General features: G+C 73.8%; 103 protein-coding genes and 2 pseudogenes (1 of these 105 running past the window's edge). 38 read left to right on the forward strand and 67 right to left on the reverse strand.

Going from position 1 to position 114,107, the window contains the following annotated elements; translation table 11 throughout:
* Positions 1-141: 141 nt before the first annotated feature.
* Complete coding sequence (locus ACFYZF_RS04930; protein WP_387016152.1) at positions 142-1,074, reverse strand: hypothetical protein; 933 nt, start codon at positions 1,072-1,074, stop codon at positions 142-144.
* A gap of 77 nt (positions 1,075-1,151) precedes the next feature.
* On the reverse strand, positions 1,152-2,375 hold the full coding sequence (locus ACFYZF_RS04935) for a trypsin-like peptidase domain-containing protein (protein WP_387016153.1): 1,224 nt from the start codon (positions 2,373-2,375) through the stop codon (positions 1,152-1,154).
* 203 nt (positions 2,376-2,578) lie between these two features.
* On the opposite strand from ACFYZF_RS04935, the gene ACFYZF_RS04940 reads away from it, so the two are divergent.
* The 4 genes from ACFYZF_RS04940 to ACFYZF_RS04955 all read left to right on the forward strand — a co-directional run bounded on the left by ACFYZF_RS04940 (position 2,579) and on the right by ACFYZF_RS04955 (position 8,297).
* Positions 2,579-3,901, forward strand: coding sequence for a ribonuclease D (locus ACFYZF_RS04940; protein ID WP_387016155.1), 1,323 nt, complete (start codon positions 2,579-2,581; stop codon positions 3,899-3,901).
* 240 nt (positions 3,902-4,141) lie between these two features.
* Positions 4,142-5,362 (forward strand): thiolase family protein, encoded by a 1,221-nt coding sequence (locus ACFYZF_RS04945; RefSeq protein ID WP_387016156.1) that lies wholly within the window; start codon positions 4,142-4,144, stop codon positions 5,360-5,362.
* A complete protein-coding gene (locus tag ACFYZF_RS04950) occupies positions 5,359-7,428 on the forward strand; it encodes a 3-hydroxyacyl-CoA dehydrogenase NAD-binding domain-containing protein (protein WP_387016157.1) in 2,070 nt (689 codons plus the stop codon). Before ACFYZF_RS04945 ends, ACFYZF_RS04950 begins: the two co-directional genes overlap by 4 nt.
* Positions 7,429-7,583: 155 nt before the next feature.
* Positions 7,584-8,297, forward strand: coding sequence for a hypothetical protein (locus ACFYZF_RS04955; RefSeq protein ID WP_387016159.1), 714 nt, complete (start codon positions 7,584-7,586; stop codon positions 8,295-8,297).
* Positions 8,298-8,413: 116 nt separating this feature from the next.
* On the opposite strand, the gene ACFYZF_RS04960 is transcribed toward ACFYZF_RS04955, so the two are convergent.
* The 4 genes from ACFYZF_RS04960 to ACFYZF_RS04975 all read right to left on the reverse strand — a co-directional run bounded on the left by ACFYZF_RS04960 (position 8,414) and on the right by ACFYZF_RS04975 (position 13,900).
* Positions 8,414-8,797, reverse strand: a complete 384-nt coding sequence (locus ACFYZF_RS04960; protein ID WP_387016161.1) for a VOC family protein — start codon at positions 8,795-8,797, stop codon at positions 8,414-8,416.
* Between the two features lie 247 nt (positions 8,798-9,044).
* Positions 9,045-11,585, reverse strand: coding sequence for a malectin domain-containing carbohydrate-binding protein (locus tag ACFYZF_RS04965; RefSeq protein WP_387016163.1), 2,541 nt, complete (start codon positions 11,583-11,585; stop codon positions 9,045-9,047).
* Between the two features lie 390 nt (positions 11,586-11,975).
* Entirely contained in the window at positions 11,976-13,160 is a 1,185-nt protein-coding gene (locus ACFYZF_RS04970) for a sensor histidine kinase (RefSeq protein WP_387017084.1), read from the reverse strand.
* Positions 13,161-13,231: 71 nt separating this feature from the next.
* Positions 13,232-13,900: a response regulator transcription factor gene (locus ACFYZF_RS04975; protein WP_387016164.1), complete on the reverse strand. Its 669-nt coding sequence runs from the start codon at positions 13,898-13,900 to the stop codon at positions 13,232-13,234.
* Between the two features lie 159 nt (positions 13,901-14,059).
* On the opposite strand from ACFYZF_RS04975, the gene ACFYZF_RS04980 reads away from it, so the two are divergent.
* Positions 14,060-15,256 (forward strand): C39 family peptidase, encoded by a 1,197-nt coding sequence (locus ACFYZF_RS04980; protein WP_387016166.1) that lies wholly within the window; start codon positions 14,060-14,062, stop codon positions 15,254-15,256.
* A gap of 9 nt (positions 15,257-15,265) precedes the next feature.
* Here ACFYZF_RS04980 and ACFYZF_RS04985 read toward each other — a convergent pair whose 3' ends face one another.
* Positions 15,266-16,567: a PQQ-binding-like beta-propeller repeat protein gene (locus ACFYZF_RS04985; RefSeq protein ID WP_387016168.1), complete on the reverse strand. Its 1,302-nt coding sequence runs from the start codon at positions 16,565-16,567 to the stop codon at positions 15,266-15,268.
* A gap of 201 nt (positions 16,568-16,768) precedes the next feature.
* Here ACFYZF_RS04985 and ACFYZF_RS04990 point away from each other — a divergent pair.
* Positions 16,769-18,616: pseudogene (locus ACFYZF_RS04990) on the forward strand (hypothetical protein); the annotation flags it as partial.
* A gap of 69 nt (positions 18,617-18,685) precedes the next feature.
* Here the strand turns inward: ACFYZF_RS04990 and ACFYZF_RS04995 are convergent.
* The 4 genes from ACFYZF_RS04995 to ACFYZF_RS05010 form a co-directional block, all read right to left on the reverse strand.
* Positions 18,686-19,093, reverse strand: a complete 408-nt coding sequence (locus ACFYZF_RS04995; RefSeq protein WP_387016170.1) for a spore-associated protein A — start codon at positions 19,091-19,093, stop codon at positions 18,686-18,688.
* Between the two features lie 72 nt (positions 19,094-19,165).
* On the reverse strand, positions 19,166-19,594 hold the full coding sequence (locus ACFYZF_RS05000) for a hypothetical protein (RefSeq protein ID WP_387016172.1): 429 nt from the start codon (positions 19,592-19,594) through the stop codon (positions 19,166-19,168).
* Between the two features lie 131 nt (positions 19,595-19,725).
* Positions 19,726-21,645: a hypothetical protein gene (locus ACFYZF_RS05005; RefSeq protein WP_387016174.1), complete on the reverse strand. Its 1,920-nt coding sequence runs from the start codon at positions 21,643-21,645 to the stop codon at positions 19,726-19,728.
* On the reverse strand, positions 21,603-23,570 hold the full coding sequence (locus tag ACFYZF_RS05010; RefSeq protein WP_387016175.1) for a hypothetical protein: 1,968 nt from the start codon (positions 23,568-23,570) through the stop codon (positions 21,603-21,605). Before ACFYZF_RS05010 ends, ACFYZF_RS05005 begins: the two co-directional genes overlap by 43 nt.
* Positions 23,571-23,742: 172 nt before the next feature.
* On the opposite strand from ACFYZF_RS05010, the gene ACFYZF_RS05015 reads away from it, so the two are divergent.
* Complete coding sequence (locus tag ACFYZF_RS05015) at positions 23,743-24,936, forward strand: hypothetical protein (protein WP_387016176.1); 1,194 nt, start codon at positions 23,743-23,745, stop codon at positions 24,934-24,936.
* Between the two features lie 251 nt (positions 24,937-25,187).
* Here the strand turns inward: ACFYZF_RS05015 and dxs are convergent, their stop codons facing one another.
* From dxs to ACFYZF_RS05035, 4 genes are all read right to left on the reverse strand, one after another.
* Positions 25,188-27,143, reverse strand: a complete 1,956-nt coding sequence (gene dxs, locus ACFYZF_RS05020; protein ID WP_387016178.1) for a 1-deoxy-D-xylulose-5-phosphate synthase — start codon at positions 27,141-27,143, stop codon at positions 25,188-25,190.
* A 71-nt stretch (positions 27,144-27,214) separates the two neighbouring features.
* Positions 27,215-28,378 (reverse strand): anhydro-N-acetylmuramic acid kinase, encoded by a 1,164-nt coding sequence (locus ACFYZF_RS05025; protein ID WP_387016180.1) that lies wholly within the window; start codon positions 28,376-28,378, stop codon positions 27,215-27,217.
* Between the two features lie 6 nt (positions 28,379-28,384).
* A complete protein-coding gene (locus tag ACFYZF_RS05030; RefSeq protein ID WP_387016182.1) occupies positions 28,385-29,731 on the reverse strand; it encodes a class I SAM-dependent RNA methyltransferase in 1,347 nt (448 codons plus the stop codon).
* Positions 29,728-31,800: an APC family permease gene (locus ACFYZF_RS05035; RefSeq protein WP_387016184.1), complete on the reverse strand. Its 2,073-nt coding sequence runs from the start codon at positions 31,798-31,800 to the stop codon at positions 29,728-29,730. The genes ACFYZF_RS05030 and ACFYZF_RS05035 overlap by 4 nt, the downstream gene beginning before the upstream one ends.
* A 170-nt stretch (positions 31,801-31,970) precedes the next feature.
* On the opposite strand from ACFYZF_RS05035, the gene ACFYZF_RS05040 reads away from it, so the two are divergent.
* Both ACFYZF_RS05040 and ACFYZF_RS05045 read left to right on the forward strand, forming a co-directional pair.
* Positions 31,971-32,636 (forward strand): potassium channel family protein, encoded by a 666-nt coding sequence (locus ACFYZF_RS05040; RefSeq protein WP_387016185.1) that lies wholly within the window; start codon positions 31,971-31,973, stop codon positions 32,634-32,636.
* Positions 32,637-32,638: 2 nt separating this feature from the next.
* Positions 32,639-33,328 carry a potassium channel family protein gene (locus tag ACFYZF_RS05045; protein WP_387016187.1) on the forward strand — a complete coding sequence of 230 codons (690 nt, stop codon included), beginning with the start codon at positions 32,639-32,641 and terminating at the stop codon, positions 33,326-33,328.
* A 19-nt stretch (positions 33,329-33,347) separates the two neighbouring features.
* Here ACFYZF_RS05045 and ACFYZF_RS05050 read toward each other — a convergent pair whose 3' ends face one another.
* The 4 genes from ACFYZF_RS05050 to dut form a co-directional block, all read right to left on the reverse strand.
* On the reverse strand, positions 33,348-34,034 hold the full coding sequence (locus tag ACFYZF_RS05050; RefSeq protein WP_387016189.1) for a DUF3159 domain-containing protein: 687 nt from the start codon (positions 34,032-34,034) through the stop codon (positions 33,348-33,350).
* A gap of 31 nt (positions 34,035-34,065) precedes the next feature.
* The gene (locus tag ACFYZF_RS05055) at positions 34,066-34,449 is read right to left on the reverse strand and encodes an OB-fold nucleic acid binding domain-containing protein (protein WP_387016190.1); all 384 of its coding nucleotides are present in this window, start codon (positions 34,447-34,449) and stop codon (positions 34,066-34,068) included.
* Positions 34,450-34,608: 159 nt separating this feature from the next.
* Positions 34,609-35,283 carry a DUF3710 domain-containing protein gene (locus ACFYZF_RS05060; protein WP_387016192.1) on the reverse strand — a complete coding sequence of 225 codons (675 nt, stop codon included), beginning with the start codon at positions 35,281-35,283 and terminating at the stop codon, positions 34,609-34,611.
* 25 nt (positions 35,284-35,308) lie between these two features.
* The gene (gene dut, locus ACFYZF_RS05065; protein ID WP_387016194.1) at positions 35,309-35,815 is read right to left on the reverse strand and encodes a dUTP diphosphatase; all 507 of its coding nucleotides are present in this window, start codon (positions 35,813-35,815) and stop codon (positions 35,309-35,311) included.
* An 84-nt stretch (positions 35,816-35,899) separates the two neighbouring features.
* Here dut and ACFYZF_RS05070 point away from each other — a divergent pair, with 84 nt between their 5' ends.
* A complete protein-coding gene (locus ACFYZF_RS05070; RefSeq protein ID WP_387016196.1) occupies positions 35,900-36,394 on the forward strand; it encodes a DUF3093 domain-containing protein in 495 nt (164 codons plus the stop codon).
* 34 nt (positions 36,395-36,428) lie between these two features.
* On the opposite strand, the gene ACFYZF_RS05075 is transcribed toward ACFYZF_RS05070, so the two are convergent.
* Both ACFYZF_RS05075 and ACFYZF_RS05080 read right to left on the reverse strand, forming a co-directional pair.
* Complete coding sequence (locus tag ACFYZF_RS05075) at positions 36,429-37,382, reverse strand: hypothetical protein (protein ID WP_387016198.1); 954 nt, start codon at positions 37,380-37,382, stop codon at positions 36,429-36,431.
* 190 nt (positions 37,383-37,572) lie between these two features.
* Positions 37,573-37,869 carry a DUF4193 domain-containing protein gene (locus ACFYZF_RS05080; RefSeq protein WP_007075406.1) on the reverse strand — a complete coding sequence of 99 codons (297 nt, stop codon included), beginning with the start codon at positions 37,867-37,869 and terminating at the stop codon, positions 37,573-37,575.
* Positions 37,870-38,304: 435 nt separating this feature from the next.
* Between ACFYZF_RS05080 and ACFYZF_RS05085 the strand changes: the two genes are divergently transcribed.
* Positions 38,305-38,820: a LytR C-terminal domain-containing protein gene (locus ACFYZF_RS05085; RefSeq protein ID WP_387017086.1), complete on the forward strand. Its 516-nt coding sequence runs from the start codon at positions 38,305-38,307 to the stop codon at positions 38,818-38,820.
* A gap of 8 nt (positions 38,821-38,828) precedes the next feature.
* Here the strand turns inward: ACFYZF_RS05085 and ACFYZF_RS05090 are convergent, their stop codons facing one another.
* Entirely contained in the window at positions 38,829-39,647 is an 819-nt protein-coding gene (locus ACFYZF_RS05090) for an inositol monophosphatase family protein (protein WP_387016200.1), read from the reverse strand.
* Between the two features lie 105 nt (positions 39,648-39,752).
* Between ACFYZF_RS05090 and ACFYZF_RS05095 the strand changes: the two genes are divergently transcribed.
* The 3 genes from ACFYZF_RS05095 (at position 39,753) to ACFYZF_RS05105 (ending at position 42,414) form a co-directional block, all read left to right on the forward strand.
* Positions 39,753-39,926, forward strand: a complete 174-nt coding sequence (locus ACFYZF_RS05095) for a hypothetical protein (protein WP_387016202.1) — start codon at positions 39,753-39,755, stop codon at positions 39,924-39,926.
* A gap of 422 nt (positions 39,927-40,348) precedes the next feature.
* A complete protein-coding gene (locus ACFYZF_RS05100) occupies positions 40,349-41,935 on the forward strand; it encodes an RNA polymerase sigma factor (RefSeq protein ID WP_387016203.1) in 1,587 nt (528 codons plus the stop codon).
* A gap of 245 nt (positions 41,936-42,180) precedes the next feature.
* Positions 42,181-42,414: a hypothetical protein gene (locus ACFYZF_RS05105; protein WP_350885194.1), complete on the forward strand. Its 234-nt coding sequence runs from the start codon at positions 42,181-42,183 to the stop codon at positions 42,412-42,414.
* A gap of 125 nt (positions 42,415-42,539) precedes the next feature.
* Here the strand turns inward: ACFYZF_RS05105 and ACFYZF_RS05110 are convergent, their stop codons facing one another.
* The 3 genes from ACFYZF_RS05110 to ACFYZF_RS05120 form a co-directional block, all read right to left on the reverse strand.
* Entirely contained in the window at positions 42,540-44,273 is a 1,734-nt protein-coding gene (locus tag ACFYZF_RS05110; protein WP_387016204.1) for a DEAD/DEAH box helicase, read from the reverse strand.
* A gap of 198 nt (positions 44,274-44,471) precedes the next feature.
* Complete coding sequence (locus ACFYZF_RS05115) at positions 44,472-45,131, reverse strand: trimeric intracellular cation channel family protein (protein WP_387016206.1); 660 nt, start codon at positions 45,129-45,131, stop codon at positions 44,472-44,474.
* Between the two features lie 40 nt (positions 45,132-45,171).
* Positions 45,172-45,390 (reverse strand): DUF3039 domain-containing protein, encoded by a 219-nt coding sequence (locus ACFYZF_RS05120; RefSeq protein WP_161688218.1) that lies wholly within the window; start codon positions 45,388-45,390, stop codon positions 45,172-45,174.
* Positions 45,391-45,478: 88 nt separating this feature from the next.
* Between ACFYZF_RS05120 and ACFYZF_RS05125 the strand changes: the two genes are divergently transcribed.
* Positions 45,479-46,411 carry a pseudouridine-5'-phosphate glycosidase gene (locus ACFYZF_RS05125; protein WP_387016208.1) on the forward strand — a complete coding sequence of 311 codons (933 nt, stop codon included), beginning with the start codon at positions 45,479-45,481 and terminating at the stop codon, positions 46,409-46,411.
* Positions 46,408-47,307, forward strand: coding sequence for a carbohydrate kinase family protein (locus ACFYZF_RS05130; protein WP_387016210.1), 900 nt, complete (start codon positions 46,408-46,410; stop codon positions 47,305-47,307). Before ACFYZF_RS05125 ends, ACFYZF_RS05130 begins: the two co-directional genes overlap by 4 nt.
* Before the next feature lie 31 nt (positions 47,308-47,338).
* Here the strand turns inward: ACFYZF_RS05130 and ACFYZF_RS05135 are convergent, their stop codons facing one another.
* The gene (locus tag ACFYZF_RS05135) at positions 47,339-47,695 is read right to left on the reverse strand and encodes a DUF3099 domain-containing protein (protein WP_387017088.1); all 357 of its coding nucleotides are present in this window, start codon (positions 47,693-47,695) and stop codon (positions 47,339-47,341) included.
* A 105-nt stretch (positions 47,696-47,800) separates the two neighbouring features.
* Here ACFYZF_RS05135 and ACFYZF_RS05140 point away from each other — a divergent pair, with 105 nt between their 5' ends.
* Both ACFYZF_RS05140 and ACFYZF_RS05145 read left to right on the forward strand, forming a co-directional pair.
* Positions 47,801-48,088, forward strand: a complete 288-nt coding sequence (locus ACFYZF_RS05140; protein ID WP_387016212.1) for a hypothetical protein — start codon at positions 47,801-47,803, stop codon at positions 48,086-48,088.
* A 12-nt stretch (positions 48,089-48,100) separates the two neighbouring features.
* A complete protein-coding gene (locus tag ACFYZF_RS05145) occupies positions 48,101-48,412 on the forward strand; it encodes a hypothetical protein (protein WP_387016213.1) in 312 nt (103 codons plus the stop codon).
* An 18-nt stretch (positions 48,413-48,430) separates the two neighbouring features.
* Here the strand turns inward: ACFYZF_RS05145 and ACFYZF_RS05150 are convergent, their stop codons facing one another.
* From ACFYZF_RS05150 to ACFYZF_RS05160, 3 genes are all read right to left on the reverse strand, one after another.
* Entirely contained in the window at positions 48,431-49,351 is a 921-nt protein-coding gene (locus ACFYZF_RS05150; protein ID WP_387016214.1) for a hypothetical protein, read from the reverse strand.
* Entirely contained in the window at positions 49,351-49,620 is a 270-nt protein-coding gene (locus ACFYZF_RS05155; RefSeq protein ID WP_387016216.1) for a hypothetical protein, read from the reverse strand. The genes ACFYZF_RS05150 and ACFYZF_RS05155 overlap by 1 nt, the downstream gene beginning before the upstream one ends.
* Positions 49,621-49,913: 293 nt before the next feature.
* Complete coding sequence (locus ACFYZF_RS05160) at positions 49,914-50,498, reverse strand: HhH-GPD-type base excision DNA repair protein (RefSeq protein ID WP_387016217.1); 585 nt, start codon at positions 50,496-50,498, stop codon at positions 49,914-49,916.
* 142 nt (positions 50,499-50,640) lie between these two features.
* Here ACFYZF_RS05160 and ACFYZF_RS05165 point away from each other — a divergent pair, with 142 nt between their 5' ends.
* Both ACFYZF_RS05165 and dtd read left to right on the forward strand, forming a co-directional pair.
* Positions 50,641-52,125, forward strand: coding sequence for a methyltransferase (locus ACFYZF_RS05165; protein WP_387016219.1), 1,485 nt, complete (start codon positions 50,641-50,643; stop codon positions 52,123-52,125).
* Positions 52,125-52,547: a D-aminoacyl-tRNA deacylase gene (dtd, locus tag ACFYZF_RS05170; RefSeq protein ID WP_387016221.1), complete on the forward strand. Its 423-nt coding sequence runs from the start codon at positions 52,125-52,127 to the stop codon at positions 52,545-52,547. The genes ACFYZF_RS05165 and dtd overlap by 1 nt, the downstream gene beginning before the upstream one ends.
* A 132-nt stretch (positions 52,548-52,679) precedes the next feature.
* On the opposite strand, the gene ACFYZF_RS05175 is transcribed toward dtd, so the two are convergent.
* Entirely contained in the window at positions 52,680-53,468 is a 789-nt protein-coding gene (locus ACFYZF_RS05175; RefSeq protein ID WP_387016222.1) for a sporulation protein, read from the reverse strand.
* Positions 53,469-53,720: 252 nt separating this feature from the next.
* On the opposite strand from ACFYZF_RS05175, the gene sigB reads away from it, so the two are divergent.
* Entirely contained in the window at positions 53,721-54,725 is a 1,005-nt protein-coding gene (gene sigB / locus ACFYZF_RS05180) for an RNA polymerase sigma factor SigB (protein ID WP_387017090.1), read from the forward strand.
* A 67-nt stretch (positions 54,726-54,792) separates the two neighbouring features.
* Here sigB and ACFYZF_RS05185 read toward each other — a convergent pair whose 3' ends face one another.
* The 3 genes from ACFYZF_RS05185 to ACFYZF_RS05195 form a co-directional block, all read right to left on the reverse strand.
* Positions 54,793-57,351, reverse strand: coding sequence for a GNAT family N-acetyltransferase (locus tag ACFYZF_RS05185; RefSeq protein WP_387016224.1), 2,559 nt, complete (start codon positions 57,349-57,351; stop codon positions 54,793-54,795).
* Between the two features lie 30 nt (positions 57,352-57,381).
* On the reverse strand, positions 57,382-58,563 hold the full coding sequence (locus ACFYZF_RS05190) for an acetoin utilization protein AcuC (protein ID WP_387016226.1): 1,182 nt from the start codon (positions 58,561-58,563) through the stop codon (positions 57,382-57,384).
* An 81-nt stretch (positions 58,564-58,644) separates the two neighbouring features.
* Positions 58,645-59,490 (reverse strand): sulfurtransferase, encoded by an 846-nt coding sequence (locus tag ACFYZF_RS05195; RefSeq protein WP_387016228.1) that lies wholly within the window; start codon positions 59,488-59,490, stop codon positions 58,645-58,647.
* A gap of 96 nt (positions 59,491-59,586) precedes the next feature.
* Here ACFYZF_RS05195 and ACFYZF_RS05200 point away from each other — a divergent pair, with 96 nt between their 5' ends.
* Positions 59,587-60,267 (forward strand): metal-dependent transcriptional regulator, encoded by a 681-nt coding sequence (locus tag ACFYZF_RS05200; protein WP_387016229.1) that lies wholly within the window; start codon positions 59,587-59,589, stop codon positions 60,265-60,267.
* 58 nt (positions 60,268-60,325) lie between these two features.
* Here ACFYZF_RS05200 and ACFYZF_RS05205 read toward each other — a convergent pair whose 3' ends face one another.
* The 7 genes and pseudogenes from ACFYZF_RS05205 to nrdR all read right to left on the reverse strand — a co-directional run bounded on the left by ACFYZF_RS05205 (position 60,326) and on the right by nrdR (position 67,780).
* Complete coding sequence (locus tag ACFYZF_RS05205) at positions 60,326-60,877, reverse strand: hypothetical protein (protein ID WP_387016231.1); 552 nt, start codon at positions 60,875-60,877, stop codon at positions 60,326-60,328.
* 126 nt (positions 60,878-61,003) lie between these two features.
* Positions 61,004-61,987, reverse strand: coding sequence for an asparaginase domain-containing protein (locus ACFYZF_RS05210; RefSeq protein ID WP_387016233.1), 984 nt, complete (start codon positions 61,985-61,987; stop codon positions 61,004-61,006).
* Positions 61,984-62,640: a class I SAM-dependent DNA methyltransferase gene (locus ACFYZF_RS05215; RefSeq protein ID WP_387016234.1), complete on the reverse strand. Its 657-nt coding sequence runs from the start codon at positions 62,638-62,640 to the stop codon at positions 61,984-61,986. The genes ACFYZF_RS05210 and ACFYZF_RS05215 overlap by 4 nt, the downstream gene beginning before the upstream one ends.
* 51 nt (positions 62,641-62,691) lie before the next feature.
* A complete protein-coding gene (locus tag ACFYZF_RS05220; RefSeq protein WP_387016235.1) occupies positions 62,692-63,186 on the reverse strand; it encodes a DinB family protein in 495 nt (164 codons plus the stop codon).
* Positions 63,187-63,256: 70 nt separating this feature from the next.
* Positions 63,257-64,198 (reverse strand): annotated as a pseudogene (locus ACFYZF_RS05225) (DUF2332 domain-containing protein); the annotation flags it as partial.
* A gap of 114 nt (positions 64,199-64,312) precedes the next feature.
* Positions 64,313-67,198: a vitamin B12-dependent ribonucleotide reductase gene (locus tag ACFYZF_RS05230; RefSeq protein WP_387016237.1), complete on the reverse strand. Its 2,886-nt coding sequence runs from the start codon at positions 67,196-67,198 to the stop codon at positions 64,313-64,315.
* A 66-nt stretch (positions 67,199-67,264) separates the two neighbouring features.
* A complete protein-coding gene (nrdR, locus tag ACFYZF_RS05235; protein ID WP_387016239.1) occupies positions 67,265-67,780 on the reverse strand; it encodes a transcriptional regulator NrdR in 516 nt (171 codons plus the stop codon).
* Positions 67,781-68,353: 573 nt separating this feature from the next.
* Here nrdR and lexA point away from each other — a divergent pair.
* On the forward strand, positions 68,354-69,139 hold the full coding sequence (lexA, locus tag ACFYZF_RS05240; RefSeq protein ID WP_387016241.1) for a transcriptional repressor LexA: 786 nt from the start codon (positions 68,354-68,356) through the stop codon (positions 69,137-69,139).
* 124 nt (positions 69,140-69,263) lie between these two features.
* Here the strand turns inward: lexA and ACFYZF_RS05245 are convergent, their stop codons facing one another.
* A complete protein-coding gene (locus ACFYZF_RS05245; protein WP_387016242.1) occupies positions 69,264-70,988 on the reverse strand; it encodes a hypothetical protein in 1,725 nt (574 codons plus the stop codon).
* A gap of 197 nt (positions 70,989-71,185) precedes the next feature.
* Complete coding sequence (gene hflX / locus ACFYZF_RS05250) at positions 71,186-72,637, reverse strand: GTPase HflX (RefSeq protein ID WP_387016243.1); 1,452 nt, start codon at positions 72,635-72,637, stop codon at positions 71,186-71,188.
* 206 nt (positions 72,638-72,843) lie between these two features.
* Here hflX and ACFYZF_RS05255 point away from each other — a divergent pair, with 206 nt between their 5' ends.
* Positions 72,844-74,310 (forward strand): NAD-dependent malic enzyme, encoded by a 1,467-nt coding sequence (locus tag ACFYZF_RS05255; protein ID WP_387016244.1) that lies wholly within the window; start codon positions 72,844-72,846, stop codon positions 74,308-74,310.
* Between the two features lie 25 nt (positions 74,311-74,335).
* Here the strand turns inward: ACFYZF_RS05255 and dapF are convergent, their stop codons facing one another.
* The 3 genes from dapF to ACFYZF_RS05270 are packed head-to-tail and all read right to left on the reverse strand — an operon-like array spanning position 74,336 to position 76,880.
* Positions 74,336-75,172 carry a diaminopimelate epimerase gene (gene dapF, locus ACFYZF_RS05260; RefSeq protein ID WP_387016245.1) on the reverse strand — a complete coding sequence of 279 codons (837 nt, stop codon included), beginning with the start codon at positions 75,170-75,172 and terminating at the stop codon, positions 74,336-74,338.
* Positions 75,173-75,180: 8 nt separating this feature from the next.
* Positions 75,181-76,122: a tRNA (adenosine(37)-N6)-dimethylallyltransferase MiaA gene (gene miaA / locus ACFYZF_RS05265; protein ID WP_387017092.1), complete on the reverse strand. Its 942-nt coding sequence runs from the start codon at positions 76,120-76,122 to the stop codon at positions 75,181-75,183.
* Positions 76,107-76,880, reverse strand: coding sequence for a class III extradiol dioxygenase subunit B-like domain-containing protein (locus ACFYZF_RS05270; protein WP_387016247.1), 774 nt, complete (start codon positions 76,878-76,880; stop codon positions 76,107-76,109). Before ACFYZF_RS05270 ends, miaA begins: the two co-directional genes overlap by 16 nt.
* A 149-nt stretch (positions 76,881-77,029) precedes the next feature.
* Here ACFYZF_RS05270 and ACFYZF_RS05275 point away from each other — a divergent pair, with 149 nt between their 5' ends.
* Positions 77,030-78,238, forward strand: coding sequence for a DUF349 domain-containing protein (locus tag ACFYZF_RS05275; protein WP_387016249.1), 1,209 nt, complete (start codon positions 77,030-77,032; stop codon positions 78,236-78,238).
* 344 nt (positions 78,239-78,582) lie between these two features.
* Positions 78,583-79,548 carry a polysaccharide lyase family 1 protein gene (locus ACFYZF_RS05280; protein WP_387016250.1) on the forward strand — a complete coding sequence of 322 codons (966 nt, stop codon included), beginning with the start codon at positions 78,583-78,585 and terminating at the stop codon, positions 79,546-79,548.
* Positions 79,549-79,597: 49 nt separating this feature from the next.
* On the opposite strand, the gene miaB is transcribed toward ACFYZF_RS05280, so the two are convergent.
* Complete coding sequence (gene miaB / locus ACFYZF_RS05285) at positions 79,598-81,103, reverse strand: tRNA (N6-isopentenyl adenosine(37)-C2)-methylthiotransferase MiaB (protein ID WP_387016252.1); 1,506 nt, start codon at positions 81,101-81,103, stop codon at positions 79,598-79,600.
* A 51-nt stretch (positions 81,104-81,154) separates the two neighbouring features.
* On the opposite strand from miaB, the gene ACFYZF_RS05290 reads away from it, so the two are divergent.
* Positions 81,155-81,388, forward strand: a complete 234-nt coding sequence (locus ACFYZF_RS05290; protein WP_387016254.1) for a DUF2277 family protein — start codon at positions 81,155-81,157, stop codon at positions 81,386-81,388.
* Positions 81,389-81,476: 88 nt separating this feature from the next.
* Here ACFYZF_RS05290 and ACFYZF_RS05295 read toward each other — a convergent pair whose 3' ends face one another.
* Entirely contained in the window at positions 81,477-81,956 is a 480-nt protein-coding gene (locus tag ACFYZF_RS05295) for a hypothetical protein (RefSeq protein WP_350885252.1), read from the reverse strand.
* A gap of 241 nt (positions 81,957-82,197) precedes the next feature.
* Positions 82,198-83,187: a selenide, water dikinase SelD gene (gene selD / locus ACFYZF_RS05300; protein WP_387016256.1), complete on the reverse strand. Its 990-nt coding sequence runs from the start codon at positions 83,185-83,187 to the stop codon at positions 82,198-82,200.
* A 193-nt stretch (positions 83,188-83,380) separates the two neighbouring features.
* Here selD and ACFYZF_RS05305 point away from each other — a divergent pair, with 193 nt between their 5' ends.
* The 4 genes from ACFYZF_RS05305 to ACFYZF_RS05320 all read left to right on the forward strand — a co-directional run bounded on the left by ACFYZF_RS05305 (position 83,381) and on the right by ACFYZF_RS05320 (position 86,697).
* Positions 83,381-84,136: an amino acid ABC transporter ATP-binding protein gene (locus ACFYZF_RS05305; protein ID WP_387016258.1), complete on the forward strand. Its 756-nt coding sequence runs from the start codon at positions 83,381-83,383 to the stop codon at positions 84,134-84,136.
* A 56-nt stretch (positions 84,137-84,192) separates the two neighbouring features.
* A complete protein-coding gene (locus ACFYZF_RS05310; RefSeq protein ID WP_387016260.1) occupies positions 84,193-85,059 on the forward strand; it encodes a glutamate ABC transporter substrate-binding protein in 867 nt (288 codons plus the stop codon).
* 79 nt (positions 85,060-85,138) lie between these two features.
* The gene (locus ACFYZF_RS05315) at positions 85,139-85,813 is read left to right on the forward strand and encodes an amino acid ABC transporter permease (RefSeq protein ID WP_387016262.1); all 675 of its coding nucleotides are present in this window, start codon (positions 85,139-85,141) and stop codon (positions 85,811-85,813) included.
* Positions 85,813-86,697 (forward strand): amino acid ABC transporter permease, encoded by an 885-nt coding sequence (locus tag ACFYZF_RS05320; RefSeq protein ID WP_387016264.1) that lies wholly within the window; start codon positions 85,813-85,815, stop codon positions 86,695-86,697. Before ACFYZF_RS05315 ends, ACFYZF_RS05320 begins: the two co-directional genes overlap by 1 nt.
* A gap of 206 nt (positions 86,698-86,903) precedes the next feature.
* Here the strand turns inward: ACFYZF_RS05320 and rny are convergent, their stop codons facing one another.
* The 7 genes from rny to ACFYZF_RS05355 form a co-directional block, all read right to left on the reverse strand.
* Positions 86,904-88,670 carry a ribonuclease Y gene (rny, locus tag ACFYZF_RS05325; RefSeq protein WP_387016266.1) on the reverse strand — a complete coding sequence of 589 codons (1,767 nt, stop codon included), beginning with the start codon at positions 88,668-88,670 and terminating at the stop codon, positions 86,904-86,906.
* A gap of 732 nt (positions 88,671-89,402) precedes the next feature.
* Positions 89,403-90,107 (reverse strand): 3-keto-5-aminohexanoate cleavage protein, encoded by a 705-nt coding sequence (locus tag ACFYZF_RS05330; protein WP_387016267.1) that lies wholly within the window; start codon positions 90,105-90,107, stop codon positions 89,403-89,405.
* 101 nt (positions 90,108-90,208) lie between these two features.
* Complete coding sequence (locus ACFYZF_RS05335) at positions 90,209-90,904, reverse strand: regulatory protein RecX (RefSeq protein ID WP_387016269.1); 696 nt, start codon at positions 90,902-90,904, stop codon at positions 90,209-90,211.
* Positions 90,905-90,918: 14 nt separating this feature from the next.
* Positions 90,919-91,965 carry a recombinase RecA gene (recA, locus tag ACFYZF_RS05340; RefSeq protein WP_350885269.1) on the reverse strand — a complete coding sequence of 349 codons (1,047 nt, stop codon included), beginning with the start codon at positions 91,963-91,965 and terminating at the stop codon, positions 90,919-90,921.
* Between the two features lie 187 nt (positions 91,966-92,152).
* Positions 92,153-92,353, reverse strand: coding sequence for a DUF3046 domain-containing protein (locus ACFYZF_RS05345; RefSeq protein WP_387016271.1), 201 nt, complete (start codon positions 92,351-92,353; stop codon positions 92,153-92,155).
* Positions 92,344-93,672 (reverse strand): MFS transporter, encoded by a 1,329-nt coding sequence (locus ACFYZF_RS05350; RefSeq protein WP_387016273.1) that lies wholly within the window; start codon positions 93,670-93,672, stop codon positions 92,344-92,346. The genes ACFYZF_RS05345 and ACFYZF_RS05350 overlap by 10 nt, the downstream gene beginning before the upstream one ends.
* A gap of 201 nt (positions 93,673-93,873) precedes the next feature.
* Positions 93,874-94,578: a UdgX family uracil-DNA binding protein gene (locus ACFYZF_RS05355; protein ID WP_387016275.1), complete on the reverse strand. Its 705-nt coding sequence runs from the start codon at positions 94,576-94,578 to the stop codon at positions 93,874-93,876.
* Positions 94,579-94,900: 322 nt separating this feature from the next.
* Here ACFYZF_RS05355 and ACFYZF_RS05360 point away from each other — a divergent pair, with 322 nt between their 5' ends.
* Entirely contained in the window at positions 94,901-95,482 is a 582-nt protein-coding gene (locus tag ACFYZF_RS05360) for an MFS transporter (protein ID WP_387016277.1), read from the forward strand.
* A gap of 133 nt (positions 95,483-95,615) precedes the next feature.
* Here the strand turns inward: ACFYZF_RS05360 and ACFYZF_RS05365 are convergent, their stop codons facing one another.
* Entirely contained in the window at positions 95,616-96,953 is a 1,338-nt protein-coding gene (locus ACFYZF_RS05365; RefSeq protein ID WP_387016279.1) for an aminotransferase class I/II-fold pyridoxal phosphate-dependent enzyme, read from the reverse strand.
* A gap of 38 nt (positions 96,954-96,991) precedes the next feature.
* Here ACFYZF_RS05365 and ACFYZF_RS05370 point away from each other — a divergent pair, with 38 nt between their 5' ends.
* Positions 96,992-98,236, forward strand: coding sequence for a bifunctional pyridoxamine 5'-phosphate oxidase family protein/GNAT family N-acetyltransferase (locus tag ACFYZF_RS05370; RefSeq protein ID WP_387016280.1), 1,245 nt, complete (start codon positions 96,992-96,994; stop codon positions 98,234-98,236).
* A complete protein-coding gene (leuE, locus tag ACFYZF_RS05375; protein ID WP_387017093.1) occupies positions 98,233-98,901 on the forward strand; it encodes a leucine efflux protein LeuE in 669 nt (222 codons plus the stop codon). Before ACFYZF_RS05370 ends, leuE begins: the two co-directional genes overlap by 4 nt.
* Before the next feature lie 100 nt (positions 98,902-99,001).
* Here leuE and ACFYZF_RS05380 read toward each other — a convergent pair whose 3' ends face one another.
* The 10 genes from ACFYZF_RS05380 to ACFYZF_RS05425 all read right to left on the reverse strand — a co-directional run bounded on the left by ACFYZF_RS05380 (position 99,002) and on the right by ACFYZF_RS05425 (position 109,228).
* Complete coding sequence (locus ACFYZF_RS05380; protein WP_387016282.1) at positions 99,002-99,925, reverse strand: sporulation protein; 924 nt, start codon at positions 99,923-99,925, stop codon at positions 99,002-99,004.
* Positions 99,926-100,109: 184 nt separating this feature from the next.
* Positions 100,110-101,177 carry a hemolysin family protein gene (locus ACFYZF_RS05385; protein WP_387016283.1) on the reverse strand — a complete coding sequence of 356 codons (1,068 nt, stop codon included), beginning with the start codon at positions 101,175-101,177 and terminating at the stop codon, positions 100,110-100,112.
* The gene (locus tag ACFYZF_RS05390) at positions 101,174-102,529 is read right to left on the reverse strand and encodes a hemolysin family protein (protein WP_387016285.1); all 1,356 of its coding nucleotides are present in this window, start codon (positions 102,527-102,529) and stop codon (positions 101,174-101,176) included. The genes ACFYZF_RS05385 and ACFYZF_RS05390 overlap by 4 nt, the downstream gene beginning before the upstream one ends.
* A 142-nt stretch (positions 102,530-102,671) precedes the next feature.
* Positions 102,672-103,010: a monovalent cation/H(+) antiporter subunit G gene (gene mnhG, locus ACFYZF_RS05395; RefSeq protein ID WP_387016287.1), complete on the reverse strand. Its 339-nt coding sequence runs from the start codon at positions 103,008-103,010 to the stop codon at positions 102,672-102,674.
* Positions 103,007-103,270 carry a monovalent cation/H+ antiporter complex subunit F gene (locus tag ACFYZF_RS05400; protein WP_387016289.1) on the reverse strand — a complete coding sequence of 88 codons (264 nt, stop codon included), beginning with the start codon at positions 103,268-103,270 and terminating at the stop codon, positions 103,007-103,009. Before ACFYZF_RS05400 ends, mnhG begins: the two co-directional genes overlap by 4 nt.
* Positions 103,267-103,956 (reverse strand): Na+/H+ antiporter subunit E, encoded by a 690-nt coding sequence (locus ACFYZF_RS05405; protein WP_387016290.1) that lies wholly within the window; start codon positions 103,954-103,956, stop codon positions 103,267-103,269. Before ACFYZF_RS05405 ends, ACFYZF_RS05400 begins: the two co-directional genes overlap by 4 nt.
* A complete protein-coding gene (locus ACFYZF_RS05410) occupies positions 103,953-105,467 on the reverse strand; it encodes a Na+/H+ antiporter subunit D (RefSeq protein WP_387016292.1) in 1,515 nt (504 codons plus the stop codon). Before ACFYZF_RS05410 ends, ACFYZF_RS05405 begins: the two co-directional genes overlap by 4 nt.
* On the reverse strand, positions 105,464-105,916 hold the full coding sequence (locus ACFYZF_RS05415) for a Na(+)/H(+) antiporter subunit C (protein WP_350885398.1): 453 nt from the start codon (positions 105,914-105,916) through the stop codon (positions 105,464-105,466). The genes ACFYZF_RS05410 and ACFYZF_RS05415 overlap by 4 nt, the downstream gene beginning before the upstream one ends.
* 17 nt (positions 105,917-105,933) lie before the next feature.
* Positions 105,934-108,777 carry a Na+/H+ antiporter subunit A gene (locus ACFYZF_RS05420; RefSeq protein ID WP_387016294.1) on the reverse strand — a complete coding sequence of 948 codons (2,844 nt, stop codon included), beginning with the start codon at positions 108,775-108,777 and terminating at the stop codon, positions 105,934-105,936.
* Between the two features lie 172 nt (positions 108,778-108,949).
* Positions 108,950-109,228: a hypothetical protein gene (locus ACFYZF_RS05425; RefSeq protein ID WP_387016296.1), complete on the reverse strand. Its 279-nt coding sequence runs from the start codon at positions 109,226-109,228 to the stop codon at positions 108,950-108,952.
* A gap of 255 nt (positions 109,229-109,483) precedes the next feature.
* Between ACFYZF_RS05425 and ACFYZF_RS05430 the strand changes: the two genes are divergently transcribed.
* From ACFYZF_RS05430 to ACFYZF_RS05440, 3 genes are all read left to right on the forward strand, one after another.
* Positions 109,484-110,248, forward strand: a complete 765-nt coding sequence (locus tag ACFYZF_RS05430) for a Scr1 family TA system antitoxin-like transcriptional regulator (protein WP_387016298.1) — start codon at positions 109,484-109,486, stop codon at positions 110,246-110,248.
* The gene (locus tag ACFYZF_RS05435) at positions 110,245-110,430 is read left to right on the forward strand and encodes a DUF397 domain-containing protein (RefSeq protein WP_387016299.1); all 186 of its coding nucleotides are present in this window, start codon (positions 110,245-110,247) and stop codon (positions 110,428-110,430) included. Before ACFYZF_RS05430 ends, ACFYZF_RS05435 begins: the two co-directional genes overlap by 4 nt.
* Before the next feature lie 375 nt (positions 110,431-110,805).
* Positions 110,806-111,711, forward strand: coding sequence for an aminoglycoside phosphotransferase family protein (locus ACFYZF_RS05440; protein WP_387017095.1), 906 nt, complete (start codon positions 110,806-110,808; stop codon positions 111,709-111,711).
* Between the two features lie 15 nt (positions 111,712-111,726).
* On the opposite strand, the gene ACFYZF_RS05445 is transcribed toward ACFYZF_RS05440, so the two are convergent.
* On the reverse strand, positions 111,727-112,140 hold the full coding sequence (locus ACFYZF_RS05445; RefSeq protein ID WP_387016300.1) for a hypothetical protein: 414 nt from the start codon (positions 112,138-112,140) through the stop codon (positions 111,727-111,729).
* A 198-nt stretch (positions 112,141-112,338) separates the two neighbouring features.
* Between ACFYZF_RS05445 and ACFYZF_RS05450 the strand changes: the two genes are divergently transcribed.
* Positions 112,339-114,107 carry the beginning of an ATP-dependent helicase gene (locus ACFYZF_RS05450; RefSeq protein ID WP_387016302.1) on the forward strand. Its footprint extends 2,812 nt past the window's final position, so the window shows 1,769 of its 4,581 coding nt (coding positions 1-1,769); the start codon lies at positions 112,339-112,341; its stop codon lies beyond the right edge, outside the window.

Genomic DNA, 114,107 nt, shown 5'->3' on the forward strand with positions numbered 1-114,107 from the left:
GGGGCCCCCCCCCGGGCCGCCCCCCCCCCCCCCCCGGGCCCCGCCGCGGCCCCCCCGCGGGGGGGGGGGCCGGGCCCCCCGGGGGCCCCCCCCCCGGGGGGGGGGGGGGGGGCCCCCCGGCCCGGGCGGGCGCACCCGTTTTTAGAGGTAGTCCTCGGCCTCGTCGCAGACCTTGTTCATCCCCTGGGTGGCCTTGTCGTACGCGGCCTTGTTGTTCGCAGCCGCCGCGGTCAGCGCGGTGGTGAGCTTGTCCAGGCAGGTGGCGATGACCTTCTTCTGCCGGGCCTGCTCGTCACGGTCGTTGCGGGTGCCGGTGAGGTCCTGCTCGGTGTTCGAGAGCTTGTCCCGCACGCCCTGCAGGTCCTTCTTGAGCTTGTCGATCTCGGTCTTGTTCGCCGTGATCGTCCCGTCCCGCTCGCTGACCTGGGCGGTCAGCCGCTGCTCGGTGCGGTCCAGCTCGTTGCCTTTGGTCACGTAGAGGCCGGTCATCACGCCGCCGAGGACGAAGAGCAGACCGGCCACCAGGGCCAGCACCAGCACGCTGCGCCGGCCCTTGCCCGGGGAGGGCGCCGTCGGGCCGTACGGCGGCACGCCGGGTGAACCGGACATCGGGTGGCCGAAGCCCGGACCGGAGGCCGGGGGCACCGACATCGGCTGGGCGTACCCCGGGGCGGAGACCGGCGGGGTGGAGACCTGCTGCCCGAACGGCGGGGCCGACTGCGGCGGCTGCTGACCGTAGGCCGGCGCGAGCGGGGCGGACTGCGGCGGCTGCTGACCGTAGGCCGGCGCGGGCGGGGCGGACTGCGGGGCGCCGTACTGGCCCGGCTGCTGCGGGGCGCCGTACTGGCCCGGCTGCTGCGGCGGCTCCGCCGAGGGCTGCGGGGCACCGTACTGGCCGAACTGCTGCGTCGGCTCCGCCGGGGGCTGCGGGCTGCCGTACTGGCCGGGGGTGAACTGCCGGGTCGACTCGGCCGGCTGGCCGGTCGGGCCATACTGCTGGGGCACGGGCTGGCCGTGGCCGGCCGGCGGCGGGTAGGGCGGCTGGCCCCCGGGCCCGCTCGGTGGCTGGGACATATCTCATCCTCCAGGTGACTGGCCCGCGGCCGGACGACGGCGACGGACCGGGCTGGTACGAGGCAACGACAGCCGGTTCAGCAGATCCGGAAGCCGTCGCAGGCGACCTTGATGGGTACGGCGAGGCCGATGCCCTCGGCGTCGCGGGCCTTGGCGGTGGCGATCCCGACGACCTGCTTCTGGCCGTTGATCACGGGACCACCCGAGTTGCCGGGGTTGATCGGGGCATCGAACTGGATGACCGGACCCGAGCCCTGCTGGGCCTCGCGGAAGGCGCTGACCACGCCGGTGGTGACGCTGTCCTGGAGACCGAGCGGGGCCCCGACCACGACGATCTGCTGGCCGGACTTGACCGCCGCGGACGCCGTCACCAGGCCGGTGAACTTGCTGGTGGTGCGCAGTTGGGCGACGTCGTTGGCCTCGTCGACCTTGACGATCGTGGCCGGGTAGCGCTGATCGGTGCGTTCCAGGAAGACCTCCCGGCCGCCGCTCTCCCAGACCGACTCCACCACGTGGAAGTTGGTGAACAGGTTCGTCCCGCCGCCGGCGGCCGGCTTGCCGACCGCGAACGCGGTGCCGGTGAACTGCCCGGCCCGGACCCGGAACACGCTGGGCAGCACGGCGCTGGCCACCGCCTCGGGGTTGAACTGGGCCCCGGCCTGCCGCTCCAGGGTCTGGGTCCGCTGGTCGAGATCGTCGAGTCGGGTGCCGTCGCCCCGCTGCCCGGCGGCCAGCCGCTGGTCGGTCCCGGAGAGCCGGTCGGAGAGCCGATGGATCTGGTACGCCTGCACGCCCACCACCAGGGCCAGCACCACGGCCAACCCCAGCGCGACCAGGGTGAGCGCGCGGCCCCGGGCGGGCCGGGCGGGCGGGGTCGGGGTAGGCCAGCCGGGGGCCGACCCGCCCTGCGGCGGGTACGCCGGGCCGGGGGCCGAGGGTGGCGTAACCGGGCCGGCGGGCGGGGCCGGCTGCTGCCCGTGCACCGGTGGGTACTGCCCGGGAACCGGCGCCGGCCCACCCCACGGGCCGGCGTTCGGCGGCGGAGCCCAAGCGGCCTGACCGGGGACGGAGGCCTGACCGGGGACGGGGCCCTGACCAGGGACAGGGGCCTGACCGGGGATCGCGGGCGGCGGGTAGGGGGCGGCGGTGCCCCGGGGCGGGACGATCCGTGGCGGCAGCGGGCCGGGGCGGGCCGGGCCGTCCCCTGCCTCGGCGGTACGGGCCGGGTCCGACCAACCGCCTCCGGAACCATCGCCGGATCCCTGCCCCGCGCCTGTCGGACCGTACCCAGCCGTCGTCATCGCCACGACCTCCCCGTAGACGCCCCCGTTGCCCCCGCCGACGCGGGTTCGTCACCGGTCGGCGGCCCGAAGGACCGTACCTGCGCTGTCGCGCTTTGTCTCCCCCGGTGTCCGACCCTGCCACGTCGGGTCAAGTCGCCGGCACCGACACACGCCCTACCCGGCTGCGCGCGCCGGATCACCCGGCGCACTAGGGTTGTCAGGTGACCGACGAACCACCCCTGCGCCGTCGGGCCGCCGAAAGCCGTACCGGAGACGCGCCGCGCCACCCGCCGTCGGCCGCGCCGGAGCCGGTGGACGCGGGGCCCGAACCGACCGGCAGCGAGCCCGTGCCGCTGACCGCCCCCCACGACGGCACCCCCCTGCCAGTGGCCACCGAGGCCGAGCTCGCCGAGGTGGTGGCCCGGTTCGCGGCCGGCACCGGCCCGGTGGCCCTGGACGCCGAGCGCGCCTCGGGGTACCGCTACAGCCAGCGCGCCTATCTCGTCCAGCTACGGCGGGCCGGTGCGGGCACAGCGCTGATCGACCCACTGCCGCTGCCCGACCTGAGCACCCTGGACGCGGCGATCGCCGACGTCGAGTGGGTGCTGCACGCCGCCAGCCAGGACCTGCCCTGCCTGGCCGAGTTGGGGCTGCGCCCGCGGCGACTGTTCGACACGGAACTGGCCGCTCGGCTGGCCGGTTTCGAGCGGGTCGGCCTGGCCGCGCTGACCGAGCAGCTACTCGGCTTCACCCTGGAGAAGCACCACTCGGCCGCGGACTGGTCGAGCCGCCCGCTGCCGGAGTCGTGGCTCACCTACGCCGCCCTGGACGTGGAGATGCTCACCGACCTGCGCGACGCCCTCGACGCGGAGCTGGCCCGGCAGGGCAAGTCGGCCTGGGCGGCGGAGGAGTTCGCCGCCCTGGTGCGAAATGGCGCCCGCCCGCCCCGGGTCCGCGCGGAGCCGTGGCGGCGCACCTCGGGCATCCACCGGGTGCGCGGCGCCCGCGCCCAGGCCCGGGTCCGTTCCCTCTGGTACGCCCGGGACCAGATCGCCGCCCGCCGGGACGCCGCGCCTGGCCGGGTGCTGCCGGACTCGGCGATCGTGGCCGCCGCGGAGCTGGACCCTGGGGACGAGAAGACCCTGCTCACCCTGCCCGGGTTCGGCGGCCGGTCGGTGCGCCGGCTGGCCCGCACCTGGCTGGCGGCCCTCGACGACGCCCGGCAGTTGCCGGAGGACGCGCTGCCGGTCGCCCCGGCGGTGGAGGGGCCGCCCCCGCCGCACCGGTGGGCTGAGCGGGACCCGGTGGCCGCCGGCCGGCTGGCCCGGTGCCGGGAGGTGGTGGTCCGGATCGCCGGCGCGCACACCCTGCCGCCGGAGAACCTGATCACCCCGGACTCCGTCCGCCGCCTCGCCTGGACCCCGCCGGACGAGGTCACCGAGGACACGGTGGCCGAGACGCTGCGCGGCTTCGGCGCCCGCGAATGGCAGATCAGCCTCCTGAGCAACGAGCTGACCTCAGCCCTGGCCCCCCCACCTTCCTGACCCACTTCTCCCCGTTGATCAAGAGGTTTGCGTCAGGGGCCGCCACTCCGCTGACGCAATTCTCTTGATCACGCGGCGAGGGGTGGGGCGGTTGTGGGGTGGGACACAGCGGGGTGGGTGCCGGGCATGGTTACTGGCGAGTAGCATCCGAGGGACCACGCCCGTGCCGGCGACCTTCATCCGGTCCGCAGTGCCGCCTGTCGGCACGGAGGCCGGATTTTGGTCGATAAGGAGGCTCAAGTGCCCCGTGAAGTCCGGGATGTCGTCTTCGTCGACGGCGTCCGCACCCCGTTCGGCAAGGCGGGTGGCATGTACGCCAACACCCGCGCCGACGACCTGGTGATCCGCTGCATCCGCGAGCTGCTGCGCCGCAACCCGCAGCTTCCGCCGGAGCGGGTCGAGGAGGTCGCCATCGCCGCCACCACCCAGATCGGCGACCAGGGCCTGACCATCGGCCGCACCGCGGCCCTGCTGGCCGGCCTGCCCAAGACCGTCCCCGGCTTCGCCATCGACCGGATGTGCGCCGGGGCGATGACCGCCGTCACCACCGTGGCCGGCGGCATCGCCATGGGCGCGTACGACATCGCGATCGCCGGCGGCGTCGAGCACATGGGCCGGCACCCGATGGGCGAGGGCGTCGACCCCAACCCGCGGATCGTCGCGGAGAAGCTGGTCGACCCGTCCGCGCTGGTCATGGGCGCCACCGCGGAGAACCTGCACGACCGGGTCCCGCAGGTCACCAAGGACCGCGCCGACGCGTTCGCGCTCGCCTCGCAGCAGAAGACGGCGAAGGCGTACGCCAACGACAAGCTCCAGGGCGACCTGGTGCCGATGGCGATCCGCGACGCCGACGGCGGCTGGGGGCTGGCCACCGTCGACGAGGCGCCCCGGGACACCTCGCTGGAGAAGCTCGCCACCCTCAAGACCCCGTTCCGCCCGCACGGCAAGGTCACCGCGGGCAACGCCGCCGGCCTGAACGACGGTGCCACCGCGAGCCTGATCGCCGCCGAGGACACCGCCCGCGAGCTGGGCCTGCCGATCGCCATGCGGCTGGTGTCGTACGGCTTCGTCGGCGTCGAGCCGGAGGTGATGGGCGTCGGCCCGATCCCGTCGACCGAGAAGGCGCTGCGCATCGCCGGCCTGAGCATCGACGACATCGGCCTGTTCGAGCTGAACGAGGCGTTCGCCGTGCAGGTGCTCGCCTTCCTCGACCACTTCGGCATCGCCGACGACGACCCCCGGGTCAACCCGTGGGGCGGCGCGATCGCCGTCGGTCACCCGCTCGCCTCCTCGGGCGTGCGGCTGATGACCCAGCTCGCCCGGCAGTTCGCCGAGCATCCCGAGGTCCGCTACGGCCTCACCGCCATGTGTATCGGCATCGGCATGGGCGGCACGGTCATCTGGGAGAATCCGAACTGGACCGGTTCCGCCGTCGAGGCTGGACAGGAGGGCAACAAGTGAGCGCGCTCGCCGCACCGAACGAGGTGGTCACCAGGGCGCTGCTGCGCCAGGTGAACGTGCCGGGGCTGGACCGGCCGGCCGCCCTGATCACCCTGGACAACGGCTTCGACCACACCAAGCCGAACAGCTTCGGCCCGGGCGGGCTGACCAGCCTGGACGAGGCGATCACCGCTGCCCTCGCCGCCGACCCGGCGTTCGTCGCGGTCACCGGTAAGCCGTACATCTTCTGCGTCGGGGCGGACCTCACCAGCCTGCCGCAGCTCGCCGACCGGGAGCAGGCCCGCCAGATCGGCCGGCTCGGCCACCGGGTCTTCGCCCGGCTCAGGGACAGCCAGGTCCCGACGTTCGCCTTCGTCAACGGCGCGGCGATGGGCGGCGGCCTGGAGCTGGCCCTGCACTGCCACTACCGGACCCTGTCCGGCGGGGCCTCCGCGCTCGCACTGCCCGAGGTCTCCCTCGGGCTGGTCCCCGGCTGGGGCGGCACCCAGCTCCTGCCGAACCTGATCGGCATCCCGGCCGCGACCCAGGTGATCCTGCAGAACCCGCTGATGCAGAACAAGATGCTCAGGCCGAAGCAGGCCGCCGAGCTGGGCATCGCCGACGTGCTGCTGGAGCCGGCGGACTTCCTGGAGCGGTCCCTGGAGTGGGCCGCCGGCGTGGTCCGCGGCGAGGTCACCGTGACCCGGCCCGAGGTCGACAAGGACATGTGGGCCGGCGTGCTGTACTTCGCCCGGCAGACGCTGGACCAGCGGCTGCACGGCGCGGTCCCGGCCGCGTACCGGGCGCTGGACCTGCTGGAGACGGCGAAGGACGCGGACTTCGCGACCGGCACCGCCGCCGAGGACGAGGCCCTGGCGGACCTGGTCTTCTCCGAGGAGCTGCGCAGCGGGCTGTACGCGTTCGACCTGGTACAGCGGCGGGCCAAGCGACCGGCCGGCGCGCCGGACAAGGGCCTGGCCCGCCCGGTCACCAAGGTCGGCATCGTCGGCGCCGGCCTGATGGCCAGCCAACTCGCGCTGCTGTTCGCCCGCCGCCTCCAGGTCCCGGTCGTCATGACCGACCTGGACCAGGCCCGGGTCGACAAGGGCGTGGCCTACGTGCACACCCAGATCGAGAAGGCCGTCAGCAAGGGCCGGATGGACAAGGGCACGGCCGCCAAGCTGTACGGCCTGGTCGGCGGCTCGGTCGACAAGGCCACGTTCGCGGACGCCGATTTCGTCATCGAGGCCGTGTTCGAGGACCTGGACGTCAAGAAGCAGGTCTGGGCCGAGCTGGAGAAGATCGTCTCCCCGGAGGCGGTGCTCGCCACCAACACCTCGTCGCTGTCGATCACCGCGATGGCCGAGGAACTGGAGCACCCGGAGCGGGTGGTCGGCTTCCACTTCTTCAACCCGGTCGCCGTGCTGCCGCTGCTGGAGATCGTCCGGGGCGAGCGCACCGACGACGCCGCCCTGGCCACCGCGTTCGCGGTCGGCAAGCAGCTGAAGAAGTCGTCGGTGCTGGTCTCCGACGCCCCGGCGTTCGTGGTGAACCGGCTGCTCACCCGCTTCCTCGGCACCGTCTTCGCCGCCGTGGACGCGGGCACCCCGCTGGACGTGGCGAACGCCGCGCTGGACCCGCTGGGCCTGCCGATGCGCCCGCTCGCCCTGCTCCAGCTCGTCGGCCCGGCCGTGGCGTACCACGTGGGCGGCACGCTGCACGCGGCGTTCCCGGACCGGTTCGCCGTCAGCGAGAACCTGAAGCGGATCGCCGAGGCGGGCCAGCCGATCGTGGTCGACGACCAGATCAACGACGAGGTGGCCAAGCTGCTGGTGGTCGGCGACGCTCCGCTGACCGCCGAGCAGGTGCGGCAGAACGCGCTCGACGCGCTGGCGCAGGAGATCCGGCTGATGCTCGACGAGGGCGTCGTCGCGGAGGCGCAGGACATCGACCTGTGCATGATCCTCGGCGCCGGCTGGCCGTTCCACCTGGGCGGCGTCACGCCGTACCTGGACCGGACCGGCACCAGCGAGCGGGTCACCGGCCGGCGGTTCCTGCCGCGCGGCGCGGCGAGCCTGCCCGCCTGACCCGCCCCGCTCCCCCGCGACCGCGGTGGCACGGGCGTCCCCCTGGGGCGCTCCGGCCACCGCGGTCGTCGCTTCAGCCGGCGGGCGGGGCAACGACTGTCGGACCGGCTGGCTACGATCACCGCTCCTGATCAACTATCTGGAGCTGACTGAACATGTCCCAGCCGGACAACCCCTACCCGAACCAGCCGCAGCAGCCGTACGGCGAGCAGCCCGCCCCGCAGCAGGGCGGCTACCCGCCGGCCGGCCAGCCGTACGGCGCGCCGGGAGCCGCGCCGCTGCCGCCGGCGCCGAAGAAGTCCAAGACCGGCAAGATCGTGCTGATCGTCCTGGCCGTGGTGCTGGTGCTCTGCTGCGGCGGCGGGGCGATCGCCTGGTTCGCCGTCAAGGACGACGTGAGCGACGCGGTCGAGGCCACCAACACCCGGGTGACCGCCCCGGCCACCCTCGCCGGCCGGCCGAAGGCCACCCAGCCCGAGCTCCAGGCGGCGGTGCAGGGGATGATCGCCGAGATGAAGTCCACGGTGCAGAACGAGACCAGCACCGCCGGGGCGGTCTACGGCGACCCGGCCAAGAAGGACCTGGTGATGATCGCCGCGGCGTCCGGCCTGCTGACCGACCCGAAGAAGGAGCTGGACGACGCTTTCAGCGGCAACGAGCTGCCCATGAGCAACGTCGCTGCGGTGGACCCGGGCCCGCTGGGCGGCGAGGCGCGCTGCGCCGACAGCGAGAGCGAGGGCACCAAGCTGGGCATCTGCGCCTGGGCCGACAAGGGCAGCGTCGGCATGATCGTGATGTACTTCAAGACCGGCGCCCAGGCGAAGGCCGAGTTCGTCACCATGCGCGGCCAGATCGAGCAGCGCTCCTGAGCCACGCGTGACACGGGCCCCCTCCGCCGTCGCGGCGGAGGGGGCCCGTCCCGTCGGGCGGGTCACGCCTTCGTAACCCGCCCGGTCACGCCGTCGCGGCCCGCCCGCTCCGGGCGTCAGGCCGTCGCGGCCCGCTCGGCGGCGCTGCGCAACACGCAGAACTCGTTGCCCTCCGGGTCGGCGAGCACCACCCAGCCGGTGCCGTCCGGCCGCCGCCGGTCGTCCACCCGGGTGGCGCCGAGGTCGACCAGCCGCTCGACCTCGGCGTCCCGGGGCCGGTCGGCGGGCTCCAGGCACAGGTGGACCCGGTTCTTCACCGTCTTGTCCTCCGGCACCTGGAGGAACAGCACGGTCGATCCGTCCGGGGTGATCACCATCGCCTCCGGGTCACCGGGGAAGTCGTCGGGCTGCCGCTCGGAGCCGAACACCTCCGCCCAGAAGCCGGCCAGCGCGTAGGTGTCGTGGCAGTCGAAGCTGATGTTCCTGATCCGTGCGCTCACGGTGTTCCTCCATGAAGGAGTTGGAGCGCCCCGCGTGATCGGCAGAGGTCAGCGGCGGGTGAGGCGGGGCGCGGGACTGGTCGTGGACATCAACCGCACCTCCCTCCGGCCGTCGGGCTGACGCGGCCGATCTTGCCAGCCTCCGCCGTTGCCGGGCAACCTCTTTTCGGCGTACCCGGGAACGGGCCCGGCCCGGCCCCGCGCGGACGCGGAACCGGGCCGGGACACCCCGTGGTGCGACGGGGGTCTACGGGCCGACGAAGACGGCCTTGGCGCGCCAGTCGACCCCGTCCACGGCGGGGCCGCTGACGGTGGTGAACGCGCCGGTGGGCACGCCGCCGGCCCACGCGGTCGAGGCGAGCGCGCCGGTCGAGCGGCTGACCTGGTACAGGGTGCCGCCGGCCAGGAAGACCGAGCCGGTGTCGGCGAATCCGGTCACCCCCGCGACGGTGAACTTGTCGGCGCCGACCGCGCCGCTGTCCGGGGTGAACCAGCGCCAGTACAGTCCGCCCTGGCCGGCGAGGGTGTAGTAGAGCCGGCCTGCGGTGTAGAACATGCCGGTGACGTTCGCGATCTCGGGGTAGAAGTTGCTGTTCACCCCGACGTAGGTCTGACCGTCCGGCCCGGAGTCGGTCTCCACCGTGTCCCAGTACGCGTCGTGGTACGGGTCGACGAGGCTGGGCGCGCCGAAGGTGGTCCCGTCGAAGGTGCGCCGCTGGAGCGCGCCGTTCATCGCGTAGAACAGGGTGCCGCCCACCCAGAACGCGCCCCTGGCCGTGGACCACGCGGTGTTGTCCGGGTTGGCCACCGGGGTCGCCGCACCGACCGTGGCCGCCCCGTCGTACGCGCGGGCCTGCACCTCGTTGCCCGTGCCGGTGGGCGGCGGGCCGGTCTTGACGATCTCGATGGCGTTGACGAGCGGGTTCTCCACCACGTGCCCGAAGTCGATGTCGACGCTGCCGTCACTGACGATCGTGAACGACCGCATGGTGCCGACGTTGTGCCCGGGCGTGGCCGCCAGGTCGAGGTTGTCCAGGACGAGGGTGCCGTCGAGGGTCACGTCGAAGACCCGCTTGCCGGGGGTCGAGGTGCTGGCGTACCGGTTGGCGAGGTAGAGACGGACCTCCACCTGGGTGCCCGCCGGCACCGGAAGATCCCACTGCATCTCGGGGGCGGCCACGGCGTCGTACCGCTCGGTGTTGAACAGCTCGGCCGGGGTGCCGGCCGGGACGGTGGCGTCCAGGCTGCCGACGGCGGCGTAGCTCGCGGTGCTGCTGCCGGCGTTGTGGTAGGTGCTCGGGTTGCCGGAGTCATCGGCGCTCCAGTCCGGCCCGCCGGTGGTGGACGCGACGGCGGGGCCGCCGGCATTCACCCGGTGCAGCACGTGGGCGGGCACCGGGACCCCGGCCTGGTACACCCTGCCGGGCAGGCCGGCGGTGGTGGTCGGGTGCGGGGCGTTGCCGCCGGTCAGCGGGAAGAACGCGATCCGCTCCCGGCGGTGCTGGAAGTTGCCGATCCAGGAATGGTCGGAGCCGAGCCAGATGCCCTGCGGGGTGACCAGCAGTTCGGCCACGCCGTAGCCGCGCGGGTGCCGGCCGGGGTTCCAGGACAGCGGCAGCCCGTTGCCGGGGTCGAGGGCGGCGATGCTGGCCCGGCCGATGGCGCCGGCCTGCGCGGAGTCGCCGCCGAGGCTGTTGTTCAGCCAGCGCAGGTGCCCGCCGACGTAGACGGCCTGCTCGCTGATCCCGACGGAGAGGAAGGTGTCGCCGCCGGAATAGTTGGCCCAGGTGGGCTGCTGGGCGTCGCCGGTCGCGGCGGCCTCCCAGCGGGTGGCGGTGTCGCACAGCGATCCGGCGTGCGCCCCGCCGGTGGTGACCACCACGAAGTAGCTGCCGTCGGGGGCGAAGGCCACGTCCCGCATGTACGAGTCGAACGCCCCGTACGAGCAGCGCGGGGTGTACCGGCTGGTGTTCCAGTCGGCGATGGTGGCGGCGGTGGCGCCGAGGTCCAGCTTCACGATCTGGTCGTGCAGCACCCCGTCGGCCTTCTTGAAGTTGCCGATCACCACGAGCTGGGTGCCGTCCGGGGAGAGCGCGAGCTTCTCCGCGCCGATGCCGGCCTTGGCCCCGCTCACCCCGTCGTAGTTGTGGTTCTCGGTGAGGGTGGTGGTGAGGTAGCCGTCCAGCGCGCCGGTGGTGGCGTTGAGCGAGGCGAGCCCGCCGCGCGGGTTGGCGTTCCCGGCGGTGGTGAAGATGCCGCCGACCAGCAGCCGGTTGCCGGCCAGGGCGACGTCGTCGATCAGGCCGTTGAACGCCGGCCCGGCGAAGCTGGTGACCGTGGCCCCGGTGGCGAGGTCGACCAGGGCCACCTTGCGCCGGGTGACGCCGTTGACCGTGTTGAACTTGCCGGCCAGGTAGACGGTGCCTGCGGTCGGGCCGGCCGCCACCGCGTTCACCTCGTTGTCGACCGTCGGCGCGAACGCGGTGTCGACCGCTCCGGTGGCCTTGTCGAAGGCGAGCACGTAGTCACGGGTGATGTCCACGTCGGAGTTGCGGTTGCGCACCTTGCTGAACGATCCCGCCGCGATGATCTTCGTACCGGCGTCGTGGATGGCGAACACCGTGCCGTCCTGGATGTTCGGCGACGCGGCCGACGGGACGGTGGAGACCACGGTGGGGTGGCCGGGCGCGGCGCCCGCCGGGCCGGCGACGGCGAGGCCGGCGACGGTCAGCGCGGCGGCGGCGAGCGCCGCCAGGGTTCGGCGGGCCAGGGCCGAGGGGTGGGTCACGGGCAACTCCCGGAGCACGTCGGACGGGGGGTGGCCGCGGGCGCCGGACGGCCTGAGGCGCGGCCGGTCCTGGGCGCACCGCGTGGGACATGGCGCCACCACACCTTGGCCTATCGTCCGGCGGTCGTCCAGCACGGGCGGCGCATTGTGTCCGACCGCCCGGCGGCTCTGCCCGACCGCGTGGCCCCACCGGCCGAGTGCCCGGCGCGGCCCGGCCACCTGACCCCGCCCGGCCCGCCCACCCGGCACCCGCCGTGCCTGGTCAGCCGGGCCGGGCACACGAAAAGCTGAGCGCCGAGTCAGCCCGACCGACGTGCCGCCGGGCCGGCGGGGCGTGGTGCGGCCCCGGCCGCCCGCCGACGTGCCGCCCGCGCCGGCGGGACCGGGCCGTCACCGGTCGGTCGTGGGTCGCCCGCCGCCGTGGGCCGGGCCGGTCAGCACCGGCGTGGCGTCGACAGCGGGCAGGGTCACCGTGACCTCAAGGCCGCCGCCCGACTGGGCGACGACCCGCACGGTCCCGCCGTGCGCGTCGCAGACCGCCCGGACGATGGACAGGCCCAGCCCGGAACCCCGGGCCCCGGTGCGTTCCTGCCCGCCCCGGCGGAACGGCTCGAACAGCCCCGGCACGTCGGCCTGGCTGACCTCGAACCCGGTGTTGGCGACGACCAGCCAGGACGAGCGGCCGTCCGTGCCGGTGCGCACCCGGATCAGGCCGTGCAGGTGGTTGTAGCGGACCGCGTTCTCGATCAGGTTGCCGGCCAGCCGGTCCAGCAGCCCGGGGTCGCCGACGACCGGGGCCGGCTCCAGGGACGTCTGCACCCGCAGCCCGATCCGCTCCATCTCCCGGCGCATGGCCGAGAGCGCGTTGACAGTGCCGGTGGCCAGGTCACACTCGGTACGCCGGCCCAGCCGCCGGCCGGCCTGGGCCTCGCTGCGGGCGAGCACCAGCAGCGCGTCGACCAGCCCGTTGGCCCGCTCGGAGGCGTCCCGGACCACGGTGGCCATCCGGCGGTACTCGGCGGCGTCCGCCTCGTCGTCGCTGAGCGTCACGTCGATCTCGGTCCGCATCACCGCCAGCGGGGTGCGCAGCTCGTGCGAGGCGTTGGCCACGAAGCGCCTCTGCGCCTCGAACGCGGCGGCGATCCGGTCCAGCATGGCGTCGAACGTCTTGGCCAGCTCGGCCACCTCGTCGTCCGCCCCGGACCAGCCGATCCGCTGGTCGAGGGTGGCCTCGCCGAGCCGCTGGGCGGTCGCGGTGACCTGGTGCAGCGGGCGCAGCGCCCGCCCCGCCACCGCGTACGCGCCGGCCACCCCGACCACGCTGATCGCCAGCAGAGCCACCAGGCCCTTGGCCAGCAGCTCGTTCGACGCCGCGTCGACGAGCTGCTGCTGCCACTGCCCGGCGTCGAGCAGCCGACCGTCGGCCAGCAGCACGGTGGTGCCGGGGACCAGCTCGTCGGTGGGGCGCAGCGCGTCGCGGACCAGCAGCCAGGCCAGCAGCACCAGGATCGCCCCGGCGCCCACCAGCAGCACCCCGTTGAGCAGGGTGAGCCGCAGCCGCAGGGTGGGCCGCAGCCGGACGGCCGGGCGGCGCAGCGCCGGCCAGGGCAGGGTGCGACGGCGGGCCGCGGGCCGGGTCGGGGCGCTCACGCCGACCCCTCGGCGGTGCGGTAGCCGGCGCCGACGACCGTCTCGATCAGCGGCGGGTCGCCCAGCTTCTTGCGCAGGGTCATCACCGTGACCCGGACGATGGTGGTGAACGGGTCGGTGTTGGCGTCCCAGACCCGTTCCAGCAGCTCCTCGCTGGATACCACCGCCCCGCGCGCCTTGAGCAGCTCGGCCAGCACCCCGAACTCCTTGTTCGTCAGGTCGACCGGCACACCGCCCCGGGTCACCAGCCGGCGGGCCGGGTCGAGCACCAGGTCGGCGACGGCGAGCACCGGCGGGGCCGCCGGGGTGGCCCGCCGGCCGAGCGCCTGCACCCGGGCCACCAGCTCGTCGAAGGCGAACGGCTTGGGCAGGTAGTCGTCCGCGCCGAGCTGCAACCCCTCGACCCGGTCGGCGACCGTGCCGCTGGCGGTGAGCATGAGCACCCGGGTCAGGGTGCCGGAGGCGGCCAGCTCGGCACAGATCTGGTCACCGTGCATGCCGGGCAGGTCCCGGTCCAGCACCACCACGTCGTACCGGGTGACGAAGGACATCTCGTGGCCCGAGTTCCCGTCGTAGGCGACGTCGACCGCCATGCCCCGCTTGCGCAACCCACGCGCGATCGCGTCGGCGAGGTTGCGCTCGTCCTCGACCACCAGTACCCGCATACCCGACCTCCTCGCCGGCTGACCTGCCGACAAACCTAGTGCCGGCCACCAAACCGGCGTCGCGCCGCCCGCACCGCCGACCGCCGACCGCGTGGCGTTGCAAAAAACCTTCAGGTACGGGATGCTTCCCGGCGCTGATCTGCGGCGGAGGGAGCGGCGATGACCGGACCGGCCCCGACCACCCGGCGGGACGTCGTCCACCGGCGCTTCCGGCTCCCGGCCGACCTGGCCGCCGGGGCCGGCGACGGGATCCGCGCGGACTCCGCCGGCGCGGTCCTCGCCGCCCCCACCGGCCGGCTCGCCCACCCCGACGACCCCACCCGTTGGTACGACGCGGCGAGCTGGACCTCGCCGCCGGTGTCCACCGGGTTCCCCGTCGCCGATGTGGTCCCCTCCTGGGCCGCCGACACCCCCGACGGCTGCGGCGTCCTCGTCGAGCTGCGCGGCTGGCACGCCGACGCCCCGGCCACCGGCTGGTACACGCTGGCCCGCTGGGCCGCCGACGACGAGCCCTTCGGCCGCACCTCCGTGCCCGGCCAGCAGGACGCCGACGCCCGGGTGGACACGGACACCCTGGTCGTCACCGGCGCGACGGTCACCGGCTGGCAGGCCCGGGTGACGCTGCTGCGGCCGGCCGGCGGCACCGCCACCCCGGTGCTACGCGCGCTCGGCGCGGTCGCCTCCGGCCCCCGGCCGGCCACCCCGGTCGGCACGCACCGGGCCATCGAGGGTGACCGGGCCGGCTGGGGCCGGACGCTGGACGTGCCCCGGTACTCGCAGCGGCTGCTCGGCGGGCAGGAGGGGCGCTGGGGCGGCGGCGGGGACTCCTGGTGCAGCCCGACCAGCGTCTCGATGGTGCTGGACCACTGGGGTGCCGGCCCGGCCCCCGACCGGTACGCCTGGGTCGCGCCGCCCGGCCCCCGGCCGGTGGTGGTGCACGCTGCCCGGCAGTGCTACGACCCGGCCTTCGACGGGGCGGGCAACTGGTCGTTCAACACCGCGTACGCCGACGGGCACGGGGTGGACGCGTTCGTCACCCGGCTGCGGTCGCTGGCCGAGGCCGGCGCGTTCGTGGCCGCCGGGCTGCCGCTGGTGCTCGCCGCCGCGTACCGCCGGGGCGACGTGCCGGGGCTGGACTACGACACCAAGGGGCACCTCGTGGTGCTGGTCGGGTTCACCGCCGACGGCGACCCGGTGCTCAACGACCCGTACGCCCCGGACGACGCGGGCGTACGCCGCACCGTGGACCGGGACCGGTTCGAGGCGGCCTGGCTGGGCAGCAGCGGCGGGATCGTCTACGTCATCCGCCCGCCCGACGTGCCGCTGCCCCCGCCGCCCGAGCAGCCCAACTGGTGACTTGAGGCGTCACCGGGGCAGCCGCCTCCAGCCGTGCGTCCCGTTAGCACGGCGGCAGAGCAGGTCCCGGCCGCTGGAGTAGCAGTCCTCCACCACGTCGGGCAGCACGTCGAGCCACCGGGCCACCGCCCGCGCCGGGTCCAGCTCGGCGACGAGCAGCCCGCCCTCCCGGGTGCGCCGGCCGCCGAACAGCGGCTCGTCCGGGCCCTGGTTGAGCACCAGCTCCCAGCGCCCCAGCTCGGCGATCGTCCGCCCGGTGGCGGCGTCCAGCACGGCGAGGTCCGGGGCCACTACTCGGTCGTCGGCGGCCACGAGGAGTCGGCCGCCCCGGGCCGCGACGAACCGCTGCCAGCGCGGGTTGACCCACCTGGGCCGGAGCGTCGCCGGGTCGAGCGCCGACAGCCCGGCTTCCCGACCTCCGACGCAGAGCAGGTCGCCGCACTCCTCCAGGTACTCGTTGGCGGACAGGGCGAGTTCCCAGCGCCGGTCCAGCGCGTCCAGCCCGTACGCGGTGACCCGGTAGTCGCCGCCGACCCCGCTGTTCGCCCTCACCAGCAGCAGGTCCCCGGCGAAGACGGAGCTCGGGTACCCGCCCGGCCGTGTATCCCCAACGCGAAGGACCGCCCCGGACCCGGCGTCCCGTACCTCGATCCGCCCGGACTCGGGGATCAGCACGACCTGGTCGATCTCCGCGCCCCGGTAGTGGTGGGCCGTCCGACCCCGGTCCACCGGTGCCGACCACCGGGGCCGCCCCGACGGTAGGTCCACCACGCGCAGGGGGTCCGCCGTCTCGTCGTCGCCGCCCCCGGAGAGGAGCAGCCCGCCGCCGACGGTGGGAACCGGGAAGCCGGGCTGCCGCCACCGTTGCCTCCCGCTCGCCGCGTCCAGGGCGACCGTCTCGACCATCCCGCCGTCCCGGCCCCCGCCTCCGGTGATCAGCACGAACCCGCCGTGCTCCAGCACCTGGAACAGGCCCTCCCCGCCGGGTGCCGAGGTGCGCCACAGCGGTCGCAGGGCGCTACCCGCGCCGGCCGGGTTCGCGTAGGCGGTCACTCCCCGCGTCCCGCCCGCGCCCGGCATCTCCGGGTCCGCCACGTACAGCCGGCCGCCGGCGATGCGGACCTCGCGGCCGAGCCGGCCGTCCATGACCGCCGAGGCGGGCCGCACGAGCGGCGCGGACGAGGCCAGGGCGAGCAGGGCGACGGCCCCGGCCAGGGCCACCCGCAGCGGCCGGCCCACCGCCCTTGGCGGGCGGGGCGGGGGGTCCGGCTCGACGTCGCCGCGCAGCTCGCCGAGGTCGATGACGGTCACTGGTGGCCCTCCCCGAGTTTGCGTGCCGGCCCGCCCGGCCGGCACGGGGGAACACCGAGCGGCCGGCACCACGCGGCGATGTCTGTACGATGGCCCGTCGTGGCTGTGCCGGTGGTAGACCCCTCGCTGAACTCCGACTCCGTACCCGTCGCGGCGCAGGCCGCCCCGGCCGGACCCGACGGGACGGGCACAGGCACACCGCGTCGGCCCCGGCAGCGACCGACCCGCGCCGACGCCCTGGCCATCGGAGCCTATGTGCTGCTCGGCGTTCTGGTGTGCCTGAACTACTGGGGGGACGTCCAGCACCGGGTGTCGTCGCACCTGCCGACCGACCACAGCTGGTTCGAGTGGCTCTTCTCGCACGGCGCGTACTCGCTGCGCCACCTGGAGAACCCGCTGTTCTCCATGCGGCAGAACGCCCCGGACGGGGTGAACATGATGGCGAACACGTCGCTGCTCGGCGCCACCCTGCCGCTGGCCCCGGTGACGTGGCTGTTCGGGCCACAGGTGACGTACGCCCTCTACCTCGGCGGGGCGCTCGCGGCGACGGCCGGCACGTCGTACTGGATGCTGTCGCGGCATCTGGTGCGCTCGCGCGCGGCGGCGTTCGTCGGCGGCGCGTTCCTCGGCTTCGCGCCCGGCATCGTGCACCACGCCAACGGGCAGCCGAACTTCGTCTCGAACTACCTGCTGCCGGTGATCGTGGCCCGGGTGCTGCGGCTCGGCGAGCCGGGGCGGAGCTGGCGGCGCGACGGGGTGGTGCTCGGCCTGCTGGTGGCGTACCAGATCTTCATCAACGAGGAGATGCTGCTGCTGACCGCGCTGGGCTGCCTGGTGGTGGTGGCCGCGTACGCGGTGCAGCGTCCCCGGGCGGCGCGGCAGCGGGTCGGCGGCTTCCTGGCCGCGCTCGGCCTCGGCGGCGGGCTGACGCTGCTGCTCACGGCGTACCCGATCTGGTTCCAGTTCAACGGCCCGCAGTCCTACCGGGGTTTGCAGGGCGGGGTGTTCCACAACTGGGGCGAGGACCTGGTGGCCTTCGTGACGTTCGCCCGGGACACCGTCGCCGGGGACGAGGCGGTGGAGAAGACCGTCGGCCTGACCGAGCAGAACACCTGGTTCGGCTGGCCACTGGTGCTGGTGGCGCTGGTCGCCCTGGTGCTGCTGGTCCGCCGGTCGCTGGCGGCCCGGATCGTCGCCGTGCTGGTGGTGGTCTTCACCGTCGCCTCGATCGGGCCGGTGGTGCGCTTCGACGGCGCGGAGACCACAGTCGACGGCCCCTGGTCGTACATCCCGGACGACCTGCCGCTGGTGGAGATGATGATGCCCACCCGGCTGGCCCTGGTGGTGGCCGCCGCCCTCGGTGTGCTGCTCGCCCTGGCCTGGGACGCCCTGGCCCGTACCGCGCAGGCCCCCGCGCCGGTGGTGCCGGCCCCCCGTTCGTCCGCTGGCACCACCGGCTCGGCGGCCCCGGCGCAGGCCGCCGGGGCCCGGACCGGCCCCACCGCCGGGCCGGCCCGAGCGCGCCGATGGCTCCGCCCGGTCGGGTACGCCGCCGTCGCGCTCGCCGTGCTGCCGCTGGTGCCCCGGCCGCTGCCGGCCCAGCAGATCGACCCGCCGCCGCGCTTCATCACGGCCGGCGGCTGGCGGCCCTACGTGCCGACGGGCCGGACCCTGGTGCCGGTGCCGATCCCCAGCAACGTGCACGGCCTGCCCACCCTGCGGTGGAGCGCGCTGACCGGGCACGCGTTCCCGATTCCCGGGGGCTACTTCATCGGCCCGAACGCCGACGGCGAGGGCGTCTTCGGTGCCCCGAACCGGCCGACCAGCACCCTGGTCTACTCCACGATGGACTCCGGCACGCTGCCGCCGCTGACCGACGAGAACCGCCGCCAGGCGGTCGAGGACCTGCGCTTCTGGAAGGCGTCGGTGGTCGTCCTCGGCGCGCACCCCCGCGAGGCGGTCCTGCGCGACCTGATGACCGCCCTGCTCGGCCCGGCGCAACGGGTCGACGACGTCTGGCTGTGGGACGTCCGCCCGCTCGTCGGCTGAGCCGCCCACGCCCGGCCGGCGGTCCGTCCCCCGGGCGGGGACCGACCGCCGGCCGGGTGACGCGTGGGCTCAGCCGCAGTGGTCGTCCCACTCGATCATGCGGATGTACTTGTCGCCGACGATGCCGCCCCAGTCGACGCAGTCGTTCGGGGCGTACGCGTAGACCGGGCCGGCGTACTGGCTGTAGGTGCCCTCGTCCCTGACCCAGTCCGCGCCGGAGCGCTCCACCATCGCCGACATGAACTGCTTGGTGCCGGGGGTGTTGGTGACGGTGACGACGCAGTTCCAGCCGCTGTTGTACGTCAGGAAGATGGTGCCCCGGCCGTTGCCGGCGTCCATCTTGTCGATCACGGTGTAGCCGCTGCCGCAGGCGCCGTTGTAGGCGGCGGCCTGGGCCGGTGCGCCGGTGACGGCGACTGCGGTGGCGGCCAGCGCGGCGACCGTGCCGACGCTCGCCAGCTTGTGGGTGACGCTCATGGGGTCCTCTCGTCGGATCAGGGTGCGGGGTGGGCCGGGGCGCGGTCGGGCGGTCCCCGGCCGGGGACGACGTCAGCAGACCTTGCTGGTCGAGCCGCCCGTGGAGTTGAGGTAGCCGGTCACGTGCGTACAGTGCGCGGCGGTGTTGGCCGGCGCGCCCCACAGCTCCGCCCGGGTGGTGTTGTTGACCTCGCCCACCCCGTAGTCCGAGCCACTGTTCGTGTGGTCGATCACGTGGACGTACAGGTCCCAGTTCGAATGGGTGTTGCGGTACTGCTCCCACACGTAGATGTAGGCGTAGTTGTAGCCGCAGCCGTAGTACTGCTTGACCGAGGCAGCCTCCATGCCGCCCACCGTCAGCACCCGGGTGGTGCCGATCTGGCGGACGCTGGAGCAGCTGGCCGGGGTGCTGGCCAGTGCCGGCGACGCGTTGACCAGCACCCCGGCGCCCGCGGCGGCGATCGCGGCGGAGACGGCGAGGGCTCGGCGGAGGATAGCCATGATGTCCTGCTTTCTCTGGTGGACCATCGTCGTCCGCCAGGTAACCAGGCGCCGGGTCGCGCTGACAGGTGGCGAAAGGGCCACCTTTTCCTCCCCTCCCCCGCTCCCCGGGAGGCGGCCCCGCCCCGGCGTCAGCCCACCAGGCCGCGCACGTCCCACACCCAGGCGCCGTCGATCTCGCGGCCGGGGCCGACGAGCTGGTCGACGGTGCGGCGGACCGGGTCGCCCCGGTCCAGGCCGCCCTGCACCAGCACGGCGGCCCGCCAGTGCCGCAGGTCCACCGCCGCCTGCCGGCGGTCCGCGTCGGTCAGCACCGGCACCTGGCCGGTCTCGGCCACCCGGCGCAGCAGCAGGGCCGTCGGTCGATCCGGGGCGCCCCAGCGGGCGGTCGGGTCGTCGGCGGCGCGGGGGCCGATGAAGTAGCCGCCCGGGGCGGTGAACGCCAGCCGGGTCCGGGCCGACCAGAACGTCGCCGGGCTGACCCCGGCCCCGGTCACCGGCGGCACGGGCACCAGCGTCCGGCCGGCCGGCACGTGCGCCCGCCAGCCGCCGTCGGCCACGAAGGCCGGCACCGGCCACACCGGCACGGTGCGGATCGGGGTGGGCGCGAGTGGGAGCAGCGCGGCGGCCACCGCGCCGCCCCAGAGCAGCCGCACCGGCGCCGGTCCGCCGGCCGGGTCGTCACCGGGGGCGGCGGCCGACCGGATCCGGTCCAGGGACAGGGCGACCAGCACCCCCAGCACCGGTACGCAGACCAGCGCGAACCGGGCCGGCACCACCAGGTCGAGCAGCGGCACCCCGGCGACGAGCCGGTACGGCCCGGGCAGCCCGGTCGACACCCCGTCCACCCGGACGACCGGGCCGAGGGAGAACAGGGCGGCCCCGACGCCGACCACCGCCAGCGCCCGGACCAGCGGACGACGCCACAGCCAGATCACGATCACCACGGCGAGCACCAGCAGGCCCGGCCCGAAGAACGAGTTCTCCTCGGTCGGGTTCGGGGCCAGCAGGCCGGGCAGGTGGTCGTCGCCGAGCACCGTCTGCCGGGCCGAGGCGGTGAACGAGGCGGCGTCGAGCCGGAACCCCGGCGCGTCGAACGGCATCCCCCGGTAGTGGCCCGGCCCCGCGAACTGGAACCACAGCGGGTACGCCAGCAGCACCCCCGCCACCAGCGCGCCCACCCCGATCCGGCCGAGGAGCGCGGGCGCCAGCCGGCGGGCCGCCGCCCGGTCGGCGAGACCGTACGCGACGGCCAGCACGCCGGCGGCGAGCGCCAGGAACACCAGCACCTCCTCGCCGAGGAAGACCTGGTACGCCACCAGCAGCCCGAGCGCCACCCCGCGCCGGCCGACCCGGCCGGGGTCCGGCCGGAACACCAGCCCCAGGATCGGCGGCACCAGGAACTGGGCGGCCATGTGCGGGTGCGCCCCGGCCTGGGCGACCATGCCGGGGGCGAAGCCGCAGACCAGGCCGCCGACGGCGGCGGCGACCCGGGAGCCGACGAGCCGGCGGGCCAGCAGGACGTACCAGGCGGTGGCGGTGCCGGCCAGGCAGGCGACCACCGCCACCAGGAACGCCGGCTGGGTGCCGAGCAGCAGCGTCACCGGGGTCAGCGGCACGCCCAGCCCGAGCACCGAGGTGTTGGCCATCAGGTTGACCCCGTCCGGCGCGTTCAGGGCCGCGCTGTGCAGCGGGTTCTCCAGCCCGGTGACGGCGCGGGCCGCCCGGGCCAGCATCCACTCGAACAGCATCTGGTCGTTGTCCTGGTGGAACAGCCGATCGGGGCGCCCCCACTGGCCGCCGGTGAGCAGCACCGCCAGGCCGAGGTAGCCGGCGACCACCGCGACGTCGAAGCCCCGCACCCGTCGAGGACGGCGGCCGGCCGACGCGCCGCCGGAGGCGGGCCCACCGGCCGACGCCGCACTCCGGGCCGACGCCGCACTCCGGGCCGACGCCGGCTCGCCCGTTCCCTCCGGGTCGTCGGCGGCGGGCGTGGCCGGGGCCGCCATCAGGCCGTCGGGGCGGTCAGCGTCCGGACGTCCCAGACCCACACGTCCAGCTCACGACGCCCGGGGCCGACCAGCTCCTCGACGGTACGCCGCAGCGGCTCCGCGTTGTGCTGGCCCACGGGTAGCACCAGGACGGCGGCCCGCCAGTGCCGCAGCTCGTCGAGGGAGCGGCGGCGCTGCCGGTCGTCCAGTTCCGGCGTCCGGCCGGTGGTGGCCACCTCCTCCAGCAGCCGGCCGACCCCGCTGGGCCGGCCGCCGAAGCGTCCCGGGTCGCCCGTGTTGCCGTTGCGCGGGGCGAGGAAGTAGCCGCCGGGGATCTTGAAGTCGAGGTTGGTGGACGCGGCCCAGCGCATCCCGTGGGTGTTGCCCATGCTGGGCACCGGGATCGGCACCAGGGTCTGGCCCGCCCCGACGTACTGGCGCCACCGGTCGGCGGTGATGAACTTCGGCACCGCCGGGCGCGAGGTGACCTTCAGCGGCATCGGCATGATCGGCAGCAGCGCCAGCGCCAGCGCGCCGACGCCGAGGGTGCGCACGGTACGGGCCTCGGCCGGCCGCAGCGACCAGATCCGCTCGACGGCGAGGGCCAGCAGCACGCCGATCACCGCCGTGGTGATCATCCCGAACCGGGTCGGCACCACCGCGTCCAGCAGCGGCACCCGCACCAGCAGCTCCCACGGGCCGGTGAACAGCTCCCGGTCCCACCAGGAGACCCGCTCGCCGAGCGAGAGCACCGCGAAGAACGCCCCGGTCGCGGCGAGCGCCCGGACCAACGGCTCACGGCGCAGCCAGAACACGATCCCGACGGACAGCAGGGCGAGGCTCCAGCCGAAGAAGGCGTTCTCCTCGGAGTAGTTCGGGGCCAGGTTGACGTTGGCCCGCTCGTTGCCGCCGAGGGTGGGCGAGCCCGGGGCGAAGAAGGCGGCGATGTCGTTGCCGTAGTCCCGGACCGCGTCGCTGAGCCCGTGGTACGCCATCGGCCCGGCGAACTGCACGTAGAGCGGGTACGCCAGCAGCGCCCCGGCCAGCACGGCGCACACCGCCACCGCGACACCCAACGGCCGCCAGGCCGCCGACCACAGCGCGGGCCGCTGCACTAGCACGGCGATCAGGAACACCCCGCACGCCATCGCGGTGAAGAGCAGGATCTCCTCGTTGATGAACGCCTGCACGACCACGAGCAGTGCCAGCAGCGCGCCGTCCCGCACCGGCCGGCGCGACCGGGTGATCACCAGCACCCGCCAGACGATGAACGGCAGCAGGAACTGGCTGATGATGTTCGGGTGCCAGCTGGCGTGCGAGAGCATCGCCGGGGAGAAGCCACAGAACCAGCCGCCGACGGCGGCAGCCAGCGGGGTGCGCACCACGTGCCGGGAGAGCACCCGGTACCAGGCGGCGGCGGTGCCGGCGAGGCCGAGGGTGACCAGCACCACGAAGGACACGGCCGGCCCGAAGAGCAGGGTCACCGGCACCATCGGGATGCCGAGCGCCAGGACGGCCGTGTTGGCCATCAGGTTGACCCCGTCGGGGAAGTTGAACTGGTCGGTGTAGAACGGGAACTCCCCGTGCAGCACCACCCGCACGCTGTGCGCGAGGAAGAACTGCACCTGCGCCGGGTCGCTGCTGTACAGCGACGCGACCCGGCCCGCCGGGTCGACCCAGATCCGGCTGGTCACCCAGAGCGCGGCGAGCAGGAAGAGGCCGTACACGGCGAGGTCCCGCCGCCGGGTCGTCCACCGCAGGCGCCGCTTGCGGGCCCCGCCCGGCTCCGCCGTGGCCCGGGCCGCCTCCTCGGGCACGGCGTCGGCGTCGGCTTCGGCCGGAGCGGCGGCGGGGGCCGGCCGCTCGGTGGCCACGGGCCGCGCGTCGGCCGGCGGCTCGGCGGTCGCCATCGTTGTCCGGGCGGCGGACCCCACGGGAGTGTCGGGAACCGGGGGGAAGTCTCCACGGGGCTCGGCAGGGGTCACAGTCGGCGGAGTCTACCGGAGCCGACGGAGGCCCCGAAATCGCCGGGCAGTCCTATGTGGTCGGTTCCGCCGCAGCTCACGGGACGGCGCGAGGTGCCGGTCCGCGCGGTCCCGGCGTCTCGTACCATGTGGGGCGCGAACACGACCGGGCGACGCGATCGGGGGCGTACAGGTGGCTTCAGCCCGCCGGCGCGGCATGACGGCCACCACACTGCTCGCCCTGCTGCTGGCCGGCACGGCCTGTGGGCCGGTGGCCGACCGGAAGCCGGACGTCCTTCCCGTCGGCTACGACAGCCTGGACGGGACGCTGCGGGTGTGGCCCGCGCGGGGGCGGCTGGCCGGCGACAGCGCCGCGACGGCGGCGATCACCGAGGCGGTCCGGGCCTGGCGGACGCCGGCCGACGACCGCGCGCACCTGCCCTCGTCCGGGATCCTGTGGTCCGGTGAGGTGGACGGCGCCCCGCTGGCCCTGGTGGCCGCCGACGTCCCCGGCGAGAGCGCCTCCTGGCTGCTCCAACTGACCCGCGACGGCGACCGGTACGTGGTCGACCGGGCCAGCGAGTACACCGAGCCCGGCTACCTCGCCTACTCCGACGTGCTGCCCGTGCAGACCGGCAGCGGACGCCGCTACCTGCTCTCCGGCCGGGTGGAGCGACTGCTCAGTCCCAAGGGCCGGGCGCTTTCCAGCCGGGACGGGCTGACCGACCCGGTGGACGTGCCGGCCTGCCGGGCCGTGGCGCTGACCGCGACGCTGCGGGCCACCCGGTCGCTGCCGCGCGGCCGGGCCGCCGACCGCCTGCTCGACCTCGGTACGGCCACCACGGACCCGCGGTACCCCCTGGTCCGGGACGAGACCGGCTCGGGCCGGCGGGCGCTGGACGGCCTGGACACCTGCGTACTCGCCGACGAGCAGGGCCCCTTCGGCAGCGTCCCCCGCCGGATCGGCGACCGGGACGCACCCCGTTCGGTGCCGGAGTCCTGGCCGATGGCGAAGGTGAGCGTCCGCGCCCTGGGCGAGGTGGCGTTGGGCGGCGGCGACCCGGCCGACCTGGAGCAGCTGAGCTGGGAGACCGACGCGGGCACCATGACCGCCGTGGTGTACCGGCCGGCCGACGGCGGCGACCCGGTGGTCTCGCCGGCCGACCGGGCCAACACCCTGCAGGCGTACGTGCTGCCCGTGCCGGGCCAGCCGTTGGTGGTGCTGAGCTGGCGGTCCAGCCGGTACAGCTCGCTGTCGGTGCCGCCGGGCACCCCCCGGCTGGTCAACCGCCCCGGGCTGGTGGTGGTGCCACAGCCGGTGAGCAAGGCCACCTTCAGCCTGGCCGGCGCGGAGAAGACCTACTACCGCTCGGTCGGCGGCCGCTGACGCCCGTTCTGCCCCGGGCCGGCGTCGCGCCGTCCGGTCAGCCGGCGAGCGTCGTCGCCCGGTCACCCCACCACGCCAGGCCCCAGCCGACCGCGCCCGCGACCGTCGCCGCCGCCGTCGTCGGATCGCAGCCCCGCGCCCGACGCCGGTAGCCGACCCGCCACCGGACCCGCCCGGCGAGCTGCGGGCCGCAGGCGCGGTGAGCAGGGGCACCTGCTTAACGCCTGGCGTTAAGCAGGTGCCCCTTCTTCTCAATTCTGCGCGGCGGTTCCGCGGCCGGTCGGCAGGCCGACCGGCTCGACCGACTGGTCGTCCAGGCGGGAGATCCACCCGGTGACGTCCCGGGCAATGTTCTGGGCGGTGAGGCCCAGATCGGCGAGGATCTGCGCGCGGGTGCCGTGCGGGTGCCAGTCGGCCGGCACGCCCAGGTCGCGCAGCGGCACCCGGACGTCGGCGTCCCGCATCGCCTGGGCGAGGGCGTCGCCGACCCCGCCGACGCGCACCCCGTCCTCGACGGTGACGACGAGGCGGTGGGCGGCGGCCAGCTCGACCAGCTCGGCGGGGACGGGCCGGACCCAGCGCGGGTCGACCACGGTCACCCCGTAGCCCTGCTCGGCGACCCGGGTGGCGACCTCCATGCCGAGCTGCCCGAACGAGCCGATCGCGACCAGCAGCACGTCCGTGCGGGCCGACTCGGTCAGCACGTCAACCGTCCCGACCCGGCGCACGGCCGGCAGGTCGGCGGCGACGGTGCCGGTCGGGAACCGGACGATGGTCGGGCCGTCGTCCACGGCGACCGCCTCGCGCAGCTCCTCGCGCAGGGTCGCGGCGTCCCGGGGCGCGGCGATGCGCAGGCCCGGCACCACCCCGAAGACGGCCATGTCCCACATGCCGTAGTGGCTCGGCCCGTCCGGGCCGGTGATCCCGGCCCGGTCCAGCACGAACGTCACCGGCAGCTTGTGCATCGCCACGTCGAGCAGGACCTGGTCGAAGGCCCGGTTGAGGAAGGTCGCGTAGACCGCCACCACCGGGTGCAGCCCGCCCAGGGCCAGCCCGGCGGCCGAGGTCACGGCGTGCTGCTCGGCGATGCCGACGTCGTAGACCCGGCCGGGGTGCTTGCGGGCCAGCTTGGCGATGCCCGTGGGCTCGGCCATCGCGGCGGTGATGCCCACCACGTCGGGGCGGGAGTCGGCGATCGCGACCAGCTCGTCGGCGAAGACGTGGGTCCACTTCACCGAGGGGGCAGCGACCAGCTTGCCGGTCTCCACGTCGAACGCGCCGGGGCCGTGGAAGCAGTCCGCCTCGTCCTCCTCGGCGGGGCGGTAGCCGTAGCCCTTGCGGGTGACCGCGTGCACGATCACCGGGCCGCCGAAGTTCTTCGCCGCCCGCAGCGCCGACTCGACCGCCTCGCGGTCGTGGCCGTCGACCGGGCCGACGTACTTGATGCCCAGGTCCTCGAACATCGCCTGCGGGGCGACCGCGTCCTTGATGCCCTTCTTGACCGCGTGCAGCACCTCGTACATCGGGCGGCCGACCAGCGGGGTCGAGCCGAGGGCGTCCTTGACGGTGTCGAGGATCTTCTCGTAGCCGGGGTTGAGCCGCAGTGAGGAGAGGTGGTCGGCCAGGCCGCCGATGGTCGGCGAGTAGGAGCGGCCGTTGTCGTTGACCACGATCACCAGCGAGTTGCCGGCGGTGGCGATGTTGTTCAGCGCCTCCCAGCACATGCCGCCGGTCAGCGCGCCGTCGCCGACCACGGCGACCACGCTGCGCTGCTCGCCGCGCAGCGCGTACGCCTTGGCCAGGCCGTCGGCGTAGGACAGGGCGGTGGAGGCGTGCGAGTTCTCGACCAGGTCGTGCTCGCTCTCGGCCTGGCTCGGGTAGCCGGAGAGGCCGCCGCGCTGGCGCAGCCTGTCGAAGCCGTCCTGCCGGCCGGTGAGGATCTTGTGCACGTACGACTGGTGGCCGGTATCGAACAGGAGCCGGTCCCGGGGGGAGTCGAAGACCCGGTGCATCGCCAGGGTCAGCTCCACCACGCCCAGGTTGGGCCCCACGTGCCCACCGGTGCGGGAGACCTTGGCGATCAGGAAGTCGCGGATCTCGGCGGCGAGGATGTCCAGCTGCTCGGCCGTCATCCGCTTCACGTCCTGCGGACCCCGCACCGCGCCCAGCAGCCGGCCGTGGTTGGCCGTGTCCTCTTCAACGCTCATGAGCGAAGAGTCTATCGGCCGTCCGGTAGTCCGCAGTCCGGCCGGCAACAGCCACCTGACCGGGAGAACAGTCAGGCCGTGATCACCAACCGTCGGGGCGGAGTGACCGGCGGCGCGGAGCGGGCCGGTCCGGACGGCGTCCAGGAGCCCAGCACGGCCGCCTCCCGGGCCCCGGTGACCGACGGGATCGCCCCTGGCAGACCATGCCAGGAGAGCCAACCGAGCAGGGCGAACGCGTACGCCTCCTTGGCCTGGGTCGGCACCCCCAGCTCGTCGCTGGCGCGCAGCCGCCACCGGCCCCCGCCGAGCGCGTCCAGCCGGCCCCGGAGTGTGGGATTGCGCACCCCGCCCCCGGCGGCCACCACCTCGACCACCCCGTGCCGGTCGCACTCGGCGGCGACCGTCCGGGCGGTCAGCTCGGTCAGCGTGGCCAGCACGTCGTCGGCGGCCACCGGCTCGCCCAGCGCGGCGAGCCGGTCGTCCAGGTAGCCGGCGTGGAACAGCTCCTTGCCGGTGGACTTCGGCGGCGGTGCGGCGTAGTACGGCTCGGCGAGCAGCAGCGCCAGCAGCCCGGCGTGCACCCGACCGGCCGCGGCCCGGGCCCCGTCGAGGTCGCAGGGGCGGCCGAGGAACCGCCGGGCCGCCGCGTCGAGCAGCGCGTTGGCCGGGCCCACGTCGTACCCGATGACCGGGGCGCCCGGCGCGACCACGGTGAGGTTGGCGATGCCGCCCAGGTTGAGCGCCGCCCGGGGCGGCCCGGCCCGGCCACCCAGCAGCAGCGCGTCGAAGGCCGGCACCAGGGGCGCGCCCTGCCCGCCGGCCGCGACGTCCGCCGACCGCAGGTCCGACAGCACCGGTACGCCCACCCGCGCGGCCACCCGGGCCGGTGTGCCGAGCTGGAGGGTGCCCCGCGCCCGGCCGCCGTCGACCCAGTGGAACACGGTCTGCCCGGGGGAGACGACCGCGTCGACCCGCCCGCCGGCCAGCTCCACCCCGCGCGCCGCCGCGTCGGCGAACACCTCGCCGAGCCGGTTGTCCAGCCGGCAGACCGCCTCGATCGTGGTCGGGTTCGGCGGCAGCAGCGCCCCGATCTCCGCCCGCAGCCCGTCGTCGAGGTCCAGGCCGGCGAACCCCAACGGACGCAGCCGCAGGGTGTCCCCGTCGACCGTGAACTCCGCCGCGGCCACGTCCACCCCGTCGTACGACGTGCCCGACATCAGCCCGACGATCCGCACGACCGGCTACTTCCCGGCGACCGGCGGCAGCAGCAGCCCGACCACCTCGACGTGCTGGGTCATCGGGAACAGGTCGAAGCCGCGCAGCTCCGCCAGCCGCCACCCCACCTCGGCGAACGTCCGCACGTCCCGGGCGAAGGCGGCCGGGTCGCAGGACACGTACGCCACGGCGCGCGGGGAGGCGGCCACCACGTCCCGCACCACCTGCGCGCCCGCCCCGGTGCGCGGCGGGTCCAGCACCACCAGGTCCACCGGCCCGATGATCCGGCGGCGGGCCAGCGCGGTCTCCACCCGGGCCGCCACCACCTCGACCCGGGGCAGGTCCCGCAGGTTCTCCCGGGCGGCGGCGACGCTCGGCGCGGCGGACTCGACGACGGTGACCCGGGTGTCCGGGCCGACCCGCCCGACGAGCGCGGCGGCGAACAGCCCCGCCCCGCCGTAGAGGTCCCAGGCAGACTCGCCCGGCTTCGGGGCGAGCAGGTCGAGCACGGCGTCGACCAGGGTGTCCGCCGCGGCCGGGTGCACCTGCCAGAAGCCGGACGCGGGCAGCGTCCAGTCCCGGCCGGCGGCCACCTCGCGGACCGCCGGCGGCCCGTCGACCGGGGTGGGCACCCCGTCGGCCAGGGCCGTGACGGTGACGTCGCCGCCGGTGGAGGCCACCGTCTCCACCGCGTCCGCCTCGGGCCAGCGGGCCCCGCTCGGGGCGAGCACCGGCAGCTCCTGGATCGCCGGGTGGGCGATCAGGCAGCGGTCGATCGGCACCACCTCGTGCGAGCGGTGCTTGAGCAGCCCGGCCCGGCCGGTGGCGTCGACCGCGTAGCGGACCCGGGAGCGCCAGCCCAGCGACCCGCCGGGCAGCGCCGCGACCCGGACGCCGAGCCGGTCGATCTCGGCGTCGGCGAGTCCGGCGAGGCGGCTGAGCTGCTCGCGCACCACCGACGTCTTCCAGTCGAGCTGGGCCTGGGGCGCGACGTGCTGGAGGTCGCAGCCGCCGCAGCGGCCGGGCCCCGCGTACGGGCAGGGCGGCTCGACCCGCTCCGGGGCGGCGTCGAGCACCGTCACCGCGTCGGCCCGGACGAACCCGCGGTGCACCTCGGTGACCTCGGCGACCACCCGCTCGCCGGGCAGCGCGTGCCGGACGAAGACCACCTGGCCGTCCACCCGGGCCACGCAGTGCCCGCCGGGGGCGACCGCGTCGACGGTCAGCTCGACCCGCTCGGCCTCCTCCAGCCCGCGCCGGTCGCCGTCGCCCGGCCCGGCATCCAGTAGCCCGGTGTCGCCCGGCCCTGCGTCCAGTAGCCCGGCGTCCAGCGGCCCGCGCCGGTCGCCGTCGCCCACGTCCACTGCGGTCATCGTTGGTCTCCCTCGATCGGGGTGCTCTCGCCGGGCGGGGCGGAGGCCACCGGCGGCGCCGGCGGCGGCAGGGTGCTGCGTGGGGCGACCCGGGGGCCCCGGGCGGGGCCCCGGCTCAGCATCGCGTCCAGCCGGTCGAGGTTCTTGCCGGCGGTCGAGGCGAGCTGCCACGGCACGCTGGTCACCATCACGCCCGGCTCGAACAGCAGCCGCCCCTTCAGCCGCAGCGCGCTCTGGTTGTGCAACAGGTTCTCCCACCAGCGCCCGACGACGTACTCGGGGATGAAGACCGTGACCACGTCGCGTGGGGACTCCCGACGGGTGTTGGCCACGAAGTCGAGGATCGGCCGGGTGATCTCCCGGTACGGCGAGTCGATCACGGTCAGCGGGACCGGCAGCTCTCTCCGCTCCCAGTCTGCCTGGAGGTGCCGGGTGTCCTTCTCGTCGACGTTGACCGTCACCGCCGTCAACGTGTCCGGCCGGGTGGCCCGGGCGTACGCGACGGCCCGCAGGGTCGGCTGGTGCAGCTTGCTGACCAGCACGATGGCGTGGTTGCGGGCGGGCAGCACGCCCCGGGCCTCGGTCGGCTCCAGCTCGGCGGCGACCCGGTCGTAGTGCCGGCGGATGGCCAGCATCAGCACGTAGATCAACGCCATCGCGACGATGGCGATCCACGCGCCGAGCAGGAACTTGGTGATCAGCACGACGACCAGCACCGCGCCCGTCAGCGCCATGCCGAAGGTGTTGATCGCCCGGGACCGGATCATGCGACGCCGGGCCTGCGCGTCCCGCTCGGTGCGCAGGCGCCGGTTCCAGTGCCGGATCATGCCGGCCTGGGAAAGCGTGAACGAGACGAAGACGCCGACGATGTAGAGCTGGATCAGCCTCGTCACCTCGGCCTGGAAGCCGACGATCAGCACCACCGCGAAGACGCCCAGCAGGATGATTCCGTTGGAGAACGCCAGCCGGTCGCCCCGGGTGTGCAACTGCCGGGGCAGGTAGCGGTCCTGGGCGAGGATCGAGCCGAGCACCGGGAAACCGTTGAACGCGGTGTTCGCGGCCAGGAAGAGGATCAGCGCGGTCACCCCGGCGACCACGTACAGCAGGATCGACCCGGAGCCGAACACCGTCTCGCCGAGTTGGGCGGTGACGGTCTTCTGCACGTACCCGTCGGGGCCGGAGAGGATCTGCCGCGCCGGGTCCTCGACGAACTGGAGACCGGTCAGCCGGGCCAGCCAGATGATGCCGACCAGCATGCCCACCGAGATGGTGCCGAGCAGCAGCAGGGTGGTGGCGGCGTTGCGGCTCTTCGGCTTCTTGAACGCCGGCACCCCGTTGGAGATCGCCTCCACACCGGTGAGCGCGGCGCAGCCGGAGGAGAAGGTGCGCAGCAGCAGGAAGACCAGCGCGAACCCGGTGACGCTGTGCTCGGCCTGGATCTCCAGGCCGGCGCTCGGGGCGTTCAGGTCGTGGCCGAGGACGAAGAACCGGACCAGGCCGGTGAGGATCATCCCGCCCATCACGATCACGAAGCCGTACGTCGGGATGGCGAAGGCGGTGCCGGACTCGCGCAGGCCGCGCAGGTTCACCGCGGTGAGCACCACCACCGCGCTGACCGCGATGAGCACCTTGTGGGTGGCCACGAACGGCACCACCGAGCCCAGGTTGGCCACCCCGGAGGAGACCGACACGGCGACGGTGAGCACGTAGTCGACCAGCAGGGCGCTGGCCACCGCGACGCCGGCCCGGGGGCCGAGGTTGACCGTGGCCACCTCGTAGTCGCCGCCGCCCGAGGGGTAGGCGTGCACGTTCTGCCGGTAGCTGGCCACCACCGTCAGCATCACCACGACCACCGCGAGCGCGATCCACGGCGAGAAGACGAACGCCGACGCGCCCGCGATGGACAGCGTCAGCAGGATCTCGTCCGGGGCGTACGCGACGCTGGACAGCGCGTCGGAGGCGAAGACGGGCAGCGCGATGCGCTTCGGCAGGAGGGTGTGCTGAAGCCGGTCGGACCGGAACGGTCGACCGACGAGCAGGCGCTTCAGCAGCGAGGTGGGACTGGCCACAAGCGCTAAGGGTACGACCACCGGCCCGCGGTCGCCGGGGGTGGCGGAGCGCGGGGTCGTGGGAGGGCGCGGTACCGTCGTCCCCCGCCTGCGACCAGGACATGGCAGGCTCGCAGTCGAACAGGTCGCCGGCGGGGCCGGGCGGGTGCGCGCACCTTGGGAGGGACACCGTGCATGTCGTGATCATGGGCTGCGGCCGGGTCGGGTCGAACCTGGCCCAGAGCCTGGAGTCCCGGGGGCACTCGGTGGCGGTCATCGACCAGGACGCCGACGCGTTCCGCCGGCTCAGCCCGAGCTTCTCCGGGGTCACCGTCACCGGCGCCGGCTTCGACGGCGAGGTCCTGCGGCAGGCCGGCATCGAGCGGGCGGACGCCTTCGCCGCGGTCTCCAGCGGAGACAACTCGAACATCATCTCGGCCCGGCTGGCCCGCGAGACCTTCGGCGTATCCCGGGTGGCCGCCCGGATCTACGACCCACGCCGGGCGCAGGTCTACGAGCGGCTGGGCATCCCCACCGTTGCCACCGTCCGGTGGACGGCCGACCGGATGCTGCGACACCTGGTCCCCGAGGGCAACGTGGAGATCTTCCGGGACCCGACCAGCACCGTGTCGATCATCGAGGTGCCGGTGCACAAGGACTGGATCGGCCGGCCGCTGCGGGCCGTCGAGGCGGCGGCCGGCGCCCGGGTGGCGTACCTGTCCCGCTTCGGCATCGGCACGTTGCCCACCGGGTCCACCGTCGTGCAGGAGGGCGACCAGGTCTTCATGCTGGTCACCGACGACATCATGACGTCGGTCACGTCGGCGGCGGGGAGCCCGCCGGAAGGAGCGCACTGAAGATGCGGATCGCCATCGCCGGCGCCGGCAACGTGGGCCGCTCGATCGCCCAGGAACTGATCGACAACGGCCATCAGGTGATGCTGATCGAGCGTCAGCCCCGGATGCTGCGGCCGGACCGGGTGCCCGCCGCCGACTGGGTGCTCGCCGACGCGTGCGAGCTGGCCAGCCTGGAGGAGGCCGACATTGCCGGCTGCGACGTGGTGGTCGCGGCGACCGGGGACGACAAGGTCAACCTGGTGGTGTCGCTGTTGGCCAAGACCGAGTTCGCGGTGCCCCGGGTGGTGGCCCGGGTCAACCGGGCCGAGAACGAGTGGCTGTTCACCGAGCAGTGGGGCGTCGACGTCTCGGTGAGCAAGCCGCGGGTGATGGCGGCACTGGTCGAGGAGGCGGTCACCGTCGGCGATCTGGTGCGGCTGATGACGTTCCGTCAGGGCGAGGCGAACCTGGTGGAGATCACCCTGCCGCCGACCGCCCCGTACGTGGGGCAGGCGATCCACGCGGTGCCGATCCCCCGGGACGCCGCCCTGGTGGCGATCCTGCGCGGCAAGCGGGTGCTGGTGCCCAGCCCGGACGACCCGATCGAGGCCGGCGACGAGCTGGTCTTCGTCTGCACCGCCGAGGTGGAGGACGAGGTCCGTACGGTGATCCTCGGCCCGGACAGCGTCGAGCGGACCCGCGGCGCGCGCTGAGCGGCCGGTCGCGGGCGGCTCAGGCCCCGGGCAGCGGCTCCGGGGCGGCGGCCTCGCGGGTGACCCGGCGCACCGTCCAGACCGTGATCAGCAGCAGCAGCGCGTACGGCGGGTAGCCCAGGGCCAGCCGGGCGACGCCGAGGGCGGTGTCCTGGTGGGCGAGGTAGAGGCCGGCCTGCACGCCGACCTTGGCCAGCCACACCACGCCCCAGAGCACGGTCAGCTGGGTGAAGGTGCGCACCAGGCGCGGGTCGTCCCGCCACTCCGAGCGCCCCTTGGCCACCAGCACCGACCAGATCCAGCCCACCAGGGGCTGCCGGATCGCCGCCGACACGAGCAGGGCCAGCCCGTACCCGATGCCGTAGAGGATGCCCGGGAGGTAGAAGTCGCGTTCGTCGCCGGTCCGCCAGGCGATCGCCGCGCCGATGCCGATGCCGAACAGGCCGTTGACCGCGTGCCGCACCGGCCGGCGCTGGGCCAGCCGCAGCCCGGCGATGAGCAGGCCCACGGCCACCGAGGCGATCACCGCGGGTCGCAGCTCGCCGAGGATGTTGGCGATCACGAAGACGACCACCGGGATGCTGGACTCGACCAGCCCACGCCAGCCGCCGAGCTGGTCGGCCATCTGCTCGGCGAGGCTCGGCAGCCGCTCGGAGTCCTCCGGGCCGGTCCCCGGCTCGGTCGTCCGGTGCTGTCCGGTGGTCATCGCGTCTCTCCCGTTCCCGGTGCCCGCGCCGTCACTTCGGCGACTCCAGCTCGTAGTACGGGTTGTAGATGACCTTGCGGTCGTCCCGCACCGCCACCCGTCCTCGGGCGGTCAGGTGGCGCCCCGGCTCGATGCCGGCGATGTGCCGCCGGCCGAGCCACACCAGGGTCACCACGTCGCTGCCGTCGTACAGGTCGGCCTCCAGGGTGGGCAGGTTGGTCCGAGGAGTGTAGACCACGGTACGCAACCTGCCGGTCACCGAGACCACCTGACCGCGCATGCACTGCCGGGCCGGCGTGCCGCCGGACTGCGCGCTCTCCCTGCGCAGCTCCTGCGCCTCGATCTCGGCCTCGCTCGCGGTGAACCGGTGCAGGAGCCGCCGCAGCGAGACCCTGCTGCCCTCGTCGGTCGTCATGACCTCCGCGTCACCCTCTCCTCCGCCGGGCGGCCCCGCGCCTGCCGGACCGTCCCGCCAGCGTACGCCGAGCGGCGGGCAGGGCAGACCACCCGGCCGCCCGGGACGGGCCGCCGGCGGAGCGCCGACGGGCCGGCCCGGGCCCGGACGGACGTCGGGTCAGGCCTCGATCGGGCCCGGGGCCCCGGGGGCGCCCTCGCCGGCCTGCTCGCCGGCCTGCTCGGCGACCTCGCGGGGCAGCCGCAGCGGCAGCGGCTCGCGCACCGGCTTGGCCTCCTGGCCGCGGTCGACGACCAGCCCGTCCAGGCACTCGGCCAGCGGGCCGGCGGCGGCCGGGTCGGTGGCGGCGGCGCCCTGGAAGACGCCGCGGACCATCCAGCGGGGGCCGTCGACGCCGACGAACCGCAGGTCGGTCAGGCCGTCCGGGGTGCGCACCCGGGCGCGCAGCTCGGGGCCGTACTCGCCCTGCACCTCCTGGGCGGCAACGCCGTCGTTGAACAGGGACTGGCGGATCTCCTCGCGCACCTCGTCCCAGATGCCGTCGGAGCGGGGCGCCGCGAAGACGCCGAGCTGCAACGCGCTCTCGCCGTGGACGAGGACGACCTGCTGGATCACGCCCTCCGGGTCGGCCTGCACGCGCACCTCGACGTCGGCCACCGCCGGAATCTGGAGGCTGCCCAGGTCGAGCCGCTGCACCCCGTCCGGGGCCTCGGCGACGTCGTACGGGCCGCGCTCCGGCCCCGACGCCTCGGCGTCCTGCCCGACCAGGGCCTCGGCGGCCCGCTCGTCACGGCCCTGCCGACCGCCACCGGCCCGCTTTCGGGAGAAGATCACTGCGCCCACCCTCCGCTGTTCGCGCTCACCCTGCCACCTCTTCCGACTGGCCGCTGGCCCGGTCCGCCGACGGCGGGACGAGCCCGGCGTGTCCACCGGTCGAGCCGTGCCCACCGGCGCCCCGCCGGGACGGCGGCAGCTCGGCCACCGGCCGGAAATCGACCCGCTCCACCCGCTGGACAACGAGCTGCGCGATCCGATCGCCACGGGAGATCTTCGCCGGTTCCTTCCGATCATGGTTGATCAGGTTGACGAGGATCTCACCCCGGTAGCCGGCGTCGACCGTACCGGGCGCGTTGAGCACCGTCACGCCGAGCCTGGCCGCCAGGCCCGACCGGGGGTGCACCAGGCCGACGTACCCCTCCGGGAGGGCGATCGCCACGCCGGTGGGGACCAGGGCCCGCCCGCCGGGGGGCAGCTCCACGTCCGCGGCGGCCATCAGGTCGGCCCCGGCGTCGCCGGGATGGGCGTACGCCGGCAGCGGCAGCCCCGGATCGAGCAGCCGTACGGGCACGGGTACGTCGTCGGTCACGGTCTTCCTCTTCCGTCCGGTTCACGGGGTGACCCTGCCATCCTGCCGGGTCGACCACCGGTCGTGCGCCGTACCCTTGCAGGAGTGAGCCGATCGCCGTCCTCGCCCCCCGCCACCACCGTGACCACCGCCTATGCGGAACGTCTCAGCCTGCCCTGGTGGGCCTGGCTGGCCGGTCTGGCGCTCAGCGGCTTCCTCGCCCTGGAGCTGTGGTTGGGCGCCGACGGGGCGCGCGGCTGGCTGCCGTTCGTGGTGCTGCTGCCGGCGGCGGTGGCCGCCCTGTGGTGGCTGGGACGGATCCGGGTCGCGGTGGCCGACGGGGAGCTACGGGTCGACGACGCCCGGCTGCCGGTACGGTTCGTGGCCGACGCCGTCCCGCTGGACGCCACGGGCCGCCGCGAGGTGCTCGGCGTCGGGGCCGACCCCCTCGCCTTCGTGGTCCAGCGCCCGTGGATCGCCGGGGCGGTGCAGGTGGTGCTCGACGACCCCGCCGACCCCACCCCGTTCTGGGTCGTCAGCACCCGCGACCCGGTACGCCTCGCCGCGGCGCTCCTCGCCGCCCGCGACGCCGCCGCCTGATCCCGCCGGGGCCGGCTCAGGGCAGCGGGCCGGCTCAGGGCAGCGCGGGCGTGTTGCCGCCGCCGGGCAACGTCCGGCGCTGCCGGCGCAGGTCGGCACGGAGCTGGTCGGCGAGGGACCGGGTGGCCCGCCGGTTGAGGTAGCTGGCCACCGCCGCCCCGGTCAGGAACGGGCCGAGGGTGGTCAGGTTTCGGCCGAAGCGCTTGAGCAGGGTGTCCCGCAGTTCCTTGCGCGCCGCCGTGCCGAGCACCGCGCCGACGCCCACTCCGGGCAGCATCGGGTTGATCCCGCGCTGGCCGGCCCAGGACTGGACCACGGCCACCGTCCGCTGGCTGCCGCCGGTGGGCAGCGGGGCGCCGTACACCTCGTGCAGCTCGCCGATCATCTTCAGCTCGACGGCCACGACCGCGACCGTCTCGGCGGCCAGCAGCACCGGCGCGGAGAGGAGCGTGGGGGCGACCGCCCACTCCACGGCCGCGACCCCACCGCCGGCCGCGCCGATCCCGGCGGTCGTCCGGGCTGCGTTGCGGATCAGCCGGTCGGCCAGTGCCTCGTCGTCCAGGCCCGGGAAGTGCCGACGCAGGGTGGCCAGGTCACGGACGGGCACGTGTGGGGCGACCTCGGCGACGGCGTCGGTCATCCACCGCACGGCGGCCGTCGGCTTGAACAGGTCGGCGAGCCCTCGGACGCGCACCTGCCCGACGAGCCGGGTCAACAGCTGCCGCCGCCGGGCCGGCTCGATGTCGTCGGCGGTCAGCGCGGCCACGGTGGCGCCGATCTCGGTCCGGCCGTCGTCCGGCACGTCGCGCCCGGTCCCGTCACGCCGGTCGGCACCCGGCGCCGCCGCGTCCGGCCTGACCGCGCTGGGCCCGGCCCCGACCGAACCGCCCCCGTCGCGCCCAGTGGCGTCGGGCATGGTCGGACCGGGCATGGTCGGACCGCCGGTGAGCGGGCTTCCGCCCGTGCCGTCGTCGCTGCGCTCGCCCATGCGCCGACCTCCCCGATGGTGTGGGTGAAAGCTGCTGTGACGAGTCAAGCAGCTTCCTGCCACCGGCGCACGGCGGCGAGACCGGTCGGTGAGGCTCCGGCGGGGTCAGCGCCGGCAGGCGGGCGGGAAGTGTCAGCTCCCGAAGCGGCGGCCTCGTCTGGGAGGCCGCCGCCGGTGTCCCGAGTCAGGGTCAGACGCACTCTCGGCAGATCAGCTCGCCATTGCGCTCGACCGCCAGCTGGCTACGGTGGTGGACGAGGAAGCAGCGGGCGCACCGGAACTCGTCCTGCTGCATCGGTAGCACCTTGACCGTGAGTTCCTCGTCGGCCAGGTCAGCGCCGGGCAGCTCGAAGCTCTCGGCGACCTCGGCCTCGTCGACGTCCACGGCGCCCGACTGTGAGTCGACGCGTCGGGCCTTGAGCTCTTCCAGGCTGTCCTCGCCGAGGTCGACCTCGTCGCGACGCGGGGCGTCGTAGTCGGTGGCCATCGGTCTCACTCTCCCATATCGATATGGTCGCTTCCGGTTGTAACGCCGGGCGACGCTGTTTCGGTTCCGTTGGCCGGCCACCATTTTGTGTCGGTCACCCGACCCGACGGCCGGTCAGGTCAGGGCAGCCAGAGAAGCACCCCCAGCGAGCGCGGTACCTTACCCCCCTCTGGCGAGGCATGTATACCGCCCTCGTGGCTCAGATGGACGCCCCAGCCGTCGAAGTTGTTCCCAATGTGACTCAGGCGACACGAAGATAGGGGTAGTAGTACCCGCTTCCCGGTTGGCGCGCCGGCATGTCGGACTGTTTCCACGCGACGGCCGGACAACCGTTAACCTCAGCGGCGTACTCGACGGCCGGCGGGGCGGCCTGACCGCCGACGGCCGCCGCCACCCACCCATCGTCCGGGGAGCGCCCAGATGAGTTTTGCGCGAGTGCGAGCACTCGTTGTCGTCGGTCTGCTGGCGGTCGTCGCCCTGGTCTTCGTGGTCGTCGCCCTGGTTCGCGACACCCAGGGCGAGGCCGGGCTGGCCGGCGGCTGCCCCGAGGACGCCCCGCTGGCGGACGTCACCCTGCGCGAGCGCAAGGACGTGAAGATCAACGTACTCAACGGCACAGACCGGCCCGGCCTCGCCTCCCAGGTCGCCGACGAGTTCAGCAACCGGCAGTTCCAGGTCAAGAAGACCGCCAACGAGAAGAAGCAGATCGACGACGTCGCGGTGCTGCGGTACGGCCCGAAGGGCGTCGGCTCCGCGCACCTGCTGCGCGCGTACTTCCTCAACAACGCCGAGGACGGGTACGACGCCAAACGCAAGGACGACACCGTCGACGTGGTGCTGGGCAACGGCTTCCAGCAGTTGGCCACCACCACCGAGGTGAACCAGGCCCTCGGCGACCTGGGTGCCCCGGTCGCGCCGCTCGGCTCGTGCCCGATGCCCGTCAAGAAATGACCCGGCGGTCAGGGCCCGCCTGAGGCGTCCAGGTCGGCCAGCCGGTCGTGCAGCGGCACGAACAGCGCCGACGGTGCGGCGATCACCAGGTCGGGCCCGGCCGGCCGGCCGCCCAGCCCGCCGACCCGCAGCCCGGCCTCGGCAGCGACCAGCGCCCCGGCCGCCTGGTCCCAGGCGGCGAGCCCCTTCTCGTAGTACGCGTCCACCCGGCCCTCGGCGGCCAGGCAGAGGTCCAGCGCGGCGGCGCCCTGCCGGCGGATGTCCCGCACGTGCGGGATCAGCTCGGCGAGCACCCGGGCCTGGTGCGATCGCCGCCTCGGGTCGTAGCCGAATCCGGTGGCGACCAGCGCCTGGCCGAGGTCGGTCTCGGTCGAGCAGCGCAGCCGCTCCCCCGCCCGCCAGGCGCCGCCGCCGACGGTGGCCGTCCACTCCTCGCCCGTGAACAGGTTGCGCACCACCCCGGCGACCACCTCGCCGTCGACCTCGGCGGCCAGCGAGACCGCGCAGTACGGCAGCCCGTACAGGTAGTTGACGGTGCCGTCGATCGGGTCGACGATCCATCGCACCCCGCTGCTCGCCTCGCCGGCCGTGCCCCCGCCGTACTCCTCGCCGAGCACCGAGTCGTCGGGGCGGAGCGTGGCCAGCACGTCGAGGACCTGCCGCTCGACGGCCCGGTCGGCGGCGGTGACCACGTCGGTGACGGTGGTCTTGGTCGCGGCGACGAAGACCCCCTCGGCGCGCATCCGGTACGCGGTGTCCGCCGCGTCCCGGGCCACGTCGATCGCGATCTTGAGAAGTTCCCCCGGTGTCGGCGTCGAACTGGTCATGGTTCGCTCCCTTCCCGCGCGCCGGCCCGGGCGGATGGATTGAAGTACGGGCAGAGGCCACGAAGATCAACGGTTGCCGAGACCGTGTGCTGTCCTGGAGGAACTGTGCCCGCTGTCTCGGATGCCAGCAACCCGAACCGCTACCAGGGCCGGCGCAACTCCGGCACCGTCGGGGACCGCGTGGCGGACGGCGCCCGGGGCGTCGGCGCGGTCACCATCCTGGGAACGGGGCCAGTTGCCGCGCCGTCGCCCACCTCGCACCTTGAGGACGGAGTTTGACCGGCACGTCCGGTTGCAGTTGGTATTGTCCGCTAAGTGCCTAACTCCCCGTCCGTGGCGTCCGCGCCCGCCGCCGCCTCCGCCATCGCGGTCGACCCACGGCCGTCGCGCCGACCGGCGGTTCGGGCGCGGCCCGCTCACCGCCGGTCTCGGCAGGCGGGATCCCCCGCTTCGCACGCCGGTATCATCGTTACGAAGTCCACATCTACGCCGAACCAGCGGTCCCAACCGCCGGTACGCAGTGCGGCGCAGGATGATCCCCGCAGACGGCGTTACAATTCACCCCTGCCCACGCGCCACGGACCGCCGACGACCGGCCGGCCCGGGACACGGGGGTCCCTCAACCAAATCGTCCGGCACCGTGTCCCGCGCTGCGCCGGACAACCCGGCCGTGCTCGCTTTTCGCCTCCGGAAGGTCATTCGTGACAGAACCCCGCCAGACCGGCGCCGACGTTCGCTCGCTCACCGACACCCTGATCGCCCACGCGCAGAGCGCCGGTGGCCAGCTCACGTCGGCCCAGCTCGCGCGCACCGTCGAGTCCGCCGAGGTGACTCCGGCCCAGGCCAAGAAGATCCTGCGGGCGCTCGCGGAAGCGGGGGTGACCGTGGTCGTGGACGGCTCGGTCGGCCCCCGCCGCCGGGTCGCCGCCGCCCGGTCGGCCACCCCGGCGTCCCGTGCCACCACCGCCAAGACCACCAAGAAGGCCGCCGCGCCGGCCCAGAAACAGGCCTCCGCCGCCGCCGACGAGGCCACCCCGGCGTCGCCCCGCAAGGTCGCCGCGCGCAAGGCCACCACCGAGGCGGTCGCCAAGGCGGCCGTCCCGGCGAAGGCCACGAAGTCCACCCGGGCCACCAAGGCGACCGTCGCCGCAGCCGCCGGCAAGCCCGCAGGCAAGGCCAAGGGCGAGGGCGAGATCGACCCGGAGGAACTCGCCGCCGAGATCGAGGACGTGGTGGTCGAGGAGCCGGCCGAGCTCGCCCGGGCCGCCGCGTCCGACGCCGCGAGTTCCGCCACCGACAACGACTTCGAGTGGGACGACGAGGAGTCCGAGGCGCTCAAGCAGGCGCGCCGCGACGCCGAGCTGACCGCCTCCGCCGACTCCGTCCGGGCGTACCTCAAGCAGATCGGCAAGGTGCCCCTGCTCAACGCCGAGCAGGAGGTGGAGCTCGCCAAGCGGATCGAGGCGGGCCTCTATGCCGCCGAGCGGCTGCGCGCCGCCGAGGAGGGCGAGGAGAAGCTCGTCCGCGACATGGTCCGCGACCTCGGCTGGATCACCCGGGACGGCGAGCGGGCGAAGAACCACCTGCTGGAGGCCAACCTCCGGCTGGTGGTGTCGCTGGCCAAGCGCTACACCGGCCGCGGGATGGCGTTCCTGGACCTGATCCAGGAGGGCAACCTGGGCCTGATCCGGGCGGTGGAGAAGTTCGACTACACCAAGGGCTACAAGTTCTCCACGTACGCCACCTGGTGGATCCGGCAGGCGATCACCCGGGCGATGGCCGACCAGGCCCGCACCATCCGCATCCCGGTGCACATGGTCGAGGTCATCAACAAGCTCGGCCGCATCCAGCGCGAGCTGCTCCAGGACCTGGGCCGCGAGCCCACCCCGGAGGAGCTGGCCAAGGAGATGGACATCACACCGGAAAAGGTGCTGGAGATCCAGCAGTACGCCCGGGAGCCCATCTCGCTCGACCAGACCATCGGTGACGAGGGCGACAGCCAGCTCGGCGACTTCATCGAGGACTCGGAGGCCGTCGTCGCGGTCGACGCCGTCTCCTTCTCGCTGCTACAGGACCAGCTCCAGCAGGTGCTCCAGACGCTCTCGGAACGCGAGGCGGGCGTGGTCCGGCTCCGCTTCGGCCTGACCGACGGCCAGCCGCGCACGCTGGACGAGATCGGCCAGGTCTACGGGGTGACCCGGGAGCGGATCCGGCAGATCGAGTCCAAGACGATGTCGAAGCTGCGTCACCCGTCCCGTTCACAGGTACTCCGTGACTACCTGGACTGAGCCCGCCGCGTCAACCAGCCGTGTCGGTTTGATCACCAGACGTACAACACCCGATGGTGATCGGCCGGTTGCACGATTGTGATCGTTGACGTGGCACCCTTGGTGCACGGCACACTGTTGCTGCCATGTGTGACCTCGGTCCCCCGCGGGCACACAGGGAAGGCAGGGCCCGAGTTGGGTGTTGCACGATAGGTGAGCAACGACCGAAGAGATTGTTCATCGGTGACGACCAGAGGAGGAAGGCGATGACCCCGACCCTCACGCCGCCGCACGAGACGGTGGCTCCCCCAGCCGCCGATGAACGGTGCGACCGCTGCAACGCTGCCGGCAAGCTCCGTATCACTCTGGCGGGCGGGAGCGAGCTGGTGTTCTGTGGGCACCACGCGAACAAGTACGCGGAGGATCTCGTGAAGATCACCGTGCGGTACGCGACGGACCCCGAGTTCAGCTGGCGTGGCGCCGATCTTATGGCGAACTGAGACCGCGTAGACCCCACACCGACATTGCCGGCCGGAGGCGCCCCACAGGGGCCCTCCGGCCGGCTTTTCGGCACTCTGGGCACCACTTTCCGCCCAACCCGCCCACGAGGCGGGTCGGGGGTCGGTCAGAGGGTCTGGACCGTGGCTATGCGTTCCTCCAACTGCTCGATGGTGGCCTGGGCGCTCGGAGGGCCGCCGCAGAGGCGGCGCAGCTCGGCGTGGATCTTTCCGTGCGGCAGGCCCGTGCGGTGGTGCCGGGCGGCCACCAGGGCGTTCAGCTGCCGCCGTAGCGCCACCCGACGCTGGGCCGCGCTCATCGGCGGCGGGGGCGCCACCGTGGCCACAGGGGCCTGCCCAGCGGCCCGGTCGACGGCCCGGCGGCGCTGGGCGGCCAACTGCTCGGCCTGCCGCTTGGTGAGCAGCAGGGAGACCTGGTCGGCGGTGAGCAGCCCGGGCAGGCCCAGGTACTCCTCCTCCTCGGGGGTGCCGGCCTGGGCGGCGGTGCCGAAGGACGCGCCGTCAAAGATCACCTGGTCCAGCTCGGCCGTGGCGGACAGGGCGGCGAACCGCTTCTCCAGTTCCCCGCTGGCCTGGTCGTCGCGCTGCGCGCGCTCCAGCAGGTCGTCGTCGAAGCCCTCGCGGTCCTTCGGCTTGCCGAGCACGTGGTCCCGCTCGGCCTCCATCTCGCTGGCCAGCCCGAGCAGGTGCGGCACGCTGGGCAGGAAGACCGACGCGGTCTCCCCGGGGCGGCGGGCCCGGACGAACCGCCCGATGGCCTGCGCGAAGTAGAGCGGCGTGCTGGCGCTGGTGGCGTAGACCCCAACCGCCAGCCGGGGGATGTCGACGCCCTCGGAGACCATCCGGACCGCGACCATCCACCGCTGCCCGGACTCCGCGAACGTCGCGATCCGGGCGGACGCGCCCTGGTCGTCGGAGAGCACCACCGTGGCCTTCTCGCCGGTCGTCTGCTCGATGAGGCGCGCGTACGAGCGGGCGGTCTGCTGGTCGCTGGCGATGATCAACCCGCCGGCGTCGGTCATCCCGGCGTTGCGCAGCACGGTCAGCCGGGCGTCGGCGGCCCGCAGCACCTGCGGCATCCAGTCGCCGGCCGGGTCCAGGGCGGTGCGCCAGGCCTGCGCGATCAGGTCCTGGGTCATCGGCTCGCCCAGCCGGGCGGACAGTTCGTCCCCCGCGTTGGTCCGCCACCGGGTCTCCCCCGAGTACGCCAGGAAGAGCACCGGCCGGACCACGTTGTCGCGCAGCGCGTCGGAGTAGCCGTACACGACGTCGGCGCGGGAGCGGAGCAGGCCGTCGCCGCCCCGCTCGTAGGTGACGAAGGGGATCGGGTTGTCGTCGGAGCGGAACGGCGTGCCGGTCAGCATCAGCCGGCGCACGGCGGGCTCGAACGACGCCTTCACGCCGTCACCCCAGGTCCGGGAGTCGCCGGCGTGGTGGATCTCGTCCAGGATGACCAGGGTGCGGCGGGTCATGGTGCGCCGCCGGTGCACCTGGGGCGCCATGCCGACCTGCGCATACGTGACGACGGCTCCATGGAAGTCGGCGGAGGAGTGCAGATCGGCGTTGCGGAACGCCGAGTCGAGCTGGATGCCGATCCGGGCCGCCGCCTCGGCCCACTGGCTCTTCAGGTGCTCGGTGGGGGCGACCACGGTGACCGCCTCGACGGTGCCGTCGGCGAGCAGCTCAGCGGCGATCCGCAGGGCGAAGGTGGTCTTGCCGGCCCCGGGGGTGGCGACCGCCGTGAAGTCCTCGGAACGTCGTCGCAGGTACTCCACCAGCGCCTTGCGCTGCCAGGCTCGCAGTGGTGGAAACGTCTCGAGCGCCGGCGTCCGGGCTGCCACGCGTCAGGCTCCTCTCCGACCGCCACGACGGCGGACCCCGGCCGAGGGCCACGGGTACCGCCGCCCATGAAAAAGGCCCTCGCGCATCGGTTGCCGCGAAGGCCGAGTCAGCATAACCAGCGCACGGCGGTCGGCCCAGGCGACGCCACGCTGGTCACATCCGCACCGCGCGACAACCCACCGAGGGCGTCCCCGTCATCACCGTGGGTCAGCGGTGTGGTCGCGGGTGCCGGTGCGGGGCGGGCGGAGTGTGGCCACCGGGGCGGACCAGCGCCGCCGCAGCGCCATCAGGCGCAGCGCGAAGACGAACACCGCCGCGGCGGTCAGCCCGGCAGCGTCGGCGCGCCCGGACGCGTGGAGCGCCGCCACGGCGATCGAGCCGGCGAGAGCCGCCACCGCGTAGATCTCCCGGCGCAGCACGACGGGGATCTCGCCGGTGAGCAGGTCCCGGGCGAGCCCGCCGCCGATGGCGGTGAGCATGCCGATGAGGCAGGCCCCGACCGGCGGGACCTGGGCGTCGAGCGCCTTGAGGGTGCCGGTGACGGTGAACAGCCCGAGGCCGGCGGCGTCGAGGACCAACACGGTGGTGCGCAGCCGGGCGAGCTGGGGGTGCAGCCAGAACACGGCGGCGGCGGTGACCGCGGCGGTGGCGGCGTACCGCCAGTCGGCGAAGGCCAGCGGGGGCGCCTCGTCGATGACCAGGTCGCGGAAGATCCCGCCGCCGAGCGCGGCGACGAAGCCGACGAAGGCGACGCCGAACAGGTCGAGCCGCTTGACCACCGCCGCGGAGGCGCCGGAGGCGGCGAAGACCGCCACCCCGGTCAGGTCGGCGAGGAGCAGGGCGGTGGAGGTGGTCACCGACGAAGGTTACGTGGGCGGCCGTCCCGGCCGCCCACGGTCACTCGCGCCAGGATTCGTAGATCTCCTTGCACTTCGGGCAGACCGGCGAGCCCGGCTTGGCCGCCTTGGTCACCGGGAACTTCTCCCCGCACAGTGCGACGACGAAGGTGCCCATGACGGCACTTTCGGCGATCTTCTCCTTGCGGACGTAGTGGAACATCTCGGGACCGGTGTCGGCGTCCTTCAGTTCCGGACGCTCAAGAACCTCTGTGCTCACGACTGCACCTCCAACTTTCCAGTTTGACAGGTCGGCCTGACCGGGTCCACCGCAGGCCACCCGCGCGCGGGCACGTACCGTAGCGGATGTGAATAACTTCCACGTACGTCTCGGCACCGAGGTGGCAGCCGCCCTGCGGGAGCACCGCCCGGTCGTCGCCCTGGAGAGCACCATTGTGTCGCACGGCCTTCCCCGGCCGGACAACCTGCGGGTAGCCCGCGAGATCGAGCAGACGGTACGCGACGCCGGCGCTGTCCCGGCGACCATCGGCATGGTCGGCGGCCAGCTGGTGGTGGGGCTGGACGACGCGGAGCTGACCCGGCTCGCCACCGTCGACGGGGTGAGCAAGCTCTCCGTCCGCGACCTGGCGGTGGCTGCCGCGACCGGGGCGGACGGAGCCACCACGGTAGCCGCCACCAGCGCGGTGGCCGCCGCCGCGGGAATCGGGGTCTTCGCCACCGGCGGGCTGGGCGGCGTGCACCGGGAGGCCGCGCACACCTTCGACGAGTCCGCCGACCTGGGCACCCTGGCCCGGACCCCGATCGCGGTGGTCTGCGCCGGGGTCAAGTCGATCCTCGACGTGGGAGCCACCCTGGAACGGCTGGAGACCCTCGGCGTCGCCGTGGTCGGCTACCGCACCCGGCGGTTCCCCGGCTTCTACCTCACCGACGCCGGGTTCGACCTGGACTGGTCGGTCGACTCCCCCGAACAGGTCGCCGACGTGCTGGCAGCCCGGGTCGGGCACGGCGTGCACTCCGGCGGCCTGCTCGTGGCCAACCCGCTCCCGGTCGACGAGCAGCTCGACCCGGCCCTGCACGACCGGACGCTCACCGAGGGCCTGGCCCTGCTGGAGCGCGACGGGGTGACCGGCAAGGCCGTGACGCCGTACCTGCTGGCCCACTTCCACTCCGCCACCGCCGGCGCCAGCCTCGCGGTGAACGTGCGGATCATCCTGCGCAACGCCGACCTCGCCGCCCGGGTCGCGGTCGCCGCTGCACGCCGCGGGGACTCCGCCGCATGACCGCTCCGCCCCGCGTCGTCGTCGTCGGCGACCTGATCACCGACGTGGTCGCGGTGCTCGGCGGGCCGCTGGCGACCGGCTCGGACACGCCGGCCGCCATCCGGGTCGGCGGCGGCGGGCAGGCGGCCAACACCGCCGCCTGGCTCGCCGCCCAGGATGTCCCGGTGACCATGGTCGGCGCGGTCGGGGACGACGACGCGGGACGCGACCGGGTGGGCGAGCTGGAGCGCGCCGGCGTGGACTGCGCGGTCGAGCGGCACCCGGGCCACGCCACCGGCACCGTCATCGTGCTCACCGGCGACGGGGAGCGCACGATGGTCACCGAGCGGGGCGCGAACCTGTGGCTCACCGCAGGGCACGTGGAGCGGGCCCTGGCCGGGGCGCCGGACGCGCGGCACCTGCACCTGTCCGCGTACACCCTGCTCGACGACGGATCGCGCGGGGCCGGGTTGCGCGTGCTGGCCGCGGCGCGCGAGCGCGGGCTCAGCATCAGCGTCGACGCGGCGTCCGCGGCGCCGCTGCGGCGGGTCGGCGCGGCAGCCTTCCTGACCTGGGTACGCGACGTCGACCTACTCCTGGTCAACGCCGACGAGGCGGCCGTACTGGCCGGCGGGCTGGACCCGGCGGCGCAGGCCAGGGCACTGTCGGCGACGGCGAGGCGGGTGGTGGTCAAGCGGGGCGCGGCCGGGGCGGTCTGGGCCGACCGGACGGCGACGGTCAGCGTCGCACCGGCGCGGCGGGTGGCCGTGGCCGACGTCACCGGGGCCGGGGATGCCTTCGCCGCCGGGCTGCTGTCCGCCTGGCTGGCCGGGGCCACCCCCCGGGAGGCGCTGGACCGGGCCGGCGACCTCGGCGCGCTGGCCGTCTCCACGGTCGGCGCCCGACCCGCCTCCTGACCCCGGACGCGCCAGGTCCCGGCCGGGCCGGTCAGGGCTCGGCGTCGATGACCTTGTACGGACGCTCGTCGGCGGTCAGGCTCATCGGCGGGGTCTCGTCCCGGTTGCGGGGGTGGAACCGGTTGGCCAGCCGGTGCTGCTCCTTCGGCGGCCGGTCGTTGGCCAGCAGCACCGCCAGCCACGGGATGAGCACCATCCCGAGACCACACAGCGGCAGCCAGAGCCAGAGCATGGGGGCCTGCGCGCCGACCAGGATCGCGCCGGCGATCACACACGCCACCCGGATGGCCATCATCACGATGTAGCGCCGCTGCCGGCTGTTGAGCTGATCGCCCTGACTGCGGGCCGCGTCGGTGATCAGGATCGGTTCGTACGCCTGACGCTTCACCACGGACCTCCAAGAGGGACTGCCCCCATCCTGTCACTCCCGACCGGTGATCAGCGAAAATCGGCTCTTCTCGGCGCGTGTTACGTGCGTGGTACGATCCGCCTCGTGGGCAGCCGGTTCAGCTTCACCGACGAGGCGCTGGCCAACCTGCGCGTCTACGGCGTCGCGCCCGGCGAGGTCTGGGAGGCGCTGCACAGCCCGCGCCGGGTCATCCGGCATCTCGGCGACGACGTGATGGTGGTCTACGCCGCGGCCCGCCACGGACGGCGGCTGGCGGTGCTGCTCGCCGAGGCCGACGGCGCCGACAACGACTGGGACGTCCTGTCCGCCCGGGAGCTGAGCGACGTCGAGGCCAAGCGCTACGACGAGGCCGTTCGCAGATCCCGTCGATGAGGAGGCGTGGCGATGAACCGTAACGACGCGACCAAACAGTTCCACAGCGGCGACGACCGGCTCGCCGAGCTGATCGACTCCAGCCAGCCGGTGGAGCTGCCCGCCCCCGACACCGACGTGCCGATGGTCAGCCGCTCGGTGCGGCTGCCGCTAGAGACGTACGAGCGGGTGCGGGCCGCCGCCGACGCCCGCGGCATCGGGGTGACCACCCTGATGCGGCAGTGGATCGAGGCCGGCCTGACCGAGCTGGACGACTCGGCGACGGTCTCGCTGGCCGACGTCCGGCGCGCCCTCGCCGCGCTCTCCCGGCCCACCGCCGCCTGAGTCGTCCGTCGCCGCGCCTCAGCCCATGAGCTGCCCGAACGCAGCACGCTCCGCGTCGCGCACGTACGTCCGCCCGGACGGGTACGTCAGCGTGGCGTGCAGGTCGCAGTCGCCCCGGTAGAACCACTCGACGTACGGCACGTCGGGCTGCGCCCGCAGGTGGGCCATGTTGTCCCGCATGGCCTGCGCGCAGACGGCCCCGTCCGGGTCGTACGGCGTCCCGTCGTCGAGGGTGGGCTTGCGCCTGATCCCCCACTCCGGGACCACCAGCGGCCTGCCGACCCGCCTCGCCTGGGCGAGCGCGAACTCGTTGCGCTCCACCGGGGTGCGGTACCGCTCGTAGCCGGTGTCGTAGATGTCGAACCCCACCGCGTCCACCCCGGGGTAGCTGGCGACCACCCCGAAGTCGGCCCACCAGGACGCCTGCCGTCGGGCGGCGTACTCGGTGAACACCGGCACCAGCCAGACCTCGCGACGGCGGGGGTGCCCGGCGAGCGCGCCGACCAGTTCCTGCCACTGCTCCCGGAACGCCGCCGGGGCCGGGTCGCCCCCGGACTGCTGCTCCGGCTCGTGGTCGAGCGTCACCAGGTCCACCACCCGGCGGCGGCTGGCCGGCCGGGCCGAGAGCCAGTCCCGGACGGCCGCCGCCGAGGTGCCGGCGGTCCAGTCCTTGAAGCTGTAGTGCAGCGGGCAGTCGGCGGGCACCTGGGCGAGAAGCCCCGACCAGGGCTCCAGGCCGACGCCGGGGCCGGAGTAGAGCCGCACCGTCCTCGGGTGCGGGTACCGGGTGAGCATCGCCTGGATCGCGGCGACCGAGCTCTCCGGAGGTGTCCAGCCCAGGGCCGTCGGCGCCGCCACCCTGACCGCCGTGCTGACGGTGGTGGTGTTGCCCCCCGCGTCCGCCACCCGCGCGGTCAGGGTGACCGTACGGGTGAACATCAGACCCGGACCGAGAAGCGACCGGCCACCGCCGGGTCGGCGACGATCGTCACGGCCGGATCGGTCGTGGTCAACTCGAACTTCAGCGGGTCGCCGACGGTCAGCGTGGTGGTGGCGGTCGCCACGTGCCCGGCCACGTCGGTGACCTTCCCGGCCACGGTGACCGTTCGGGCGTCCGGGTCGTAGGCGTCGATCACCACCTGGGCGGTCTGGCCGGGCTGGAGCGTGCTGGGGGTCGCGGTGATCGACCGGATGACGGGGTTGGCCATGGTGCCCTCCGGGGGCGGCTGCGGGCCTGAGCCCAGGCGATCGGGATCAGCCGCGGGCCGCCCACCCTGCCCGGTGGACGCACCCGATCGGCAGGCCCGTGCCGTCGCGCGCCGGACGACCACCCGCTGCGCCGTTGCGGCGGGATGGGCGTCGCCCGATACCCGCTGCTCTGCTTGCAGAATGCCACGTCAGCGGCCCTACGGGTAGCCACCGACGGGACGAGACCCACGCCCGACCCGCCCGTCCACCGTCGCCCCGCCCTCCGGGCGGCGAGCCCGGCGGGCGGTCCGCGTCAGCCCTTCGCGGCCTTCGCCTCCGCCTTCATCCGCTGCTTGTACTCCCGCACCCGACGCAGCGACTCCGGGTCGGTGACGTCGGCGACCGACCGGTACGCGTCGGCGTCGCCGTACCCACCGGCCGCCTCGCGCCAGCCGTCCGGGGTGACACCGAACCGCTTGCCGAGCAGGGCGAGGAATATCTGCGCCTTCTGCCGGCCGAACCCGGGCAGCCCGGCGATCCGGGCCAGCAGCTCCCGCCCGTCGGCGGCGTCGGCCCAGAGCCGGGCGGCGTCCCCGTCGTACCGGTCCACCAGGGTTCGGCACACCTCCTGCACCCGGGCCGCCATCGCCTTCGGGAACCGGTGCAGGGCCGGTGGCCGGGCGAAGACCGCCACCAGCTCGTCCGGGTCGTACCCGGCCAGCTCGCGGGCGTCCGGCTCGTGCCCGAGCCGCTGCGCCAGCACGTACGGCGAGGAGAACGCCTTCTCCATGGGGACCTGCTGGTCGAGCACCATGCCGAGCAGCAGGGCCAGCGGGCTGCGTTCCAGCAGCCGGTTGGCCTCGGGGTCGATGGGGAGCGAAACCGTCATGCCGTCCATCCTCCCCGTCACCGGCCCCGGGCCGACGGCGACTCCCCGGGGCCTGCGGCGCGGGGTCCGCGCCGGGCCGCGCCGCTCCCCGGCGGGCGGATTTGCGGGCGGCGGTGACGGGTCGCCCGGGCCGGGAGGGCAGGATGGCAACGTGGACGAACACGACATGCTGCTCTCCCCCGCCGGCGTCAACGCGCTCCGGACGGCGCTGACCCGCGCCGCGTACACCTCGAACGGGATCGCCGACCGGCTCGGCCCCCAGGCCACCGGCGGGGCGGCCCGCAACGACTTCCGGGCCGCGCTGCGGGCCACCGAGGACCGTGACCCGCTCGGCACGCTGATCCGGGTGTTCATCTGCGACCAGACCGAGCCGGAGGCCGCGGTGGCCGCCGCGCTCGCCCCGCTGACCGTGGACGAGGCGCTGGTCGGGGGCCTGGTCGAGCGGCACGGCGACGGCCTGCGTGCCGGCGTGGACCTGGAGCCGTACGGGGACGACTGGTGGGTCCTCGCCGACCTGCCGGCCAGTTCCCGGCCGGGCCGGCCGCTGCACTCCGATCACGTGCTCGGCATCGGCGGGGCGACCCAGACGCTGATCGGGGCGGCCGTGCGGCGGCCGGTGGAGACCGCGCTGGACCTGGGCACCGGCTCCGGGGTGCAGGCGCTGCACCTGTCGGAGCACGCCCGCCGGGTCACCGCCACCGACCTCTCGCGGCGGGCGCTGCGCTTCGCCGCCACCACCGCCGCGCTCAACGGCCAGGACTGGGAGCTGCTACGCGGCGACATGGTCGCCCCGGTCGCCGGGCGCAGGTTCGACCTGGTGGTCAGCAACCCACCGTTCGTGGTCGGCCCCGGCACCACCACCCACGTCTACCGGGACTCCGGCCGGGCGGGCGACGCGATCGGGTCCGAACTGGCCGCCGCCGCCCCCGGCCTGCTCACCGAGGGCGGCACCATGCAGTACCTCGCCAACTGGGTGCACGTGACGGGCGAGGACTGGGGCGAGCGGGTGGCCGGCTGGTTCGCCGGCACCGGCCTGGACGCCTGGGTGATCCAGCGCGAGGTCGCCGACCCGATGGCGTACGTGAACCTGTGGCTGACCGACGTCGGCGAGGCCGCCGACCCGCACCGGATGGCGGCCTGGCTGGACTGGTTCGACGCGCACAAGGTGGAGGCGGTCGGCTTCGGCATCGTCTCGCTGCGCCGCGCCGGGCACGCCGACCCGGCGGTCCGGGTGGAGGACCTGCGGCAGCGGGTGGAGCCGCCGCTGGGCGACCGGATCGCCGCCTGGTTCGACCGCCAGGACTGGCTGCGAGCACGTGACGCCGAGGGGCTGCTCGCCGAGCGCTACCGGGCCGCCGAGGGGCTCCAGCTCCGCCAGGAGGCCACCATGGGCGACGAGGGCTGGGCCGTGGACCGGCAGGTCCTCGCCATGCCGCACGGGCTGCGCTGGACCGAGGAGGTCGACCCGCTGGTGCTGGCCCTGGTCGGCGGCGCGGACGGCCGGTTGCCGCTGCGTGACCAGCTCGCGCTGCTCGCCGCCGCGCACGACGTGGCGCCGGAGGAACTGGCCGACTCGGCCGGCCCGATCGTGGCGCACCTGGTGGAGCGCGGCATCATCGAGCCGGTCACCGCCTGATGCGGGCGGTGGTGCAGACGGTCGGCCGGGCCAGCGTCACGGTCGACGGCGAGGTCGTCGGCGAGGTCACCGACGGGCTGCTGGTGCTGCTCGGGGTGACCCACACCGACACCCCGGAGACCGCGCGGACCATGGCCCGGAAGGTCCACGAGCTGCGCATCCTGGACGACGAGCGCAGCGCGGCGGACACCGGCGCCGGCATCCTGGTGGTCAGCCAGTTCACCCTCTACGGCGACGCCCGCCGGGGCCGCCGGCCGAGCTGGACCGCCGCCGCCCCGGCAGAGATGGCGGAACCCCTGGTAACGACGGTCGTCGAGGCGCTGCGCGAGCGCGGCGCCCCGGTAGCGACGGGCCGCTTCCGCACCCACATGCTGGTGGAAAGCGTCAACGTAGGCCCCCGCACCCTGCTCCTGGACCTCTGATCCCGCCCCCACCCCAGCCCCCACCCCGTTGACCAAGAGGTTTACGTCGTCCGGAGCCCGGCCCCTGACGCAAACCTCTTGGTCAACTGTGCCCGTGACGGGCCGGGGCCGGGGCCGTCCGCAGGGGGAGGGTCAGAAGAACAGGCCGCGGCGCTGGACGGACTGGCGGAGCCAGCCGTCGAGCTGGGCGGCCCAGTCCGTGTTGTGTGCCGTGGCGTGGGGGACGGTGAAGCGACCGAACGCGTCCCGGCCCTCGGTGAGGACGCCGCCCCGCTTGTCGATCTCCAGCACCACCTGCACCTGCTGCGGGTCGGTGACGAAGGTGACCTCCAGCTGGTTGATCGCCCGGGCGTACTGGGGCGCCGGGTAGAACTCGATCTCCTGGTAGAACGGCAGGGTCTGCCGTACCCCGTAGATGTGGCCCCGCTCGTTGTCGGCACGGGCGAACCGGAAGCCCAGCCGCAGCAACGCCTCCAGCAGCGCCTCCTGGGCCGGCAGCGGGTGCACCGCCACCGCGTCCAGGTCGCCCTTGTCCACCGCGCGGGCCACCTCCAGCTCGGTGCGCAGCCCCATCGTCATCCCGTGCAGGTGCTGCCCGTACAGCTCGGTCAGCGGCGTCTCCCACGGCACGTCGAAGCGGAAGGGCACGTCGTAGCGCTGACCCGGCTCCAGCCGGAACGCCCCCGTCAGTTGGCGGCGCTGGAACTCCTGGCTGGTCTCGTAGTCGTTGTCACCGCTCTCCACCTCGACCCGGGTGACCAGGCCCAACGCGACATACTCGACGTCCACCGGGTGCTCGCCGCCGGCCACGTGGACGGTGCCCTCCAACTGCCCGCCGGGGCGGCAGTTCGGGTTCGCCAGGATCGTCTCCACCGACGGGCCGCCCACGCCCATCGCCTGCATGAGCCGCTTGAAGACCACGACACGCTCCAGTCTCTCGGTGGTCGGTCGCCGCGGCGACCGACCGTGTGACCGGCCAGGACGGCCGACCGCTGGCACGGTAACCGGGGTCGGCAAGCCCCGGGCGCGTGGACACCCCTATTATCCGTGTCGGTTCCCCGATCGCCTCACTCCCGTTTCACGCCCGACTTGCCAGAGTGTGTGTCACCGGCGCCACTGGGCCGGTGAGACGGCACCGACGTGGACACGGGGAGAACAGAGATGGTCCTGCAGATGACCGAGAACCAGATCGGCCCGGCCGTCACCATCGACGCCGAGCTCGGCACCGACACCCTGACCGACCTGGACGCCACCGACGAGCGCGGCATCTCCACAGACCTGGTCCGGGCCTACCTCAACGGCATCGGACGCACCAAGCTGCTCACCGCCGCGCAGGAGGTCGAGCTGTCCCGCCGGATCGAGGCCGGGCTCTTCGCCGAGGAGAAGCTGGCGACCTGCACCCCGGTGTCCACGGAGCTGCGGTCCGACCTGGAGCTGATCGTCGCCGAGGGCCGCGCGGCCAAGGACCACCTGCTCGAGGCGAACCTGCGTCTCGTCGTCAGCATCGCCAAGCGGTACACCGGCCGGGGGATGGCGTTCCTGGACCTGATCCAGGAGGGCAACCTGGGCCTGATCCGGGCGGTGGAGAAGTTCGACTACACCAAGGGCTTCAAGTTCTCCACGTACGCCACCTGGTGGATCCGGCAGGCGATCACCCGGGCGATGGCCGACCAGGCCCGCACCATCCGCATCCCGGTGCACATGGTCGAGCAGGTCAACCGGATGGTCCGGGCCCGCCGCGAGTTGGCCGTCACGCTGGGTCGCGAGCCCATCGTCGCCGAGGTCGCCAGGGCCATGGGCGTCCCCGAGTTCCAGGTCATCGAGCTGATCTCGTACGACCGGGAGCCGGTCAGCCTCGACCAGGCCGTCGGCGAGGACGGCGAGAGCGTCCTCGGCGACTTCGTCGCCGCCGTGGACCCGTCCGCCGGGCCGGGCGAGGCCGCCGCCGACGGCGAGCTGCGCAAGGAGGTGCGGATCGTACTGGCCACCCTGTCCCAGCGGGAGCAGGCCGTGATCCGGCTCCGGTTCGGCCTGGACGACGGCCGGCAGCGCACCCTGGACGAGGTGGGCAGGGAGTTCGGCCTGTCGCGGGAGCGGATCCGGCAGATCGAGAAGGTGACGCTGCTGAAGCTGCGTGACCCGGAGCGGGCACAGCGCCTGGAGGCGTTCGCCTGCTGAGCGGTCGTGTCGCAAGGAGGGGCCCCGGCGGTTCGCCGGGGCCCCTCGCGCGTGGTGACGCCGCCCCTCACAGCCGGCGGGGGCCGGTATCGGGGCGGGCGCCGGCGGCGCCGGTGCGGACGGTGGCGTGCAGCACGGAGACTCCGTCCGGACGGGCCAGCACCGGGTTGAGGGTGAGCGAGCGGACCCGGGGCTGCTCGTCGGCGAGCCGACCGACCCGCAGCAACAGCTCCACCAGAGCCGCCCGGTCCACCGGGGCGGCCCCACGGTGCCCGCGCAGCAGCGGCGCGGCCCGGGGCGTGTCGACCAGCTCGGTGGCGTCGGAGTCGGTCAGCGGCACCGCCCGCCAGGCCCGGTCGCCGAGCAGTTCGGTGGCGACGCCGCCGAGCCCGAACCCGACCACCGGCCCGAACGCCGGGTCCTCCACCAGCTCCACCACGCAGGGCACTCCGGGTGGGACCATCGCCTGCACCAGGACGTCCGCGCCGAACGCCGACGCCATTTCCACGTACGCCCGGCGGAGGGCCGGCTCGTCGGCCAGGTCGAGGCGGACCGCGCCGAGGTCGAGGCGGTGCCGCAGCCCGGCCGCGGCGGCCTTCAGCGCCACCGGCCAGCCGAGCGCCCCGGCGGCGGACACCGCCTCGTCGGCCGAGCGCGCCGGCACGGAGGGCGCCACGTCGATCCCGTACGCAGCGAGCAGCCCGGCCGGATCGGCGCCGTCGGCCCGCAGCGCGGCCTGGGCGGCGGCGGGGTCGATCCGGGGCAGCTCGGGCAGCACGCCGGGTGGGCGACGCAGCCAGTCGGCGTACGTGGCGACCCGGCCCAGAGCGCGCACCGCCTCCTCCACGCTCGGGTACGCCGGCACCCCGGCCGGGGGCCGCCCGGCGAGGAACGTGGCCACCACCGGCCGGCCGGCGCCGAACGCACCGGGCAGAGCGGCGGCGAAGTCGGCCTCGGGGTCGGTGAGCTGCCCGGGCAGCGGCGGGGCGAAGACCGCGACGAGGGCGTCCACGCCGTCGTCGGCGGCGGCGACACCGAGCGCGGCGGCGAACTCGGCCGCCCCGGCCTGGGGCCCCACGTCGGACGGGTAGCCGGCGGCCACGGTCAGCCCCTGCGCGGCGCAGGCCGTGGCGGCCAGCCCGGTCAGTGCCGAGGAGTTGCCCACCACGCCGACCCGCCGGCCGGCCGGCAGCGGCTGGTGGGCCAGCAGCACGCCGACGTCGAGCAACTCGGCGACGGTGTCCACCCGGATCACGCCGGACTGGGCGAACAGGGCGCTGACCGCGACCGCGTCCGGGCCGGGGGCGTCGGCGTTCAGCCCGGGCGGGCGGGCCGGGGAGGCCAGCGCCACCACCGGCTTGTCCCGGCCGATCCGCCGGGCCAGCCGGGCGAACTTGCGTGGGTTGCCGAACGTCTCCAGGTACAACATGATCGCGTCGGTGCCGGGGTCGTCCTGCCAGTACTGGAGCAGGTCGTTGCCGGAGACGTCGGCCCGGTTGCCGGCCGAGACGAAGCTCGAAACGCCCAGGCCCCGCCGGTGCGCCTCGGCGAGCAGGGCCACCCCGAACGCCCCGGACTGGCTGAAGATGCCCACCCGGCCGGGTGCCGGCAGCGCCGGGGCGAGGGTCGCGTTGAGGCGCACCGCCCCGTCGGTGTTGGCCACGCCGAGGCAGTTCGGGCCGACGACCCGCATGCCGGCGGCGTGCGCCGCGCGGACCAGGGCCCGCTGGGCCGCCGCGCCCGCCGGACCGGCCTCGGCGAAGCCGGCGGAGATCACCACCAGGCCGTGCGCGCCGGCCGCCGCCGCGTCGGCCACCACCGCGCCGACCGCCTCCGGGGCCACCGCGACCACCGCCAGGTCGATCGCCCGGCCGGCGTCGACCGCCGAGGGGTACGCGGGCAGCCCCGCCACCGTCGCCGCGCTCGGATGCACGGGCACCACCGCCCCGGTGAACCCGCCGTCGCGCAGGTGCCCGAGCAGTGCCGCGCCGACGCCCTGGCCGGTGGCGCTGGCCCCGTACACGGCGACGCCCCGGGGGGCGAGCAGCCGGGCGATGGAACGCGCCTCGGTGCGGTGCTCCCGGCCGCGCTGCACCTCCAGCGTCTGCTCGGTGGGAGCGATCGGGAAGCTGAGGTGCACCACGCCGTCGGCGTACTGGCGCTGGACCTGGTAGCCGAAGTCGGCGAAGACCCGCAGCATCGCCCCGTTGGCCGGGAGCACCTCGGCGACGAAGCGCACGATCCCGGCCCGCCGGGCTGCATCGGCCAGGTGCTCCAGCAGCACCGAACCGATCCCCCGGCCCTGGTAGGCGTCCTCCACCACGAACGCGACCTCGGCCTCGGGGGCCTGCGGGCCGAGCCGCTCGTACCGACCGACGGCGACGATCCGGTCGGCGGCCAGCACCACGAACGCCTCCCGGTCCCGGTGGTCGACCACCACGAACCGCCGCAGGTCCCGCTCCGGGATCCGCGGGTACGGCGAGAAGTAGCGCAGGTAGCGGGTGCGCTCGGAGAACCGCGAGTGCATCGCCACGATGCCCGGCGCGTCGTCCGGACGGATCGGCCGCAGCCCGACGGTCGTGCCGTCGCTGAGCAGCACGTCCACCGGCTGGTCGACAGTGGTCACGCCTTCGGTCCCCTCCCCGGGCACGCCGACTCAGTCGCGCGGGTCGTGCGGATCGAGCCCGAGCAGCGGGAACACCGCCTTGCGGGTGGCCGCGACGGCCCGGTCCACCGCGTTCGGCTCGCCCGTCGGCTGCCACGGCTCGTACGCCGGGTCGACGTCGTCGGTCATCCGCAAGGGAACCTCCCGGCCGGGGCGGCGCTCGGCGGCCAGCCGCCGCCAGCCCGGTGGGGTGGGCGTGGCCGGGTCGACCGGGTCGCCGGTGGCCACCGCCAGCAGGTGGGTCCATGCCCGTGGCACCACCTCGACCAGGGCGTACCCGCCGCCGCCGGTGGCCACCCAGCGCCCCTCGCACAGCTCGTCGGCGAGCGCCCGCAGGGCGACGTAGGTGGCCCGCTGCCCGTCGACGGAGAGGTGCAGGTCCGCGAGGGGGTCGATCCGGTGCCCGTCGGCGCCGCACTGGGTCACGAGGATCTGCGGCCGAAACGCGCGCAGCACCGACGGCACGATCGCGTGGAACGCGCGCTGCCAGCCGGTGTCGTCGACGCCGGGCGGCAACGGCACGTTGACGGCGCTGCCCTCCGCGCCGGGGCCGCCGGTCTCGTCGGGGAAGCCGGTGCCGGGGAACAGGGCCAGCGGGGTCTCGTGCAGGCTGACCGTGAGCACCCGGGGGTCGTGGTAGAAGATCTCCTGCACGCCGTCGCCGTGGTGCACGTCCACATCCACATACGCGACCCGCTGCGCGCCGAGGTCGAGCAGCCGGGCGATGGCGACCGCGGGATCGTTGTAGACGCAGAAGCCGGCGGCCCGGTCCGGCATGGCGTGGTGCAGTCCCCCGGCCACGTTGACCGCGCGCCGTGCCTCGCCCCGCCAGACCGCCTCGGCGGCGGCCACGGTGGCCCCGGCGATCAGCGCACTGGACTCGTGCATCCCGTCGAAGACCGGGTTGTCGGAGGTGCCCAGCCCGTAGCCGGCGAAGAGCGGATCCCGGGGGGCGCTCCGCACCGCGTTCAGGTAGCGCGGGTCGTGCACCCGGGTGAGCAGGGCGTCGTCGGCCGGCGCCGGAGCGACCAGACGGACCCCGGGCCGGTCGAGAACGCCCAGCTCGCGGGCGAGCGCGACGGTCAGCTCCACCCGGACCGGGTCGAGCGGATGGTCACCCATGTCGTAGGCGAGCAGGGCTTCGTCCCACACCACCACAGTGTCCTCGGACATGGGCCCATCGTCGCACGAGCACCGACGGCGGCCCATCACACGCGCTGGCCCCGCGGCCGGTTTCGGCCGCGGAACCTGCGGTCAGCCGCCGGTGGCCACGGGGCGGGACGGGTCGGCGACCCAGTTGCTCCACGACCCGACGTAGAGCCTGGCGTCCGGGCGGCCGGCGAGGTGCAGGGCGAGCACGGCCTGCGCGGCGGTCACCCCGGAGCCGCAGTACGCCCCGACCGGTACGGCGTCGGTGACCCCGGCGGCGGCGAACCGGTCCCGCAGCACGGCTGCGGCGGGGAACCGCCCGTCCGGGTCGACGTAAGCGCCGGCGGGCAGGTTCACCGCGCCCGGCACGTGCCCGGCGACGGGGTCGACCGGCTCGGTCTCGCCCCGGTAGCGCGCTGCGGCCCGCACGTCGAGCAGCACCCCGGAGCCCGCGGCGAGCGCGGCGGCGGCACCGGTGTCCAGCACCGGCAGCTCCCCCGGCCGGACCGACACGTCGCCAGGCACCGGGGCGGGGACCTCGGTGGACACGGGCAGGCCGGCGGCCACCCAGGCCGGGAACCCGCCGTGCAGCAGCCGCACCGGCCGGTGCCCGGCCCAGCGCAGCGTCCACCAGGCGCGGGCGGCGGCCACCCCGTCGCCGCCGTCGTACACGACGACGGGGTGACCGGCGCGGACGCCGGCGGCCCGCAGCGCGGACCGGAGGGCGGCGGGGTCGGGCAGCGGGTGCCGGCCGGCCGCGCCGGGCGGCCCGGACAGCTCGGTGTCGAGGTCGACGAAGACCGCGCCGGGGAGATGGCCGGCGGCGTAGTCGTCGCGGCCGGGCGGGCCGACGAGCCGCCAACGGACGTCGAGCAGGGTGGGCGGGTCGGCGTGGTCGAGCTCGGCGGCGAGCCGGTCGGTCTCGACCAGCGGCTCCTCGGTACCGGACATGGTGTCCAGTCAACACCATCCGGGCAGCGACCTCGCGTTTCGCCGGAGGGCCTTGTCCGGCGCCGGGGTAGCATCGACCTCTGGGAGGTCGCTGACGTGAATGACCTGGTCGACACGACCGAGATGTACCTGCGCACCATCCTCGAACTGGAAGAGGAGGGTGTGCCGCCGCTGCGTGCCCGCATCGCCGAACGGTTGAGCCAGAGCGGCCCCACCGTCAGCCAGACGGTCGCCCGGATGGAGCGCGACGGACTGCTCACCGTCGAGGGCGACCGGCACCTGATGCTGACCGCGCTGGGCCGCAACGCCGCCGTGTCCGTGATGCGCAAGCACCGGCTCGCCGAGCTGCTGCTGGTCAACGTCATCGGAATGCCCTACGAGGAGGCCCACGAGGAGGCCTGCCGGTGGGAGCACGTGATGAGCGACGCGGTGGAGAAGCGGGTCTACGACCTGCTCAACCGCCCGACCCGCTCGCCCTACGGCAACCTCATCCCGGGCCTGGAAGAGCTGGGCACCCCGGGGGCGCCGGCCGGCGGCACCGAGGGTGAGCGCAACCTGGCGTTCCCCGGGCTGTCCGGCCCGGTGGTGGTGCGGCGCATCTGCGAGAGCGTCCAGACCGACGCCGACGTGCTGCGCCAGCTGCACGCCGCCGGGGTCGACCCGGGTGCCACGGTGACCGTGGCCCAGGAGCGCGACGGCGTCTTCATCAACCGCTCCGGCGACCGGATCCGGCTGCCCCGCGAGGTCGCCTCCCGGGTGTTCGTCGCCGCCCACTGACTCACCGGCCCTGACGCGCCCGATCGGCCCCGCGACGCCGGCCCGATCGGGCCGGGGCTCACAGTGCTCGGGTGTCGACCGTCTGCGCCAGGCCGACGAGCCGCTCCGCCAGCTGTTCCACGGCGGCGCGGGTGGTGCCCTTCGGCAGCGTCCAGCGCAACGTGGCGAGCCGGTCCTCGGCCGCCAGCCAGCCGACCTCGGCGACCGGCCCGTGGCCGTCGGCGGCGGAGGCGGTCCGCCGGTAGCCGGCCCGGCCCAGCTCGCTGACCTCTCGGGCCCCGCCCGGCCGCACGTCGGCGGTGAAGCCCGCCACGTCGATCGAGGTGGCGCTGACGGTGAGCGCCACCTCGGGCAGCAGCGCCTGCGCCGCGCGGACCACGCAGGTGTGCGTGTCACCGCGCGAGCTGGACGCCGCCACGTCGAACCGTTCCCCGGTGTGCTCCTCGATCACCGCGAAGTCGAGCAGCCGGCACGCGCCGCCCGAGGAGGCCGCCGGCACGTCGAGCACGACCGGTTCGGCCCGGGGCACCGCCACCGGCCCGGGGTCCTGGGCGGCGCACCCCGACACCACCAACGCCGCTACGCCCGCGAGACAGATCCGACCGCGCACGCCCCACCTCCGCCGTCCCCGGCGGGCTCCCGCCGGTTGTCGTCGGACACCGTACGGGCTGTCCGCGTCGGACGGAAGCCCTCAGTCAGGTCACGTACGGGCAGTGTCGGCAGCCGCCGGTCCGGTTCAGCCGCGCCGGGCGAACTCGGCGGCGATCCCCGCCCGGTCCGCGCCCGCCGCGAGCAGCACCCGCAGCAGCACCTTCGCTTTGTAGGGGTCGAGCAGCCCCCCGTTGACCAGCCCACGCCGCTGGAGGTCGGTCTCCGACCCCACTGCCCCGTACGTGTGCCGCAGCACCGCCCCGGCCCCGGTCCGCGAGGTGAGTACCACCGGCACCCGCTCCGCCAGTTCTCCGAGCACCGGGGCGAGCGGGGGCGGGACGTGTCCGACGCCGAACCCGGCCACGACCACCCCGTCCCGGCCCCGGAACAGGTCGGTGACGAGGTCGGTGTCCTCGTCGAGGGTGACGGTGTGCAGGGCCACCCGGACCGCGTCGAGCCGGTCGGCGGCCACCCCGGGCACCGGGGACAGCCGGCGCGGTCGGGTCAGCACCCGCACCTCCCCCTCCACAACCTGTCCGAGCGGCCCGGCGTTCGGCGAGACGAAGGCCCCGGTGCTAGTGCTGTGCGTCTTGCGGACCCAGCGGGCGGCGTGCACCTCGTCGTGACACACGACCAGTGCCCCCAGGTCACGGGCGGTCGGGGCGGCGGCCACCCGGGCCGCCGCGAGCAGATTCGCCGGGCCGTCCGCACCGGCGAGGGTGGGGTTGCGCATCGCGCCGGTGAAGACGAGCGGCTCCGGGTGTGGCCAGAGCAGGTCGGCCAGGAACACCGTCTCTTCCAGCGTGTCGGTGCCCTGGGTCACCACCACCCCGGCCGCGCCGCCGGCCACCGCCGACGACGCCGCGTCGACCAGGTCCAGGATCTGCCGGTACGTGAGGTCCGCGCTGGGCACCGCCCGCGCATCGCGTACGTCGATCGGATGGCCGAGGTCGGCGAGGCCCGGCACGGCGGCGATCAGGTCGGCCCCGACGAGCCGGGCGACCACCCCGCCCTCGGCGGACCCGGCCATCGCGATGGTCCCGCCGAGGGTGAACAGGACGACGGTCACCGCCCGGCCTCCCCGCCGAGCCGACGTGCCAGCAGGTACGCCTGCGGGCCGCGCTCGTACCCCTCGGGTTCGCGGAGCAGGCGGGCGTGCACGGCGAACCCGGCCTCGGCAAGCTGCGCGGCGACCCGGTCCGGCGGCAGCCGGTGCACATCGTAGGAGACGGTGTGGCCGTACGCCTGCTCAAGGCGGATGCGCTCTTCGCCGGCCTTGAACGCGAGCAGCAGCTCACCGCCCGGTGCGAGCACCCGGTGGAACCCGGCGAAGACGCCGGGGAGCAGCTCCGGCGGCAGGTGGATGATCGAGTACCAGGCGACGAGGCCGGCGAGGCTGCCATCGGGCAACGGCAGGTCGGTCATCGACCCGACGGCGAAGCGCAGCCCCGGCCAGGTGTCCCGGGCCACCGCCACCATCCCCGGGGACAGGTCGAGCCCCGCGACGTCCAGCCCCAGGTCGCGCAGGTGGGCGGTGATCCGGCCGGTGCCGCAGCCGACCTCGACGACCGGCCCCGCGTCGCCGACCAGCTCGACGAAGGTGGCCAGCAGCGCCCGTTCCAGCGGCTTGCCCGCCAGCTCGCCGTGCACCAGTCGGGCGTAGTCGACAGCCACCGTGTCGTACGCGGCGCGGGTCTCCCGCAGCCAGCCCGGTTCCCCCATGACCGGCCACCTTAGTCGCCGCCGGAACCGTCGTGGGGACGCCGGCGCGAGTCAGTCCGTCAGCACCAGCCACGCCCGGCCGTCGATCAGCTCCCGGGCGGCGTCGAGGTGCCCGGCATGGCAGGCGGTCTCGGTGATCACGTGCAGGACCGTCCGGCGCAGGGCGTGCGGCGGCAGGCCCGGGAAGACCTCCTCCGGCCACCACACCGGGGCGGCGTCCAGGTCGGTGCCGGCGATCACCGCGTCGGCCAGCTCCGCCTCCCGCCGGTACAGGTCGAACACCGCCGCGGCCGGCGTCTCCGCGTCGACCCGCCAGGCGTCGGCCCCGGACTCCAGGTCGACGCGCTCGCCGGCGACGACGGCCCGGAACCAGAACCGCTCGACGTCGAGGGCGAGGTGGCGGACCAGCCCCAGACAGGACCAGCCGGACGGCAGCACCGGACGGCGCAGGGCCTCCTCGGGCAGCCCGTCCAGGATGCCGAGCACGTGGTGGCGCTGCGCGTGAAGCGCCGCCAGCAGCGCCGTGCGCTCCTCACCGTGGGTCATCCGGGCCCTCCGTTTCCGCGGGTTCGCGTGCCGTCAGCTCGACGAATGGACCGGGCCGCCCAGCCTGGGCGAACCAGGTGAGCGCCTGCCCGTGTGGGCGGGTCCAGGCCAGCGGCGTGCCGTCCAACGCGAGCACGTTGTGCAGCGCGTCGTCCGGCGGGTCGGGCAGGCCGTCGTACCCCAGCACGTCCGGGGCCTCGTTCGAGATCCAGTGCCCGGGTAGGCCGCGTACCGTCTCGGCGAACGCGGCCCGGCCCGGCGGCGGCACCAGATAGAGCACGGAGGTGTGGAACACCACCAGCGTCGCCCCGGCCGGCGCCCGCGCGGCCAGGGCCGGCAGGTCGGCCACCAGATCGCCGCGTACCAGCAGCGGCGGATCGACCGCCGCGACGGACGCGGCGGCCCGCAGCCGGGCCCGGCGGTGAGTGTGCTCGGGCCAGATGAGCGCGTCCAGCCAGGCGACGTCGGCCGGGTCGGTCACGTCGAGCGGGTTCAGGTCCAGGCCGGCCCGCCACACCACCTCGGGCCGGCGGTCGGGCGGCGCCGTCCCGCTGAGCGCGCAGTCGAGGACCGGCTCGCCCGCGCCGAGCAGGTGACCGCCGTAGCGGTAGGCGTACCGGTCGGGGTAGAGGCAGAGCCCGGCGGACGCGCCGACCTCCAGCAGCGCGAGCGGCTGCGGCAGCGCGGCGAGCACCGGCAGCAGCACGGCGCACCGCCCGGCCTCGTTCGTCTGGGTGGCGCGCACGCGCAGCTCCGCCTCGATCGCCGGCCAGTGCGCCACCACGAAGTCGCGAAACGCGGCCGGGTCCTCGACCGGGCCGCCGAGGAACCGTACGACGCCGAACAGCAGGTTGGGCTGCCGCCTGGCCGGCGGGAGCGTGTCGAGCGACGCGAGCACCCCGGCGTCGCGGGAGACCGCCAGGGCCAGGCGCTCGTACGCGGGCGACACGCCGTGCGCCTCGCGGGCGGCGAACTCGGCGTAGTTGGCGGCGGTAGATAGGGCTTCGTGGATCACCGGGACAGTGTAGGGAGGCACGGTGTCATCGACTTGGCGCTTCCTAGCCTGCGGCCTGGTCCCGGCTCACGAGCCCCGGGCGCGTCAACGCCCGGGGCTCGTTGCCTTCTGTCAGCTACAACCGCTGGTGGAGCCGCAGCCCTCGCAGACGTAGCAGCTGCCGGCGGGGCGCATCTTCGTGCCGCAGGTGAAGCAGAGCGGCGCGTCGGCGGCCTTGCCGATCACGGCCTCCAGCAGCTCGGTGCTGGAGCCGACCGCCGGGGCCGGCTTGGCCGCAGCGACGTCGGCGATCTCCTTCGCCGGCTGGGCGATCGGGCCGGTCTTCGTCTCCGGTGCCTCGACCGGGGCGGAGGAGGCCATCGCGGTCAGCTCCGCACCGCTGATCGACGCGCTCTCCGCCTCCGCCTCGGCCCGCAGCTGGGCGGCCCGTTCCTTGGCGGTGAAGATGCCCAGCTCGGCGCGGCCCTCGTACGGCAGGAAGTCCAGAGCCAGGCGACGGAAGATGTAGTCCATCACCGAGGCGGCCATCCGCACGTCCGGGTCGTCGGTCATGCCGGCCGGCTCGAAGCGCATGTTGGTGAACTTGCTGACGTACGTCTCCAGCGGGACGCCGTACTGGAGACCGATGGAGATGGCCACCGAGAAGGCGTCCATCACCCCGGCCAGGGTCGAGCCCTGCTTCGACATCTTGAGGAAGACCTCGCCGAGGCCGTCATCGGGGTACGACGACGCGGTGAGGTACCCCTCGGCGCCGCCGACGGAGAAGCTGACCGTCTGCGACGGGCGCTTCTTCGGCAGCCGCTTGCGCACCGGGCGGTACTCGACGACCTTCTCGACCGTCTTCTCCACCGCGGCCGGAGCCTCGGCGGGCGCGAGCGTCTTGTTCGGCTTGGCCACGGACAGCGGCTGGCCGACCTTGCAGTTGTCCCGGTAGATGGCCAGCGCCTTGAGGCCGAGCTTCCAGCCCTCGAAGTAGATCTTCTCGACGTCGGCGACGGTGGCCTGCTCCGGCATGTTGACCGTCTTGGAGATGGCGCCGGAGATGAACGGCTGGACGGCCGCCATCATCCGTACGTGCCCCATCGGCGCGATGGACCGTTCGCCCATGGCGCAGTCGAAGACCGGGTAGTGCTCCGGCTTGAGGCCGGGGGCGTCCACCACGTGGCCGTGGTCGGCGATGTGCTCCACGATCGCCTCGACCTGCTCCTCGGGGTAGCCGAGGCTGCGCAGGGCGCGCGGGACGGTCTGGTTGACGATCTGCATCGAGCCGCCGCCGACCAGCTTCTTGAACTTGACCAGCGCCAAATCGGGCTCGACACCCGTGGTGTCACAATCCATCATCAGGCCGATGGTTCCGGTCGGAGCCAGCACTGCGGCCTGCGAGTTGCGCCAGCCGAACTTGTCACCGATCTTGTTGCCCTGGGTCCACTGCTTCGTCGCCTCGCGGACGATCGCGGTGGCTACCGTGCTGGTGGGCTTGATCTCGTCGTTGGCGGCGGCGTGCTTGCGCATGACCCGCTTGTGCGGCTCGGCGTTGCGGGCGTAGCCGTCGTACGGGCCGACGATACCGGCCAGCTCGGCCGAGCGGCGGTACGCGGTGCCGGTCATCAGCGACGTGATCGAGGCGGCGACCGAGCGGCCCTGCTCCGAGTCGTACGGCTGACCGGTGGCCATCAGCAGCGCGCCGAGGTTGGCGTACCCGATGCCGAGCTGCCGGTAGGCGCGGGTGGTCTCGCCGATCTTCTCGGTCGGGAAGTCGGCGAAGCAGATCGAGATGTCCATCGCGGTGATGACCAGCTCGACCGACCTGACGAACTTCTCCACCTCGAAGCCACCGTCGGCACGGAGGAACTTCATCAGGTTGAGCGAGGCCAGGTTGCACGAGGAGTTGTCCAGGTGCAGGTACTCCGAGCAGGGATTCGACGCGGTGATCCGGCCGGTCTCCGGGCAGGTGTGCCAGTCGTTGATGGTGTCGTCGTACTGCAGGCCGGGGTCGGCGCACTCCCAGGCGGCCTGGGAGATGGTGCGGAACAGCTTCTTGGCGTCGATGGTCTCGATGGTCTGCCCGTCGAGCCTGCCGCGCAGGTCGAAGCCGCCGCCGTTCTCCACCGCCGTCATGAACTCGTCGGAGACCCGGACCGAGTTGTTGGCGTTCTGGTACTGCACACTGACGATGTCGTTGCCGCCGAGGTCCATGTCGAAGCCGGCGTCCCGCAGCGCGCGGATCTTGTCCTCCTCGCGCGCCTTGGTGATCACGAACTCCTCGATGTCCGGGTGGTCGACGTCGAGGATGACCATCTTGGCCGCGCGCCGGGTGGCGCCGCCGGACTTTATGGTCCCCGCGCTCGCGTCCGCGCCGCGCATGAAGCTGACCGGGCCGGAGGCGGTGCCACCGGAGGAGAGCAGCTCCCGGGAGGAGCGGATCCGGGACAGGTTGACCCCGGAGCCGGAGCCGCCCTTGAAGATCAGCCCCTCCTCCTTGTACCAGTCGAGGATCGAGTCCATCGAGTCGTCGACGGCCAGGATGAAACACGCAGAGACCTGTTGGGGCGACGGCGTACCGACGTTGAACCAGACCGGCGAGTTGAAGCTGAACACCTGGTGCAGCAGCATCCAGGTCAGTTCGTGGGCGAACACCTCGGCGTCGGCCGGGGTCGCGAAGTAGCCGTACTCCTCGCCCGCCTTGCGGTAGGTGCTGACCACCCGGTCGATGAGCTGCCGCAGCGACCACTCCCGGTCCGGGGTGCCCACCGCGCCCCGGAAGTACTTGGTGGTCACGATGTTGGCCGCGTTGACGCTCCAGGACTCGGGGAACTCGACCCCGCGCTGCTCGAAGTTGATCGAGCCGTCCCGCCAGTTCGTCATCACGACGTCGCGACGCTCCCACGTCACCTCGTCGTACGGGTGGACCCCGTCGGTCGTCCACACCCGCTCGATCTTGAGGCCCGCGCCGGCCTTCGTCCGCGTCCGGCTGGCTGTCACGCCGTCCCCCGCCATCTCATCCGCCCCCTCGTCTGCGCGGTCACCCGCCGCGCGTCGCACTGTCAGCAATTCAGGAAAAGCTCAAACGGTACGGTCGGCGGCCCCCGCCGCCGACCCGGCGTCGCCGTCCGCCCCGGCGCCCCTGCGGGCGCGGGCGGCGGCCCGCAGCGTCTCGATCTCGCGCTCGAAGTCGGTCAGCGAGTCGAACGAACGGTAGACGCTGGCGAAGCGGAGGTACGCCACCTCGTCCAGGTCCCGCAGCGGGCCGAGGATCGCCAGCCCCACGTCGTGGCTGGGGATCTCGGCGGCCCCCTTGGCCCGGATGGTCTCCTCGACCTTCTGGGCGAGCAGGGCGATGGAGTCCTCGTCGACCGGCCGCCCCTGGCACGCCTTGCGCACCCCACCGCCGATCTTGGTACGGCTGAACGGCTCGGTCACCCCGCTGCGCTTGACCACCGCGAGCACCGCCTCCTCGACGGTGGTGAACCGCTTACCGCACTCCGGGCAGGACCGCCGTCGGCGGATCAACTGGCCGTCGTCGGCCTCCCGCGAGTCGACGACCCGGGAGTCGGCGTGCCTGCAGTACGGGCACCGCATCGCCTGACCTCCTTCGTCGATGGCGGGCACACCGGGCACCCCCGGACGCACGGAACCGCGGCGCCGGCCCTGTGTGGGGCCGCCGCCGGGTGCGGCAGCAGGGAGTGCGGTCGGTAGTTGAACCCAACCTGTAGGCGACTTACGCCCATGTGACTACTACATCTAGGGGTCGACGGTATGCGTCCGGCGGACCGAAATCAAGTTCGCCGACCCGCCCGGCGCGTCATCAGGATCACGTCCCGCACTCTCCCTCACCGGCTCGCCGAAAGCCCAACGCGGGACCGCTCCCCCTGGTCACGGCCGACCCGCCGAGGGCGGGAAGCCGCGGGCAGGGTGGGCGGGAACTCGAACTGACGTTCGAGAGCCGCGTACCGTTTACCAGAACAGGCGTTCGGATTTCCCGGTTTCCCGCTCCGACACGCCGACGAAGGTCGTACAGATGTTTGAAAATGACCGATCCCACCTATACGGTCAAGAACAACCGGACGCGGCGGGTTCCGCCCCGCCCGGTCGCCACACCCCGCACGCACCACGAGCCGCCGAGGCACCCAGCGCCGACCAGGGAGGACGGACGTGACCGAGGACCGGGCCAGCCGGCCGAAGAACCCGCAGCAGATCGCCGAGGCGGGTCCGCCGGCCACTCGGCGCCCCCGCGCCGCGCGCAGCCGGACCGGGCAGCCGGCCGTGCGAGCGGTCACCCCGGTGGTCAGCAGCTTCCCCGACCCGGCCACGGTCGACCTCACCGCCCGGCAGCGCCGCATCCTGGAGTTCATCCGCACCTGGGTCGATCGGCACGGGTACCCGCCGAGCGTGCGGGAGATCGGCGAGGCCGTCGGTCTCGTCTCCCCGTCCAGCGTCGCCTACCAGCTCAAGGAGCTGGAGAAGAAGGGCTTCCTGCGCCGCGACCCGAACCGGCCGCGTGCGGTGGACGTCCGGCCCCCCAGCGACATGATCGACGACGAGGCGTCCCGCTCGCAGCGGCCCGCCCCGGCGTACGTGCCGATGCTGGGCCGGATCGCCGCCGGTGGGCCGATCCTCGCCGAGCAGGCGGTGGAGGACATCTTCCCCCTCCCCCGCGAGCTGGTCGGCGAGGGCGAGGTCTTCATGCTCCAGGTCAAGGGCGACTCGATGCTCGACGCCGCGATCTGCGACGGGGACTGGGTGGTGGTCCGGCAGCAGCCGACCGCCGACTCCGGCGAGATCGTCGCGGCGATGCTCGACGGGGAGGCGACGGTGAAGACCTACCGCCACCGGGACGGCCACGTCTGGCTGATGCCGCAGAACCCGGCCTTCGACCCGATCCCCGGCGACGACGCCACCATCATGGGCCGGGTCGTCGCCGTCCTGCGCCGGATCTGACCGCTGTCGGGCAGCGGTCGCCACGGCGGCCGTCGCCCCCGGGGCCGTCGCCCCAGCGAGGCATCGTCCACCGCGCCGCTGGCGACCTGGTGCCCGAGTCGGGGCAGATCGGTAGGCGGATCCGTCAGTAGCGGTCGCCGCGGTGCCCGCGACCGCTGCCGGGTGCCTGGCCGCCGTAGCCGCCCCGCCCGTCATCGGGCCCGCCCTCGCCGCGCCGACCCGCGCGGGGGTCGCGCGGGTCGCGGGGGTCGCGCCCCCGCCGGGGCGGCTCGGCCCGCCCGCCGGCTCCGTACACCCCGCCGCGCACCGGCCGGCTGTCCCGGCCGGGCTGGCCTCCGCTCGGAGGCTGCCCGCCGGCGGGCTGGTCCCCGCCGTACACGCCACCGCCCGGTCGGCCACCGCCGCCGTAGACCCCGCCGCCCTGAGGCCGGCCACCGCCGCCGCCGGGACGGCCACCGCCGCCTGCGGGACGGCCACCGCCGCCTCCATAGACCCCGCGGGAGGGGCCCCGGGCCGGGCCGCCGGCGGCCGGGCCCTCGCCGTACACGCCACCGGCGGCCGGCGCGCCGCCGTAGACCCCGCCGCGCGATCGGTCCCCGCCCGGCGGCGGGCCGTCGGCGGGGCGGCCGTAGCCGGGCTCGTCCGGGCCGTCGTCCAGCGGGAACTCGTCCCGCTCCGACACGTCCTGGCGGGCCTTCGGACCGCCGGCCGGCGCGGGGCGCTTCCGCGCCCGCACGATGCCGAAGATGCCCGCGCCGACCATCAGCGCACCGATCACGCCGACTACGGCGATCAGGTACGTGATCTGGTCGAGGCTCAGCCCCTCGAACCAGGACTTCCCCGCCGCGGGCTTGGACGGGCCGGCGTCGCCACCGGTCAGCGCCTCGGCGCCGGTGGTGGAGGGGGCGTAGGCCAGGATGTCGATCGGGTCGTCCGGGGCCAGCTCACCGCCGTCGGAGACCGTGACGAACGACTTGCCGTCCGGCGTGTAGGAGATCGCCTCGCCGAACGGGTCCGTCAGCGGGGTCACCCGGGGCTTGCCGCCGGTCAGCGCCCCGACGATGTCGCCGTTCGACACGTCGTACTCGAAGGCGTCCGCGTACGTGCGCAGCACCACCTTCGTGCCGTCGGGAGAGCGGGCGGCGCCGGTGACGGCGACCCGGCCGAAAAGGCCCATCCGGGTGTCGGTATTGGTCTTCGGCAGCCCGATCTCGCCGACCTTCTCCATCGGCACCGGGCTGGTCTCGCCGCTCTTGAGGGCCCCCACCGGGCGGAAGATCTCTGCCTTTCCCGAGGCCACCTTGGTGATGATCAAGGGCTTGCCGTCGTCGCTGATCAGCAGCGCCTCGGCGTCGTGTGGCTTGCCCTCGGGATAGGAGAGCCGGTGCAGCACCGGGCGGGCCGACCCGTCGGCCGGCATGCTCCACACCGCCACCCGCGCCCGCCGCGTGGTGCTGGTGATGTTGTCACCGATGTCGGCGATCCACAGCTTCGCGCCGTCCGGCGAGAGCGCGAGGTCCTCGGTGTCGAGCGGACCCTTCCCCGAGTAGCGCACCGGCTCCCTCGCCAGCTTGCACTTGGTGTCGAGGAAGAACACCCGCTTGTGGCTCTCGACGTCGGTGCCGTCGTTGACCACCACGTATCCGCTCTTCGTGGCCACCAGGCCGGAGAGCTCCCGCAGCCGCTCGTCGACGACCGTGCAGCGCTTCTTGCCGGGAGTCGGCTCGGGTGCGGCGGCCGCCGGGGCGGGCGCGGCCGGGGCGGGCGCGGCCGGGGCGGCTCCGGAGAGCGCCACGGTCGCCCCGAGCAGGCCGAGGGCAACCGTGACCGAGGAAACAGCGCGGCGCATGGGGTTCAGTGTCGCATGCCACGTGAATACCGGAGTCACGCCGGGACGCCGACGTTGAGCCGCCACTCGCGACCGGACGATACGGACCCGGGCCAGCAGGCACTACCCGGCCGACGCCGATCCGGCACGCCGGCTGGGACGTCGCCCCGACGGAGGCGCCGCGATCCCCGGGGCCGGCGTACCGGCCCCGGGGTCACTCAGCGGGTGGCGACGGCGACAGGTGTCTCCTCCGCGGCGTACGGGTTGAGCTCGGCGGCGAGCGCCTCATTCACCCGCACGTGCAGCAGCGTGCCCTCGGGCAGGTGGGCGGCGCTGAGCACCTCGCCCTGCCGGTGCACCCGGGCCACCAGGTCACCCCGGTCGTACGGGAGCACCGCGCGGACCTCCACCGCCGGGCTGGGCAGCCGCTTCTCGATGGCCGCCCGAACCTCGTCGATCCCCTGCCCCGAGCGGGCCGAGGCGAAGACGGCGTCCGGCCAGAGCCGCTTGAGCCGCAGCAGGGTGTCCTCCTCGGCCGCGTCGGTCTTGTTGATCACCAGCAGCTCGGGAAGCCGGTCGGCGCCCACCTCGGCGAGCACCTCGCGGACCGCCCGGACCTGCTCCTCCGGGTCCGGGTGGGCGCCGTCGACGACGTGTACCACCAGGTCGGACTCGGCGACCTCCTCCAGGGTCGAACGGAACGCCTCGACGATCTGGTGCGGCAGGTGCCGGACGAAGCCGACGGTGTCGGAGAGGGTGTAGATCCGGCCGTCGGGGGCGGTGGCCTTGCGGGTGGTCGGGTCCAGGGTGGCGAACAGCGCGTTCTCCACCAGCACTCCGGCCCCCGTCAGCCGGTTGAGCAGGCTTGACTTGCCGGCGTTGGTGTAGCCGGCGATCGCCACGGCCGGTACGGCGTTGCGGGAGCGGCGGGAGCGCTTGGTCTGGCGTACCGTCTTCATGGCCTTGATCTCCCGGCGCAGCCGGGAGATGCGGTGCCGGATGCGACGCCGGTCGGTCTCCAGCTTGGTCTCACCGGGACCGCGCACGCCCACGCCGCCGCCCGCGCCGCCGCCGCGACCGGAACCACCGGTCTGCCGGGACAGCGTCTCGCCCCAGCCGCGCAGCCGGGGCAGCAGGTATTCGAGCTGGGCCAGCTCGACCTGTGCCCGGCCCTCCTTGCTCTTGGCGTGCTGGGCGAAGATGTCCAGGATCAGCGCGGTGCGGTCGACCACCTTGACCTTGGTGCGCTGCTCCAGGTTGCGCAGCTGGGACGGGGACAGCTCACCGTCGCAGATCACCGTGTCGGCACCGGAGGAGAGCACCATCGACCCGAGGTCGTCGACCTTGCCCCGGCCGATGTACGTCGCCGGGTCGGGGCGGTTGCGGCGCTGGATCAGCCCCTCCAGCACCTGTGAGCCGGCCGTCTCGGCCAGCGCCGCCAGCTCGGTGAGGGAGTTCTCGGCGTCGGTCTGGCTGCCCTCGGTCCATACTCCGACGAGGACGACCCGCTCCAGCCGGAGCTGGCGGTACTCGACCTCGGTGACGTCGGTGAGCTCGGTGGAGAGGCCAGGGACCCGCCGCAGCGCCTGCCGCTCCGACAGCTCGAACCCCCCGGTGGTGGCGTCGATTTCGTCGTCTGAGAGGGGTACGTAGGTCTCCTGGTCGCGCAAGTGCGCCTCCCTGTCCGTTCTGTACCGAAGCGACGGCTTTCCGTCGCGTACGAGCAATCCTGACATGTGACAACGTCGAACGCACCAGCTATATGCCCGTTGCATGGACCACCAAAAGTGGGGGCGAATGCGACGCGACCGGTGCGGGCGGGTAGAAATGCGGGGCGACATACGACCGGCCGATCAGCGTTGACGGAGGCATTCCCGTGGCCATCACCCGACTTCCGAGTGCGGGGTTCTCGATCACCATCCGGATCGCCGTGCCCGCGGACGCCTCCTCGATCGGCCGGCTGACCACCTCCGTCGGCGAGGCCGGGGCGATCGTCACCGCGCTGGACGTGGTCGACTCCGACCCGACCCACGTGCTGGTCGACCTGACCTGCGACACCGCCGACGCCGGCCACGCCGACCAGGTGGTCGACGCGCTCACCGCGCTCGACGGGGTGGACGTCCGCAAGGTCTCCGACCGCACGTTCCTGCTGCACCTCGGCGGCAAGATCGAGGTCAGCTCGAAGGTGGCGCTGCGCAACCGCGACGAGCTGTCCCGGGCGTACACCCCGGGGGTGGCCCGGGTCTGTATGGCGATCGCCGAGAACCCGGCGGACGCCCGCCGGTTGACCATCAAGCGCAACACGGTCGCGGTGGTCAGCGACGGCTCGGCCGTGCTCGGCCTGGGCAACCTCGGGCCCGCCGCGTCGCTGCCCGTGATGGAGGGCAAGGCGGCGTTGTTCAAGCGGTTCGGCGGGGTGGACGCCTGGCCGGTGGTGCTGGACACCCAGGACACCGACGAGATCGTGGCGATCGTCAAGGCGATCGCGCCCGCGTACGGCGGGATCAACCTGGAGGACATCGCCGCGCCGCGCTGCTTCGAGATCGAGGCCCGGTTGCGCGAGCTGCTCGACATCCCGGTCTTCCACGACGACCAGCACGGCACCGCGATCTGCGTGCTGGCCGCGCTGACCAACGCGCTGCGCGTGGTGGGCAAGCAGCTCGCGGACGTCCGGGTGGTCGTCTCCGGCGCCGGAGCGGCCGGCACCGCGATCATGAAGCTGCTGCTGCGCCAGGGCGTCGGCGACATCATCGCGTGCGACCGCCAGGGCGCCCTGCACCCCGGCCTGAGCGGGCTCAACCCGGCCTGGCAGTGGCTGGCCGAGAACACCAACAAGGACAACTACTCCGGCGACCTGCCCGGGGCGGTACGCGGCGCGGACGTGTTCATCGGCGTCAGCGCGCCGAACCTGCTCACCGGCGACGACATCGCCGCCATGGCCAAGGACTCGATCGTCTTCGCGCTGGCCAACCCGGACCCGGAGGTCGACCCCCGGGAGGCGCGCAAGCACGCCGCCGTGGTGGCCACCGGGCGCTCCGACCAGCCGAACCAGATCAACAACGTGCTCGCCTTCCCGGGCGTGTTCCGGGGCATGCTGGACGCGCACGCCGAGGAGTTCACCGAGGAGATGGCGATCGCCGCCGCCCGGGCGATCGCGGACGTGGTCGGTGAGGAAAAGATCAACCCGACGGTCATCGTCCCCAGCGTCTTCGACTCCCGGGTCGCCCCGGCGGTCGCCGCCGCCGTCCGCGCCGCCGCCCAGTCCCCGGCCCCGCCTCCCGCCGCCGACCCGGGCCCCGCCGACCTCCCGGAAATCGCCGCCACCGCCAGCGCCACCCCCTGACCCCTGTTGGGGGCGACCCGGGCTTCTATCCGGGGAGGGTGACTGTGCCGGTGGCGATCAGGAGGGCTGGCCCGGCGAGCCAGCAGGAGTCGTCCGTGACCGTGACCGTGAGGCGGCCGCCGGGGACGTCGACCGTCGCCGTGCCGGTCTCCCGGCCGGCGTCGCGCAGGGCGACCGCGGCGACCGCGCACGCGCCGGTGCCGCAGGACAGCGTCTCGGCGGATCCCCGCTCGTAGACCCGCATGAGCACGTGGACGTCGGTGCCGCCGACGGGGTCGCCCGGCGCGGTGAACTCGACGTTCACCCCGGCGGGGAAGACCCCGGCGTCGAACACCGGCGCCCGGGTCAGGTCCAGGCCGGCCAGGTCCAGGCCGCCGGGGAGGACGCAGACCAGGTGCGGGTTGCCGACGTCCACGGCGGTGCCCGGCAGGGTCAGCCCACCCAGGGCGGCGGTCGCCACGTCGTACAGCCGGGGGCGGCGCATCTCGACCGAGACCGTGTCGCCCTCGACCAGCGCGCGCACGACGCCGGCGCGGGTGGCCACCGGCAGCGCCGCGCCGGACGGCGTGGCCAGCCCGGTCTCCAGCAGGTAGCGGACGAAGACCCGGGCGCCGTTGCCGCACATCTCGGCGACCGACCCGTCGGCGTTGCGGTAGTCCATGAACCATTCGGCGTCGCCGGCCAGGGCGGCGCCCTCGGGGTGCTTGGCGGCCCGCACCACCCGCAGGACGCCGTCCGCGCCGAGGCCCCGCCGCCGGTCGCACAGCGCGGCGACCATCCCCGGGGTCAGGTCGAGCGCGCCGTCCGGGTCGGGAAGGATGACGAAGTCGTTGCCGGTGCCGTGCCCCTTGGTGAACTCCACGCCCCCCATCATCGCGCAGCGGCGGGGACGAGACGCAGGGCGTCGGCAACCAGGCCCGGCGCTGCGGAGTCCAGCCAGTGGATCCGGGGATCGCGGCGGAACCAGGAGCGCTGTCGGCGGACGAACCGGCGGGTGGCCCGGACCGTCTCGTCGCGCGCCCCGCGCTCGGTCAGTTCCCCGGCGAGCAGGCGCAGCACCTGCTGGTAGCCGAGCGCCCGGCTGGCGGTGCGGCCCTCGCGCAGGCCGCACCCGACCAGGGCCCGGGTCTCGGCGACCAGACCGTCGGCCCACATCCGGTCCACCCGCAGGGCTATCCGCTCGTCCAGCGCGGTGGTGTCCAGGTCCACCCCGAGCTGCACGGACGGGTAGTACGGGGTGGGTTCGGGCAGGGACGCGGTGAACGGCGCCCCGGTCAGCTCGATCACTTCCAGGGCGCGGACGATCCGCCGGCCGTTGCCGGGCAGGATGCCCCCGGCCGCGGCCGGGTCCGCCGCGAGCAGCCGCGCGTGCAGGGGGGCCGGGCCGGCCTCGGCCAGCTCCGCCTCCAGCCGCTCCCGCACGACGGGGTCGGTGCCGGGGAACTCGAACCGCTCCAGCACCGCCCGCACGTACAGGCCGGAGCCGCCGACCAGCAGCGGCACCCGGCCCCGGGCCAGGATGTCGTCGACCGCCGCGCGGGCCAGCCGCTGGTACTCGGCGACGCTGGCCGGCTCGGTCACCTCCCAGATGTCGAGCAGGTGGTGCGGCACGCCCTCCCGCTCGGCCGGGGTGAGCTTCGCGGTGCCGATGTCCAGGCCCCGGTAGAGCTGCATCGAGTCGGCGTTGACCACCTCGCCGTCCAGGGCCCGCGCGAGGGCGATGCTCAGCGCGGACTTCCCGGCGGCGGTCGGCCCGACCACCGCCACCACCGTGCCGGGCGGGACGCCGCCCGCGCTCACGCCGGCTCCCAGTTGGCCACGAGGTAGGCGACGCCGTAGGGCGCCTCGTGGTGGCCCAGTTCGCCGCGCCAGTCACCACCCGCCGCACGGACCGCGCCGGCCAGCACCTGCCAGGGCGCCCGGCCGGCGGCGCTCAGCTCCGCCGACAGCGCCGGGTCGAGGCCGAGCAGGGCCTCGGCGTCGGCGTCCGCCAGGGCCCGGGCCACCCCGTCGTCGTACGCCTGCGCGCGCGGGTCGTCGTAGCCGGGCGCCTTCGTCCCGCGGCACGCCGACCCGTCCCCCAGCACCAGCAGCGCCACCCGGTGCTCCGCCGCCGCCCCGACCAGCTCGGCGCCGACCCGGGCGCACTCCTGCGGGGGCGCGTCGGTGGCGATCGAGTGCGCGAACCGGGGCAGCCCGGTGCCGGAACGGCCGAGGAGCCACGCGCCGATCGTCAGGCTCAGCGGAAGGCGCTCACCCCCCGCACAGTTGACCCGCCACAGTCGCACCTGCCTGTCCACCCCGTACGCCCGCAGCGAGCCGTAGTCGGCGGACCGGAACGACAGGGTCGCCGGCCCGGCGCCGACCAGCACGATCGCGTCCGGCCCGGCGGCGAGCAGCCGGGCCACGGACGCGGCGCAGGCGGCGCGGAGTTCGTCCAGCTCGCCGGCGGCGGCGCCGGCAACTTCCGGCACGAGCAGAGGCGGATGGGGGCAGACGGCGGCGGCGACCAGAGGCACCCGTTCACCGTAGCCGGACCCGCCGGTGCGTCCCCGCGCCGATCCGGTCATCCGGCTCTAGGACACCGTATGGTCACGGTCGACGACAGGCGCTCGACGCGGACGGGGGCGGACCTGTGACAATGCCGGGAGTAACTTGCTGCGCCGTGGCGGCGATCGCGGGCTTGTCCCGTCGACGCCGGGAGATCGAGGATGGGCACATGAGCGACTGGACGGCCTTCGGACGGGTGGACGCGGACGGCACTGTGTACGTCAAGACCGCCGAGGGCGAGCGGGTGGTCGGATCCTGGCAGGCGGGAGCCCCGGAGGAGGGGCTGGCCCATTTCGCCCGCCGCTTCGCGGACCTGGTCACCGAGGTTGACCTGACCGAGGCGCGGCTCAAGTCGGGCGCGGCTGACGCGGGCGGGTCGCTGACCACCATCCGCCGGATCCGCGCCTCGCTCGCCGAGGCGCACGTCGTCGGCGACATCGACGCGCTGGTCGCGCGGCTGGACAAGCTCGCGGCGGTCGCCGAGGAGAAGGCGGGCGAGGCCCGCGCCGCCAGGGATGCGGCCCGGGTCGAGGCGCTGGCCCGCAAGACCGCCCTGGTGGAGGAGGCGGAGAAGCTGGCCGCCGAGTCGACCGGCTGGAAGACCGCCGGCGACCGGCTCAAGGAGATCCTCGACGAGTGGAAGACCGTCCGCGGGGTTGACAAGAAGGCCGACGGTGAGCTGTGGAAGCGCTTCGCCGCCGCGCGGGACGCCTTCACCCGCCGCCGGGGCGCCCACTTCGCCACCCTGGACGCCGAGCGCAAGCAGGCGCAGCAGGTCAAGGAGGAGCTGGTCGCCGAGGCTGACAAGCTGAAGGAGTCCACCGACTGGGCGGCCACAGCCAACCAGCTCAAGGACCTGATGACCCAGTGGAAGGCGGCCCCCCGCGCCTCCAAGGAGGCCGAGCAGAAGCTCTGGGAACGGTTCCGGGCAGCCCAGGACGCCTTCTTCACCCGGCGCAGCGAGGTCTTCTCGGCCCGGGACGACGAGCAGCGGGGCAACCTGGAGCGCAAGCAGGCGCTGATCGCCGAGGCGGAGGCGCTGAACATCGACAGCGACCCGAAGGGTGCTCAGGCCAGGCTGCGGGACATCCAGGCGCAGTGGCACGAGGCCGGCCGGGTTCCTCGGGAGGCGGCTGCCGGACTGGAGCGCCGGCTGCGCGCGATCGACGACAAGGTCCGCGAGGTGATGGACTCCGCGTGGCGGCGGACCACCAAGGAGGACAACCCGCTGCTGACCCAGATGCGGGTGCAGGTCGCCGAGGCCGAGGAGCGGCTGGCCCGGGCCCAGGCCGCCGGGGACGCCCGGCGGATCAAGGATGCCGAGCAGGCGCTCGCCTCGAAGCGCCAGTTCCTCCAGCTCGCCGAGCAGGCCGGCTGAGCCCAGCAACTCCGGGAGCCCCCGGTCCCACCACGGGACCGGGGGCTCCCGGCTGTCCGCGCCCTCGCCGCCCCGGGCCCGACGTCCGACGTCCGTCGGCCCTTCCGGGCAGCTCGGGGACATCGCCGGGCCCGGACTTTACATCGATAGACATCTGTGCTTACATCAGGAAAGCGCTTACCTGCAACCGTTGGTGGCGCCAGCACGGGAGCCGCTTCTCACTCCAGGGGCAGTCCACACCGGCGGGGCACGGGTCACCGTCCCCGGTCGACCCCGGCGCCACCGGGTAGGCGCCAGGCGATCGGCCGACGGCCCGCGCACCCGAACCACCGAAGGGAAGCACCATGCGCATCACGTCACGACGTCGGACGACGCTGCTCGCCGCAGCCGCCACCGCCTCGGTCCTCGTCGCCGGGGCCCTCACCGCCGCCACCGCGCCGGCGTCGGCCGCGCCGACCGACCTGGTCGGCTGGGCCACCCAGAACGGGGGCACCACCGGGGGCGGCAACGCCGCGACCACCACCGTCACCAGCGCCTCCGCGCTGACCACCGCGGTCGGCTCCAGCAGCGCCGCGGTGATCCGGGTCTCCGGCACCATCACCTGCTCCGGCATGCTGCGGGTCCGGTCGAACAAGACCATCCTCGGCAACCCGGGGGCGACCATCTCCGGCTGCGGGCTCAACATCAACGGCGACCGCAACGTCATCATCCGGAACATCACGTTCAAGAGCTGGAACGACGACGCGATCAACGTTCAGGAGTCGGCGACCAACCTCTGGATCGACCACAACACCTTCACCGGCGGCTACGACGGCGCAGTCGACATCAAGCGGGGCTCGGACTTCATCACCGTGTCGTGGAACCGGGTCTACAACCACGACAAGTCGATGCTGCTCGGCCACAGCGACGACAACGCCAGCCAGGACACCGGCCACCTGCGGGTGACCTACCACCACAACTGGTTCGACGCGAGCACCCAGCGCCACCCCCGGGTCCGCTTCGGCAACCCGGTGCACGTCTACAACAACTACTACTACAAGAACAGCGGCTACGGCGTGGCCTCCACGGAGGGCGCCGGCGTGCTCGTCGAGGGCAACTACTTCGACGGCGTCAGCGACCCGTACCACCTGGGCGAGGGCAGCTCCGGGCCGGGCACCCTGGTCGCCCGGAACAACCACCTCGTGGGCTCCGGCAGCGGCCAGACCGGCGGCAGCGTGAAGAGCATCCCGTACCCGTACACCCTCGACAGCGCGAGCAGCGTCAAGTCGATCGTGACGGGCGGCGCGGGGGCCGGCAAGATCTCGGTCTGATCGTCGGAAGGCTGGTCGGGGCCCGCCGGCGCGGCGGGCCCCGATCGCGTCAGTGGGCGGCGCAGCCGGTCGTCGGCGCGGGGGCCGCGGCCGGCGCGCCGATCGTGGGCAGGCCGAGCAACACCCCGGGAGTACGCGGGGAGCGGCCCGCCTCGGCGGCGTCGCCGGCCCGGGTGCGGCGGTGCGACAGCGGCTCGCCGTCCGCGTTGAGGTGGTGCGGGGCGGCGTACGTGACCGTGGTGTGCACGACGTCCCCGGGACGGATCCGCCCGGCGAGGCCCCCCGCGCCTGTCGCGAAGTGCACGAGGCGGCCGTCGCGGGCCCGGCCGGACATCCGGCCGGTGCGCTCGTCCTTGCGGCCCTCGCCGACGGCGACCAGCACCTCAAGGGTCTCGCCGACCAGCCGCTTGTTCTCCGCCCAGGTGATCTCCTCGACCGTGGCGATCAGCCGCTCGTACCGCTCCTGGACCACCTGCTTGGGGATCTGACCGTCCATCGTGGCGGCCGGGGTGCCAGGGCGCTTGGAGTACTGGAAGGTGAACGCCGAGGAGAACCGGGACTCGCGGACCACGTCCAGGGTGCGCTGGAAGTCCGCCTCGGTCTCCCCGGGGAAGCCGACGATGATGTCGGTGGTGATCGCCGCGTGCGGCATCGCCGCCCGGACCTTGGAGATGATCCCCAGGTACTTCTCCGACCGGTACGACCGGCGCATCGCCTTCAGCACGTCGTCCGAGCCGGACTGCAACGGCATGTGCAGCGAGGGGCAGACGTTCGGGGTCTCGGCCATCGCGGCGATCACGTCGTCGGTGAAGTCCTTCGGGTGCGGGCTGGTGAACCTGACCCGCTCCAGCCCGTCGATGTCCCCGCAGGCCCGCAGCAGCTTGCCGAACGCGTACCGGTCGCCGAACTCGACGCCGTAGGAGTTGACGTTCTGCCCGAGCAGGGTCACCTCCAGCACGCCCTCGTCGACCAGGGCGCGGACCTCGGAGAGGATGTCGCCGGGGCGGCGGTCCTTCTCCTTGCCGCGCAGGGAGGGCACGATGCAGAACGTGCACGTGTTGTTGCAGCCCACCGAGATCGACACCCAGCCGGCGTACGTCGACTCGCGTCGCGCCGGCAGCGTCGAGGGGAAGATGTCGAGGGATTCGAGGATCTCCACCTCGGCGGCGGCGTTGTGCCGGGCCCGCTCCAGCAGCACCGGCAGCGAGCCGATGTTGTGCGTGCCGAACACCACGTCCACCCAGGGGGCCTTGCGGACGATGTCGCCGCGGTCCTTCTGGGCGAGACAGCCGCCGACGGCGATCTGCATTCCCGGATGCTTGTCCTTCACGGGGCGCAGATGACCCAGGTTGCCGTAGAGCCGGTTGTCGGCGTTCTCCCGGACGGCGCAGGTGTTGAACACCACCACGTCCGGGTTGTCGTCGGTCTCGGCGGCGCGCAGGTAACCGGCCTGTTCCAGCAGGCCGGAGATGCGCTCGGAGTCGTGCACGTTCATCTGGCAGCCGTACGTACGCACCTGGTAGGTGCGCGGGCTGCCCACGGCTGCGGTAGTCATGACCCGGACAGCGTATCCGGGCGAGCCGATCAACTCGAACGAGGAGGAGCCGTGTGCCGAAGCATCAAGACCTTGCGTGAGCCGTACGTGCCGGAGGTGACCAGGGCCGACGTCGAGGCGGCGGCGTTGCAGTACGTCCGGAAGATCTCCGGGTTCCGGGCGCCGGCCGCCCACAACGCGGCGGCGTTCGACGCGGCGGTGGCCGCCGTCGCCGAGGCCACCGCGACCCTGCTCGACCAGTTGGTGGTCCGCGGCGGGAGCCAGCAGCCGGCCGCCGGGGGCTGAGCCGGCCGCCCGGACCTGGGCGGGCCACGCCGCGCCGGGGGCCGGCTGCGATGCCGGTCTCCCGGCCGTCGGCGTCGGGCCGCCCCGGTCAGGCGGCGGCCAGGGCCGGGACGACCGAGTCCGGGGCCCACCTGGAGCGGTGGCACCGGGACCAGCCCCGGCAGCCGGGGTTGGCCAGCGTGCAGAGGCGCTGGTTGCCCAGCACCTCGCCGTCGTCGGTCTCGGCGACGTCGAAGTGCACCGGGCGGATCGTGCCGTCGGGCGCGACCAGCAGGTGCCGGCCGGCGTCGAGGGTGTCGTCGCGCAGTAGGCAGTTACGGCCGAGCAGCCGGGCCAGCGCGGCGATGCCGGGCAGCTCGGGCAGGCTCTCGGGCACGCCGTAACAGTCCACGATCGTGCCGAACTCCCCCGGCGCCTGCCAGACGTCGCAGATCACCGCGTACGTGGGCAGCCGTGCGGGGTCGGCCACCGCGAGCGGCATCACCACCCGCCCCAGGGCCTCGGCCAGCGCCGGGTAGACCTCCACCGGGGGCACCCCGTCGATTCTCCAGTTCCACAGCTCGGTCATGCCGCCTCCTCGCTGCGTTCGTCCCACCGGCCTCCGGATCGGGCCTTAATGACGATGGTGGGGGGCATTTGACCTCAGCCGGGCGCAAGTTACCGGTCTGTGACCATTCTGGGCAAAATTTCCCGACCCGCCGTTGCGGTGAGTGACGGAAAGATGACAGTTTATCGGGTATGGTGGTCCATCCGGCACCCGACACCCGCTCCGGGTCAACGATCACCGCGGCCCGGCGCTACAGCCCTCCTCAGCGCACCACGACGAGGTGGTCGCCGCGCGGCAGCAGCTCGCCGATCACCGTGGCCCCCGGGATCTCGCCGGCGACCAGCAGCCCGCCCGAGGTCTGGGCGTCGGCCAGCAGCAGCCGCTCCGCCTCGCCCGCCGCGCCGAAGTCGGTCCACGGGGCGACCCAGTCCAGGTTGCGGCGGGTGCCGCCGCTGACGTACCCGTCGCGGACGGCCTCCCGCGCGCCTGGCAGGTACGGCACCCGGGCCGCGTCGATCGCCACCGTCAGCCGGCTGGCCCGGGCCAGCTTCGAGGCGTGCCCGAGCAGCCCGAAGCCGGTCACGTCGGTGCCGCAGCGGACCCCGGCGGCGACCGCCGCGCGGGCGGCGTCCCGGTTCAGCGCCGCCATCGAGGCGACCGCCTCGGCGAACCACTCCCCGGTGGCCTTGTGCCGGGTGTTGAGCACCCCCACACCGAGCGGCTTGGTCAGCGACAACGGCAGCCCGGCCCGCCCGGCGTCCAGTGTGATCAGCTCCTCCGGCCGGACCACGCCGGTGACCGCGAGGCCGTACTTCGGGCCGTCGTCGTCGACGCTGTGCCCGCCGGACAGGTGGCAGCCGGCCTCCCGGGCCACATCCTGGCCGCCCCGCAGCACCTCCCCGGCCAGCTCGATCGGCAGCCGCTCCCGGGGCCAGCAGAGCAGGTTGAGCGCGACGAGCGGCGTGCCACCCATGGCGTACAGGTCGGAGAGCGCGTTCGCGGCGGCGATCCGCCCCCAGTCGTACGCGTCGTCGACGACCGGGGTGAAGAAGTCGGCGGTGCTGACCAGGCCGGTCCGCTCATCGAGGCGGACCACCGTGGCGTCGTCGCCGTGGTCGAGGCCGACCAGCAACTCGGCCGTGCCGCTGGCGGGGCCGAGGCCGGCGACCAGCGTCTCCAGCTCGCCGGGCGGGATCTTGCACGCGCACCCGCCACCGCGGGCGTATTCGGTCAGGCGTACCGGTTCCGTCATCCCCTCATAATCTTCGTACGTCGTGGCCTCCGCCACCTGCCCGGCCGTCCGGCCCTGATTCGGACGCCCGACAACGATCGTTACCGGTGTTACCGCACCGTGACCAGATGGGTTGCGTTCCGCCATCTCGGCCCGCCTACAGTGGCCGGACCGGGGGTCATCCGACTCCCTGGCGTACACGACGACAGGGACGGTGGACGACGTGACGACGGGCGAACCGCTCATCGTGCTGGACTCGGTCAACAAGTGGTTCGGGCCGCTGCACGTGCTGGACGACGTCTCGCTCTCCGTCGGCAAGGGCGAGGTGGTCGTGGTGATCGGCCCGTCCGGCTCCGGGAAGTCGACCCTCTGCCGCACGATCAACCGACTGGAGCCGATCAGCTCCGGCAGCATCACCTTCGACGGCCAGCCGTTGCCGGCCGAGGGGAAGGCGCTGGCGAAGCTGCGCAGCGAGGTCGGCATGGTGTTCCAGTCGTTCAACCTCTTCGCGCACAAGACCATCCTGGAGAACGTCACCCTGGGGCCTGTCAAGGTCCGCAAGGAGAAGGCCGCGAGCGCGCGCGAACGCGGGCTGGCCCTGCTGGACCGGGTGGGCATCGCCAACCAGGCCGACAAGTTCCCCGCCCAGCTCTCCGGCGGCCAGCAGCAGCGGGTGGCGATCGCCCGCGCGCTGGCCATGCAGCCCAAGGCGATGCTCTTCGACGAGCCGACCAGCGCGCTCGACCCGGAGATGGTGGGCGAGGTGCTGGACGTGATGACCTCGCTGGCCCGCGAGGGCATGACCATGGTCGTGGTCACCCACGAGATGGGCTTCGCCCGGCACGCGGCCAACCGGGTCATCTTCATGGCCGACGGCAGGCTGGTCGAGGACGCTCCCCCGACTGAGTTCTTCGGCAACCCGCGCAGCGAGCGGGCCAGGGACTTCCTCTCCAAGATCCTCACGCACTAGGCGCCCGTACCGGAGCACTCCGCCCCCTGGCGTGCCCCGTCGAGAAGGAGATGAGTATGCGTATCAAGCGCGTGGCGGCAGTAGCCGCGGCGGCCGCCCTTGCACTGGGAATGACCGCCTGCGGAAGCGACGACGACGGCGGCGGCAGCGGCTCGGGCAGCAAGGGCCTTGTCGGCAAGGCGCAGAGCCAGAAGAAGCTGGTCATCGGCGTGAAGGCCGACCAGCCGGGGCTGGGCCTGCAGACCGGCAGCACCTACGAGGGCTTCGATGTCGAGATCGCCAAGATCATCGCCAAGGGCCTGGGCGTCGAAGCCGCCAACATCGAGTGGAAGACCACGGTCTCCGCCAACCGTGAGCCCTTCATCCAGCAGGGCACCGTGGACCTGGTCGTGGCGACGTACACGATCAACGACGAGCGCAAGCAGAAGATCAACTTCGCCGGGCCGTACTTCATCGCCGGCCAGGATCTGCTGGTCAAGGCGGACTCGACCCTCGCTGGCCCGGAGGCGCTGGACGGCAAGACGGTCTGCTCGGTGACCGGGTCCACTCCGGCCAAGCGGATCCAGCAGGAGCACCCGAAGGCCAAGCTCCAGCAGTTCGACTCGTACTCGAAGTGCCTGCCGCTGCTGGAGAACGGCAAGGTCGACGCCGTCACCACCGACGACATCATCCTCGCCGGCTACGCCGCGCAGACGCAGTACGCCGGCAAGTTCAAGGTGGTGGGTAAGCCCTTCTCCTCCGAGCCCTACGGCATCGGCCTGAAGAAGGACGACAAGGCAGGCTGCGAGAAGGTCAACGAGATCCTCAAGGCCTCCGCCTCGGACGGCACCTACAAGACCGCCTGGGACGCCACGCTGGGCAAGAGCGGCAAGGCCGCGCCCGAGCTGGACACCACCAAGCTGACCAACTGCGGCAGCGTCTGACTGGTTCCGGGGCCGGCACCGGTGACGGTGTCGGCCCCGGTCCGTCACGACGCCGACAACGTGCCCCGGGAGTCGACGCATGCACGTATTCGCTGACCAGGCCAACTTCGACGCGTATGTGTCGGGCTTTCTCTGGATCCTCAAGCTGACCGGTGCGGCAGCGGTCCTCGCGTTGCTTCTCGGCGTGCTGCTCGCCGCGTTCCGGGTCTCCCCCGTGCCGGTGCTGCGCGGCCTCGGCACGGCCTGGGTCAACATCTTCCGCAACACCCCGCTGACCCTGATCATCTTCTTCTGCTACTTCGGCCTCTTCTCCACCCTGGGGCTCAGCCTGGCCGAGGACCTGGACCTGAACAACTACTGGCTCGGTGTCGTCGGCCTCTCCGTCTACACCGCGTCGTTCGTCTGTGAAGCCGTTCGTTCCGGCATCAACACGGTGCCGAACGGACAGGCGGAGGCCGCCCGAGCGATCGGGCTCACCTTCTTCCAGACCCTGCGGATCGTGGTGCTGCCCCAGGCCGGCCGGGCCGTCGTGGCCCCGCTGGGCAGCGTCCTCATCGCGCTCTGCAAGAACGCCACGATCGTCGGCACGATCGGGCTGATGGAGTCCTCCAGCGTGATGAAGGACCTGATCAACAGCAACGGTGACGCGGTCATCGCGATCTTCGCGGTCTTCGCCGGCACGTTCGCCGCGCTCCTGATTCCCACCGGCTACTTCTTCGGCTGGCTGGCCAACCGACTGGCGGTGAAGCGCTGATGAGCGCCAGCAACGTCCTCTACGACCACCCGGGGCCGCGGGCCCGCGCCCGCAACGCGGTGCTCAGCGTGGTCTTCGGCGTCGGTCTGGTCGCGCTGCTCTGGTGGATCTACCGGAAGTTCGACGAGGCCGGCCAGTGGGAAGCCCACCTCTGGAAGCCGTTCACCGAAGCGTCGACCTGGACCGAGTTCATCGTTCCGGGCCTCCAGCAGACCCTGCTCGCGGCCGGCACCGGGATGGTCCTGTCACTCGCCTTCGGCATCGTCTTCGCCGTGGGCCGACTCTCCGAGCACCGGTGGATCCGGGTGCCCTCGGGTGCGGTCGTAGAGTTCTTCCGCGCCGTGCCGCTGCTTCTGATGATCTTCTTCATCTTCTACGGGGTGCCGTTCCTCATCCAGGGCCCGGTCTCGGCGTTCTGGTCCGTGGTCATCGGTCTGACGTTGTACAACGGATCGGTCCTCGCCGAGGCGTTCCGCGCCGGCATCCGGTCGATCCCAGGGGGCCAGGCCGAGGCAGCGTACGCGGTGGGTATGCGCAAGGCCCAGGTGATGCGCCTGATCCTGATTCCCCAGGCGGCCCGGGCGATGCTGCCGGTGATCGTCAGTCAGCTCGTGGTGCTGCTGAAGGACACCGCGCTCGGCTACATCGTGGCCTTCCCCGAGTTGCTGCAACGCGGCGTGAACGACCTCTCCGCCAACTACGGCAACGTGGTCGCCGCCGCGATGGTTGTCGCCGCGATCTACATCGTGATCAATACGCTGCTCACCCTGCTCGCGAACTGGCTGGACGGGCGGACCCGGCGACGGGCGTCCCGGGCGCCGAACCAGGCCGCCCTGAGCCCGAACCAGGTGGGCGGACCAGCCGTGGTCGAGCCGCAGGGCTGAGGGACCTCTTCAGCAACACGAGGGCGACGCGGCAGGACTCGCGTCGCCCTCGTTGCCCCAGAGGCTGGTCGGCCAGGCGCGCTCGGGGCGCCCCCTGACCGCACACGGGGCGCCCCGAGCAACTCCATCCGCCGAGGCCGCCGCACGGATCAGTGGACGGGGCAGCGAAGCCGCAGTGAGGGCTGGAGACCCTCGCCGTCCCGCTCTCAGCGGGCGATCTCGGTGACCCGGGACTCGCGCACCACGGTCACCCGGATCTGTCCCGGGTAGGTCAGCTCCTCCTCGATCTGCTTGGCCACGTCCCGGGCCAACACCGCCGCGCCGATGTCGTCGACGTCGTCGGGCTTGACCATCACCCGGATCTCCCGGCCCGCCTGCATGGCGAAGACCTTCTCCACGCCGATCTTCCCGGCCGCGATCTCCTCGATCCGCTCCAGCCGCTTGACGTACGCCTCCAGGCTCTCCCGCCGCGCCCCCGGCCGGCCACCGGAGCAGGCGTCGGAAGCCTGGGTGAGGACGGCCTCGACGGTCTGTGGCGGCACCTCGTTGTGGTGTGCCTCGATGGCGTGGACGACGTCCTCGCTCTCGCCGTACTTGCGGGCCAGGTCGGCGCCGATGATGGCGTGGCTGCCCTCCACCTCGTGGGTGAGCGCCTTGCCGATGTCGTGCAGGAACGCCGACCGCTTGATCGTCGGCACGTCCAGTCGCAACTCGGCGGCCATGATCCCCGCGATGTGCGCGGTCTCCACCAGGTGCTTGAGCACGTTCTGCCCGTACGAGGTGCGGTAGCGCAGCCGGCCGAGCAGGGTGACCATCTCGTCGTGGATCTCGGTGATGCCGACCTCGACGAGGGCGTCCTCGGCGGCGCGGCGGCAGAGCTGCTCCACCTCCTGCCGGGCCAGGTCGTAGACCTCCTCGATCCGGTGCGGGTGGATCCGCCCGTCGAGCACCAGCTTCTCCAGGGTGACCCGGCCGACCTCGCGCCGCACCGGGTCGAAACAGGAGAGCAGCACCGCCTCAGGGGTGTCGTCGATGATCAGGTTGACCCCGGTGACCGACTCGAAGGCGCGGATGTTGCGCCCTTCCCGGCCGATGATCCGCCCTTTCATCTCGTCCCCGGGCAGGTGCAGGACGCTGACCACGCTCTCTGCGGTCTGCTCGCTGGCGATCCGCTGGATGGCGTCCACAACGATGTGCCGGGCGCGCTGATCGGCCGTGCTGCGGGCGTCCGACTCGATGTCCCGAACCAGCAGCGCGGCCTCCCGCTTGGCCTGCGTCTCGATCGCCTCGATCAGCTCCGTGCGGGCGGCGTCGACGGTCAGCCCGGCGACGCGCTCCAACTCCCGCCGGGCCTGCTCCTCCGCCTCGGTCAGGGCCCGTTCCCGCTCGACCAGCGCAGACTCCCGGACGGCCAGTGCAGCGCTGGCGGCGGTGAGCTGGCGCTCCCGGTCGGCGAACCGCTCCACCTCCTCGGTGTGCAACCGCTCCCGCTCGTCCATCCGGGCGGCCCGCCGCTCCACCTCGGCGGCCTGTTCCCGGGTGGTCGAGGCGAGCACCGCCACTTCGCGTTCGCCGCTGCGCCGGGCCGCCGTGCGCAGTTGCTCGGCGTCCGCCTCGGCCTGCTTGTGGGCCCGCTCCAGGACGGTGTCCGCCTCCGCTCGGGCGCCGTCGAGCACCCGCCCGGCCTCGGAGCGGGCCGCCTTCGCCTCGGCCTTCGCCGCGGCGGCCTCGGCGCGCGCCGCCGCGGCCGCGGACTTGGCCACGTCGATGGTGCTGTTCACCTCGTCGGCGGCGGTGCGTAGCGCGGCCAGGGACTGTTCCTGGCGGTCCTTCTCGGCGGCGTAGGCCGGGTCCTCGGGGCGGGGGGCGGTGCTGATTCGGCGCATCGTGCGCAGCCCCACCAGCACCGCGCCGACGACCACGACGGCCAGCACCAGCACCACGGCGAGGATGACGGCATCGAAGGCGTTCACGACCGCACCGCTACATCGACGTGGGCCGAAGCGAGCCGACGGGTCGGGACGAGCGGGCGGGCCTGGCCGCCGCCGATGGCGGCGGAACTTCGGCGTGCCGCCCGGGTGACTTCCGGGCAGGCACCGGAGCGGGCGACTCGGGCGCCGCCGGGTCGGAGGCCACGGCGCGCGTCGCCGCCGGGTCGAAGACCATGGCGCGCGGCGTCGCGGCCGACCCCGTCGCCCGTCGGTGCGTCGCGACCGACGGCCGTCCTGTCGGGACCACCGGTGTACCTGTGCCACCCCGCCATGGCCGCCTCCCCTGAACGTCGGCGCCGCAGTGCTCATGCCACCTGGGCACACGCGCTGCGGCTCTGAGACGCCCGACCTGAGCGGCTGGCCATGGGTAGCTCTCACCACCGGCGATGCCCGCTGGGCATCGTCGGCAGCCGGGTGCAGTTGTCGCACCAGCTCCGGTCCGGCCTGTCGGAGCTGGCACCGCAGGCCGGCGAGCCGGCCAAAGTGATGCTGTTCTGTTACGCGATCTATGTTGTGCGCTTAGCCTGCGCTGGTCGGGCAATGTGAGCCTGTATGGCGAGGCTAGGTCTCCGGGGGCCGTCTGGTCAAGGACTCATGATCAAACCCCTCGAACGGAGCGAAGTTGAGGGGTCACCGAACGCCGATCCGACGCCGGACACCGCCGGACAAAGGTGGCGTGGCGCGCCCGCAGTCGGGGCATCGGCGCTGCTCTGCTCAGTGGGCTCCACCCGCGAGGGCCGCGCCGACCAGCGCGGCATTGTCGGCGGCCGGCGCGCCGCCCGGCAGCAGGAAGGTGTCCTCCAGCCCGATCCTGGTGTCGAGCCCGCGACCGACGGCCTCGGCGAGCACCGGCCACACCGCCGGGCCCTCGGCGTGCAGCAGCACCGGCGGGCCACCGGGCGGCAGGGCGGCGAGAATGCCGGCAGCGTCGACCAACGCGTCCGCCGGATCGGGGGCCATGCACTCGACGAGGACCCGCAGGGCCGGCACCCGCCAGCCCCGGTACGCCCGGACGGCGTCCAGGGTCCAGACGCCGGCCTCGACGGCCACGCCCCGCTCGACCAGCGCCGCCGCCACCTGCTCGGCACCGGCCTCGTGCACGTTGACCGACACGAAGTCGGGCGGCACCTGCCAGGCCCGCACGGCGGCCACCCGGGCGGCCGGATCCGGCTCGATCCACGCGCCGGTGCTCACGCCGACCGGCAGCCCGGGGCAGGTGGCGCGCAGCGCGGCGACCGCCGCGTCGACCACCGCCGGGGCGAGCGACTCCGCGCCGGCGGCGTCACGTGGGTGGACGTGTACCGCCGCGACGCCGAGGGCGGCGCAGCGATACGCGTCGGCGGCCAACTCGGCCGGGGTGACCGGCACGGCGGGGTGTTCGGCCCGGCTCCGGCCGCCGTTGAGACACGCCTTCAACATCGATGCCGCCTTCCCGCCACGTCCCGCCGATCACGGCTTGACGAACCCCACAGGGACACCCGCCGCCTCCGCCGGACATCCCACACGGCCAGCCGCACCGGTCAGTCGAGGCTGCGGCTGTCCCGGTCGACGTCGCCCTCCGCGTCAGCGAGCGCGTCGGCGTCGATCCGGTCGGCGAACTCGGCCGCCTCGGCGCTCTGCGCGGCGAGCGCGTCCTTCACCGCCCGGATCGCCACGCCGGGCGGGTAGCCCTTGCGGGCGAGCATGCCGACGAGCCGGCGGAACACCGCGTCCGGCTCGCCCCGGGCCGTGCGCAGCTTCCGTTCGACCAGCACCCGGGCCGTCTCGGCCTCGGTCTCCTCGTCCAGCTCACCGAGCGCCTCGGTGGCCACCTCGCCGTCCACGCCGCGCCGGCGCAGCTCGTTGGCGAGCGCCCGGCGGGCCAGCCCCCGGCCGGCGTGCCGGCTGGACACCCAGGCGCGGGCGAAGGCCGCGTCGTCGATGATGCCGACCTCGTCGTACCGGTCGAGCACCCCGGCGGAAACCTCCTCGGAGATCCCCCGCTTGGCGAGCGCGGCGGCCAGCTCGGCCCGGGTGCGCGGGCGCAGGGCGAGCTGGCGCAGGCAGATCTCCCGCGCCGCCTCGGCCTCGTCCCGGGGCGGCGCCTGTCCGCCGGCCTCCGGGTCGGTCGCCGGATCGGGGCGGCCACGCCGGGGACGGGGCGGCGTGTCGGCGTCGCCCGACCGGGACGGGCTGGCATCCCAGCCCCGCCCCGTCCGGGCGCGTCTTCCTGCCACTGGTCAGCTACCGGTCAGAAGTCGACCGGCGGCAGTTCCGGGCCACCGGCGGCGTCGCCCGCGCCGACCCCGACGCCGAGCTTCTCCAGGATCTTCTTCTCGATCTCGGCCGCCACGTCCGGGTTTTCCTTGAGGAACTCCCGGGCCTTCTCCTTGCCCTGGCCGAGCTGGTCGCCGTCGTACGTGTACCAGGCGCCGGACTTGCGGATGATCGCCTGCTCCACGCCCACGTCGATGAGCGAGCCCTCGCGGGAGATGCCCTTGCCGTACATGATGTCGAACTCGGCCTGCTTGAACGGCGCGGCGACCTTGTTCTTCACGACCTTGCACCGGGTGCGGTTACCGACCACGTCGGTGCCGTCCTTGAGACTCTCGATACGGCGCACGTCGAGCCGGACCGAGGCGTAGAACTTCAGCGCCCGGCCGCCGGTGGTGGTCTCCGGGCTGCCGAACATCACGCCGATCTTCTCGCGGAGCTGGTTGATGAAGATCGCCGTGGTGCCGGTGTTGTTGAGCACGCCAGTGATCTTCCGCAGCGCCTGGCTCATCAGCCGGGCCTGGAGGCCCACGTGGCTGTCGCCCATCTCGCCCTCGATCTCGGCGCGCGGCACCAGGGCCGCCACCGAGTCGATCACGATGATGTCGATCGCGCCGGAGCGGACCAGCATGTCCACGATCTCCAGCGCCTGCTCGCCGGTGTCCGGCTGGGAGACCAGCAGGGCATCGGTGTCGACGCCGAGGGCCTTCGCGTAGTCGGGGTCGAGCGCGTGCTCGGCGTCGACGAAGGCGGCGATGCCGCCGGCCCGCTGGGCGTTGGCCACCGCGTGCAGGGCCACCGTCGTCTTACCGCTGGATTCCGGGCCGTAGATCTCGACGACCCGGCCGCGGGGCAGACCGCCCACGCCGAGCGCCACGTCGAGCGCGATGGAACCGGTCGGGATGACCGAGGTCTGGACAACCGGCCGCTCCCCAAGCCGCATCACCGAGCCCTTGCCGAACTGCTTGTCGATCTGGGCGAGAGCAAGGTCAAGCGCCTTCTCCCGGTCGGGCCCTGCCGCCATGTTTGCCACCCCTGCCTTCGCCGGCGTCTTTGCTGCTGAGCTTCTCGTCACGCGGACACGCTAGGCGCTGGGTCCGACAGAACACCAGCCGACCGGCCGTGAGCTGTGGACGAGCACCCCGCTGTGGACAATAGCCGAACAGGTGTACGACTCGGCAAGCGACACGCAGACCGGAAGAAACGGCTGCTCAGCGTAGCCGCGCAGGCACCCGGTCGGGGTACGCGGCGACCACCGCCCGCCACACCACGTGGGTCTGCTCACCCGATCTCAGCGCCTGCTCGATGGTCCGCCCGCCGAGCTGGGACAGCACCTGGTCCGAGGCGATGCTGGCCGCGTAGGCCCGCCCGAACACCTCCTCCAGCCGGGTCCAGAAGTCGGTCAGCCGCACTGTCGGTCCTCCTCGTCCGGCGCCGGTACGGACGCCGGACGCAACGCTAGCGTCAGCAGGGGCACCGTCGCGATCGCCGCCAGCAGGGTGAGCGTCGGATACCCGGCCACCTGCATGACGAACCCGCTCAGCGCGCCGGCGGCGGCACCGGCCAGGCCCATCGTCAGGTCGGAGAGCCCCTGCACGCTGGGCCGCACGGCAGTGGGCACCGACTCCGACAACAGGGTGGAGCCGGCCACCATCGTCCCGGACCAGCCCAGCCCGAGCAGGACCAGGCCGACCGAGAGCCCCGCCGTGTGGTGCCCGGAGACGCCCGCCACCGCACAGGCCGCCAGCAGCACCGCCAGGCCGCCGAGGATCACCGGGCGTCGGCCGAGCCGGTCGGTGAGCCAGCCGACCACCGGCGACAGCGCGTACATGCCGGCGATGTGCAGGCTGAGCACGACCCCGACCACCCCGAGCACGGCGGCGTCGGAGTGGTACTCGCCGAGGCGTACCGGGGTCATCGACATCACCGCGACCATCACCAGGTGGCCGACCGCGACGGCGGCGATGCCCAGCCGGGCCGCCGGCCGCGCGCGGACCACCCGCCAGGCCGCCCGCATGCCCGCCCCGCGCCGGGCGGTCGCCGCCGGCCCGCCGGCCGCCTCGGGGGCCTCGGGGGCCTCGGCCGCCGCGAGCCGGCGCGCGGTGAGCAGCGGGTCCGGCCGCAACAGCACCAGCAGTACGCCGGCGGCGAGCGTGAACGCCACGGCGCTGAACGCGAACGGGCCGGCCAGCGGCGGCAGGCCCCAGCCCCGGGTGGTCCGGTCGGCCAACGCGGCGAAGTTCGGCGCAGCCACCGCCCCGACCGTGGTGGCCCAGACGACCACGGAGAGCTGGCGGCCCCGGCGGGCCGGCTCGGCGAGGTCGACGGCCGTGTAGCGGGCCTGGAGGTTGGCGGCCGTGCCGCCGCCGAACAGCAGCATGCCGAGGAAGAGCAGGGGCACCTGGCGGGTCATCGCGGCGAGCACCACCAGCACGCCCCCGGCGGCCCCGACCAGGTACGCGGTGACCAGGCCGGGTCTGCGGCCGTATCCCGTCATGATCCGGGTGACCGGGACGGCGAGCAGCGCGCCGCCCACCACCCCGGCGCTCTGCGCCAGGCCGGCGACCGCCGTGCCGGCGATCCGGGCGGCGAGCAGCGCCCCGACCGTGACGCCGATGGTGACGCCGACGCCCCCGATGATCTGGGTCACGAAGAGCAGCCGCACCGTCCGGCGCTGGATCGGGGCGACGTCGATCCGGCTCGGGGCCGGCGCCGTGAGGTCGGTGGCCATCGGGACTCCTCGGGAAGGGCGGCGGCTCCCGGGTAAGGGGCGGTGGGCTGCCCCCATCCTTGCGCAGCCCGGCCCAGGCCGGCACCCTGGTCTGCCACAGGCCGAACTTCCGATCGCCGTCACCGGGCAGAAGGCGGCCCCGAGGACGACAACTGTCCAGGATCGTCCCGGGAGAGCATCCTGGGTGGATGGGCGGGTCGGTCAGGCGGAGAGGGCGCCGGCGGCGATGGTGAGGTCGGCGACCAGGCCGGCGTACGCGATGTCCTGGTCGTCGGCGCGCAGCACGGCCGACGGGTGGATGGTGGCCAGCAGCCGGGCCGCCGGGGCGTCGGCGACCTTCCCGGCGGAGTCGACCGGCACCCGGGCGAAGTCCTCCGGGTGCTGGGCCGAGGCCGGCCATGGCATCAGCGCGCCCCGCTGCCGGGTGACCCGGAACGCGGGGCCGAGGAGCGCCTTCGCGGCGGTCGCGCCGAGCACCACCACGATGTCCGGGCGCAGCCGGGCGAACTCGGCCACCAGCCAGGGCCGGCACGCGGTGACGTGCACCCGGTCCGGGGTCTGGTGGATGCGCCGCCTGCCGCGCAGCTCGAAGCGGAAGTGCTTGACGGCGTTCGTCAGGTAGAGCTGGCTCGGGTCGAGCCCGGCGTCGTCGACCGCCCGGCGCAGCAGCCGGCCGGCCGGCCCGACGAACGGCAGCCCCTTCTGGTCCTCCAGGTCGCCGGGCTGCTCGCCGACCAGCACCACCCGGGCGGCCTCGTCGCCGCGACCGAAGACGGTCTGGGTGGCGTCCCGGTACAGCTCGCAGCCCCGGCAACCGCTCGCGGCGGCACGCAACTCGTCGATGGTGTCGGCCCGCGGCGGGATGAACTGCTGCGCACCAGGGGCGGTGTCGGTCTTGTCGGTCATGGCGATCTTTTTACCCTCCATCCCCGCGCCCACGCGGGCATCCCCGCCCGACACGTCCTCGCTCGCCGCCAGCCGGCCCGGGCGCGGCTCACATTCACGCATCGGTCCGCGGCCAACCGACATCCTCGCTGCCCACCGCCGAGCCCACAAAGGACACAACTTCCCAACCGCCCACTCATGGTTCCGGCCCAGATCGCGCCAGCCGCTGATACCGGTGCCTGCCCGCAGTGCCCAGGGGCCATATGCTGCCCTAGTGACCCCGCCCCTCCCCGGCACCGCCAACCAGGTTCCCTCGGATGGCCCACGCTCCGGCGTCCGCCCAGTGTGGCTGGTGATCGGACCAGCACTTGCCGCGTCGGTGGGCGCCTTCCTACTCGCCGTCACTGTCGGGCCGGCATTGGCCGCGATCCAGCGGGCCATGGGTCTGCCGACCTCGATGATGCTTTGGATCTTCGTCGCGTACCTGCTTCCTGCGGTGCTGGCGGTTCCGGTCAGCGCTCTCGTCGGCCGGCGGTGGCCCACTTCCGTCACCTTGTCCGCGATCGCGCTGCTGGTTCTCGGAACACTGCTGACCGCGCTTGCCCCAGGAAGCGGTTCGCTGCTGCTCGGCCGCGCGGTGACCGGGTTCGGGGCCGGTCTGGCCTGGGGCGTCACGGCGGTGCTGGTCGCGCAGATGGGGGCGCGGCGCGTGTGGGTGGCGTCGCTCGTAGCCGGCGCGGTGGTGCTGACGCTGTGTCTGGGGGCCGTGGCGGGGACGTTTCTGGCACAGACATGGAGATTTCCGTTCGTGCTGGCCATCCCAGTCGAGGTGGTGGCGTTGCTGGTCACGGCCGTGAGCGGGGTCGTTGTGCTGACGCGGCGCGCGTCCCCGCCGGCTCAGCCTCCGACCACACCGTCGGCATGAGGAAGCGGGCGGCTGTCGGCGAGGCAAGCCGAGCGCGCCCAACCCGATCGAACACTCTCTGAGATCGCAAGAAGGCTCAGCCCTCAGGTGAGAAGCACTGGGGAGAGCCTTAGAGCTATCTCGGCCCGGCGGGTCAGGCGGTGAAACCGGACGGGGGGACGGGGCGGACGGCAGCGGCCAGTGCGGCGGTCAGCGCCGGGAGTTCGGCGGCGGCCAGCGAGCTGACCGTGATCCGTAGCCCGGGCTCGGCGGCGATCCGGAACAGCGCGCCCGGGGCCACCGCCCAGCCCGCGTCGCGCAGCGCGGTGAGGGCGCTGGTCTCGTCCGGCACCGGGAGCCAGACGTTGATGCCGGTGCGGCCGTGGCCGGTCAGGCCGTGGGCGGCCAGGGCGGCGAGCAGGTCGCCCCGGCGCCGCTCGTAGCTCTCGCCGGCCCGGTCCACCAGCGCGGCCGTGGCCGGGTCGCGCCAGAGTGCCAGCACGAGGCGTTGCAGCACGGTGGAGACCCAGCCCGCGCCGACCCGGGCCCGGCCGGCCACCCGCGCCACGGTCGCCTCGTCGCCGGCCAGCACCGCGAGCCGCAGGTCGGGGCCGTACGGCTTGCTGACCGACCGGACGAAGGCCCACGCCGGGGTGGCCCCGGCGAGCGGATGCAGCGGCACCCGGGCCAGCTCGGCGGCATGATCGTCCTCGATCAGCAGCAGGTCGTTGCGCCCGGCGAGCAGGGCGCGCAGCGCGGCGGCCCGGTCGGCGGAGACGGCCGCCCCGGTCGGGTTCTGCGCCCGGCTGGTCACCACCAGGGCCTGGGCCCCGGCGGCCAGGGCGGCCCGTACCCCGGCCTCGACCGGCCCGTCGTCGTCCACCGGGACGCCGATCGCGCGCAGCCCGAGCGCGGCGACCAGGTCCAGCAGGTTGGCCCAGCCCGGGTCCTCCACGGCGACCGCGTCGCCGGGCCGCAGGTGGGCGGCGAGCAGGCGTTCGATGCCGTCGAGCGCGCCCCCGGTCACGGTGAGCTCGTCGGCGGGCACCCCGTCGGCGGCGAGCCGCTCCCGGGCTTCGGCGGCCAGTTCGGGCAGGACGCCGACCGAGGCGTACCCGACGGGGACGGCGAACTCGGCGGCGAGAGCAGCCAGGTGCGGGCCGAGCGGCGGGAGCAGCCGGGTGTCGGGCTCGCCGCGGGACAGGTCGCGGGCGCCGAGGGCGGGGCTCGGGCGCAACGCCCGGCGGGTGGCCACCGGCGGGCGGGGGCGCACCCGGGTGCCGTGCCGGCCTGCGGTGGCGAGCAGGCCGCGCTGGCGCAGCTCCTGGTACGCGCGGGCGACCGTGGCGGGGCTGACCCGAAGCTGCGCGGCGAGGGCCCGCACCGGCGGCAGCGCGGCCCCGGCCGGCAGTTCGCCGGACCGGATGCCCGATTCCACGCTGACCGAGATCTCGGCGGCCGTCCCGCCGCTCACCTGATAACGTGCTGACACAGTTCAGGGATTGTACTAGAACAAAGGCGGGCTGTCGCATGTACCCACCCACGCCCCGGACCACCACCACCCGCACCCGCGACCGGATGAGCTACGACCGGGCCGCCGCGCATGCCGTGCTCGACGAGGCGTACCACTGCGCGTTCGGGTTCACCGTGGACGGCGAACCCCGGGTGCTGCCCACCCTGCACGTCCGGATCGGCGACACCCTCTACCTGCACGGCTCCACCGGCAGCCGGCCGCTGCTCGCCGCCCGGGGCGACGGCCTGCCGGTCTGCGTCGCCGTGACCCTGCTCGACGGGCTGGTCTACGCCCGCTCGCAGTTCCACCACAGCGCCAACTACCGGTCGGTGATCGCGCACGGCACCGCGCACCTGGTCACCGACGCCGGGGAGAAGGCCGCCGCGATGACCGCCCTGGTGGAGAAGGCCGCCGCCGGGCGCAGTGCGGACAGCCGACCGCCGAGCCGCCGGGAGCTGGCCGAGACGGCCGTGCTGGCGTTGCCGCTGCGCGAGGTGTCCGTCCGGTCCCGCGCCGGCGGGGTACGCGAGGACGAGACCGACCTGGACCTGCCGCACTGGGCCGGGGTGCTGCCGCTGCGGCTGACCGCCGGGCCGGCCGAGCCGGCCCCCGGGGTGAACGCGCCGCTGCCGGCGTACCTGCGGGCTGAGCGGTCACCGTGGCTGGAGCCGGTGGTGCTGCGGGGGGCGCACGTCGTGCTCGAACCGCTGGACCTCGCGCACGCCGACGAACTGCACGCCGCCACCGCCGATCCGGAGGTGTGGCAACACCTGGGCAGCCCGCAGCCGGCCGACCCGGCCGCGACGGCCGAGCTGATCCGGGCCGCGCTCGCGGCGCACCACCGGGGCGAGCGGGTGCCCTGGGCCCAGCGGTGCGCGGTCACCGGGGCGGTGGTCGGCACCACCTCCTTCTACGAGGTCGACCCGGCGCTGCGGACGGTGGCCATCGGGTACACGTACCTGGGTCGACCCTGGTGGCGGACGGGGATCAACACCGAGGCGAAGCTGCTGCTGCTCACCCACGCCTTCGGGGAACTGGGCGCGGAGCGGGTGGTGTGGCACACCGACCTGCGCAACGAGCGCTCGCAGCGGGCCATCGAGCGGCTGGGCGCCACCCGGGAGGGGGTGCTGCGCCGGCACCGCATCCGGCCCGACGGCTCCTGGCGGGACACCGTCCAGTATTCGATGATCGTCGACGAGTGGCCGAACGCACAGGCCATGCTGCGGGAATGGCTTTCCCGTGCGCCGGCCCCGGCGCAATGATGTCGGGCGTGCTGGGCATCACCGACATCTGGACGTACGTACTGGGGACCGTGGCGATCGTCCTGCTCCCCGGCCCGAACTCACTCTTCGTGCTCTCCACCGCCGCCAAACGCGGGGTACGGACCGGCTATCGGGCCGCCGCCGGGGTGTTCGTCGGCGACTCGGTGCTGATGGTCCTCTCCGCCGCCGGGGTGGCGTCGCTGCTCCAGGCGTACCCGCCGCTGTTCCTGGTGGTGAAGTACGTCGGCGCGGCATACCTGGGCTGGGTCGGGCTGGCGATGCTGCGCGGCGCGTTGCGGCGCTGGCGGGACCGCAACGACCCGGCCGCGCCGCGGCTGATCGACGCCGCCGAGCCGGCGGAGCTGCGCAGCCCGTTCCGACGGGCGCTGGTGATCAGCCTGCTCAACCCGAAGGCGATCCTGTTCTTCATCTCGTTCTTCATCCAGTTCGTCGACCCCGGGTATGCCTGGCCGGCGCTGTCGTTCCTGCTGCTCGGGCTGATCGCCCAGGCGGCCAGCGTGCTGTACCTGACGATTCTGATCTTCGCGGGGACGTACCTGGCCGCCCAGTTCCGCCAGCGCCGCCGGCTGGCCGCCGGGGCGACCACCGGGGTGGCCGCGCTCTTCCTCGGCTTCAGCGTCAAGCTCGCCACCGCCTCGGTGTAGGAGGGCCCCGGCCGCCGGGTCGGGCAGCCGCGCCACGAGCCGGTCCAGGGCGTCCCGCAAGGCACGACCTCCCGCCACCATCCGGGGGCGGCACGCCGGCTCAGGTGCCGTCGCCGCCGCCCCCGCCGATGCCCGCGCCGCCGGCGGTGCCGCCCAGCCCGTAGCCCGGCCGGACCGGCTGGTCCGGCCGGCGGCTCACGTGCGCCGACTCGCTGATCCGGGCCGACCAGTGACCGTGCGCCGCCGCCGCGGCGTGCCGGTTGATCGCGTGTCGCAGCCAGCCGTCCACCACGGCGACCCAGTCGGCCCGGTCCGCGCCGGCATGCCAGACCCGAAACCGGCTGATGCTCTGGTGGGTGACCCCGGCCAGGGAGAGTCGACGGTCCGCCCAGAGGATCACCTCCAGGCCGGCGGAGTTGGCCACGAAGATCACCTCCAGCTCGGTGATCGGGCCGGCGTAGAGCGGCGCGACCCACCAGCCGAGCCGCTGGTGCAACGGCAGCGCCTGCTCCACCCCCGGCAGCCGGTCGGGGGCCAGGCCGGCCTGGCGCAGGCTGAACCCGAGCGCGTCCAGGGCGGCGAGGATGTGCTGCTGGGTCGGCAGGGGGTGCACGAAGATCGGGACCATCGGGCCCTGCTCCAGGTCGACGTCGACCGACGCCTCGGTGCGCAGGCCCATCCGCAGGCTCATCAGCGGCACCCCGCCGAAGATCGTGACCGGGGTCTCCCAGGGCAGCGGCAGCGCGAAGTCGACCGCCCGCCGCCGCCCGGCCGGCACCACGAACGCCCCGGCGATCGGCACCTGGTGGAACTGCACGAGCCGGCGGGGCGCGCCCGGGTCGTCCGGCTCGACCTGGGTGACCAGGCCGAGCCGGAGACGCCGGACGGGGACGTCGTCGCGGCCGGCGTGCAGCGTCACCCGGCCGGGCAACCGCAGCCCGGGGCGGGTGCTCGGGTTCGCCAGCGTGGTGTGCACCGCGAGCCCGGTCCGGCCGGACTCCGGCGACACCCCGGTCAGCCGCACGCCGCTCCCTCCGTACCCCCTCGGTGGTGGCACGGCTTTCCCGGTCGGCGGCCGGACAGTCCTGCCGGACCGGCGCGGACGCCGGGGGCCGGCCCGGCTGGTCGCCGGACCGGCCCCCGGTCGGTCCTCAGGGCAGCCGGCGGCCCCCGGACGGTCCTCAGGGCAGCCGGCGGCCCCGGCGGGCTCAGCGCAGCCGGCGGCCCCGGGGCACCGGGTCGGTCTCGTCGTCGAACTCGCCGATGACCTCCTCCAGCAGGTCCTCCAGCGCCACGAAGCCGATCGGGCGGGTCGGTCCGCCGCCGTTGCGGACCAGGGCGAGCTGGGCCTGCTGGCCCTGCATCGCGGTCACCGCCTCCGTCACCGACGCCGTCCCCGGCAGCGTGAACGCGGCGCTCATCAGCTCGCCGGCGGTGGCCGTCCGGCCGGTGGTGGTGGCCCGCACGGCCTCCCGGACGTGCACCAGGCCGCACACCTCGCCGCCGGAGTCCAGCACCGCCAGCCGGGACCGGCCGCTGTCCCGGGAGATCTCCTCGATCCGCTCCGCCGGATCGTCCCGGCGGACCGTGACGATCTGGTCGAACGGCTCCATCACCTGGGCGACCGTGGTGCCCTGGAGCTCCAGCATGCTGGTGAGCAACTGGTGCTGCTCGGCGCCGAGCAGCCCGTGCTCGCGGGACTGTTCCAGCAGGATGCGCAGCTCGGCCGGGCCGTGCACCTGGGCGAGCTGGTCCTGCGGGTTCACCCGGACCAGCCGCAGGATCGCGTTGGCCAGGGCGTTGAGCAGCGACAGCACCGGCCGGGACACCCGGGCGAAGGCCCGGAACGGCAGCGCCAGCAGGGTCGCCGAGCGCTCCGCGTCGGTGATCGCCCAGGACTTCGGGGCCATCTCGCCGACCACCAGGTGCAGGAAGGTGACCAGGGTCAGGGCGAACACCAGCGCGACGATGTGACTGGCCGCCGTCGGCAGTCCCACGGCGTGCAGCAGCGGGCTGAGCAGGCCCTCGATCGCCGGCTCGGCCAACGCGCCCAGGCCCAGCGTGCACAGCGTGATGCCGAGCTGCGCGCCGGCCAGCATCAGGGACAGTTCGCGTACGCCGTCCAGGGCCGCGCGGGCCCCCCGGCCGCCGCCCTCGGCGACGGCCTGTTCCAGCCGGTACCGCTTGCTGGCCACCAGCGCGAACTCGGCGGCCACGAAGAACGCGTTCAGCGCCAGCAGCACCACGGAGACGAGGAGCGCCACTCCCGGGCTCATGCCGTCTCCCCCTCGCCCGCGGTGGCCCCGGTGAGCTGGAGCCGCACCGAGTCGGCGACGTGCCGGTCCACCGCGAGCACCTCGACCAGGGCGCGCCGCTCGGTCTGGGCGTCGCCGTCGGTCACCAGGGCGATCTCCAGCCGGTCGCCCACCTCGGGCACCCGGCCCAGCTCGCGCATGACGAGCCCGGAGAGGGTGTCGTACTCGGGGGCCTCGGGCAGGGCGATACCGGTGCTGTCGGCGACCTCGTCGATCCGCCAGCGGGCCGGCACCACCCAGGAGCCGTCGTCCTGCCGGGCGGGGGCCCGATCCGGCGGATCGTCCTCGTCCCGGATCGGGCCGACCAGTTCCTCGGCGATGTCCTCCAGCGTGATCACGCCGGCGAAGCCGCCGTACTCGTCGACCACGCAGGCGAGCTGCCGGTGCCCGACCCGGAGCCGGTCCAGCACCGTCGGCAGCGGCAGCGTCTCCGGCACCAGCAGCGGGGGCCCGGCCACCGCGCTGACCGGGGTGGTCGCGCGCTCGGCCGGGGGCACGGCCAGCACGTCGGCGATGCCGACGACGCCGACCAGGTCGTCGACGCCCTCGGTGCCGCGGACGGGGAACCGGGAGTGCCCGGTGTCGAGCAGCTCCACCACCCGGCTCAGCGGCTCGTGTGCCCGGACGGTGTGCACGTCGACCCGGGGCACCATGGCCTCCCCGGCGGTCAGCGTCCGGAAGTCGAGCCCACGGTCGAGCAGGTCGGACATCTCGGCGTTCAGGTGCCCCTCCTCCCGGGACTCGGCAATGATCTGTTCGAGGTCCTTCGGGGTGGCGCCGCTGGGCAGCTCCTCGATCGGCTCGATGCCGATCCGACGCAGCAGCCGGACGGCGGCCCTGTCGAAGAGCGTGATCACCGGCCCGGCGACCTTCAGGTACATCAGGGTGGACCGGCTCAACGCCCGGGCCAGTTGCTCGGCTCGGGCGATGGCCAGGTTCTTCGGGGCCAGCTCGCCGAGGACCATCTGCACGACGGTCGCGATGAGCAGGGCCAGCACGACGGACAGCGGCAGGGCGACCGCGGTGGACACCCCGGCCACGTCGAGCAGCTCGGCCAGCCCTGCGCCCAGGTAGGGCTCGGCGGCGTAACCGACCAGCAGGGCGGTCACCGTGATGCCGAGCTGTGCGCCGGAGAGCATGAAGGAGAGCCGGCCGGTCACTTCAAGGGCCCGGGCGGCGGCCTGGTCGCCGTCGGCGGCGAGCTGCTTGAGCCGCCCCCGGTCCACGGCGACGTAGCCGAACTCCTGGGCCACGAAGTATCCCGTGGCGGCGGTGAGAACGGTGATGAGGACGAGTCCTACGACGATCAACACGGGTTGCTCAGGGCTCCCGGGGCCGTCGGGACGGGAAGATGCCGGGCGCGACCCGGCTGGCTACTGCTGCCCTCCTGGGCAGAAGAGTCGATCATGTGGCCCATTTTATCGGCGTCGGCTGAGCGCCCGCTGAGGGACGCCCTCACCGCTCCTCGGCGAGTTCGTCGACGTCGAGCAGGGAACGGTCGACCCGGCCCGAGCGGTACGCGGCCCGGCCGACCATCTGGGCGGCGACCGGCGCGGTGGCCAACTGGAAGACCGCGACCAGGACGATCATGCCGATGTCGGACGTCGTACGCAGCCGCAACGCCACCCCGACGAGCAGCAGCAGCACGCCGAGCACCTGTGGCTTGGTGGCCGCGTGCATCCGGTCGAGCACGTCCGGAAAGCGCAGCACGCCGATCCCGGCGGCGAGGCTGAGCAGTCCGCCGGCGACCAGGCAGGCCGCGCCCAGCCAGTCGGCGACGGCGCCCGCGCTCACGACTCCTCCCGGACGGCGAAGCGGACCACGGCCACCGCACCGACGAAGCCGAGCAGGGACAGCACCACGAGCACCGGCAGGGTGGTGGCGTGCCGGTTGACCGCCGCCTCCGCCCCGACCGCGCCGGCCATCGTGTTGAGCAGCACGTCGGCCGCGACCACGCGGTCCAGCAGCGAGGGGCCGCGATACAGCCGGGTCAACGCGAGCAGCGCGGTCACCGAGAAGAGCACGGCGAGCACGGCGGCGAGCAGCAAGGTCACTGGTCTGGCCCCCTGTCGGTGGGAGGGTCGGGATCCGCGCCGGCCGGGGCGGGCACGTCCGGGGCCGGGGTGTCCAGCAGCCGGAGTTCGGCGGCGGAACCGATCGCGCGGACGATCCTGGCCTCGGTGGCGAGGACCCGGGCCCGGCTGTCGGTCAGGTCCGCCGGGCCGCGTACGTCGAGCACGTGCACGTAGAGCAGGCCGCGTTCCCGGTCGACCTCGATGATCAGGGTGCCGGGGACCAGCGAGATCGCCTCGGCGGTCAGCGCCAGGTTCAGGTCGGTGCGCACCCGCAGGCGTACCGCGATGATGGCGCCCCGGGGCAGGTAGCCGGGCTGCACGGCGACGCGGGCCACGTGGATGCTGGCGCCGACCAGTTCCGTGACGAACCGGCCCGCCAGCACGAGCAGCGCCCAGGGGCGCAGCCGGCCGCCGAAGGTGACCGGCGGCAGCGGGAAAAACACCAGCACGGCCACGCCGACCAGCAGCCCGCCCAGCAGGTTGCCCCAGGAGGGCCGGCCCCAGAGCAGGTTCCAGACCCCGACCATCCAGGCGAGGGCCGTCAGCCGGTCCTGCCACCGCGCGGCCCGGCGCCGGCCCCGGGCCACCGGCCCGTCCCGCCCGGGGACCGGCCCGCCCGCGGGCCACGGGTCGCCGGAGGCGGCCGGGCGCCGGGCCCCGGTCACGGCACGCCGCCGGGAAGCACGGCCCGCACGTACGGGGTGCGGGCCCGCAGGTCGGTGGCCGCGTCGGTGCTGACCCCGAACAGCGGACCGGCGGCGACGGTGAACACCAGCCCCAGCACCACCAGGGCGGCGGTGGCGCCGACCATCAGGGCGGGCAGCCGGACCGTCGGCTCGGTGGTGGCCAGTTGGGGCTCCCGCCAGAACACGATGCTCCATACCCGGGACGCGGCGTAGAGGGTGACCAGGCTGGTGGCGGTGCCGGCGGCGACCAGCGCCCAGGGCAGCGGGCCGCCGACCGCCACCCCGGCCTGGAGCAGGCCCAACTTGCCGAGGAACCCGGAGAACGGCGGGATGCCGGCGAGGTTCATCGCGGGCACGAAGAAGAGCACCGCGAGCAGCGGGGCGACCCGGGCCAGCCCGCCGAGCCGGCGCAGGTCGGTGCTGCCGGCCCGCTCCTCGACCAGCCCGGCGACCAGGAACAGGGTGGTCTGGATGGTGATGTGGTGCGCCACGTAGAAGATCGCCCCGGCCAGCCCGGCGACGGTGCTCAACGCCACCCCGAAGATCATGTAGCCGATGTGGCTGACCAGCGTGAACGAGAAGATCCGCTTGATGTCCGACTGGGCGACCGCGCCGAGGATGCCGATCACCATGGACAGCCCGGCCACCACCATCAGCAGCCCGGAGACCTGGCCGCCGGGGAAGAGCAGGGTCTCGGTGCGGATGATCGCGTACACGCCGACCTTGGTGAGCAGGCCGGCGAAGACCGCGGTGACCGGCGCGGGCGCGGTCGGGTAGCTGTCCGGCAGCCAGGCCGACAGCGGGAACACCGCCGCCTTGATCCCGAACGCCAGCAGCAGCATGAGCTGGAGGCAGAGCCGTACGTTGTCCGGCAGCCCGTCGAGCCGCTGGGCGAGCTGGGCCATGTTGAGGGTGCCGGTGGCCGCGTACACCAGGCCCACCCCGGCCAGGAAGATCATCGAGGACAGGATGCTGACCACCACGTACATCGACCCGGTACGGATCCGGACCTCCGTGCCGCCGAGCGTGATCAGCACGAAGCTCGCGGCCAGCAGGATCTCGAAGCCGACGAAGAGGTTGAACAGGTCGCCGGCGAGGAAGGCGTTGGTCACGCCGGCGGTGAGCACCAGGTAGGTGGGGTGGTAGATGGTCAGCGGGGCCGACTCGCCGGTCTCCCCCTGCCCCTGGCCGATCGAGTAGAGCAGCACGCACAGCGTCACCGCCAAGGAGACCACCACCATCAGCGCGGCGAGCTGGTCGGCCACCAGCACGATCCCCACCGGTGGGGGCCATCCGCCGATCCGCACCACCACCGGCCCGTGCCGGTACGCCTCGACCAGCAGCACCACGGCGACCACCAGGCTGGTGCTCAACCCGACCACGCTGACGTCGCGTTGCAGCCGGGGCCGGTTGGTCAGCAGCAGGGTGAGCGCGGCGCCCAACAGGGGCACCACCACCGGCAGCGGCACGAGCGCCTGGTGACCGGTCACGGCTCCTCCGTCCGCCGCAGGCGGCGCAGGTGCGGCTCCGGGGCGACCTGCTCCGGGTCGTTGTCCGGCCCCTCGCCGCCGAGGTCGGGCGCGGGCAGCTCGTTGCGGGCGGCCAACTCGGCGACCTGGCGGTCCTCCAGGTCGTCCTGCACCTCGTCGTTGCCCTGTAGGTACCAGCTGCGGTACGCGACCGCGAGCAGGAACGCGGTGAGCCCGAAGGTGATCACGATGGCGGTGAGCACCATCGCCTGCGTCAGCGGGTCGCTCATCCGGTCGACCGGGCCGGTGCCGACCACCGGGGCCGCACCGGACCGGCCACCGAGCAGGACCAGCAGGTTCACCCCGTTGCCGAGCAGGATGACGCCGAGCAGGATGCGGGTCAGGCTGCGCTCCAGCAGCAGGGTGACGCCGGTGCCGGCGAGCACGCCGACGACCACCACCAGCACCATGGTCGTCCCGGTTCCGTTCACCGCAGCTTCCCCTTCTGGTCGACGACCAGCCCTCGCTCGCGCTGGCCGGCCGCCTCGATGTGCCGGTCGATCTCCGCGCCGAGGCTGCGCAGGATGTCCAGCATCAGGCCGACCACGATCAGATAGACGCCGATGTCGAAGAGGAGCGACGAGACGACGTGGAGGTCTCCGACGCCGGGCAGCATGAGGTCGATCTTCACGCTCTCCAGCACGGACCGGCCGGCGACGAGGGCGGCCACGCCGGTGCCGACCGACACGGCCAGGCCCGCGCCGAGAATCGTGCCCGCGGAGACCGGGGCCGCCTCGGCCAGCTCGTACCGGCCGCCGGCCAGGTAGCGCACGACCAGGGCGAGGCTGGCCACCAGGCCGCCGGAGAAGCCGCCGCCCGGCGCGTTGTGACCGGCGAAGAGCAGGAACAGGGAGAACAGCACGATGGTGTGGAAGAGCAGCCGGGTGACCACCTCGAAGACGATCGATCGGCGGTGCTCCCGCAGGGTCGGCCCGCCGCGCAGCCAGACCGGCCGCTGCGGCCCCGGGTGGCGGAGCGTCTCGGGGCGTCGGGGGCGGCGCGGGCGGGGACCGGTCCGGGAGCGCTCGAAGATCAGGCTGGCCACCCCGGTCGCGGCCACCACCAGCACCGAGATCTCGCCCATGGTGTCCCAGGCCCGGATGTCGACCAGGGTCACGTTGACGACGTTGCGCCCGTACCCGGCGGCGACCGCCAGGTCCGGGAAGGCCAACGAGATCGGCGGCGCGGTCCGGGCCCCGGCCGCGACCAGGGAGAACCCGCCGAGCACCACGCCGACGGCCACGCCGATCGAGCGGCGTACCCAGCGACTGCGGCGCAGCGGACGGGCGGAGAACCGCTCGGGCAGCCGGCGCAGCACGAGCACGAAGACCGCGATGGTGGAGCTCTCCACCAGAAACTGCGTCAGCGCCAGGTCCGGCGCGCCGTGCAGGACGAACAGCATCGCGATGCCGTAGCCGGTGACCCCGACCAGCAACATCGCGGTGAGCCGGCGGCGGGCGCCGACGGCCACCAACGCGGCCACCACGATGACCAGCCCCACCATCAGTTGCAACGGGTTCTCCCAGAAGACGATCCCCTGCCGCCAGGGGCGCGCCGCCAGCATCGCCCCGCCGGGCACGACCACCAGGACGATCAGGATGGTGCCGAGGTACTGGGGCAGGGATCCGCGCTGGGTGACGCTGGTGACCTCGATGGCGAGCCGGTCGAACTGGTGGGTCAGCCACTCGTACCCCCGGGCGCCGTCCACCGGCGCGCGGACCCGCTGCACCACGGGGGCGAGCGGTCCGCGCAGCGCGAACAGCACCGCGCCGCCGCCGAGTGCCAGGGCGGAGAGGCCGAGCGCGGCGGTCGGCCCGTGCCACAGCGCGAGGCCCTCGTCGACCGGGCCGAGCAGCTCGGCGTACGGGCGCAGCAGGCGGCCCAGCGGGCCGGCGAGCAGCCCGACGACGAGCCCGGCGACGGCCAGCAGGGCCGGCGGCCCCAGCATGGCGACGGGGACCGGGTCCGGCTCGACGGGCGCGACGGGCGGCCGGTCGGCGAACGCTCCCCAGACGAAGCGGGCGCTGTAGGCGACGGTCAGCACGGTCCCGGCGACCAGCCCGGCGAGGACCAGCGGATGGTCGGTGAACGCGGCGAGCACCGCCTCCTTGGCGACGAAGCCGACCAGCGGGGGCACCCCGGCCATCGAGGCCGCGGCGAGCGTCCCGACCGTGGCCAGCAGCGGGGCGTGCCGGCGGAGCCCGGACAGCTCCCGCAGGTCCCGGGTGCCGGTGGTGTGGTCGATCGCGCCGACGACGAGGAAGAGCGCCGCCTTGAACAGGGCGTGGGCGAGCAGCATCGCGGTGCCGGCCAGCGCGGCCTGCGGGGTGCCCGCCCCGAGCACCACGGTGAGCAGGCCGAGCTGGCTGACCGTGCCGTACGCCAGCAGCAGCTTCAGGTCGGTCTGGCGCAGCGCCGCCCACCCGCCGGCCAGCATGGTGAGCAGCCCGGCGGTGACCACCACGGGACGCCACGGGCCGGCCGCCGCGAGCACCGGGGCGAGCAGCCCGAGCAGGTAGACGCCGGCCTTCACCATCGCCGCCGCGTGCAGGTACGCGCTGACCGGCGTGGGCGCGGCCATCGCCGCAGGAAGCCAGGAGCTGAACGGCAGCACCGCCGACTTGCTCAGTGCCCCGGCCAGCACCAGCAGCACGGCCGTGGCCAGGTAGCCGCCGTGCGGCAGGTCGGCCGCCGCGATGGCGGACCAGCGGTACCCGTCGGCGTGCCGGCCGAGCATCAGGAACCCGACCAGCATGGCCAGCCCGCCGAGGGTGGTCACCATGAGCGCCTGGGCGGCGGCCCAGCGGCTGGACCGCCGCTCGGTGCTGTGCCCGATCAGCAGGTACGAGAAGATCGTGGTCAGCTCCCAGCAGACATAGAGCAGCAGCAGGTCGTCGGAGAGCACCAGGGCGAGCATCGCGCCGGCGAAGGCCACCAGCACGGCGGCGAACCGGGCCAGCCCCCGCGACCCGGCGGAGAAGTACCGGGCGCAGTAGACCAGCACCAGCGCCCCCACGCCGCCGACCAGCAGGGTCATCAGCCAGGACAGGGTGGTCATCCGGAACGCCAGCTCCAGCCGCAGCTGCGGCACCCAGGGGTACGTCTCGACCACCGCGCCGCCGTCGCGCACCGCAGGCGTGCGGGCCAGCGCCCAGCCGAACGCGGCGGCCGGCGCGAGCGCCAACGGGTAGCAGGCCCGCGGCCCCCACCACCGGACCAGCAGCGGCGCGACGAGCGCCGCCACGAGGTGGAGGATCAGCAGTACGAGCACCCGAGCTCCCGGTCGAGGTGGCAGCCGTGCGCGCCGAGGGAAGCGCCTATGAGCGATCAGACGCCAGTTCGCGGCCCTATGGGCGGTTTTGCCGGAATTCAGGGGCGTCGGCGGGCGGCCAGTGGCGCCAGGGACAGCCAGGCGGGCCGCATCGGCAGGTGCGCGCGGGGCATCAGGACACCCGGGTGGGGCTCGCACCCCGGGCCGGCGTGGCCTGCCGCAGGGGTACGGCGAGCCGGCGCAGCCCTTCGCGCAGCACGAACAGCTCGCGCTTCGCGACCGCGTCACCCGCGGCGTTCAGCTCGTAGGCCTCGACCCACGTCCAACCGTGGTACGTGTGCTGGTCCTTCATCTCGCGGATGACCCGCACGGTGATCGGCTTGACGAACTGCGGGCTCGCGGCGCGGGTCAGGTGCAGCACGTCACCCGGGTGGATCGGTCGGGCGGTCACCGCCGCCCTCCGCGGGTGGAGTTCTTCTCGGTTCGACACGGCGCTTCCCCTGTCCGTGGAGATTGGAGAGGGGGCCGCCCGCGCTTCGTGCGCAGGACCGACCGGGCGACCCCCTCGACGAACGCGGGCCGGGGCGCACTCCTCGCCTGCCAACCCACGCTGTCCTGACGACAGCCTGCCGAGGGTTGCCAAACAATCACACAGCGTTAGATTATTTCCTTCGGACGTTCTGTTTGCTCTTGAAGGGACTCAGGCATGAACCATGCGTTCGTCGCAGCCCTCGCCGAGGCGTGCGAGACCTCCGAAAGCCTGGCCGGTCGCATAGGGATTCACCCGAAGACCGTCGCCCGCTGGGCCAACCCGGGGCGCATTCCGCAGACCCGGCATCGTGCCGAAATTGCGAAGATACTCGGAAAGGACGTTGCCGAGCTGTGGCCGGATGCCCTGCGCCGGGAACCGGTGTGGTTCCGGCCGTGGGTCGACATCGAGCGCGAGGCGGTCGCGCTGCGGGCCTTCCAGCTCGCGTGGGTGCCGGGCCTGTTACAGACCGAGGCGTACGCGCGCGCCACGTTCCACGGGCAGCCATTGTCGCCGGCCGAGGTCGGCGACCTGGTCGGGGCCCGCATCGACCGGCAGGCGATCCTCACCTGTGACCGGGCACCCATGACCGTCGTCGTCATCGACGAGCAGGTGATCCGCCGGGCGACGGCCGGAGGGCGGGCGGCCATGAAGGCACAGCTCGCCCACCTGGTGACCTGCGCGGAGCTTCCGACCGTCCAACTGCACATCGTTCCCCGCGACGCCCCGACCTATCCGGGGCTCGACGGCCCATTCACGATCGCCGAGCTTCCCGGCGGGGCGCGGGTGGCCCACGTGGACAGCCAGGCCCAGGCACACATCATCGATCAGGCGTCCCAACTTGCTACCCTCGAACGACGGTGGGAACGCATCCGGGGTGAGGCCCTGTCCCGGTCGCAGTCCCTGGACCTTTTGAGGGAAGCGGCAGCAGCATGGACATGACCGGCCCGCAGTGGCGCAAGAGCACCAGGAGCGGCGGCAACGGCGGCGACTGCGTCGAGGTCGCCGACAACCTGCCCGGCGTCGTCCTCGTCCGTGACACTAAGGACCGCGACGGCGGCACCCTCTCCTTCTCGCCGGCCGCGTGGCGCGGCTTCGTCGACCTGGCGAAGAGCGGCGGCTGACCCCACTCGACCCGCAGGCCCTCGGCATACGCCGGGGGCCTGTTTCGTGGCCGGCGCGGGACGGCCGGCGGGTCCGGCGGCGGGACCGGTCGGGGACCTGCCCTTCGGCCCCTATGGAGCTGCCCCGCCCACGCTCCCACTCCACCGACAGCACAAACGGGGCAGCTCCATAGGGACCAACGCAGGACAGACCGACCCGGCAGGGGCCGATGGTGCCGGCAGCGCGTGTATCCCCTGGGGCCCGCCAAGCCGGAGACCCTCACGACTTCGCCGGGGCCCTGCGCCGTCAACCCCAGCTCAGCCGGCTGAGGCCAGACGACTCTGCCGAGAATTGGCTGGTCTTGTGTCTCCTCCGACGGAAGGATCTGTGGCGTGATGCTTCACGAAGACGAGATCCCGGTCGACGAGGAAGTCGTCAGGTCACTTCTGCAGATTCAGCACCCCGACTGGGCTTCGCTGTCACTGTCGCCGGCAGGTGCCGGCACGGACAACACCATGTATCGGCTGGGAAACGATCTACTCGTCCGGCTTCCGCGAACAGCCGACAAGGCTCGGTCCCTGAACAAGGAGCGGACGTGGCTCCCACGGCTGGGGCCACTTCTGACGCATCGGATCCCGGAGCCGGTCGCCGCCGGCACGCCAGCCCCCGAGTTCCCGTTGCCCTGGTCGATCTACCGCTGGATCGACGGGGCCGAAGTCGACCCGGACACCGTCCGGGACTGGGCCGCTTTCGGAACCGAGCTCGCGACGTTTGTCCACGAGCTGCACAACATCGACCTCATGGGTGCAGCTCGGGCTGGTGAACTGAGCTGGTACCGCGGAGGCAGCCTGAACGCCTGCGACGAGTGGATCAGCACCTGTTTCGAGGAATGCCGGGCCACCATTGACACCGGACTCGATGTCGAAACATTGGAAGAGCTCTGGCGCGCCGCAATTAGGCTGCCTGAGCCGTCGGGCCCTCACGTGTGGCTCCACGGGGACCTCAGGCCCTCCAACCTCCTGGTAGCGAAGGGCCGGCTGCACGCCGTCATCGATTTTGGGGGTCTCTCCGTCGGCTTCCCCGCTGCCGAGCACGCCGCAATCTGGGACCTGCCGCATCCAGCGCGACAGGCCTACTGGAACGCCGCGAGCCTCGACGATCTCACCTGGGCCCGGGCTCAGGCCTGGGCCATTGCCGTGGGCATCAGTGGGATCTCCTATTACTGGAACACCTGGCCCGCCTTCGTCACCGAATGCCGGACAAGGCTCGAAACAATCCTCACCGACGCCGCCACACACTGAGCCTTTCCGAAGAGTTCACCGGTTCGCACAATCGTGCGGTCGGCGTTCGGGGCGGGTCTCGAACCGCAGGCGGGGGCCGTCCTCCAGCAGCGGGTCGCGGCGGGTCTCCACCAGCAGGTCGGGGCGGCCGAGCTGGAGCACCACCTTGTTCACCACGCGCTGGGCGGCGGCGAGGGAGCGCACGGGAAGCAGCCGCCCACGGCTTTCCCGGCGCAGGACGAAGTAGTGCACGGCGGCGCGGACCTGCCCCCGGTCGGCCGCGCTGGACTGGGTGGTCTGCCGGACTAGCTCGCGCAGACAGCTCGCGAGCCGCTCGGCCAGCTCCAGCTCGGGGCCGTGCAGGCCGGCGCGGAGTGCGGCAAGATGGCTGTCGACCTTGCGAATGAGCACGTCGGTGCCGAAACCGGCACCTGCTTCCTCGACGGCCATCCGCTCTCCTCACCCTCGCACTGCGGTGAAGTTACTTTACGTTGCGGCGCGCGAGCAAGCAGTTAAGTAAGACTTAACGGAACAAGCGCTCCTTTATCTGCACATTTCGCCGCGTCCGGGTGGCCGCCCGGACCGCTCGGGCGTGCGCCGCCTCTCCGGGCCGGCGTGGATGTCTCATCCCCGAGGCAGGATGGGGGCGTGGCGAAGGTGACGGCCGGCTTCGGCGCGGTGGAGGCGCAACGGGTTCTCGCGGGCTTCGGCCCGGCGACCCGGGAGTGGTTCACCGCGGCCTTCGCCGCGCCCACCGCCGCCCAGGTCGGTGCCTGGCGGTCCGTCGCGGCGGGCCGAAACGCCCTGGTCGTCGCGCCCACCGGCTCCGGCAAGACCCTCGCGGCGTTCCTCTGGTCGCTGGACCGGCTCGCCGGGTCACCGCCGCCGGCCGAGGCCCGGCAGCGCTGCCGGGTGCTCTACGTCAGCCCGCTCAAGGCGCTCGCCGTCGACGTCGAGCGCAACCTGCGCGCCCCCCTCGCCGGCATCCGGCAGGCCGCCACCCGGCTGGGCGTGGCCCCGCCGGAGATCACCGTCGGGATGCGCACCGGGGACACCCCCGCCGACGAGCGGCGGGCCTTCGCCCGCACCCCGCCGGACATCCTCATCACCACCCCCGAGTCGCTGTTCCTGCTGCTCACCTCCGCCGCGCGGGACTCGCTGCGCGGCGTGCAGACGGTCATCGTCGACGAGGTGCACGCGGTCGCCGGGTCCAAGCGCGGCGCGCACCTCGCGCTCTCCCTGGAACGCCTCGACGAACTGCTGCCCGCCCCCGCCCAGCGGATCGGCCTGTCCGCCACCGTCCGGCCGGTCGACGCCTGCGCCCGGTTCCTCGGCGGGGCCCGGCCGGTCGACGTGGTGCAGCCGCCCAGCGCCAAGACCATCGAGGTGAGCGTCCAGGTCCCGGTGGAGGACATGACCCGCCTCGACGAGCGGGAACAGCCCGCCGACGACCTCGGCGGCCCCGGCCCGCGCCGGGCCTCGATCTGGCCGGCCGTGGAGGAGCGGGTCTTCGCCCTCATCCGGGCGCACCGCTCGACGATCGTCTTCACCAACTCCCGGCGCAGCGCCGAGCGGCTCTGCGCCCGGCTCAACGAGCTGGCCGCCGAGGAGCTGGGCCGCGTACCCCCGGCGAGATCCCCCGCCCGGCCGCCGGCCGAGGTGATGGCCCAGTCCGGCGCGGCGGCCGGGGCGGCCCCGGTGATCGCCCGCGCCCACCACGGCAGCGTCTCCCGGGAGGAGCGCAAGCACATCGAGGAGGCGCTCAAGTCCGGGCAGCTCCCCGCCGTGGTGGCCACCTCCAGCCTGGAGTTGGGCATCGACATGGGCGCGGTCGACCTGGTGGTGCAGATCGAGGCCCCGCCCAGCGTCGCCGCCGGCCTGCAACGCGTCGGCCGGGCCGGGCACCAGGTCGGCGCGGTCTCCCGGGGCGTGGTCTTCCCGAAGCACCGGGGCGACCTGCTGTCCTGCGCGGTGGTCGCCGGGCGGATGGCCGACGGCGCGATCGAGGAGCTGCACCACCCGCGCAACCCCCTCGACGTGCTGGCCCAGCAGATCGTCGCGATGGTCGCGCTGGAGCCGTGGCGGGTCGGCGACCTGGCCGTCCTGGTCCGCCGGGCCGCGCCCTTCGCCGAGTTGCCCGACTCCGCGCTGCACGCCGTGCTGGACATGCTCTCCGGCCGGTACCCGTCGACCGCGTTCGCGGAGCTGCGGCCCCGGCTGGTCTGGGACCGGGCCGCCGACGTGCTCACCGGCCGGCCCGGCGCGCAGCGGCTCGCCGTCACCAGCGGCGGCACCATCCCCGACCGGGGCCTGTTCGGGGTCTTCCTCGCCGGCGCGGAGCGGGCCGCCCGGGTGGGCGAGCTGGACGAGGAGATGGTCTACGAGTCGCGCATCGGCGACGTGTTCCTGCTCGGCTC

Origin of the sequence: Micromonospora sp. NPDC001898, from assembly GCF_042891255.1 — a bacterium.
In the GTDB taxonomy this organism is placed as follows: Bacteria; Actinomycetota; Actinomycetes; order Mycobacteriales; family Micromonosporaceae; genus Micromonospora.

Coding starts and splice junctions, on each gene's coding strand:
- ACFYZF_RS04930 (WP_387016152.1), bottom strand. CDS start 1,074: ATGTCCCAGCCACCGAGCGGGCCCGGGGGCCAGCCGCCCTACCCGCCG.
- ACFYZF_RS04935 (WP_387016153.1), bottom strand. CDS start 2,375: ATGACGACGGCTGGGTACGGTCCGACAGGCGCGGGGCAGGGATCCGGC.
- ACFYZF_RS04955 (WP_387016159.1), top strand. CDS start 7,584: ATGTCCCAGCCGGACAACCCCTACCCGAACCAGCCGCAGCAGCCGTAC.
- ACFYZF_RS04975 (WP_387016164.1), bottom strand. CDS start 13,900: ATGCGGGTACTGGTGGTCGAGGACGAGCGCAACCTCGCCGACGCGATC.
- ACFYZF_RS04980 (WP_387016166.1), top strand. CDS start 14,060: ATGACCGGACCGGCCCCGACCACCCGGCGGGACGTCGTCCACCGGCGC.
- ACFYZF_RS04995 (WP_387016170.1), bottom strand. CDS start 19,093: ATGAGCGTCACCCACAAGCTGGCGAGCGTCGGCACGGTCGCCGCGCTG.
- ACFYZF_RS05000 (WP_387016172.1), bottom strand. CDS start 19,594: ATGGCTATCCTCCGCCGAGCCCTCGCCGTCTCCGCCGCGATCGCCGCC.
- dxs (WP_387016178.1), bottom strand. CDS start 27,143: ATGAGCGTTGAAGAGGACACGGCCAACCACGGCCGGCTGCTGGGCGCG.
- ACFYZF_RS05030 (WP_387016182.1), bottom strand. CDS start 29,731: ATGACCGCAGTGGACGTGGGCGACGGCGACCGGCGCGGGCCGCTGGAC.
- ACFYZF_RS05045 (WP_387016187.1), top strand. CDS start 32,639: ATGCGGATCGCCATCGCCGGCGCCGGCAACGTGGGCCGCTCGATCGCC.
- ACFYZF_RS05050 (WP_387016189.1), bottom strand. CDS start 34,034: ATGACCACCGGACAGCACCGGACGACCGAGCCGGGGACCGGCCCGGAG.
- ACFYZF_RS05055 (WP_387016190.1), bottom strand. CDS start 34,449: ATGACGACCGACGAGGGCAGCAGGGTCTCGCTGCGGCGGCTCCTGCAC.
- ACFYZF_RS05075 (WP_387016198.1), bottom strand. CDS start 37,382: ATGGGCGAGCGCAGCGACGACGGCACGGGCGGAAGCCCGCTCACCGGC.
- ACFYZF_RS05080 (WP_007075406.1), bottom strand. CDS start 37,869: ATGGCCACCGACTACGACGCCCCGCGTCGCGACGAGGTCGACCTCGGC.
- ACFYZF_RS05090 (WP_387016200.1), bottom strand. CDS start 39,647: ATGACCAGTTCGACGCCGACACCGGGGGAACTTCTCAAGATCGCGATC.
- ACFYZF_RS05105 (WP_350885194.1), top strand. CDS start 42,181: ATGACCCCGACCCTCACGCCGCCGCACGAGACGGTGGCTCCCCCAGCC.
- ACFYZF_RS05130 (WP_387016210.1), top strand. CDS start 46,408: ATGACCGCTCCGCCCCGCGTCGTCGTCGTCGGCGACCTGATCACCGAC.
- ACFYZF_RS05145 (WP_387016213.1), top strand. CDS start 48,101: ATGAACCGTAACGACGCGACCAAACAGTTCCACAGCGGCGACGACCGG.
- ACFYZF_RS05150 (WP_387016214.1), bottom strand. CDS start 49,351: ATGTTCACCCGTACGGTCACCCTGACCGCGCGGGTGGCGGACGCGGGG.
- ACFYZF_RS05155 (WP_387016216.1), bottom strand. CDS start 49,620: ATGGCCAACCCCGTCATCCGGTCGATCACCGCGACCCCCAGCACGCTC.
- ACFYZF_RS05160 (WP_387016217.1), bottom strand. CDS start 50,498: ATGGACGGCATGACGGTTTCGCTCCCCATCGACCCCGAGGCCAACCGG.
- dtd (WP_387016221.1), top strand. CDS start 52,125: ATGCGGGCGGTGGTGCAGACGGTCGGCCGGGCCAGCGTCACGGTCGAC.
- sigB (WP_387017090.1), top strand. CDS start 53,721: ATGACCGAGAACCAGATCGGCCCGGCCGTCACCATCGACGCCGAGCTC.
- ACFYZF_RS05190 (WP_387016226.1), bottom strand. CDS start 58,563: ATGTCCGAGGACACTGTGGTGGTGTGGGACGAAGCCCTGCTCGCCTAC.
- ACFYZF_RS05195 (WP_387016228.1), bottom strand. CDS start 59,490: ATGTCCGGTACCGAGGAGCCGCTGGTCGAGACCGACCGGCTCGCCGCC.
- ACFYZF_RS05215 (WP_387016234.1), bottom strand. CDS start 62,640: ATGGGGGAACCGGGCTGGCTGCGGGAGACCCGCGCCGCGTACGACACG.
- ACFYZF_RS05220 (WP_387016235.1), bottom strand. CDS start 63,186: ATGACCCACGGTGAGGAGCGCACGGCGCTGCTGGCGGCGCTTCACGCG.
- ACFYZF_RS05230 (WP_387016237.1), bottom strand. CDS start 67,198: ATGGCGGGGGACGGCGTGACAGCCAGCCGGACGCGGACGAAGGCCGGC.
- nrdR (WP_387016239.1), bottom strand. CDS start 67,780: ATGCGGTGCCCGTACTGCAGGCACGCCGACTCCCGGGTCGTCGACTCG.
- ACFYZF_RS05245 (WP_387016242.1), bottom strand. CDS start 70,988: ATGCGCCGCGCTGTTTCCTCGGTCACGGTTGCCCTCGGCCTGCTCGGG.
- ACFYZF_RS05270 (WP_387016247.1), bottom strand. CDS start 76,880: ATGACCGGATCGGCGCGGGGACGCACCGGCGGGTCCGGCTACGGTGAA.
- ACFYZF_RS05275 (WP_387016249.1), top strand. CDS start 77,030: ATGAGCGACTGGACGGCCTTCGGACGGGTGGACGCGGACGGCACTGTG.
- ACFYZF_RS05280 (WP_387016250.1), top strand. CDS start 78,583: ATGCGCATCACGTCACGACGTCGGACGACGCTGCTCGCCGCAGCCGCC.
- miaB (WP_387016252.1), bottom strand. CDS start 81,103: ATGACTACCGCAGCCGTGGGCAGCCCGCGCACCTACCAGGTGCGTACG.
- ACFYZF_RS05295 (WP_350885252.1), bottom strand. CDS start 81,956: ATGACCGAGCTGTGGAACTGGAGAATCGACGGGGTGCCCCCGGTGGAG.
- selD (WP_387016256.1), bottom strand. CDS start 83,187: ATGACGGAACCGGTACGCCTGACCGAATACGCCCGCGGTGGCGGGTGC.
- ACFYZF_RS05310 (WP_387016260.1), top strand. CDS start 84,193: ATGCGTATCAAGCGCGTGGCGGCAGTAGCCGCGGCGGCCGCCCTTGCA.
- ACFYZF_RS05315 (WP_387016262.1), top strand. CDS start 85,139: ATGCACGTATTCGCTGACCAGGCCAACTTCGACGCGTATGTGTCGGGC.
- ACFYZF_RS05320 (WP_387016264.1), top strand. CDS start 85,813: ATGAGCGCCAGCAACGTCCTCTACGACCACCCGGGGCCGCGGGCCCGC.
- ACFYZF_RS05330 (WP_387016267.1), bottom strand. CDS start 90,107: ATGTTGAAGGCGTGTCTCAACGGCGGCCGGAGCCGGGCCGAACACCCC.
- recA (WP_350885269.1), bottom strand. CDS start 91,965: ATGGCGGCAGGGCCCGACCGGGAGAAGGCGCTTGACCTTGCTCTCGCC.
- ACFYZF_RS05350 (WP_387016273.1), bottom strand. CDS start 93,672: ATGGCCACCGACCTCACGGCGCCGGCCCCGAGCCGGATCGACGTCGCC.
- ACFYZF_RS05355 (WP_387016275.1), bottom strand. CDS start 94,578: ATGACCGACAAGACCGACACCGCCCCTGGTGCGCAGCAGTTCATCCCG.
- ACFYZF_RS05370 (WP_387016280.1), top strand. CDS start 96,992: ATGTACCCACCCACGCCCCGGACCACCACCACCCGCACCCGCGACCGG.
- leuE (WP_387017093.1), top strand. CDS start 98,233: ATGATGTCGGGCGTGCTGGGCATCACCGACATCTGGACGTACGTACTG.
- ACFYZF_RS05385 (WP_387016283.1), bottom strand. CDS start 101,177: ATGAGCCCGGGAGTGGCGCTCCTCGTCTCCGTGGTGCTGCTGGCGCTG.
- ACFYZF_RS05415 (WP_350885398.1), bottom strand. CDS start 105,916: ATGGTGCTGGTGGTGGTCGTCGGCGTGCTCGCCGGCACCGGCGTCACC.
- ACFYZF_RS05430 (WP_387016298.1), top strand. CDS start 109,484: ATGAACCATGCGTTCGTCGCAGCCCTCGCCGAGGCGTGCGAGACCTCC.
- ACFYZF_RS05435 (WP_387016299.1), top strand. CDS start 110,245: ATGACCGGCCCGCAGTGGCGCAAGAGCACCAGGAGCGGCGGCAACGGC.
- ACFYZF_RS05440 (WP_387017095.1), top strand. CDS start 110,806: ATGCTTCACGAAGACGAGATCCCGGTCGACGAGGAAGTCGTCAGGTCA.
- ACFYZF_RS05445 (WP_387016300.1), bottom strand. CDS start 112,140: ATGGCCGTCGAGGAAGCAGGTGCCGGTTTCGGCACCGACGTGCTCATT.